Annotated in this window: 76 protein-coding genes and 2 pseudogenes; 40 read left to right on the top strand and 38 right to left on the bottom strand. The window is 57.4% G+C overall.

The annotated features are described in order from the left end of the window. Positions 1-206: 206 nt before the first annotated feature. Genes recC through recD form a run of 3 tightly spaced genes read left to right on the top strand, consistent with a single transcriptional unit; the run spans position 207 to position 9,432 of the window. Positions 207-3,659: an exodeoxyribonuclease V subunit gamma gene (gene recC / locus AC07UI_RS27580; RefSeq protein WP_494995467.1), complete on the top strand. Its 3,453-nt coding sequence runs from the start codon at positions 207-209 to the stop codon at positions 3,657-3,659. Further along, positions 3,656-7,348: an exodeoxyribonuclease V subunit beta gene (recB, locus tag AC07UI_RS27575; protein WP_494995466.1), complete on the top strand. Its 3,693-nt coding sequence runs from the start codon at positions 3,656-3,658 to the stop codon at positions 7,346-7,348. The genes recC and recB overlap by 4 nt, the downstream gene beginning before the upstream one ends. Further along, complete coding sequence (gene recD / locus AC07UI_RS27570; RefSeq protein WP_494995465.1) at positions 7,345-9,432, top strand: exodeoxyribonuclease V subunit alpha; 2,088 nt, start codon at positions 7,345-7,347, stop codon at positions 9,430-9,432. The genes recB and recD overlap by 4 nt, the downstream gene beginning before the upstream one ends. Before the next feature lie 69 nt (positions 9,433-9,501). On the opposite strand, the gene AC07UI_RS27565 is transcribed toward recD, so the two are convergent. The 4 genes from AC07UI_RS27565 to AC07UI_RS27550 form a co-directional block, all read right to left on the bottom strand. Beyond that, on the bottom strand, positions 9,502-11,037 hold the full coding sequence (locus AC07UI_RS27565) for an amino acid ABC transporter permease/ATP-binding protein (RefSeq protein WP_494995464.1): 1,536 nt from the start codon (positions 11,035-11,037) through the stop codon (positions 9,502-9,504). Positions 11,038-11,132: 95 nt separating this feature from the next. Then, on the bottom strand, positions 11,133-11,933 hold the full coding sequence (locus AC07UI_RS27560) for an ABC transporter substrate-binding protein (RefSeq protein ID WP_494995463.1): 801 nt from the start codon (positions 11,931-11,933) through the stop codon (positions 11,133-11,135). 45 nt (positions 11,934-11,978) lie between these two features. Further along, a complete protein-coding gene (locus tag AC07UI_RS27555; protein ID WP_494995462.1) occupies positions 11,979-13,037 on the bottom strand; it encodes an isopenicillin N synthase family dioxygenase in 1,059 nt (352 codons plus the stop codon). Between the two features lie 11 nt (positions 13,038-13,048). Continuing rightward, on the bottom strand, positions 13,049-13,900 hold the full coding sequence (locus tag AC07UI_RS27550; protein ID WP_494995461.1) for a sugar phosphate isomerase/epimerase family protein: 852 nt from the start codon (positions 13,898-13,900) through the stop codon (positions 13,049-13,051). A 467-nt stretch (positions 13,901-14,367) separates the two neighbouring features. Here AC07UI_RS27550 and dgcN point away from each other — a divergent pair, with 467 nt between their 5' ends. Continuing rightward, a complete protein-coding gene (dgcN, locus tag AC07UI_RS27545; protein WP_494995460.1) occupies positions 14,368-15,636 on the top strand; it encodes a diguanylate cyclase DgcN/YfiN in 1,269 nt (422 codons plus the stop codon). 71 nt (positions 15,637-15,707) lie between these two features. On the opposite strand, the pseudogene AC07UI_RS27540 reads toward dgcN, so the two are convergent. Continuing rightward, positions 15,708-15,854: pseudogene (locus AC07UI_RS27540) on the bottom strand (LysR family transcriptional regulator); the annotation flags it as partial. A gap of 34 nt (positions 15,855-15,888) precedes the next feature. Between AC07UI_RS27540 and AC07UI_RS27535 the strand changes: the two are divergent. Both AC07UI_RS27535 and AC07UI_RS27530 read left to right on the top strand, forming a co-directional pair. Then, positions 15,889-17,244, top strand: coding sequence for a tyrosine-type recombinase/integrase (locus AC07UI_RS27535; RefSeq protein ID WP_494995459.1), 1,356 nt, complete (start codon positions 15,889-15,891; stop codon positions 17,242-17,244). A 1,125-nt stretch (positions 17,245-18,369) separates the two neighbouring features. Continuing rightward, the gene (locus tag AC07UI_RS27530; RefSeq protein ID WP_494995458.1) at positions 18,370-19,041 is read left to right on the top strand and encodes a hypothetical protein; all 672 of its coding nucleotides are present in this window, start codon (positions 18,370-18,372) and stop codon (positions 19,039-19,041) included. Between the two features lie 812 nt (positions 19,042-19,853). Here AC07UI_RS27530 and AC07UI_RS27525 read toward each other — a convergent pair. Further along, positions 19,854-20,300 (bottom strand): TM2 domain-containing protein, encoded by a 447-nt coding sequence (locus AC07UI_RS27525; protein WP_494995457.1) that lies wholly within the window; start codon positions 20,298-20,300, stop codon positions 19,854-19,856. Positions 20,301-20,530: 230 nt separating this feature from the next. Between AC07UI_RS27525 and AC07UI_RS27520 the strand changes: the two genes are divergently transcribed. Continuing rightward, positions 20,531-21,103 (top strand): recombinase family protein, encoded by a 573-nt coding sequence (locus tag AC07UI_RS27520; RefSeq protein WP_494995456.1) that lies wholly within the window; start codon positions 20,531-20,533, stop codon positions 21,101-21,103. A gap of 251 nt (positions 21,104-21,354) precedes the next feature. On the opposite strand, the gene AC07UI_RS27515 is transcribed toward AC07UI_RS27520, so the two are convergent. The 4 genes from AC07UI_RS27515 to AC07UI_RS27500 all read right to left on the bottom strand — a co-directional run bounded on the left by AC07UI_RS27515 (position 21,355) and on the right by AC07UI_RS27500 (position 25,256). Next, positions 21,355-22,146, bottom strand: a complete 792-nt coding sequence (locus tag AC07UI_RS27515; RefSeq protein WP_494995455.1) for a DUF2971 domain-containing protein — start codon at positions 22,144-22,146, stop codon at positions 21,355-21,357. A 272-nt stretch (positions 22,147-22,418) separates the two neighbouring features. Next, positions 22,419-23,183 (bottom strand): hypothetical protein, encoded by a 765-nt coding sequence (locus AC07UI_RS27510; RefSeq protein ID WP_494995454.1) that lies wholly within the window; start codon positions 23,181-23,183, stop codon positions 22,419-22,421. A 5-nt stretch (positions 23,184-23,188) separates the two neighbouring features. Continuing rightward, complete coding sequence (locus AC07UI_RS27505; RefSeq protein WP_494995453.1) at positions 23,189-24,052, bottom strand: SMODS domain-containing nucleotidyltransferase; 864 nt, start codon at positions 24,050-24,052, stop codon at positions 23,189-23,191. Between the two features lie 256 nt (positions 24,053-24,308). Further along, a complete protein-coding gene (locus AC07UI_RS27500; protein WP_494995452.1) occupies positions 24,309-25,256 on the bottom strand; it encodes a LysR family transcriptional regulator in 948 nt (315 codons plus the stop codon). Between the two features lie 162 nt (positions 25,257-25,418). Here AC07UI_RS27500 and AC07UI_RS27495 point away from each other — a divergent pair, with 162 nt between their 5' ends. Together AC07UI_RS27495 and mmsB are read left to right on the top strand one after the other, a co-directional pair. After that, the gene (locus AC07UI_RS27495; RefSeq protein ID WP_494995451.1) at positions 25,419-26,945 is read left to right on the top strand and encodes a CoA-acylating methylmalonate-semialdehyde dehydrogenase; all 1,527 of its coding nucleotides are present in this window, start codon (positions 25,419-25,421) and stop codon (positions 26,943-26,945) included. Between the two features lie 14 nt (positions 26,946-26,959). After that, entirely contained in the window at positions 26,960-27,847 is an 888-nt protein-coding gene (gene mmsB, locus AC07UI_RS27490) for a 3-hydroxyisobutyrate dehydrogenase (RefSeq protein WP_494995450.1), read from the top strand. 83 nt (positions 27,848-27,930) lie between these two features. Here the strand turns inward: mmsB and AC07UI_RS27485 are convergent, their stop codons facing one another. Beyond that, a complete protein-coding gene (locus AC07UI_RS27485) occupies positions 27,931-28,275 on the bottom strand; it encodes a cupin domain-containing protein (RefSeq protein ID WP_494995449.1) in 345 nt (114 codons plus the stop codon). A 312-nt stretch (positions 28,276-28,587) separates the two neighbouring features. On the opposite strand from AC07UI_RS27485, the gene kynB reads away from it, so the two are divergent. Then, positions 28,588-29,253, top strand: a complete 666-nt coding sequence (kynB, locus tag AC07UI_RS27480) for an arylformamidase (RefSeq protein ID WP_494995448.1) — start codon at positions 28,588-28,590, stop codon at positions 29,251-29,253. Continuing rightward, positions 29,250-30,104 (top strand): tryptophan 2,3-dioxygenase, encoded by an 855-nt coding sequence (kynA, locus tag AC07UI_RS27475; protein ID WP_494995447.1) that lies wholly within the window; start codon positions 29,250-29,252, stop codon positions 30,102-30,104. Before kynB ends, kynA begins: the two co-directional genes overlap by 4 nt. 63 nt (positions 30,105-30,167) lie before the next feature. Here the strand turns inward: kynA and AC07UI_RS27470 are convergent, their stop codons facing one another. From AC07UI_RS27470 to antA, 4 genes are all read right to left on the bottom strand, one after another. Continuing rightward, complete coding sequence (locus tag AC07UI_RS27470; protein ID WP_494995446.1) at positions 30,168-31,571, bottom strand: amino acid permease; 1,404 nt, start codon at positions 31,569-31,571, stop codon at positions 30,168-30,170. Between the two features lie 76 nt (positions 31,572-31,647). Further along, positions 31,648-32,670, bottom strand: a complete 1,023-nt coding sequence (antC, locus tag AC07UI_RS27465) for an anthranilate 1,2-dioxygenase electron transfer component AntC (protein ID WP_494995445.1) — start codon at positions 32,668-32,670, stop codon at positions 31,648-31,650. 18 nt (positions 32,671-32,688) lie between these two features. Beyond that, a complete protein-coding gene (gene antB, locus AC07UI_RS27460; RefSeq protein WP_494995444.1) occupies positions 32,689-33,180 on the bottom strand; it encodes an anthranilate 1,2-dioxygenase small subunit in 492 nt (163 codons plus the stop codon). Positions 33,181-33,182: 2 nt separating this feature from the next. Further along, on the bottom strand, positions 33,183-34,571 hold the full coding sequence (gene antA / locus AC07UI_RS27455) for an anthranilate 1,2-dioxygenase large subunit (protein WP_494995443.1): 1,389 nt from the start codon (positions 34,569-34,571) through the stop codon (positions 33,183-33,185). 559 nt (positions 34,572-35,130) lie between these two features. On the opposite strand from antA, the gene AC07UI_RS27450 reads away from it, so the two are divergent. After that, on the top strand, positions 35,131-36,144 hold the full coding sequence (locus AC07UI_RS27450; protein ID WP_494995442.1) for an AraC family transcriptional regulator: 1,014 nt from the start codon (positions 35,131-35,133) through the stop codon (positions 36,142-36,144). Positions 36,145-36,156: 12 nt separating this feature from the next. On the opposite strand, the gene AC07UI_RS27445 is transcribed toward AC07UI_RS27450, so the two are convergent. Continuing rightward, positions 36,157-37,041, bottom strand: a complete 885-nt coding sequence (locus AC07UI_RS27445) for a LysR family transcriptional regulator (RefSeq protein ID WP_494995441.1) — start codon at positions 37,039-37,041, stop codon at positions 36,157-36,159. Between the two features lie 136 nt (positions 37,042-37,177). On the opposite strand from AC07UI_RS27445, the gene AC07UI_RS27440 reads away from it, so the two are divergent. The 8 genes from AC07UI_RS27440 to AC07UI_RS27405 all read left to right on the top strand — a co-directional run bounded on the left by AC07UI_RS27440 (position 37,178) and on the right by AC07UI_RS27405 (position 44,495). Continuing rightward, on the top strand, positions 37,178-38,326 hold the full coding sequence (locus AC07UI_RS27440; RefSeq protein ID WP_494995440.1) for a muconate cycloisomerase family protein: 1,149 nt from the start codon (positions 37,178-37,180) through the stop codon (positions 38,324-38,326). Positions 38,327-38,338: 12 nt separating this feature from the next. Then, positions 38,339-38,629 (top strand): muconolactone Delta-isomerase, encoded by a 291-nt coding sequence (catC, locus tag AC07UI_RS27435; RefSeq protein ID WP_419118739.1) that lies wholly within the window; start codon positions 38,339-38,341, stop codon positions 38,627-38,629. Positions 38,630-38,681: 52 nt separating this feature from the next. After that, positions 38,682-39,611 (top strand): catechol 1,2-dioxygenase, encoded by a 930-nt coding sequence (gene catA / locus AC07UI_RS27430; protein WP_494995439.1) that lies wholly within the window; start codon positions 38,682-38,684, stop codon positions 39,609-39,611. Positions 39,612-39,721: 110 nt separating this feature from the next. Continuing rightward, on the top strand, positions 39,722-40,678 hold the full coding sequence (locus AC07UI_RS27425; protein WP_494995438.1) for an AraC family transcriptional regulator: 957 nt from the start codon (positions 39,722-39,724) through the stop codon (positions 40,676-40,678). Positions 40,679-40,817: 139 nt separating this feature from the next. Then, the gene (benA, locus tag AC07UI_RS27420) at positions 40,818-42,176 is read left to right on the top strand and encodes a benzoate 1,2-dioxygenase large subunit (RefSeq protein ID WP_494995437.1); all 1,359 of its coding nucleotides are present in this window, start codon (positions 40,818-40,820) and stop codon (positions 42,174-42,176) included. After that, positions 42,176-42,664 (top strand): benzoate 1,2-dioxygenase small subunit, encoded by a 489-nt coding sequence (benB, locus tag AC07UI_RS27415; RefSeq protein WP_494995436.1) that lies wholly within the window; start codon positions 42,176-42,178, stop codon positions 42,662-42,664. The genes benA and benB overlap by 1 nt, the downstream gene beginning before the upstream one ends. A 10-nt stretch (positions 42,665-42,674) precedes the next feature. Continuing rightward, positions 42,675-43,688 (top strand): benzoate 1,2-dioxygenase electron transfer component BenC, encoded by a 1,014-nt coding sequence (gene benC, locus AC07UI_RS27410; RefSeq protein ID WP_494995435.1) that lies wholly within the window; start codon positions 42,675-42,677, stop codon positions 43,686-43,688. Positions 43,689-43,715: 27 nt separating this feature from the next. Next, positions 43,716-44,495, top strand: coding sequence for a 1,6-dihydroxycyclohexa-2,4-diene-1-carboxylate dehydrogenase (locus AC07UI_RS27405; protein ID WP_494995434.1), 780 nt, complete (start codon positions 43,716-43,718; stop codon positions 44,493-44,495). 126 nt (positions 44,496-44,621) lie between these two features. On the opposite strand, the gene AC07UI_RS27400 is transcribed toward AC07UI_RS27405, so the two are convergent. Beyond that, on the bottom strand, positions 44,622-45,095 hold the full coding sequence (locus tag AC07UI_RS27400; RefSeq protein WP_494995433.1) for an Lrp/AsnC family transcriptional regulator: 474 nt from the start codon (positions 45,093-45,095) through the stop codon (positions 44,622-44,624). Between the two features lie 220 nt (positions 45,096-45,315). Between AC07UI_RS27400 and kynU the strand changes: the two genes are divergently transcribed. The 13 genes and pseudogenes from kynU to AC07UI_RS27335 all read left to right on the top strand — a co-directional run bounded on the left by kynU (position 45,316) and on the right by AC07UI_RS27335 (position 63,124). Then, positions 45,316-46,566: a kynureninase gene (gene kynU, locus AC07UI_RS27395; protein ID WP_494995432.1), complete on the top strand. Its 1,251-nt coding sequence runs from the start codon at positions 45,316-45,318 to the stop codon at positions 46,564-46,566. A gap of 48 nt (positions 46,567-46,614) precedes the next feature. Then, complete coding sequence (locus AC07UI_RS27390; RefSeq protein ID WP_494995431.1) at positions 46,615-48,027, top strand: amino acid permease; 1,413 nt, start codon at positions 46,615-46,617, stop codon at positions 48,025-48,027. Positions 48,028-48,402: 375 nt separating this feature from the next. Next, complete coding sequence (locus AC07UI_RS27385; protein ID WP_494995430.1) at positions 48,403-48,972, top strand: acyl carrier protein; 570 nt, start codon at positions 48,403-48,405, stop codon at positions 48,970-48,972. Between the two features lie 10 nt (positions 48,973-48,982). Next, a complete protein-coding gene (locus AC07UI_RS27380) occupies positions 48,983-50,257 on the top strand; it encodes a beta-ketoacyl-[acyl-carrier-protein] synthase family protein (protein ID WP_494995429.1) in 1,275 nt (424 codons plus the stop codon). A 1-nt stretch (position 50,258) separates the two neighbouring features. Beyond that, complete coding sequence (locus tag AC07UI_RS27375) at positions 50,259-51,341, top strand: beta-ketoacyl synthase (protein ID WP_494995428.1); 1,083 nt, start codon at positions 50,259-50,261, stop codon at positions 51,339-51,341. Next, positions 51,338-52,633, top strand: a complete 1,296-nt coding sequence (locus AC07UI_RS27370) for a beta-ketoacyl-[acyl-carrier-protein] synthase family protein (protein WP_494995427.1) — start codon at positions 51,338-51,340, stop codon at positions 52,631-52,633. The genes AC07UI_RS27375 and AC07UI_RS27370 overlap by 4 nt, the downstream gene beginning before the upstream one ends. Then, positions 52,633-53,851, top strand: a pseudogene (locus tag AC07UI_RS27365) (beta-ketoacyl synthase N-terminal-like domain-containing protein). Before AC07UI_RS27370 ends, AC07UI_RS27365 begins: the two are co-directional and overlap by 1 nt. A 44-nt stretch (positions 53,852-53,895) precedes the next feature. Beyond that, positions 53,896-56,766: an aminotransferase class III-fold pyridoxal phosphate-dependent enzyme gene (locus AC07UI_RS27360; protein ID WP_494995426.1), complete on the top strand. Its 2,871-nt coding sequence runs from the start codon at positions 53,896-53,898 to the stop codon at positions 56,764-56,766. Between the two features lie 9 nt (positions 56,767-56,775). Then, positions 56,776-57,513 (top strand): 3-oxoacyl-ACP reductase family protein, encoded by a 738-nt coding sequence (locus AC07UI_RS27355; RefSeq protein ID WP_494995425.1) that lies wholly within the window; start codon positions 56,776-56,778, stop codon positions 57,511-57,513. Beyond that, on the top strand, positions 57,510-58,274 hold the full coding sequence (locus AC07UI_RS27350; protein ID WP_494995424.1) for an SDR family NAD(P)-dependent oxidoreductase: 765 nt from the start codon (positions 57,510-57,512) through the stop codon (positions 58,272-58,274). The genes AC07UI_RS27355 and AC07UI_RS27350 overlap by 4 nt, the downstream gene beginning before the upstream one ends. A gap of 2 nt (positions 58,275-58,276) precedes the next feature. Further along, a complete protein-coding gene (locus AC07UI_RS27345) occupies positions 58,277-59,560 on the top strand; it encodes a DUF1302 family protein (RefSeq protein WP_494995423.1) in 1,284 nt (427 codons plus the stop codon). 85 nt (positions 59,561-59,645) lie between these two features. Then, positions 59,646-60,482: an outer membrane lipoprotein-sorting protein gene (locus AC07UI_RS27340; RefSeq protein WP_494995422.1), complete on the top strand. Its 837-nt coding sequence runs from the start codon at positions 59,646-59,648 to the stop codon at positions 60,480-60,482. 32 nt (positions 60,483-60,514) lie between these two features. Continuing rightward, positions 60,515-63,124: an efflux RND transporter permease subunit gene (locus AC07UI_RS27335; protein WP_494995421.1), complete on the top strand. Its 2,610-nt coding sequence runs from the start codon at positions 60,515-60,517 to the stop codon at positions 63,122-63,124. 129 nt (positions 63,125-63,253) lie between these two features. Here AC07UI_RS27335 and AC07UI_RS27330 read toward each other — a convergent pair whose 3' ends face one another. The 3 genes from AC07UI_RS27330 to AC07UI_RS27320 all read right to left on the bottom strand — a co-directional run bounded on the left by AC07UI_RS27330 (position 63,254) and on the right by AC07UI_RS27320 (position 65,423). Continuing rightward, entirely contained in the window at positions 63,254-63,637 is a 384-nt protein-coding gene (locus AC07UI_RS27330; RefSeq protein ID WP_494995420.1) for a MerR family transcriptional regulator, read from the bottom strand. Positions 63,638-63,893: 256 nt separating this feature from the next. Beyond that, positions 63,894-64,469 (bottom strand): NAD(P)H-dependent oxidoreductase, encoded by a 576-nt coding sequence (locus tag AC07UI_RS27325; RefSeq protein ID WP_494995419.1) that lies wholly within the window; start codon positions 64,467-64,469, stop codon positions 63,894-63,896. 69 nt (positions 64,470-64,538) lie between these two features. After that, on the bottom strand, positions 64,539-65,423 hold the full coding sequence (locus tag AC07UI_RS27320) for a LysR family transcriptional regulator (RefSeq protein WP_494995418.1): 885 nt from the start codon (positions 65,421-65,423) through the stop codon (positions 64,539-64,541). A 234-nt stretch (positions 65,424-65,657) separates the two neighbouring features. Between AC07UI_RS27320 and AC07UI_RS27315 the strand changes: the two genes are divergently transcribed. Beyond that, complete coding sequence (locus AC07UI_RS27315) at positions 65,658-66,422, top strand: sulfite exporter TauE/SafE family protein (RefSeq protein ID WP_494995417.1); 765 nt, start codon at positions 65,658-65,660, stop codon at positions 66,420-66,422. A gap of 75 nt (positions 66,423-66,497) precedes the next feature. On the opposite strand, the gene AC07UI_RS27310 is transcribed toward AC07UI_RS27315, so the two are convergent. From AC07UI_RS27310 to AC07UI_RS27290, 5 genes are all read right to left on the bottom strand, one after another. Then, entirely contained in the window at positions 66,498-68,684 is a 2,187-nt protein-coding gene (locus AC07UI_RS27310) for a glycosyltransferase (RefSeq protein ID WP_494995416.1), read from the bottom strand. After that, positions 68,677-69,363: a 2OG-Fe(II) oxygenase family protein gene (locus AC07UI_RS27305; RefSeq protein ID WP_494995415.1), complete on the bottom strand. Its 687-nt coding sequence runs from the start codon at positions 69,361-69,363 to the stop codon at positions 68,677-68,679. Before AC07UI_RS27305 ends, AC07UI_RS27310 begins: the two co-directional genes overlap by 8 nt. Positions 69,364-69,370: 7 nt before the next feature. Beyond that, positions 69,371-70,774 carry a polysaccharide pyruvyl transferase family protein gene (locus AC07UI_RS27300; RefSeq protein WP_494995414.1) on the bottom strand — a complete coding sequence of 468 codons (1,404 nt, stop codon included), beginning with the start codon at positions 70,772-70,774 and terminating at the stop codon, positions 69,371-69,373. After that, positions 70,771-72,081 (bottom strand): ABC transporter ATP-binding protein, encoded by a 1,311-nt coding sequence (locus tag AC07UI_RS27295; RefSeq protein WP_494995413.1) that lies wholly within the window; start codon positions 72,079-72,081, stop codon positions 70,771-70,773. Before AC07UI_RS27295 ends, AC07UI_RS27300 begins: the two co-directional genes overlap by 4 nt. 555 nt (positions 72,082-72,636) lie before the next feature. Beyond that, positions 72,637-72,951, bottom strand: coding sequence for a putative quinol monooxygenase (locus tag AC07UI_RS27290; RefSeq protein ID WP_494995412.1), 315 nt, complete (start codon positions 72,949-72,951; stop codon positions 72,637-72,639). A 200-nt stretch (positions 72,952-73,151) separates the two neighbouring features. On the opposite strand from AC07UI_RS27290, the gene mdaB reads away from it, so the two are divergent. The 3 genes from mdaB (at position 73,152) to AC07UI_RS27275 (ending at position 76,631) form a co-directional block, all read left to right on the top strand. Next, positions 73,152-73,742, top strand: a complete 591-nt coding sequence (gene mdaB, locus AC07UI_RS27285; RefSeq protein WP_494995411.1) for an NADPH:quinone oxidoreductase MdaB — start codon at positions 73,152-73,154, stop codon at positions 73,740-73,742. 237 nt (positions 73,743-73,979) lie between these two features. Next, complete coding sequence (locus tag AC07UI_RS27280) at positions 73,980-74,891, top strand: LysR substrate-binding domain-containing protein (RefSeq protein WP_494995410.1); 912 nt, start codon at positions 73,980-73,982, stop codon at positions 74,889-74,891. A 270-nt stretch (positions 74,892-75,161) separates the two neighbouring features. Then, positions 75,162-76,631 (top strand): N-acyl-D-amino-acid deacylase family protein, encoded by a 1,470-nt coding sequence (locus AC07UI_RS27275; RefSeq protein WP_494995409.1) that lies wholly within the window; start codon positions 75,162-75,164, stop codon positions 76,629-76,631. 135 nt (positions 76,632-76,766) lie between these two features. On the opposite strand, the gene AC07UI_RS27270 is transcribed toward AC07UI_RS27275, so the two are convergent. Then, on the bottom strand, positions 76,767-78,686 hold the full coding sequence (locus AC07UI_RS27270; protein WP_494995408.1) for a HAMP domain-containing methyl-accepting chemotaxis protein: 1,920 nt from the start codon (positions 78,684-78,686) through the stop codon (positions 76,767-76,769). A 410-nt stretch (positions 78,687-79,096) separates the two neighbouring features. Here AC07UI_RS27270 and pmrG point away from each other — a divergent pair, with 410 nt between their 5' ends. Continuing rightward, the gene (gene pmrG / locus AC07UI_RS27265) at positions 79,097-79,744 is read left to right on the top strand and encodes a lipopolysaccharide core heptose(II)-phosphate phosphatase PmrG (protein ID WP_494995407.1); all 648 of its coding nucleotides are present in this window, start codon (positions 79,097-79,099) and stop codon (positions 79,742-79,744) included. A 286-nt stretch (positions 79,745-80,030) separates the two neighbouring features. On the opposite strand, the gene AC07UI_RS27260 is transcribed toward pmrG, so the two are convergent. Next, entirely contained in the window at positions 80,031-81,485 is a 1,455-nt protein-coding gene (locus tag AC07UI_RS27260) for an ArnT family glycosyltransferase (protein WP_494995406.1), read from the bottom strand. A 371-nt stretch (positions 81,486-81,856) separates the two neighbouring features. On the opposite strand from AC07UI_RS27260, the gene AC07UI_RS27255 reads away from it, so the two are divergent. Continuing rightward, complete coding sequence (locus AC07UI_RS27255; RefSeq protein WP_494995405.1) at positions 81,857-82,462, top strand: hypothetical protein; 606 nt, start codon at positions 81,857-81,859, stop codon at positions 82,460-82,462. A 558-nt stretch (positions 82,463-83,020) separates the two neighbouring features. On the opposite strand, the gene AC07UI_RS27250 is transcribed toward AC07UI_RS27255, so the two are convergent. The 4 genes from AC07UI_RS27250 to AC07UI_RS27235 all read right to left on the bottom strand — a co-directional run bounded on the left by AC07UI_RS27250 (position 83,021) and on the right by AC07UI_RS27235 (position 86,071). Next, entirely contained in the window at positions 83,021-84,439 is a 1,419-nt protein-coding gene (locus AC07UI_RS27250) for a sodium:solute symporter family protein (RefSeq protein ID WP_494995404.1), read from the bottom strand. Between the two features lie 262 nt (positions 84,440-84,701). Next, on the bottom strand, positions 84,702-85,562 hold the full coding sequence (locus AC07UI_RS27245; protein ID WP_494995403.1) for an alpha/beta hydrolase family protein: 861 nt from the start codon (positions 85,560-85,562) through the stop codon (positions 84,702-84,704). Beyond that, positions 85,559-85,795 carry a hypothetical protein gene (locus AC07UI_RS27240; protein WP_494995402.1) on the bottom strand — a complete coding sequence of 79 codons (237 nt, stop codon included), beginning with the start codon at positions 85,793-85,795 and terminating at the stop codon, positions 85,559-85,561. Before AC07UI_RS27240 ends, AC07UI_RS27245 begins: the two co-directional genes overlap by 4 nt. Positions 85,796-85,900: 105 nt before the next feature. After that, entirely contained in the window at positions 85,901-86,071 is a 171-nt protein-coding gene (locus tag AC07UI_RS27235; RefSeq protein ID WP_494995401.1) for a sulfotransferase family protein, read from the bottom strand. A 23-nt stretch (positions 86,072-86,094) separates the two neighbouring features. On the opposite strand from AC07UI_RS27235, the gene AC07UI_RS27230 reads away from it, so the two are divergent. After that, complete coding sequence (locus AC07UI_RS27230) at positions 86,095-86,532, top strand: YciI family protein (protein ID WP_494995400.1); 438 nt, start codon at positions 86,095-86,097, stop codon at positions 86,530-86,532. A 110-nt stretch (positions 86,533-86,642) separates the two neighbouring features. Here the strand turns inward: AC07UI_RS27230 and AC07UI_RS27225 are convergent, their stop codons facing one another. The 7 genes from AC07UI_RS27225 to AC07UI_RS27195 form a co-directional block, all read right to left on the bottom strand. After that, positions 86,643-86,915 (bottom strand): hypothetical protein, encoded by a 273-nt coding sequence (locus AC07UI_RS27225; RefSeq protein ID WP_494995399.1) that lies wholly within the window; start codon positions 86,913-86,915, stop codon positions 86,643-86,645. A gap of 35 nt (positions 86,916-86,950) precedes the next feature. Continuing rightward, positions 86,951-87,349, bottom strand: a complete 399-nt coding sequence (locus AC07UI_RS27220) for a DUF6124 family protein (protein WP_494995398.1) — start codon at positions 87,347-87,349, stop codon at positions 86,951-86,953. A 1,143-nt stretch (positions 87,350-88,492) separates the two neighbouring features. Beyond that, positions 88,493-89,605 carry an HNH endonuclease gene (locus tag AC07UI_RS27215; protein ID WP_494995397.1) on the bottom strand — a complete coding sequence of 371 codons (1,113 nt, stop codon included), beginning with the start codon at positions 89,603-89,605 and terminating at the stop codon, positions 88,493-88,495. Between the two features lie 841 nt (positions 89,606-90,446). After that, the gene (locus tag AC07UI_RS27210) at positions 90,447-91,307 is read right to left on the bottom strand and encodes a death domain-containing protein (protein ID WP_494995396.1); all 861 of its coding nucleotides are present in this window, start codon (positions 91,305-91,307) and stop codon (positions 90,447-90,449) included. Positions 91,308-91,785: 478 nt separating this feature from the next. Next, on the bottom strand, positions 91,786-92,220 hold the full coding sequence (locus AC07UI_RS27205; protein ID WP_494995395.1) for a hypothetical protein: 435 nt from the start codon (positions 92,218-92,220) through the stop codon (positions 91,786-91,788). Positions 92,221-92,297: 77 nt separating this feature from the next. Next, entirely contained in the window at positions 92,298-93,080 is a 783-nt protein-coding gene (locus AC07UI_RS27200) for a hypothetical protein (RefSeq protein ID WP_494995394.1), read from the bottom strand. A 391-nt stretch (positions 93,081-93,471) separates the two neighbouring features. Next, positions 93,472-93,783: tail assembly protein (locus AC07UI_RS27195; protein ID WP_494995393.1), on the bottom strand; the 312-nt coding region annotated here is incomplete at its 5' end.

Here is a 93,783-nt window from a genome sequence, read left to right as displayed (position 1 = left end):
CCCTATCTGCATCTGCAGGTAGGGGTTTTGTTTTGCGCGCGATTTGTCGGCGCGGGCTGGCTCGCGATGGCGATTTCCAAGACGCCATGGCGCGCACTCGAGTGTCGACCGGCTGCTCCTGCAGCTTTCAGGCACGTGCTGCTGCCCCGGCCCTCCGACAGTGCTAAGGTTCGGCCCTAGCTTTTGCATTTTCCAAGGAAGCCTTTATGCCGGACGCGACGTCCCTCAGTGCTGGTTTTATGGTGGTTCACGGCAACCGCCTGGACGAGTTGCGTAGTCTTGTCGTCAGTTGGATGCGGCGCTATCCGCTCACCCCCCTGGAAAATGAAATCGCCCTGGTGCAGAGCAACGGCATCGCCCAGTGGTTGAAGCTCGCGCTGGCTGAAGACCCGCAAGATGACGATATGGGCGGCTGTGGAATAGCGGCCGCCATCGATGTGCAATTGCCTGGCAGCTTTATGTGGCAGCTTTATCGTATGGTGTTGGGTCGTGATGAAATTCCGGCCAAATCCCTGCTGGATAAAGCCCCGCTGACCTGGCGGCTGATGCGCTTGTTGCCAGAGCTGATTGATCAGCCGCACTTCGAGCCCTTGCAACGCTTTCTTACCCACGACACAGATCTACGTAAGCGCTATCAATTGGCTGAACGCTTGGCGGATCTGTTCGATCAATACCAGGTATATCGAGCCGACTGGCTGGAAGACTGGGCAGCAGGTCGCCATCAACTGCGCAATGGCAGAGGCGAAGCCAAGGCGCTGACGCCTGCAAATTGCTGGCAGGCTGAGTTGTGGCGAGCGTTGCTGCTGGATGTGGGTGAGCAGGGCATGGCGCAAAGTCGTGCCGGAGTTCATCAACGCTTCATTGAGCGGATCAACAGCCTGGATACAGCTCCCAAAGGATTGCCCTCCCGAGTGATCGTTTTCGGCATTTCTTCGTTACCGGCCCAGGCCTTGGAAGCTCTTGCTGGATTGGCGCGTTTCAGTCAGGTTTTGCTTTGCGTGCATAACCCATGTCGTCACCATTGGGCCGACATCGTCGCCGATAAAGACCTGCTACGGCACCAATACAAGCGTCAAGCGCGCAAGGCGGGAATGCCCGCAGCGCTCGATCCGCAAACCCTGCATCAACATGCTCATCCGTTGTTGGCCGCGTGGGGCAAACAGGGTCGCGACTACATCAATCTGCTCGACAGCTATGATGATCCCAACAGCTATCGTTCGGCCTTTCGCGATGGGCGGATCGATCTGTTCAGCGAAAGCCGGCCGCAGAATATGCTTAACCAGTTGCAGGACGATATCCTCGAACTGCGCCCCCTGAATGAAACCCGTGAACATTGGCCAAGTGTTGACCTTGTACACGATGAGTCGATCCGTTTTCACATCGCCCACAGCGCCCAGCGTGAAGTCGAAATTCTTCACGACCAATTACTCGCCCGCTTCAGCGCCGATCCGCAATTGCGCCCTCGCGATGTGATCGTGATGGTCCCGGATATCGACAGTTACGCTCCGCATATCCGCGCCGTGTTCGGCCAACTGGAGCGAGATGACCGACGTTTCGTTCCCTTCACTCTGACTGACCAAGGCCAACGCGGCCGCGATCCGCTGCTGATAGCCGTGGAACATCTGCTCAAATTGCCCGACAGTCGTTTCCCGGTCAGCGAGATTCTCGATCTGTTGGATGTTCCAGCCTTACGTGCTCGATTCGGCGTAGAGGAGCGTGACCTGCCGACCTTGCATCGCTGGATTGAAGGCGCCGGTATTCGCTGGGGCATGAATGCCGAACAGCGCGCAGGGCTTGGTCTACCGGATGAATTGGAGCAGAACAGTTGGCGCTTCGGCCTGCGGCGTATGCTGCTCGGCTATGTTGTAGGCAGCGGAGCGGCTTGTGACGGCATCGAACCTTACGATGAAATAGGTGGTCTGGACGCGGCGTTGATCGGCCCGCTGGTCGCGTTGCTTGATGCCTTGCAGATTGCCCACCAGGAACTCTCGTTACCTGCGCCGCCGCAGCAATGGGGGGAGCGCCTGCATGCGTTATCGCAGCTGTTCTTCCTGGCAAGCAATGAGCATGACGACTACCTCCTGGCCCAGCTCGAAGAGTTGCGCGAAAGCTGGTTGGAGACTTGTGAGTCGGTAGGTTTGCAGGATGAGTTACCGCTGACCGTCGTCCGTGAGGCCTGGCTGGCGGGGCTTGATCAGGGGCGCTTGTCGCAACGCTTTCTGGCCGGTGCGGTGAATTTCTGCACCTTGATGCCGATGCGCGCTATCCCTTTCAAACTGGTCTGCTTGCTTGGCATGAATGACGGCGACTATCCGCGCGCGCAACCGCCGCTGGACTTCGACCTGATGGGTAGCGATTACCGCCCCGGCGACCGCTCGCGGCGTGAGGATGATCGCTATTTGCTGCTCGAAGCCTTGCTCTCGGCGCGTGATCAGCTCTACATCAGCTGGGTCGGCCGCAGTATTCGTGACAACAGCGAGCGTCCGGCTTCAGTGTTGATAGGCCAGTTGCGCGATCATCTGGCCAGCGGTTGGCATCTGTCGAACAGCGATGAGTCGCTTGTTGATGCAATGACCCAGGAACATCCACTGCAACCCTTCAGTGCCCGTTATTTTCATGAAGGCGACGGACTGTTCAGCTACGCCCGAGAGTGGCAGTTACTTCACCAGACACACGAGGCCGTCGCCGAGCTTCCAGCGCTGACGGCCTATGTTCAGGAAGAGCCGCTGAGCCTGGGTCAGTTACAGGATTTCCTGCGAAACCCGGTGCGACATTTCTTCAGCCAACGGCTCAAGGTGTTTTTCGAGGCCGCCGAGGCACCTCTGGCGGATGAGGAACCCTTTGTACTTGATGCGTTGCAACGCTATAGCCTGAGCGACAGTTTGCTTGAAGCGGCGCTTACCCATCCGGATCAACCCGAGCTGGCCTTGGAGGCTCAAGCAAAACGCCTGCAGGGCAGCGGTCTGTTACCAATGGCCGGTTTTGGTGAGTGCTTGCAACAGGAGTTGATCGAGCCACTGCCTGACTTGCTGCAACGCTATCAACAGTTGCTGGCTTTATGGCCGACGCCGCTCAACAGTGCCTTGCCGGTGAGTCTCGAGCAGCATGGTGTCAGCCTCGAGGGCTGGCTCAGTGGTCTGCATCAGCGCAGCGATGGAGGATTGTTGGCTGTCACCACGATTCCCAACAGCATTGGTTCAATCAAGACCCGCAAATGGCATCGGCTGACTCGGCCCTGGGTCAATCATCTGGCGGCTTGCGCGAGCGGGTTGTCGCTGACCACGGCGCTGGTGGCCAGTGACGACACCTTGTTGCTGGCTCCCATAGAGCAGAGCGCAGCCCTTAATTCTTTGGGCGATCTGTTGCAGGCCTGGCAATCGGGCATGCGTCAGCCATTGCCGGTTGCGGTGAAGACTGCCTTCGCCTGGCTTGGCCAGAGCGATCCGGTCAAAGCCGAAGCGACCGCATGCAAGGCCTATGAAGGCGACGGTCAGACCACCGACGGTGAGCGTCGCGAAAGCCCGGCATTGGCCCGACAGTTTCCCGATTACAGCGCACTCGTCGCTGACGAAACCTTCGCTGATTGGTGTAACGCTCTCTACCGGCCACTGCTTGAAGCCCCGTGGCGATCATTGGCCAGCGAGGAGGTTCGCTCATGACAACCAAGACACCTCTGGCGCTGGCTTTCCCCTTGCGCGGCAGCCAACTGATCGAGGCCAGCGCCGGGACCGGCAAGACCTTCACCATCTCGGCGCTCTACCTGCGCCTGGTGCTCGGTCACGGTGGCGAGGTCGCCGGTTTTGGCCGCGAGTTGCTGCCACCGCAGATTTTGGTGGTGACCTTCACGGATGCAGCGACCAAGGAGCTGCGTGAGCGTATCCGCACTCGTCTTGCCGAGGCTGCGCGGTTTTTCCGTGACGAAACGCCAGCACCGGATGACTTGATCGCCGAGTTGCGCGAGCAATACAGCCCTGAGCAATGGGCAACTTGCGCCAATCGTCTGGACATTGCTGCTCAATGGATGGATGAGGCGGCGGTGTCGACGATTCACAGTTGGTGTCAGCGCATGTTGCGCGAGCACGCCTTCGACAGCGGCAGCCTGTTTACCCAGACCCTGGAAACCGATCACAGCGATTTGCTCGGTGAAGTGCTGCGCGATTACTGGCGGCTGTTTTGCTACCCGATGCAGGGTGATGCGCTGAACTGGGTTCGTGCCAATTGGGGAGGCCCGGCTGCGTTGTTGCCGCGCGTGCGTGCCTTGTTCGCAAGCGAGCAAGGTCTTGATGATGGAAAAGAGCCTGCCGAGCTGATTACCGCTTGCCTGCAAGAGCGGCGCGAATCCCTTCTGCAACTCAAGACCCCATGGCTGCAATGGGCGGCCGAGCTGCGGGATATCTGTCTGCAAGGTGTCGCTGAAAAGACCGTCGATGGGCGCAAGATGCAGGCGCGTTACTTCGAACCCTGGTTCGAGAAAATCAGCGCCTGGGCCGAGGACGAGTCTCAAGAGCAACTGGATATCGGCACCGGTTTCAGTCGTCTGACACCGGACGGTATGGCCGAAGCCTGGAAAGGCCGGGCGCCAGACCATCCGGGGCTGGACGCCATGCCCGGTCTGAAAGCCAGTCTGGATGCCTTGCCGACCCCGGATGCTGCAGTGCTGCAACATGCGGCCAAGTGGGTCGGTACGCGCTTTGAAGAAGAAAAGCGTCGCCGTGCCGAAATGGGTTTCGACGACATGCTGCTGCGGCTCGATACCGCCTTGCAGGCCGACGCTGGCGAGCGTCTGGCAACGTTGATTCGCGAGCAGTTCCCGGTCGCGCTGATCGATGAGTTCCAGGACACCGACCCGGTGCAGTACCGGATCTTCGAAAGTATTTACCGCATCGAAGACAACAATCCCGAATGCGGTCTGTTCCTGATCGGCGACCCGAAGCAGGCGATCTATGCCTTCCGTGGCGCCGATATCTACACCTACCTGCGCGCGCGTCAGGCCACCAGTGGCCGCCTGCATACCCTGGGCACTAACTTCCGCTCCAGCCATGGCATGGTCGGCGCGGTGAACCACGTATTCGAGCGCGCCGAGTCGCGCGAGCATGGCCGTGGTGCGTTTCTGTTCCGGGAAAAGACTGGCGAGAACCCCGTCCCCTTTCTGCCTGTTGCTTCTCAGGGACGTAAAGAAGTTTTGCAGATTGATGGTCAACCTGTGCCTGCGCTGAATATCTGGCAGTTGTCTGCCGAGCAGCCATTGTCCGGTGTGGTTTACCGGCAGCAACTGGCCGCCGCCTGCGCCAGTGAAATCGTCGCGCTGCTCAATGGCGGCCAGCAGGGCCACGCGGGATTCGTTCGCGACGGTCAGGATATGCGAGGCCTGCTCCCGGCCGATATCGCGATTCTGGTGCGTGACGGCAAAGAGGCCCAGGCGGTACGCGGTGAGTTGTCCGCCCGCGGGGTACGCAGCGTTTACCTTTCCGACAAGGACTCGGTGTTCGCAGCTCAAGAAGCCCACGATCTGTTGGCCTGGCTGAAGGCTTGCGCCGAACCGGATGTCGAGCGGCCGTTACGTGCTGCGCTGGCCTGTATCACACTGGATCTGCCATTGGCCGAGCTGGAGCGCTTGAATCAGGACGAACTGGCCTGGGAAGCGCGGGTGATGCAGTTCCGTGGTTATCGGGCGATCTGGCGCAGCCAGGGCGTGTTGCCGATGCTGCGCCGTCTGCTGCATGACTTTCAGTTGCCCCAGGCGTTGATTGCTCGAAGCGATGGCGAGCGGGTACTGACCAATCTGCTGCACCTGTCCGAGTTGTTGCAGCAAGCCGCCGCCGAACTGGATGGCGAACAAGCCTTGATCCGGCATTTGGCCGAGCATCTGGCGTTGTCCGGTCAGGCGGGTGAAGAACAGATTTTGCGGCTGGAAAGTGACGAGCAACTGGTCAAAGTGGTGACCATCCACAAGTCCAAAGGCCTTGAATATCCGTTGGTGTTTCTGCCGTTCATCTGCTCGGCAAAACCGGTGGATGGCAGTCGCCTGCCGCTGCATTACCACGACGACTCGGGCAAGGCGCAAGTGTCGTTGAAGCCCACCGCAGAGCTGATCGCCCAAGCTGATGACGAGCGTCTGGCTGAAGACCTGCGGTTGCTCTACGTTGCGTTGACCCGCGCGCAACACGCCTGCTGGTTGGGCGTCACGGACCTCAAACGCGGCAATAACAACAGTTCAGTCCTGCACCTGTCGGCGTTGGGCTATCTGCTCGGTGGTGGCCTGTCGTTGACCGAATCGGCCGGTCTGAGCCGCTGGCTGGAAGACTTGCAGCAAGGCTGTGAGGCAATCAGTTGCAGCGAAATGCCCGAAGCGAGCGAAATCCGTTTCAACCCGCCGCGCAATGAAGCCGTTTTGCTCGCGCCGTTGATTCCCAAGCGCAAGGCTACCGAGAACTGGTGGATTGCCTCTTACAGCGCCTTGCGTATTGGCGAGAGTATGAGCGCCGGTAGCGACGAAGCGCCGGAAAGTCCGCAAGCGCAGAAGCTCTTCGATGATGAGCGACTCGACCCGAATGCACCTCGGGAAATGGTCGCCAGTGGTGGCGATATCCATCGTTTCCCCCGTGGACCGAACCCCGGGACCTTTCTCCATGGTTTGCTGGAGTGGGCCGGTAACGAAGGCTTTGCTGCCGATCGGCGAAGTGTCGAAGACGCCATCGCTCGGCGCTGCAACCGCCGTGGTTGGGAAGGCTGGATCGGCACCTTGAGCGATTGGTTGCTGCACCTGCTGCAAGCTCCATTACGCATCGGCGCTGGACTGTCACCGGTGGTGTTCGAACAACTGACCCAGTACCGGGTCGAGATGGAGTTCTGGTTCGCCAGCCATAAAGTCGATGTGTTGAAACTCGATGAACTGGTGTGCCAATACACCCATAACGGTGTTGCCCGGGTGGCGGCCGAACCGGTGTTGCTCAATGGCATGTTCAAAGGTTTTATCGACCTGACGTTCGAGCACGAAGGGCGTTATTACGTCGCTGATTACAAATCCAACTGGCTGGGTGTCGATGATTCGGCCTACACCGAACTGGCGATGGAACAGTCGATTCTCGACAATCGTTACGACCTGCAATACGTGTTGTATCTATTGGCCCTGCATCGCCAGCTCAAGGCACGACTCGCCGATTACGATTACGAGCGGCACATGGGCGGGGCGCTTTATCTGTTCTTGCGCGGCACCCGAGCGCCGAGCCAGGGCGTGTGCTTTACCCGTCCGCCACGGGAGTTGATCGAGCGTCTGGATCGGCTGTTTCAGGGCAAACCGGAGCAACCCAGGGCCGAGCCCGCCTGGGAACAAGGAGTATTGCTATGAGTCGTTCCCTTGCCGATTTACTGCCCACACCGTTGGCCGCTGAAAGCCTGGTCGGGCTGGCACCGCTGAGTCGAGCCGAAGATCTGCTGCTGTTGCTTGAGCGATGGGTCGAACGCGGCTGGCTGAGGGCACTGGACAAAGCCTTTGTGGGCTTCCTTCACGAACTCGAACCTCAAGGCGACTCGCTGGTGCTGCTTGCGGCGGCGTTGACCAGTCACCAACTGGGTCACGGGCACGTCTGTCTGGATCTGTTCGAGACCCTCAAGGAGCCGGACTTCGCCCTGTCGTTGCCGCCGGAAGGGGATGTGCACACAGGCGCCATGCTGTTGCCGTCGCAACTGCTCGAAGCACTGGACGGCGCGCACTGGTGCAAGGTGTTGGCGTCCAGCCGATTGGTAGCGCTGGCCGCCGATAGCCGTGACGACGCGCAGCAGCGCCCTTTGGTGTTGTCCGGCAAGCGTTTGTACTTGCGTCGTTACTGGGCTTACGAGCGGCGCATCGATACCGCGTTGCGTCAGCGACTCGCGGCCCATGAAGCAACGCCCGATGATCTGCCCGAGCGCTTGAGTGGCTTGTTCGGCGCGGCCAAGAGCGGGGTGCCGATCGATTGGCAGAAGCTCGCCTGTGCTCTGGCCACTCGCGGCGCCTTCAGCATCGTCACTGGTGGACCGGGTACCGGTAAGACCACCACCGTGGTGCGTCTGCTGGCCCTGTTGCAAGCGCCGGCCGTGGAGTCTGGCAAACCGCTGAGAATCCGTCTCGCTGCACCCACCGGCAAGGCCGCCGCACGACTGACCGAATCCATCAGCCAACAGGTTCGTACGTTGGCAGTCGCTGACAGCGTGCGGGACAAAATCCCCTCTGAAGTCACCACTGTGCACCGCTTGCTCGGCAGCCGTCCGGGCACCCGTCATTTCCGCCACCACGCCGGTAATCGTTTGCCGCTGGATGTGCTGGTGGTCGACGAAGCCTCGATGATCGACCTGGAGATGATGGCCAACCTGCTCGATGCCTTGCCGACACATGCCCGTCTTGTGTTGCTTGGCGACAAGGATCAGTTGGCCTCGGTGGAGGCCGGTGCGGTACTTGGTGATTTGTGCCGCGATGCCGAGGCCGGTTGGTACAGCCCACAGACTCGCGTCTGGCTGGAGGCGGTCAGTGGTGAACATCTGAGTGCCAGCGGTTTGCAGGAAGACACCGAGGGCGTTCATCCATTGGCTCAGCAGGTGGTGATGTTGCGCCATTCGCGGCGTTTCGGTGAGGGCAGTGGTATTGGCCAATTGGCGCGCTGGGTCAATCAGCAGCAGGCCGATGAGGCGCGCAAACTACTGGCCGTTCGCACCCATGCCGATTTGTTCTCGCTGACGCTCAAGGGGGAGCAGGATCGCGCTCTGGAGCGGCTATTGCTTGAAGGGCACGGCGAGGGGCCGCAGGGTTATCGGCATTACTTGAGTCTTCTACGCAGCCAGCGACCGACAGTCGACACTGCGCTTGAGGATCCACGCTGGACCGAATGGGCACGCAATGTGTTGCAGGCCTTCGATGCGTTCCAGTTGCTGTGTGCCGTGCGAAAAGGCCCTTGGGGCGTTGATGGCCTGAATCTGCGCATCACCAGTGCGCTGCTCAAGGCACGCCTGATCGACAGCGACCAGCAATGGTACGAAGGTCGCCCGGTGCTGATGACCCGCAACGATTACGGTCTGGGCTTGATGAATGGCGACATCGGCATTGCCCTGAAACTGCCGGAACGGGACGGCCCGCAGGCAGGTCGTCAGGTGCTGCGCGTGGCGTTTCCGCGCAACGATGGTCAGGGCGGTGTGCGCTTTGTGTTGCCCAGCCGGCTGAATGACGTGGAAACCGTGTACGCCATGACCGTGCACAAATCCCAGGGTTCTGAATTTACCCACACCGCATTGATTCTCCCGGATGCACTGAACCCGGTGCTGACCAAAGAACTGATCTACACCGGGATTACCCGGGCCAAGGACTGGTTCAGTCTGATCGAGCCAAGGCCCGGTGTATTCGAAGAGGCGGTACGGCGCAAGGTCAAGCGCTTGAGCGGGTTGATGCTTGAGTTGGGGTGAGCCGGTGCCGTAACGGTGGCGAGAGGATTTCACCTCTCGCCACAAAGACCTGGCCAATTCCTGCGACGACTACTCCGCCACCAGCAGCATTTCCTGGGAGGGCAGGCCCATGAAGCGTCGGACCCGCTCCCCGGCCTGCTCATTGCGTATGGCGTGTGGTCTTGCATCCAGCTGAATATTCCCGCCTTCCATGAAAATCACCCGATCAGAAATCGACATCGCGAAGTCCATCTCGTGGGTCACGATCAGCATGGTCATACCTTCCTTCGCCAAATCGCGAATCACGTTCAATACGTCGCCCACCAGCTCCGGATCGAGGGCCGAAGTCGGCTCATCGAACAGCATGATCTTCGGCTCCATGGCCAATGCTCGGGCAATCGCTACCCGTTGTTGCTGGCCACCAGAAAGCTGATGCGGGTATTTGTGTGCGTGGGCCAGCAGCCCGACCTTATCCAGCAGTGCATACGCGCGTTGTTCGCTCAAGGGCTTGGCGCTGCCGTGGTAGCGCGGTGCCAGGGTTATGTTGTCGAGAATGCAGCGATGGGGGAACAGGTTGAAGTTCTGGAAAACCATCCCGATATGCCGCACGCCAGTGCGAACCCGGGCGCTGTTGGGAGTGTCATCGTGGCTGATGAAGCTTTCGCCGAACAGCTTGATCTCACCTTGATCAATACTTTCCAGGCCATTGATAGTACGGATCAACGAAGTTTTGCCCGAGCCTGACGGGCCGATGATCGAGATTACCTGACCACTGCCGACCTTCAGGTCGATGCCCTTGAGCACCTCGTGATTGCCATAGCGCTTGTGGATCTTTTCCAATTGCAGAACCGGTGCTGCACCGTGGATGGCTGGAAGGCCGGTAGTGGCAATCAGCGGTGGGATTTGTGCCTTGAGTCGGGCCACGGCAGTTTCGTCGAGGGTTTGTGGTTTGCGTTGGTTCAGATCCAGATAGCGTTCCAGTCGGTGCAAAAACCAGCCGAACACGCTCACGATAAATACGTAATACACCGCTACCGCGCCGAGGGTTTCCATCACCAGGAAGTTTTGCGCGTACAGGCGCTGGCCGACGGTGAGCAGTTCCGTCAGGGAGATCACCGAGATCAGCGATGTCAGTTTCACCACGGTGATGTATTCGTTGATCAGCGTGGGCAGGGAAATGCGAAAGGCTTGAGGTATCACGATCAAACGCTGCAAGCCCAGAAAGCCGACACCCAGCGCCCGCCCGGCTTCTTTCTGACCCTTGGCCACCGAAATCAGGCCGCCGCGATGGATCTCTGCCATATACGCCGCTTCGGTTATCACCAGCGCGAACAACCCGGAGTAGAACGGATTGGACAGTACCGAGCCGGTCATCGGAAACAATTGCGGCAGGTTGTAGACGAACACCACCAGCACCAGCAGCGGGATGCTGCGAAAGAACCAGATATAAACGGCCGCCGGTATTTTAAGCCAGGCCGAAGCAGACAACTTGGCCGAGGCCAGGAGAAAACCCAGCAACATGCCGATGAACCAGGCCAGCGAACTGAGTTCGATCACGGTGACGCAGGCTTGCCAGAAGGCGGACTCTGCAAACAGGGAGAAAAAGTACGTCCAATCGAATTGCATAAGTACCTCAAACCGCATTGAAATCTTCGCGGGTAAGCCGCTCCCGCATGGGGAGCGGTGTTTTTGTAGGCGCGTGCTCGCGAAGGGGCGTAGCCTTAGTTAGACGCTTCTTCCAGGTTGTACTTCTTCAGGATAGCCGCGTAATCACCGCTTTTTTTGGCTTCATCAAACGCTTTGAGCAGCGCCTGATAGGTGTCGTTGTTGCCTTTCTTGACGAAGATGCCGAGGGTTTGCGGATAGACCAGATGCTCGCTGGTGACCACTACGCGGCCACTGGTGTGCTCGGCGATCATCTTCGCCGCGCCGGCGATTTCCATCTGGGCCTGGATGTTTTTCGACAGCAGGGCCTGGGTCACTTCCGGTGCCGACGGGAACTCGCTGACAGTGATGGCGCCCTTGTTGTTCGGCACACAATATTCGGTGGAGAGTTTCTTCAATTGAGCGACCCAGGTGGTGCCTTGTTCCAGGCCGACTTTCAGGCCGCAGAGGTCCTCAGGGGTTTGCGCATTCAGACCGCTGTCTTTCGGCGCCATGATTGCCGCGCCAGTCACGGCGTAGCCAATGGTCATGGCTTGAGTCTGACGCTCGGGCGTGATGTACATGCCGGAGATAATCGCGTCATAGTGCCCGGAGTTCAGGCCGGAAATCAGATTAGGGAACTTGGTATCGACGAACTCTGCCTTGGCTTGCATCTGCTTGGCCAGGGCCTGAGCCAGTTCCGGATCGGAGCCGACAATATTCTTCTGGCTGTCATAGGATTCGAACGGCGGGTAGGTGATTTCCATGCCGATTTTTAACTGGCCCGGTGTCGCGGTGGTTGTGGCAAAGCTGGCGGTGGCGCAAAGCAGGCCGGCGGCAAGCAGGGTCAGGCAGGATGCGGTGTTTTTAGTGAACATGTTCGGTGACTCCAGGGTAGGGAAGTAGTGGCCGACGACAGGGTTTCAGGAAGGCTGCGCCTGGTTTTTCAAATGTCCGAAGCTCGACGGCTTGCGGGCCTTTTCTGGAAGCTGGATCTCGCCATTTTCTACCCGCTTGCGCAGGTATTGGTATGTCTGCAAGGCTTGGCCGTACATGTGTTCACCAATGGTGATTTGCTCGTACTCGTGCTCGGTTTTGGCAAAGCCGGGCAGCGGTTTGATCTGGGTATGGAAGTCGCAGGCGTAGAACAGCGGGAAGGAGTAGCGCTCTTCACTGACTGTGCGCACACGGTGCGCGGTAGCGACGAACGCACCCGCGGTCATGACTTCGAGCATGTCGCCGATGTTCACCACGAAAGCGTCTGGAACGGGCGGCGCATCGATCCATTGGCCGAGGTTGTTCATCACCTCCAGCCCCGGTTTGTCAGCCAGCAAAATGGTGAAGCACTCATAGTCGGTGTGCGCACCAATACCGGGTGCATCCTGGACCGCGTCGTCGAAGGGATAGTGGATCAACCGCAGCTTTGAGGGCGGTCGGGTGACCATGCTGTCGAAATAGTCTTCCTCCAGGCCCAATGCCAGGGCGAAGCCACCGAACAGCCGTCGACCGAGGTCGAAGATCGCAGCGTAGTAGGCCTGCACTGCTTCCTTGAAACCTGGCAGCAGCGGCCATTCATTTGGCCCGAGCAGCGGGGTGTTGGCCAGCACCAGCGGGTCGTTTACCGGGACTTCGAAGCCGATATCGAAGGCTTCTTTGTGATCCGGTTTGCCCTTGGCGTAAACCTCTTCGCCTTCCGGGACATAACCTTTATGAGTCTGCGAGGCGCCGATGTAGTGCTGCATCTTGGTTGCGAAGGGCTGATCGAAATAGTCCCTGGCTGCCTGGCGCAAGTTGGCGATCAGCTGCGGCTCAATGCCGTGGCTGGTGATGTAGAGAAAGCCGACCTCACTGGCGGCCACCCCGAGCTGTTCAGCGACGGCCAGGCGATGTTCCCGTTCGATGCTGAACAAACCGGCGATATCCACCACCGGAATGCTTTTGAAGTTAGCTTGGGCCGGGCTGTTATTGATCTTCTCAGGCATGACGCAAAACCTCACGAGAGAGTTGAGTGGTTGAAGCGATCGAAGTGTTCGCGCTCTGTTCTAGCCATCCAGACATTCAGCGACCACAGGTCGGCAACCGGCACATTGGTGAAGGGCAGGTGATGCAAATAGCCGTCGGCGCCGAACTCTGGCGTCAGGGTACTGACCTGATAGCCACGAGCCTGTTGGGAGCGCCAGATGGCTTCCCAGTGCTGTTGATGGAAGGCCAGTTCCCGGGCGTACTCAGGGGCCGCGGGATGGGGAACCTGTGGACCCTGGTCATACCCGACCCGGGCCTGGATATGGTGCACGCGTTCGACGAAGGCACTCAGGTCATCCGCCGGGTCATTCAACAAGCGTTCGCAGGTGACGACCCAATGGCTGATATCGCTGGTGAACAGCAAGTCGGGCAGCTGCCGAATCAACTCAAGGGTCAGCCAGGGGTTGAACAGTGAGCGTGAACGGTGGGTTTCGAAGCTGCAGACTTGCCCGTGCTTGCGCGCAAGCGTCATGGCCTGGCCGAAGAACTCCACCTGCTGCGCCAGTGGCCAGCGGTCATTGCCGGCCAGAACATTGACGAAGCGAGGATTGAGCTCGGCGGCCCAGGCGAGTTTTTTGTCCAGATCAAGAAGGTGTTCGGTGGGCGGCGCGGATTGTTCCGGCAACACGTCATAGGCGGTAAAAACCGTACTGATGTAACCGAGTCGATTGGCCCGTAGAAAGGCGCCGAACTCGGCTCGCTCACTGACATCAAGCGGCAGGCGGGCCTCCATGCCGTCGAAGCCGGCTTTCAGTAACTCATCGAGAGCCTGAGCCTTGCTTGCGGTATAGCCCCAGAGGGTACGGAATATTTCCAGTTTCATTGGTGAACCTCCGCGATTCCTTCAACTACTCAAGGCTCGAGGCGGCACATGACCGAATCGGGCTGTTATGGCAGTAGTAAAAGGTTTTCATGAGCCGGATCTCTGGGGATCCGTTCTCACTGCATCGCTGTCAGCTTTTATTATTATTACGGCCGCTTGGCGGCCACAGGTCACGTTGGTGTCGATGGTAGGCAGGACGCGAGGCTGGGAAGAATAGGAAAGCTCAAATCGTTACTTCATGTTTCTCTAAACAATTAGGCACCTATCTATAAATGCTGTTTCGTGAGCATTTCACTGGCTATGCTATCGTTGCAGCATCACCTTGTAACGATCATCGAGAATCCGAGCATGGACGCGACGACAGAACGCATTTCTGGCTGGAGGCAGTTACTGCTCTCGACCATTCTCTGTTTGTTGACCTCCCTCGCTTTTGCTCCGCCAGAAACGCCGACCGGCATAGCGGGCCCATGAGTTTATTCAAGCTCGATAACCCTCCGACCTTGCGCTCGGTCATTGGCCGCGGGCATTTGATCGTCGCGTTGGTAGCGGTGGGCCTGGCCAGCATTTCCTTGACCCTGCTTGGGGGGCTGGCCTTGCGCGTTTATGCCGATCACAACCTGCATCTGATTGCTCGCTCGATCAACTACACCGTGGAAGCTGCAGTGGTGTTCGACGACAAGGTCGCGGTGACTGAAGCGTTGGCGTTGATCGCCTCCATGGAAGAGGTGGCAGACGCGCAGGTTTTTGGCGAGAACGGGCGGTTGCTGGCGCGTTGGCAGCGACCGGCAACCGGGTTGCTCTCTGAGTTAGAAACGCAGATAGCCCAGACCTTTCTGGAAAAACCGATCACTCTGCCGATCCTCCATCAGGGGCGGGAAATCGGCAGCATCCTGCTCACCGGTCATGGCGGCAGCCTGTTGCGTTTTCTGCTCAGTGGTCTGGCCGGCATTGTGTTGTGCACCGCCCTGAGTGCCTGGATTGCCCTGCATCTGGCACGACGTCAGCTTCGAGGGGTCATCGGCCCGCTGCGCGGTCTGGCCAGTGTGGCCCATGCTGCCCGCAGCGAGCGAGCTTTCGATCAGCGCGTGCCACCGACCGAGATTGCCGAGCTGAATAGTCTGGGTAACGACATCAATGCCTTGCTCGATGAAATGGAAGCCTGGCAAACGAATCTGCAAAACGAAAACGAAACGCTGGCCCACCAGGCCAGTCATGACAGCCTCACCGGCCTGCCGAATCGGGCGTTTTTCGAGGGCCGGCTGATCCGCGCATTGCGCAGTGCGAACAAGCTCGATGAGCGGGTCGCGGTGTTGTTTCTCGACGGTGACCGGTTTAAAGGCATCAACGATAATTTTGGGCACGCAGCCGGTGATGCGGTATTGGTTGCCGTTGCGACGCGGGTCAGAGCGCAGTTACGCGACGATGACCTTGTCGCGCGTCTGGGCGGTGACGAATTTGCCATTCTGCTGACGCCCCTGCACAAGTACGAGGACGCCGAGCGCATTGCCGACAAGATCATTGCCAGCATGGACATGCCGATCCCGTTGCCGGGCAATACCTCAGTCTTGACCTCACTCAGTATCGGGATTGCCATCTATCCCGATCATGGCATTACTCCAGGCACCCTGCTCGATGCTGCCGATGGGGCAATGTGTCAAGCCAAACGCCTTTCCCGAGGCGGGCAGTACACCGCGGGGGCGGAGCACCCTGTCGCCCATGTTCAAACCAGGCGCTAAACCTGTAGCGTCTAACGATACGGTTGGGGGCGTACCGAAAACCGCCGAGCGTCGATTGTAGTGAGCGCGGATTAGTCCGCGAACACCATCGAGCGGGTTTCGCCCATCAACAAGTGTTGATTCTGCTCGGTCACGCTGCGGATGTAATCCCACAACAAGGTAATCCGCTTGAGCTTGCGCAGATCCTCCCGGCAGTACATCCAGAACTTCAAGGAAATCAGGTTAACCCAATGAATACAGGGGCTAACCGTCATGAACACTCTTGAAGCTCGATCTGCTGTATCAAGCAGCGTTACAAGTTTTACGTTTCCTGTGAGGCCGACGACAAGACTTGCCAAGCCGTATCACTACCGACGCAACGGTATTTACTACATGCGTCTCAGGGCTACAGGTAGCACCACCGATCTCGCTTCGGTTTCCCTGAAGACCAGCAATAGAAGGGCGGCGATGGATGCCGCAGATCAGCTTACGGGGTTCGTCAGGGCCTTTCACTTGGAGAACCCAGACGCCTCTTGGGACAAGCTGAAGGAGCATTTCCGTATTGTCTCGTCTGAGCTGTTTGAGTCTGGACGTGATGGCGACGTTACGCAGGTGTGGGGCGGATTGCATGATAGCCACTCTGGCTTTGTGGGCGGCTCTACACAACTCATGAAGTCAGTAGCGGACGTCCCAGTGTCTCTATCTGTATTGGCCCCAGCTATGACCTTTGAGACTCTCTCGGGTCTCTACTTGGCCGACCGTGGGCAAGATCAGAAAGCATCGACCCTGAAGGAAACAAAGATTTGCCACGGGACAATCTCTGCGGCTCTCGGTGAGTTGGACATGCGGACGCACTCACGGGCTGACCTCGTGGCTTTGCGTGATCGTCTTGCAGATGGCCGCATGCCCTCAACGGTCAATAAGCTGATCGTGAAGCTCTCGGCAGTCCTCGCATGGTCAGTTGAAAATGCTCACATATCCAAGTCTTACGACAAGAAACTGAAGCTCACGAAGGGCACTGAATCGAGCCGTAAGGCGTTCACTCAGGACCAGGTAGGCAAACTGGTGGCTTACTCCAATACGTTGCCTGAGACATCATGGAAGCGTTGGCTGCTGAGTATCGGGGCTATCACTGGTGGGCGCCTCAATGAAATCTCACAGCTGACGGTAGGTGATGTCCTGACGCTTGAGTCGGGTATCACTGTTATCCATATCAACGAAGCAGGCGAAGGCAAGTCAATCAAGAACAAACGCAGTGAGCGTCTGGTGCCACTGACTGACGGCGCTTACGATTTCGACCTCGCAGCATTCTTGCGGTACGTCGAGGCGTGCAAGCTCAGTGGATCGGACTCATTAGCTCAGATTGGTTACAAGACAGGCGGAGAGTGGGCTAACCAACAGGCAATCCCTGCGGCCCTTGGGGAATCCTTTGGTCCCGGCTTGGTGTTCCATTCCATGCGACACTCGCTGGCGTCCTTGATGCAAGCCAAGGGAGTTCCTACGGCTTACGCACAGGCTGTGATGGGGCATGCGTCGGGCACGATTACTTTTGATGTCTACGGTTCAGGGGTACCCATTGATACCATCGCGGAGATGCTTGTGGAATTGTTCGTTGGCGGTGGTCAGTGACTGTGTTGTTGGGGGCTATTGGCGGCACCGAAAACTCGTTAGAAACCGTCGATAAACCCGAGCATAACCTGCACTGGATTCGTCATGTTCTTAGTACGAACTTCCGTCCAGCCCAATGTTTACGGGTTTACATGGCTGTCTGGACTAAGCAAATGCTTTTCTCTCTCGCTGAAAGAAGTTTTCCAAACTTGGCAATCGTAAATGTCAATACCTGGGGGTTGCTTTTTTATATAGGGTTCGTGTAGAATCTGCCTCCTGCCTCAGTGGGCAGAACAGACAAATTAGAAGCCTCTACGCGACCATGGTGTGAACAAATCGCCCAGAAATCGCAGGAGGTTTTTTAACGCCTGAATTTTGGTTGACCACCACCTGACGGTCACAGCAGATCATGAGAAGCCCCATGACAAACGCAATCCAAGCAACACCAACATTGAGGTCGACGACATCGAATAGCTGAGTTCAATACTACTTTGTAGAGAGAATACTGCCAATGATGCCGACCAACGTGTCGGTATTTTTTTGCCAAAAATTCAACATACGGAGGTACAAATGCACATCGACTCTACCTAACTCGCCTGCACTGCATCGGCCATTACTAGCCAGTTGCTGCGTCAAAAAATTCACAGGCACAACCAATTAGAGGTAAACGCCAACACAAAACAACACAAGGAGAAATAGAAAATGTCGAACTACATCGTTATAGACAAAGAATCAAATCTGATCGTAAAAATTATTTGCTCAAGCGTCAAGCCGAGACTTATCGCCAAGTATCGAGCAATACGAGTGTCCGATGCCATTTTGGCTAAATATGATAAGCGGGCCAGGCTACGATCCAGAAACGGCACTTTGGTAGACGCCGGAGAGCTAGCGAGTGTCAGCCCTGCGTTTCTTGAGTTGTTACAGTCTCGCAGCTAGAGCCACTATTTGCTGGTCTAAATCCATGTAAAAAAGCCTACCCCTAGCAACCCTACAGGATGGGTGTTTTTACATGGGTTTCAGCCAGGATATACGGGGGTGTAATTGCTGATATCAGGCAAAACACACCCTCAACAAAATATTGAAATTAACAAACCGGCAATACCGAGGTAACGCCAATGAAATGAACTTGAACAGGAGACAAGAATAATGGAGTACACACGCGCCAAATCTGCAACAGAACCTTTGATTCACACCCACGGCTTTGTGGTGAGCCCAGAGACCGGCGAAATCTTTGAGAGCAAGCCTTCTGTACTGGATGGACCTTCGGACTACGAGACCGGCACTGGTAGATTGCCAGCCTTAAAGCCCACACTCACTCCTGAGCAGCAGGAAGATGCGCTACGCCTGCTGACACCAGCCAACGACGTAAGCAGCGACTCGCCACCCGAGCGTAACGTTGTAGCTCTCAAGCGAGTAACGCGACCACCAACTGTATTAGTGAACCTTGTCCATCGTCACATTGCATTGGCAGATGTGCAGCCTGACCTGAAGATGTACGACCTTCCCCAACAAAACTGGGTTGAAGATTACGTTGTTGGTGCGTGCTACGTCGTAGCCGGTGACAGCAAAGGCAGGCTTAATGTTAACCCTGCCCATGTCTACGCAGCTGTAAAGCTTCCAGCCATTAGCACAGCCGCTGTGGAGAAACTGACGGGAATGAGCAAGTCTCAAGTCGCTCTGATCGCACAGTGCGCTAGATTCGCCCTGAAAGGCATGCTGATGTACTTGGAGAGAAATCCACAGGTGCGTGACTCCCTACGGGTCGAGGTGGACTTCGTTGATGCGTACTACGCACAGGAGCTAGAAGCCGCCATCTGAATCTGGGAGATAGTCCGGGACTATATAGAGAGGGAACCTCTCGAGTTGAACACGAGATGGCGAAGCCATAAGGTTAGTACAGTTTAAAGCTGATCCTATTGAAGAGGTAGACTGATGGAATGGATTAATAAATCCATCAACATTCAAAGATGATTACTATCCACAGGCTAGCCTGTGGTGCTTACTACTATTGTGAGCGTCCGTTCACGGGTTAGCACGATCAAGGCTGAAAGCCTGAAGGTAGACCTTATAATTAAATATTAATTTAAATTGATATAAAATAACTTAATACAAATATAGTGATATTACTTAAGGGTGTTAACGCTACGGCTACGCCGTTCCACCGTGCTAAAGCTTTGACCGTAGGTCATCTGGAATCTGACACCACAGGCTAGCCTGTGAGCAATATCTATTTTATATACGGGCATTCATTTCATTCATTTATTTACCCGTGACTATTTCAGTAGGGTAGTCAGTAAGGACGAGTCAGCTAACAGCTCACGCTGTAAAGGCACTGGCTTTGTTGTTGTGTTAAACCTAAACCATAGGTCGTAGGTGATGCCAGAAAGCTCACTCTCTAAGTTTGCATTAGTATCGTGACTGTCGGACATGGGTATTGCGTCCGGCAACACGGGTAAATTGTTTAATACGCCTCAGCCAAGAAGCCCCAAGGTAGTGAGTAAGCCAGTACCAACAACGGTATCGAAAAGAGGATGAATAAGCAAGGCTTTCAATAGGTTCTTGGCTGCATCATTACTACACCAACCTAGCCTCCACCGGACTTGCCGTCAAACGATGGGCAAATGGATTGATCAATCCATAAACCCGAATGGCCCGTCTATCGCCTCATACTTCTGCTGGAACTCTTCATCTGTTTGCCTGATAAGCATGATAGTTTCGACTACTGAAAAAAGCAGCGGAATATATGTCCAGCAAAAGATCAAATACAAAATCCCCCAACCCCATGTGCCCAAATAAAACTTGTGGGCACCAATCCCGCCTAGAAAAAGTGCTAATAGGGTTGTCGCAGTCTTAGTCTTAGGTGGCTTTACGTCATTGACCAGTGGGAGTTTTTTGCCCGTTGGATACACGATGCTGGCTTGCCCCTCACTAGTCGAATCGTAATCGACCTCCATACCAACTTCCGGAGGGGAAATCCCTTTCCACTCGCTCATAGGGAAATAACATCTTGAGCCGGTGGCTGTCTTGATTGCCACGATTTGGGTGCCATTGTCAATGCCAAGTATCGTGCCTTCCATTTCAACCTTCGCTAGATATTAGTGATCACTTCGCCATCATAGCTTATGGGCATAAACCATCAACAGGTGATTATAGCGATCTACGCAAGCACAACTGGATATCAACAAACGACCGTTAAACGATACGTTTCAGACAGGCGGTATCACGCATCAACAAATTAGCTTTGGTAAATTAATGATACCTTGATGCAGTGATGCTACGTTTGTTGATACCGCCGGGGTCATTCACCATGTCACGCACTTTCCTATACGCACGTTGCTCGACCCAATCCCAACACACACAAAACCAGTTGCAGGAGGTGAAAAGCGCTGGCTTCGACGTACAGGCGAGTCGTGTAGTGGAAGAAACTATCTCAGGTAGCATCGCGGCGAAGGAGCGCCCCGGCTTCCAGAAGTTGTTAGATAAGATGGAATCGGGAGATGTCCTGATCGTTACCAAGCTTGACCGTCTTGGACGTAACGCTATGGATGTACGCGCTACAGTTGAACATCTGGAGTCGAGTGGTATCCGTGTTCACTGCCTGGCCCTTGGTGGCGTTGACCTCACCAGTGCAGCAGGCAAGATGACCATGCAAGTGTTGGGTGCTGTAGCTGAGTTCGAACGCGACCTCCTGATTGAACGTACACAAGCTGGTTTAGCACGGGCCAAGTCTGAGGGTAAGAAGCTGGGGCGCCCTGAAGCACTCGACACAACATTCGACGTGCAACGCCTCAAGGCCAAGGACATGACACAAGCTGAGGTAGCAACAGACCTCAAGATCGGTATCGCTACAGTCAAACGTCATTGGAACAAGGTTATCTGAGTCAGTGGCAGAGACTCTTAGGAGGCATCTGTTATTTCTATTTTGGGAACGGCTCTCTTTGGGCCGCTCGCACCAGGCTTGATACCTAGATCTTAAATCCCAGTTTCCAATGGTACTTCGCCAAATTATATTTCCGACCCGGAAATCAGGAACATCCCGATGTGAAGCAAGGTCGTGACGCTGAGGCGAAGAGCCAAGAAAATTAACGCCGACAAAGATGGTTGATATCTATACGTCGCACTAGACAACATTCAGATGTTTATTATTTCCACAGTGCTCGTTCTTGCCACGGCCTGCTTAAATTTTACTGTTCCCGGCATATGTCTCATGATGAATTTTTTTACATCATCTTGCATCCGGCAACCAAAAATAATCGATTCTACAAATTTATCGTTATACGGTACTTTGATAAAATTCTTACCCTTGGGTATACGCCCCATAGCGTTACTAGCGTGAAATCTGTATTCAGGCTCGTACTCCCACTCATCAAGCTTTGTTCTTAACGCACGCCAAATTTGATGACCTAATGCCTCGCCATCATGAATCTTAAAATAATGACGATAGAAATCTATCGTATTGAGTTTTGGAATGCTTTGTTGATAAGTTACTTTCTCAGCTTTCATAAACTCCGACTTAAATTCAATACAGAACCCCTTATGAGAGTCAGCATAATGCGACCACATTAAATTGCTGACAGGGTTATTCGAAACCGACAAAAACGCATAACTATCTATTAGTTCATTGAAGGATTTTTCTACACCACGTTTGACTTCTAGTCCCTTGGCCGTAAACCTTCCTTTATGTACACACTCAGACAAGAGTTGCTTATCCTCTTTGCCAACAATAGACTTAATCTCCTTAAATTCTCTTGGCACTGGCTTAACTAGTTCTATCTTCGAATCAAAAAGATCGTTAAAGTTTCTTCTGCTAGAAAAAATCGCTTGATTATTTAGCAGTGCATCAATTGCATAATCTCTCGACAAATCAATAGCGCTTGAAATAGTACGATACTTATAAAAATACTTTGGGTAACTTTCACTCACTGATCGATTCCTTCCAGCCTGATAGCCATGCACATACGATTTTATTTAGAAATCTTACCAAAACTCAAACCAACTAGCTATTAACGCGGACGTTATGAATCGAGGCTCACGACTCTGCGAATACGCACGACAACATCGTCCCCACAGTAGGTGGGATTAGATTTGAACGCAGACGCCATGTTCACTCGAGGATTCATCGACGTCAACATGCGGATCTGCAGCAAATACCAATTTTATATTGGCAGGGCTGTGGAGTGGTCAGACGTAAATGGTCAAATTTTTAACGCTGCCTTGATCTTGTCCCACTCTTTGGATAACGATGGGTTCAACTTATCAAAAACCCTCGAGGATAAGGTAACTGCTGCGTTAGCCTTGGCTGTTTCATACATTGAAAATGAGGTCAGAGCCATTGCATTAAACTGTTCCACCGGCGGTTGGGACTGGAATAAGTTGTAAACATCGTCGAAAGTCCTTTCATAACGCATCCGCAACCATTCAAGTCGAAACCACTTCGCCAATATCTGTTCACTAAATACGGCCTGTGTTGCAGCGAGCACGACTCCAAGGTCACTGCGTCTATACAATAAACAAGCCAGCCACAAGATTGTATAAATTGCAATTTTTGCCCGCTCTACCTTCACCATTCGCAATGTGATCGCTTTACTGAAGTGACTATTTTCAAGTGCCTGTGCAGCCATTCGCTTGATCGGATCAATAAAGTCGTTATTGTAATATCCATCCGTTTTTTGATGAGTTAGATTTATACCACAAGCATTGCTGAAAAAATCCTGACGCCGTTTATCCTCTGCCCTTGGTATTAGATACAGACGGGAAACCAGCCCGATTATAAAAATCGCAAGGACAAATACGACATAAGCAATCAAAATTGCATCGTAGGGTTCGGGGTATTTTTCCCGATCCACAAACAAAGCAGCAAAGGAAAGCGACGCACCACCATAAAACAACCAGTCGGAAGCTGTATCAGCAGCTTCAACGGAGTCATAGTAGCTTTTGCGAATTGGATCAAAGCGAGGCATGTAAGTTATCCATAGTTCGGGAACTCGTTACCGAAAATTTGCTGCCAAAGTTCGATGGCAGTCTTGTGGTCGTCGTTAGGCATAAATGTATTGAACCAAGCCGTTCGACTTTTTTCGATTGCTTTGTCAAATCGCTTGAGCACTTCCTGTCGATCAGCCCAAGACAAATAGTCATCGGCAAACCCCGTGTCATACCAGAGGAAGCTAACTAGCAGATTTCGAGCTTCTACAAAAAACTGGAATACATTCCACGGCATATCACCCAGATACCCGCTGAAAACTTTTATCGCCAGCACTTCAATGTGGTAACTACTAAGAAAATCACCATGAAAACGATTCCAATGTTTGATCATTTTGATGATTCGTCTGAAGTTACTTCCACACTCAACAGACTTTGCTTCGATGGTTGACGCAAAAGACTTTGGACGTGATTTAATCCAACTGTCGGTGTTTGAATCCGGCACGTTGTAATGCGAGACGGAACCGTCGGCGTTCGCTGTTCTACTTACCGGCACAATGTCTACATTCGGCCATGTTTTGTAGTGAAGCGTGACTGCTTGCCCATTGCGACGTGCTCCAGTTCTCCACTCGGCCAACGCGTCACGAATGGATTGCAGCACCTGAGTCGGTGTTTTGTTCTGGATATGCTTTCCATAATGCAAAACAACCATCACGTCCAAATCTGCATGCTGCTTCAGGGCGGTGTACTTTGGAATGGACCCGGTGCTGAAACTGTCGAGGATATCGAATGACTTGCTCAGTTTGGCAATGATGTCATCACGGCGCCTGTTCGCAGTTTCACGATGATTGCCTGCCAGATTTATATTCTCGTAAAACCGGTCGAATGAGACGGCAACTGTGTATGGCATTCACGCCTCGAAGTGGTGTGGGCCACAATAATGTAGTCCTTTACCAGACGCTTTGCACGGGTCGGCACGGGTCAATATGGCGAGATTTCCATCACTCATTTTGAATAGGAATGCATGACGTTCCGCAGCCCCGCTGCACCGTGAGCGAAGCGCACAACGTTGGTGTCAAAAGTGTTGTCACAACCCGTGTCACAAGTCATTGCAATGGAGTGCCTCGCGTCGTTACGATTCCGCTACCTGATTCCTTGAAGAACAGTCAGTCCGCGAACACCATCGACCGGGTTTCGCCCATCAACAAGTGTTGATTCTGCTCGGTCACGCTGCGGATGTAATCCCACAACAAGGTAATCCGCTTGAGCTTGCGCAGATCCTCGCGGCAGTACATCCAGAACTGCCGGGTGATGTTGATTTCCTCCGGCAGCACCGGCAGCAGACGCGAGTCCTGCGCGGCGAGGAAGCACGGCAGAATCGCCAGTGAGCGGCCCTGCTGCGCGGCGACATACTGAGCGATCACGCTGGTGCTGCGCAGGTTGGCGCTGGCGCCGGGCAGTACGTTGGCCAGGTAAAGCAGCTCCGAGCTGAACGCCAGATCGTCGACATAGCTGATGAACTGGTGCTTGCCCAAGTCTGTCGGGCGGCGGATCGGTGGGTGTTTGTCGAGATAATCCTGGGTCGCATACAGCTGCAAACGGTAGTCGCAGAGTTTGCAGCACACGTACGGGCCGTGTTCCGGGCGTTCCAGAGCGATGACGATATCCGCCTCACGCTTGGACAGGCTGATGAAGTGCGGCAGCGGCAGGATGTCCACCGAAATCGCCGGGTAGGTGTCGACGAAATGGCTCAGCTGCGGGGTGATAAAGAAGCTGCCGAACCCTTCGGTACAGCCCATGCGCACATGACCCGACAGCGCCACGCCAGAGCCCGAGACCTGCTCGCAGGCCATGTGCAGCGTGCTTTCGATCGACTCGGCGTAACCCAGCAAGCGCTGACCTTCGGCGGTCAGCACAAAGCCGTTGGTCCGCGACTTCTCGAACAGCAACGTCCCCAGCGCCCCTTCCAGTGAGCTGATGCGCCGCGACACGGTGGTGTAGTCCACCGCCAGGCGTTTGGCGGCCGTGCTGGCCTTGCGAGTACGGGCGACCTCGAGGAAAAACTTAAGGTCATCCCAGTTCAATGAGCCCAAAGACGTGATGTTTTTTTGCATGTTAGACCGGCTTTTATGTGCGTTCTTATTAGAAGTTTGCACATCTATACTCCAAAAACAGTCCGACAACCAACTCGGGACACCGCCTCATCTCAAGGCGACAAAACGCCTTGGCTCCCTGCACAGCAACCCACTTCAATAACAAGAAGCCAGGAGACCATCATGAACGTATCTCTCACGCCAGACGAAACCACCCTGCAACGGGTCAAGCTGCTGATCGACGGCGAATGGGTCGAGTCGCAGACCACCGAGTGGCACGACATCGTCAACCCGGCCACCCAGCAAGTGCTGGCCAAAGTCCCGTTCGCTACCGCCGCTGAAGTCGACGCCGCCATCAGCGCCGCCCATCGCGCCTTCCAGACCTGGAAGCTGACGCCGATCGGCGCGCGGATGCGCATCATGCTCAAGCTTCAAGCGTTGATTCGTGAACACTCCAAACGCATTGCGGTAGTGCTCAGTGCCGAGCAGGGCAAGACCATCGCTGACGCTGAAGGCGATATTTTCCGTGGTCTGGAAGTGGTCGAACACGCGTGCTCCATCGGCAGTTTGCAGATGGGCGAGTTTGCCGAGAACGTCGCCGGTGGTGTCGATACCTACACCCTGCGCCAGCCAATCGGCGTCTGCGCCGGGATTACCCCGTTCAACTTCCCGGCGATGATTCCACTGTGGATGTTCCCGATGGCCATCGCCTGCGGCAACACCTTCGTCCTCAAGCCTTCCGAGCAGGACCCGATGTCGACCATGTTGCTGGTGGAGCTGGCGCTGGAAGCCGGGATTCCGCCGGGCGTGCTTAACGTGGTGCACGGCGGCAAGGATGTAGTGGATGCGCTGTGCACCCACAAAGACATCAAAGCCGTGTCGTTTGTCGGTTCGACCGCGGTCGGTACTCACGTCTACGATCTGGCCGGCAAACACGGCAAGCGTGTGCAGTCGATGATGGGCGCAAAAAACCACGCGGTGGTGCTGCCCGATGCCAATCGCGAACAAGCCCTCAACGCCTTGGTCGGCGCCGGTTTCGGTGCGGCCGGTCAGCGTTGCATGGCCACTTCAGTCGTGGTGATGGTAGGCGCGGCCAGGCAATGGCTGCCGGACCTCAAGGCACTGGCGCAAAAACTCAAAGTGAATGCCGGCAGCGAGCCGGGTACCGATGTTGGCCCGGTGATCTCCAAGAAGGCCAAGGCGCGCGTTCTGGGCCTGATCGAAAGCGGTATCAAGGAAGGCGCGAAGCTGGAACTCGATGGCCGTGACATCAAGGTTCCGGGGTTCGAACAGGGCAACTTTATTGGCCCGACCCTGTTCTCTGGCGTGACCCCCGAGATGCAGATATACACCCAGGAAATCTTCGGCCCTGTGCTGGTGGTGATGGAAGTCGACACCCTTGATCAAGCGATCGCCCTGGTCAACAGCAACCCGTTCGGTAACGGCACCGGTCTGTTCACCCAGAGCGGCGCGGCGGCACGTAAATTCCAGAACGAGATCGATGTCGGTCAGGTCGGGATCAACATCCCGATTCCAGTGCCGGTCCCATTCTTCAGCTTTACCGGTTCGCGTGGCTCCAAGCTCGGTGACCTCGGTCCGTACGGCAAACAAGTGGTTCAGTTCTACACTCAGACCAAGACGGTCACCAGTCGCTGGTTCGACGATGACAGCGTGAACGATGGTGTGAACACCACCATTCACTTGCGCTGATCGAGGAGAAGAACATGAAAATTTCATTTATCGGTCTGGGCAACATGGGCGCGCCGATGGCGCGCAACCTGATCAAGGCCGGCCACGCGCTGAACCTGTTCGACCTGAACCAAACCGTGCTCGCCGAACTGGCACAGTTGGGTGGCACCATCAGCACTTCACCTCGTGAAGCGGCTCAAGGCAGCGAACTGGTCATCACCATGTTGCCGGCGGCTGCCCATGTACGTAGCGTCTGGCTGGATGAAGACGGCGTATTGGCCGGGATTGCCAAGGGTGTTCCGGCGGTGGATTGCAGCACCATCGACCCGCAGACCGCCCGCGATGTGGCGGCTGCTGCGGCCAAGCAAGGCGTGGCCATGGCCGATGCACCGGTATCCGGTGGTACCGGCGGTGCACAGGCTGGGACTCTGACTTTCATGGTTGGCGCTACGCCGGAATTGTTCGCCATCCTGCAACCGGTGCTGGCGCAAATGGGCCGCAACATCGTTCGTTGCGGTGAAGTCGGCACCGGGCAAATCGCCAAGATCTGCAACAACCTGCTGCTGGGGATTTCCATGGTCGGCGTCAGCGAAGCCATGGCGTTGGGTGACGCACTGGGGATCGACACCCAGGTGCTGGCCGGAGTCATCAACAGTTCAACCGGGCGTTGCTGGAGTTCGGAGATGTACAACCCATGGCCAGGCATTGTCGAAACGGCGCCGGCGTCGCGCGGTTATACCGGCGGTTTCCATGCCGAGCTGATGCTCAAGGATCTGGGCCTGGCCACTGAAGCGGCGCGTCAGGCGCACCAGCCGGTGGTGCTTGGTGCAGTAGCCCAGCAGTTGTATCAGGCGATGAGTCAGCGTGGGGAAGGGGACAAGGACTTCTCGGCGATCATCAACAGCTATCGCAAACCCCAGTAAGGGGTTTTCCGAGAGCCCACGTCGGGTGGGCTCTCGGTTTTTTTCGAAGCGGCGATCCCTCGCCACAAATATTCGTGTCAGGTTCAGGCAAACACGAAATACTTGCGCACTGTCTCGACCACTTCCCAAGTGCCTGTCATCCCCGGCTCCACGACGAAAATATCACCCGCCCGCAGATGGATCGGCGCCATACCGTCCGGGGTGATCACGCAGTAGCCTTCCTGAAAATGGCAGTACTCCCACTTCACGTACTCAACTCGCCATTTGCCCGGTGTGCAGATCCAGGTGCCCATGATCTTGCTGCCGTCTTCGCTGGTGTAGGCGTTGAGGTTGACGGTGTGCGGGTCGCCTTCGAGTTTTTCCCATTTGCAGGCATCGAGCACTGGCAACGGGTGAGTATCGCGCAGGACGGTAATCGGTTTGGACATGATGACTCCGGACGGTAGGGAGAACTGAAGTCGCACCCTATAGGGCTTGGCGAGGCGTCAGTTGTCTGTACTCGACACTGAGCTATCCAGAAACGCAGTGGCCTTCGAGCATCGTTGTAATGCTCGAAGGATGGAAGCAGGCGTTTGAATGAACCGTTCGGAAGTCGATTTCGCTGATTGAAATTTCTGCCCGGTAAACGCCTGATTCTTAGCAATATGTGCGAAATACTTGGGCGTTCCCGAAGGATTTCGCAAGAATATTCACAGGTATCACTCGTATCATTCACTTCAGAACAGGCCGAGAGCTTTGCAATGAAAGAAACAATGTCGTGGTGGGATATAAGTCCGCCCTTGAGCACCGCTACACCCACCTGGCCGGGTGATACACCTTTTCAAGAAGAGCGCGTCTGGACGTTCGGGCCAGAGTGCCCGGTGAATGTCGGGCGCATCACTCTGTCTCCTCACACGGGTGCCCATGTCGATGCGCCGCTGCATTACAGCGCTGACGGAGCAGCCATTGGCGATGTGTCGCTGGATGTCTATATCGGTCCGTGCCGCGTGTTGCATTGCCTGGACAGCGGCCGGCTGGTGCACCCTGAACAGCTTGAAGGTCGCTTGCAAGACCTGCCTGAACGCGTCCTGCTGCGCACCTATCGACAAGCGCCGCTAACCTCCTGGGATCCGGACTTCACCGCTGTCGCCAAAGAAACCGTCGACCTGCTGGCAAGCCTGGGCGTGCGGTTGATCGGTATCGATACGCCGTCACTGGACCCTCAACAATCCAAAACCATGGATGCGCACAATGCGGTGGCCCGGCATGGCATGGCTATCCTGGAAGGCATCGTGCTCGATGACGTCCCGGAAGGGGACTATGAATTGATCGCTTTGCCGCTGCGCTTTGCCAACCTGGATGCCAGTCCGGTCAGGGCGGTCCTGCGTCCACTCAATCCACTGCAACGTGAGGAGTCTGTTCGATGAGCCAATGTCCCTATTCGCCGGCCAACCAGACAGATGAATGGCATAACGCCGAACTGAATTTTTCCGACACCATGAGCTATGGCGACTACCTGGACCTGGGCAAGATTCTCAACGCCCAGCATCCCTTGTCCCCGGACCATAACGAGATGCTGTTCATCATCCAGCATCAGACGTCCGAGCTGTGGATGAAGCTGATGCTGCATGAGCTCAAGGCCGCCCGCGAACACGTCAGGCTGGGTGAGCTGCCGCCGGCATTCAAGATGCTGGCGCGGGTCTCGCGGATCTTCGATCAGCTGGTGCATGCCTGGACGGTGCTGGCGACCATGACCCCCACCGAGTATCACGCGATCCGGCCATTTCTGGGCCAGTCATCGGGCTTTCAGTCGTTTCAATACCGCGAGATCGAATTCATTCTGGGCAACAAGAGTGCAACGCTATTGCGTCCGCATGCTCACCGTCCCGAGTTGTTGGCAGAGCTTGAAAAGGCGATTGCCACGCCTTCGTTGTATGACGAAGCGATTCGGTTGATGGTCAGCGCAGGATTGGCGATTGATCCGCAGCGCTTCGAGCGCGACCCGGCCAACCCGACCGTTCATGACGCCTCGGTCGAAGCCGCCTGGCGTGTGGTGTACACCGATCCTTCGCGGTATTGGGATCTCTACCAGTTGGCGGAGAAGCTGATCGATCTGGAAGACTCGTTCCGTCAATGGCGCTTCCGGCATGTCACGACCGTTGAACGGATCATTGGTTTTCAACCGGGCACAGGCGGCACTGAAGGCGTCGGCTATCTTCGCAAGATGCTCGACACGGTATTGTTTCCGGAGTTGTGGCGAGTGCGTTCCACCCTCTGACCCACAATAAAAGAAGCCCCGGCATTCACCGAATGCCGGGGCTTTTTATCGTCTGGTTGAAGGCTATTGAGCGACCGACAACGAGCGAGTCCTGGCTAACCGAATTCGGTAGCACACGAACAGGATCAGCACCCAGACCGGGATGGCGTAGACCGACGCACGTACCCCTGGAATCAACAGCATCACGTAAATGATCACGGCCATGAAGGCCAGGCACAGGTAATTGGTGTAAGGCGACCAGAATGCCTTGAAGCCTGGCACGATGCCGCGTTGGCCCATGACCTTGCGAAACTTCAGGTGAGTCAGGCTGATCAGCGCCCAGTTGATCATCAACGAGGCGACCACCAGCGCGAACAGCAACTCAAGCGCTTCATGCGGGGCGACATAGTTGACCAGCACGCACAACATGGTGATCAACGCGGAGATACCCAGCGCCAGTAACGGTACGCCCTGTTTGTTCAGCTTCATCAGCGCCTTGGGGGCATCGCCCTGTTCCGCCAGGCCGTAGAGCATACGGCTGTTGCAGTAGACGCCGCTGTTGTAGACCGAGAGCGCCGCGGTGAGCACCACAAAATTGAGGATTTGCGCCGCGGTGTTGCTGCCGATCAAGGCGAAAATTTGCACAAACGGACTGCCGCTGTAGGCATCGCCGGAAGCGCCCAATGTCTGTAGCAGTTGGTCCCATGGGTACAGCGACAGCAGCACGGTGAGCGCACCGACGTAGAAGATCAATACGCGGTAAACCACCTGATTGATCGCCTTGGGAATGATCTTCCTCGGCTCGCTGGCTTCAGCGGCGGTGATGCCGACCAGCTCCAGGCCGCCGAATGAAAACATGATGAACGCCATCGCCATCAGCAAACCGTTGGTGCCATTGGGGAAGAAGCCGCCATGGCTCCACAGGTTGCTCACCGAGGCCTGCGGGCCGCCGGTGCCGCTGACCAGCATGTAACAGCCCAGGGCAATCATGCCGATGATCGCCACGACCTTGATGATCGCGAACCAGAACTCCATTTCGCCGAAGATTTTGACGTTCATCGTGTTGATCAGGTTAACCAATACGAAGAACACCGCCGCACTGATCCAGGTCGGCACCTCGGGCCACCAGAACTGCACGTATTTGCCAACGGCCGTCAGCTCCGCCATGCCCACCAGCACATACAGCACCCAGTAGTTCCAGCCGGACAGGAAACCGGCAAAACCGCCCCAGTAATTGTGGGCAAAGTGGCTGAAGGAGCCCGCCACGGGTTCCTCGACGATCATCTCTCCCAGCTGACGCATGATCAGAAAGGCGATAAACCCGGCAATCGCATAGCCGAGGATCATCGACGGCCCGGCCGACTTGAGCACGCCGGCGGAGCCCAGAAACAGTCCGGTGCCAATCGCTCCGCCCAATGCGATCAGCTGAATATGACGATTTTTCAACCCCCGCTTGAGCTCACCCTGTTGCAAGATGTCATCCGCCATCGTGTTTCCTTTTAGTTGTAATGGTCAGGCTTGGTTTGAATGCGTCAGTTTATTCAATTGCGCTCATTTTAAGGGCTCAGGCATTACTCTCGGTAAATTTTTCGTAATACAGATGAACGTTGTCCAGGGTTTGGGCCTGCAACCAGGTCTTGATCGATTCGACCATCGGCGGTGGCCCGCAGACGTACATGTCGACTGTCGCGTCGCGCAGTTCGCTGGTGTCGAAATGCTCGGCAATGTAGCCGCGCTTTCCCTCCCATTCCGGCGATGGATCACTGACCACCTCGGTGTAGCGAAACCCTGGAATGCGTTCGGCATAGGCCTCAATGCGCGCGCTTTCGCACAGATCGGCGGCGTCCCGCACACCGTAGTACAAATGCACGGGCTGCTCGCAACCACGCTCGGCAATCTCGTCGAGCATGCCGAGCAGTGCCGATAGCCCGGTGCCACCGGCGACCAGGATCAGCGGTTTGGCGATGTGGCGAAGATAGAACGCCCCCAGCGGCGCTTGCAGCCCGATTTCGTCGCCGGCCTGGCAGCGTTCACGGATGTAGTTGCTCATGACTCCGTCGGGCAGCAGGCGAATCAGGAACTGCAGGTGATTGCTGCTGTTCGGTCGGTTGGCGAACGAGTAGGAGCGTTTGCTCTGGGTACCCGGGATCAGCAGTCGGGCGTATTGGCCCGGCAGGAAATCCAATGGCTGGCCTGCCGTGCCCATATCCAGGTGCAAGATCGCGGTGCTGGCCGAGACCTGCCTGACTTCGGTGACCGTACCGGTGAGCTGGTCCGGGCCTGATGCATTGCACAGGCTAGAGGCGAAGTCGAAGTAAAACGTGGCATCGGATTTCACCCGAGTCTGGCAGGTGAGCATTTTGCGTTGTTGCAGGTCCTGGCTGGAAAGGGCTTCCTCGTCCACATAATCCTGGCTGTAGTCGCCCGATTCGCAGCGGCCCTGGCAGGTTCCGCAGACGCCCTCGCGGCAATCCAGGGGAATATTGATGCCGTTGCGCAGAGCGGCGTCGAGCAGTATTTCATTGGGTTGTACGGGAAAAAACAACGTTTTGCCGTCGGCAAAGCTGAACGCGACCTTGTGATTCATGCCCCGGTCTCCATGGATTCAGAGGTGGTAGAAATCGAGCACCGAGTTGATGGTGTCGTTGAGCAGCAGGACGTGCTTGCGGGTAATGACCCAGCTGTCTTCACGGGGCTTGAGGCGATAGGTCGCGTTCCCGTAAAACTGCTCGGAAGTGGCCAGGCGATAGAACAGGGTGTGCCAGTTCAGACGCACCTCCAGGTCACCGCCCTCAAGTTCACTGATGCGCACGTTGTTGATCAGGTGCAGCGTGCGTGGCATTGGCGTCGCGGAGGCGGCCTTGCCTGTACGCAGGCGAAACACCCGGTCCTCCAGGCCTGAGCGGTTGGGGTAGTAGATCAGTGACATTTCGCGCTTGGGGTCGAGGGTGTAGATGTGTTCCGAGTCCCATTGCGGCAGGTGAAACTCACTGTGTTCGTCGAACAGTTTGATATAGGCGTCCCAGTCCTTGGCGTCGCACAGTTCGGACTTGCGATAGAAAAATTGCTCGATCTGGTACTGCAATTGCTGATTCATGTTCACACCTCACGCAGCTTCAAGGATTTCGCTTCCAGACCATCGAGCAGAAATTTCTGCCAGTTGCTGTGCTGGTTGACGTAAAGCCCTTCGTGGGTGAATTCGGTGCCCGTCATTGCCGGCAGGATGCCAATCGACTCACTGTTGGGGGTGGCGCCGGTAGCCCATTGGTGACTGCCGCGAGAAATATCGCTCCAGCGCTCCAGGCGCGCCTGGAAACCACGCTGGGCTTCGCGGAACTCCACCAGGTCATCCGGGGTGCCGAGTCCGGAAACGTTGAAGAAGTCTTCGAACTGACGAATCCGGTTCTCCCGATCCGCGTCCGACTCGTGCTTGACGCCCAGGCACTGGCTGATGATTTCAGTCTTGTTCCAGGCTACCGGGCGGATGATGCGCAGTTGCGAACTGATCTGATCGAGGAAAAACAGACTGGGATAGATGTTCAGGTTGCGCAGGCGATGCATCATCCATTCGGCTTTTTCCTGGCCATGCTCTTCGATCAAGCGCGGCATGATCGTGGCGTAGCCGGAGCGCACTGCCGGGTTCGGCATATCGCTGAACAGCACGCTATGACCATTGTTGAAGGCGAACCAGCCGTCATCGGTATTGGCATCGCCGGCGCCCAGCTTGCTGTAGTCAAGCGTGTCGCCGGTGCTGGTGCCGTTCTCGCTGTTGACCTGCTGGCGATGTTGCACGGTGGCCACGTAGTTATAGTGAACCGTGCTGACGTGATAGCCGTCCAGACCGTTTTCGTTCTGCAGTTTCCAGTTGCCGTCGTAGGTGTAGGCGGACTTGCCGGGCAGCACTTCCAGCTCACCGGTCGGCGACTGGGCGACCATCATGTCGAAGAACACCTTGGCATCGCCGAGGAAGTCTTCAAGGCTGTTTTCGCCGTGAACATCCAGGCTGATGAACACAAAGCCCTTGTAGCTCTGGATGCGAGCCTTTTTCAGGCCGCGAGTGGCTTTGTCGAAACCTTCCGGGTATTCGCCGGGAGCCTTGACCTTGACCAGGCGTCCGTCGCTTTTGTAGCACCAGGCGTGGAACGGGCAGGTGAATGTCGACTGGTTGCCCTTGCCGACACGGGTCAATGTCGTGCCGCGATGCTGGCAGGCATTGATCAGCGCGTTGAGCTGACCGTCGCCGTCGCGGGTAATGATCATTGGCTGGCGGCCGGCACGCATGGTGATGAAGTCGTGATTGTTGGCCAGCTCACTTTCGTGACAGGCGTAGATCCAGTTCTTCTCGAAGATCAGCTCCATCTCCAGATCGAACAGCTGCGGCTCGGTAAAAATATCCCGGGCAATCCGGAACACGCCGTCTGCCGGACGAAAGTCCAGGCAGCCCTCGATAAACTCTTTCCACTGTTCGACGCTTTTTGCACCACTCATGGGCGTGTACCTTTTTTATTCGGGCCAATCGGTACGCTCATTAGAGAGAGTGGGGCGGGCAGGGGTCTATCCGGTTTGTCGGCGAAGGCAGTCCATAAAGTTCGTGGGAAATTGACGCGCTGATCCCGTAGCAGCTGCCGAAGGCTGCGTTCGGCCGCGCAGCGGTCGTAAAGTCGGTATGTAGGGTTTCCCTGAAAGAGTGCGGTTGCAGACCCTACAACACGACCGCTGCGCGCTCGAACGCAGCCTTCGGCAGCTGCTACGGGGACGGTTTTAACCTGGGGTAACACCCGGGCTTTGCGCTGGGCAGCTAATACTCAAAGCGGTGCACCAGTCGATGAACGGCTGCACCCGTTTGCAGCAATCAGGTACTGTTTTGCGGTGTGTCGAACGCTGTTCGATGGCTTGCCTGCGCTTCAAGACGGATGCTTTATCCGTTTAGTCGGTGATCGCTATCCACTGGGTTGGCTGGGTCGTCTTGTGGCGTGGAACTTGCTCTTTTCAAGCCTGATACGCGCCGTTAGAGCGCGCAAAAAAATATTGCCGTGGGTGCGCCGTGATGAGTAGCAAAGCTGATCCGCAGTTTCGCGACATTCGTATCGATCGCTATGACCTTGAGGGTGCGAGGCACTGGATGTCCGGTATCTGCGGCCCGCACCGGCTCCAGACCTCGACCCCCGAGCGGATCCGCTTTCATCACAGCGCCAATGTGTTCAAGTCGATGGCCACGACCCTGGGCACCATCGAATATGGCACCGATGTCACTATCGATATCGAAGACGCCGAGCACTTCAGCAGTTACAGCCTGAGTTTGCCTTTGGTGGGCGAGCAGGAACTGAGCAAGAACGGCACCCTATTGAAGTCCAACCGCGATCAAGGGGTGATCATTTCCCCGAATGAAAGCCAGGTGCTGGCGATCTCCGGCGACTGTCGCAAAGTCCAGGTGGTGATCACTCGAGTCGCCATGAGTGAGTCCCTGGAGGGGATGCTGCAGCGCCCGCTGGATGCGCCGCTGCGTTTCGAGTCGGTGATGGATGCGGTCGACGGGGCGTCGGCCTCATGGTGGCGCATGGCGCGTTATTTCATTGCCGAGCTGGAACGCAGCAGTGAACTGTACGAGCAGGTGGCCTTCACTCGGGACATCGAAAGCTCTTTGATCAAAGGTTTGATCCTCGCCCAGCCGAACAATTATTCCGAGGAGCTGCGGGACGTGTTGGGGGTCAAGCTGCCGCATTATCTGATCAGGGCCAAGCAGTACATTCACGACAACGCCCGCGAAGCGTTGCATCTGGAGGACATCGAAGCTGCGGCCGGCGTCTCGCGTTTCAAGTTGTTCGAGGCGTTCAAGAAGTACTTCGCGCTGTCGCCGATGGTCTACCTGAAAAAATACCGGTTGAATGCTGTGCGTCAGGAAATCCTCGAGCATGGCTCGGCGCGCAATATCTCCGAGATCGCCATGGGCTGGGGCTTCACACACCTTGGGCGGTTTTCCGCCGAGTACCGCAAGTTGTTCGATGAATCCCCGAGCATGACCGTGCAGCGTAACGAAGCCCGGCGCATGCGTGGGCTCTGAATATCCCGGCGTCTAGGCTTGAATCAGCAACTCTTCAATCAGTTGCAGGCAGTGATTGAGGCCTGGCGACTGGTCGGCGACACGGCGACTGAGAATGATCGGCGAGGTGGCCGTGGCTTCGAGCAACGAGGTGTAGCCGATATCGGCGCGGTGCAGCACCTGTACCGAGGCCGGCACCAGCGTCACGCCCATGCCGGCGGCGACCAGACCGATGGCGGTCTGCAACTCATTGGTCCACTGGGACACCTTGATACTCAGCCCATGGGCATCGAAGAGCGCGATCACATGGTCGGCATAGCTCGGCCTGGGATTGCCCGGATACAGCACGAAAGGCTCCTTGGCCAACTCGGCGAGCGTCGTCGGCCCGGCCAGCAGCGGGTGACCGGCGGGGAGGACGGCGACCAGCCGATCTTCGATCAGTACGCGTTGCTGAATCGCCGGATCATCAATGCGGATGCGGCCGAAGCCGACATCGATCCTGCCGGCCTTGAGTGCCTGGACCTGTTGCAGGGTGGTCATCTCCGACAAGCCCAGTTCCAGCTCCAGGGCGTCGTTGTTGCGCAAGCGGCGAATCAGCTCTGGCAGCATGCCGTATAAGGTCGAAGGGGCAAAACCGATACCCAGCCAGGTCTTCTCGCCCAGGCCGATGCGACGGGTGTTGTCGCAGACCTTGCCCAGTTGCTCGAGCAAGACGTTGGAGTGTTCATAAAAATACCGTCCGGCTTCAGTCAGTCGCAGCGGGCGACCGCGCTCCAGCAGCACCACGCCCAACTCGTCTTCCAGTTGCTGAATCTGTCGGCTGAGGGGCGGCTGAGCGATATGCAGACGCTCGGCGGCGCGAGTGAAGTTGAGGGTTTCCCCCAGGACCTGGAAATAACGCAGATGGCGAAGCTCCATGGGGACTCCTCAAAGAGTGCGGATCAGTGTGCTGCATACCCTTGGGGTATGGATCGAGACCAATTCTATATTGGAACGGCTAAAAAATGGGGGGCAGAATCGGGCAAAACAAGCAAAGAACCTGACGGGTATCGACATGCACGCTAGCGCCATTGAATCGATCGAGACGATCATCGTCGATCTTCCGACTATCCGCCCGCATAAGCTGGCGATGCACACGATGCAGAACCAGACCCTGGTGATCATCCGCCTGCGTTGCGCCGATGGTATCGAAGGCATCGGCGAGTCCACCACCATTGGTGGCCTGAGCTACGGCAACGAAAGTCCGGACAGTATCAAGACCAATATCGATCGCCACTTCGCACCGCTGCTGATCGGTCAGGATGCCTGCAACATCAACGCGGCAATGCTGCGGCTCGATCGCAGCATTCGCGGCAACACCTTCGCCAAATCGGGGATCGAAACCGCGTTGCTCGATGCCCAGGGCAAACGCCTTGGCCTGCCGGTCAGCGAGTTGTTGGGAGGGCGTGTCCGTGATGCCCTGCCGGTGGCCTGGACCCTGGCCAGCGGCAACACTGAAAAAGACATTGCCGAAGCCGAACAGATGCTCGATCTGCGCCGCCACCGGATCTTCAAGCTGAAGATCGGCGCCGGTGAAGTGAGCCAGGATCTGGCCCATGTCATTGCCATCAAAAAGGCCCTGGGTGATCGCGCCAGCGTCCGCGTTGACGTCAATCAGGCCTGGGATGAAGCCGTCGCCCTGCGAGCCTGCCAGGTGTTGGGCGACAACGGCATCGATCTGATCGAGCAACCGATCTCGCGCAATAACCGTGGCGGGATGGCCCGGCTCAACCTGTCCAGCCCGGCACCGATCATGGCCGACGAGTCCATCGAATGTGTCGAGGACGCCTTCAATCTGGCCCGCGAAGGCGCGGCCTCGGTGTTTGCCCTGAAGATCGCCAAGAACGGTGGCCCGCGTGCCGTATTGCGCACCGCTGCAATTGCCGAAGCGGCGGGGATCGGCCTGTACGGCGGCACCATGCTCGAGGGCGGGATTGGTACGCTGGCGTCGGCCCATGCCTTTCTGACCCTGGCCAGACTGGCGTGGGATACCGAGCTGTTCGGTCCGCTGTTACTGACCGAGGACATTCTCACCGCACCACTGGTCTACCGCGATTTTCAGCTGCATGTGTCGAACGAGCCGGGCCTGGGCCTGACCCTCGACGAGGAGCGCCTGGCATTCTTCCGACGCGACAAATCTTCCCCTGTCACTTCACACGCCTGAGGACATCAGACCATGTTGTTCCACGTAAAAATGACCGTGAACCTGCCGGTCGACATGAATCCCGAGCGCGCCGCGCAGCTCAAGGCTGATGAAAAAGCCCTGGCCCAGCGCCTGCAACAGCAAGGCAAGTGGCGGCACCTGTGGCGGATCGCCGGGCTCTACGCCAACTACAGCGTATTCGACGTCGACAGCGTGCAGGAGCTGCATGATCTGCTGATGCAGCTGCCGCTCTATCCATACATGGCCATCGAAGTGAATGCACTGTGCCGGCACCCTTCGTCGATTCACGAAGATGACCGCTAGGCCAGATGACCTTTGTGCTCCAACCTAATAAATACAAGATGAGGAATAAATCATGTCAGTCAGAATTTCCCATACTGCCAGCGTCCAGAAGTTTCTCGAAGAAGCCAGCGGTAACCTCAACGAGGGTGGCAATCCACGGGCCAAGGCGCTGATCTACCGGATCCTGCGTGACTCGGTAAACATCATCGAAGACCTGGAAGTGACCCCGGAAGAGTTCTGGAAAGCGGTCAACTACCTCAACGAACTGGGCAAAAACCAGGAAGCCGGTTTGCTCGTGGCAGGTTTAGGCCTTGAGCATTATCTGGACCTGCTGATGGATGCCGAGGACGAGCAGGCCGGCAAGTCGGGCGGTACGCCACGGACCATCGAAGGGCCGCTGTATGTGGCCGGTGCGCCGCTCTCCAAATACGAAGCGCGTCTCGATGACGGTCTGGATCCGGGCGTCGTGTTGTTCATGCAAGGCCAGGTCCGCGACACCGACGGCAAGCCGTTGGCCGGCGCCATTGTCGATGTCTGGCAAGCCAACACCGGTGGCACCTACTCCTACTTCGATGGCACGCAGTCGGAGTTCAACCTGCGCCGCCGTATCGAGACCGATGCCCAGGGACACTATCGCTTCCGTAGTATCGTGCCGTCCGGCTACGGCTGCCCACCGACCGGGCCGACCCAGCAGTTGCTGGATCAGTTGGGCCGCCACGGCCAGCGCCCGGCGCATATCCACTTCTTCATTTCGGCGCCCGGCCATCGGCACCTGACCACTCAGATCAACCTGTCCGGCGATCCGTACCTGCATGACGACTTCGCCTATGCGACCCGCGATGAGTTGATCGCCGAAATTCGTTTCAGCGAAGATCAGGAGATGGCCCGCGAGTTGGGTGTCGAGGGGCGTTTCGCGCAGATCGACTTTGACTTCACCTTGCAGTCCGCCGCCGAACCGGTCGAACAGAAGCGTATGGAGCGGGTCCGCGCCCTGGAAGACTGACAGCCCATTGCCCGCAAAGCCGCGAGATAACCGACCGTTTATCTCGCGGCGTTGTTCGCGGCGTTGGCTGGCATAGAATCACAGCTGAAGAACAATAAGAGTGACCGGTTATGGAAAGTCGTCTGCTGAGCGAGCGCAGCATGGTGTTTGAGCGTGCCGACCCCTATGCGGTGTCCGGTTACGTCAATCAGCATGTCGGCGTGCATTGCATCCATCTGCCCAGGGCCTCCAGCCCTCAGGCCAGCCTCAATCATCGCAAATTCGCCAGCCTTGACCTGTGCCGCATCAGCTATGGCGGCAGCGTTCACGTCACCTCACCGGCACTGGAAACCATCTACCACCTGCAAGTGCTGCTCAGGGGCAATTGCCTGTGGCGCGGGCGTGATCAGGAACACTACCTGGCGCCTGGCGAATTGTTGCTGATCAATCCCGATGACCCGGTCGATCTGACCTATTCCGCAGACTGCGAAAAATTCATTCTGAAAGTACCGACCAGCCTGCTGGAGTCGGCCTGCCTGGAGCAGCGCTGGTTATACCCGGAGCCGGGTGTGCGCTTTATGCAGAATCGCTACAGCCTGGGAGAGCTGGAAGGCTTCGTCAATTTGCTGGCCATGGTCTGTATGGAAGCTGAAGCGGGCGAACCCATGCTCCAGGTCCAGGAGCATTACGCCCAGATCGTTGCGAGCAAGATGCTCAGCCTGATGAAAACCAACGTCAGTCGCGCCCATCTGAGCTCCCGTGGTGCCACCTTCGAGCACATCGTCGACTACATCGAGCAGAACCTGAAACAGGACATCTGCAGTGAAGAACTGGCGCTTCAGGCCCGCATGAGCCTGCGTTCGCTGTATTCGCTGTTCGAGCGCCATGCCCAAACCACGCCGAATAACTACATTCGCCTGAAGAAGCTGGAGCGGGTGCATGCCTGTCTCAGTGATGAGACCTGCAACGTGCGCAACGTCACGGAGCTGGCCATGGACTATGGCTTCCTGCACCTGGGACGGTTCTCGCAAAGCTATCGCCAGCAGTTCGGCGAACTGCCGTCGGATACCCTCAAACGCCGTCACTGAATCTGCGCTCCGCCCCCTCTAAATCCCCGTCCCCCCAGTGCAGAAAACGGATAGCGATCTGCACTCAACGGATATTGCCGTTTGCGCCACCTCCCTAGCATGAGCCTTGCCTGAATAAAAACAACGGAGGGCTGTGGCCATGTCTTTGCGACCTGAATACCTTCATTCACTGCTTGAAGAAGACCCGGAACAAGGCGTCTATCGCTGCAAGCGAGAGATGTTCACTGACCCGCGGTTGTTCGACCTGGAAATGGAACACATCTTCGAAGGGAATTGGCTGTACCTGGCCCATGAGAGCCAGATCCCTAACAAGAATGACTTCTACACCACCACCATGGGCCGCCAGTCGATCTTTATCGCGCGGAACAAGGATGGTGTGCTTAATGCGTTCATCAACGCCTGCAGTCACCGCGGCGCGATGCTTTGCCGACACAAGACCGGCAACCGGGCGTCCTATACCTGCCCGTTCCATGGCTGGACCTTCAACAACTCCGGCAAGCTGCTCAAGGTCAAGGACCCGGCTGAAGCGGGCTACCCGTCGAGTTTCAACTGCGAAGGCTCCCACGACCTGACCAAGGTTGCGCGGTTCGAGTCCTATCGCGGTTTTCTGTTCGGCAGCCTGAACGCCGATGTAGTGCCGCTGGCCGAGCATCTGGGCGAGTCGGCGAAGATCATCGACATGATCGTCGATCAATCCGCCGACGGCCTTGAAGTGCTGCGCGGCTCATCCAGCTACATCTACGAAGGCAACTGGAAACTCACGGCCGAGAACGGTGCCGACGGTTATCACGTCAGCTCCGTGCACTGGAACTACGCAGCCACCCAGAGCCAGCGCAAGCAGCGCGAGGCCGGTGACTGCAATCCGACCATGAGTGCCGGCAGCTGGGCCAAGCAGGGCGGCGGTTTCTACTCCTTCGACAAGGGCCACATGCTGCTCTGGACCCGTTGGGCCAACCCTGAAGACCGTCCGCTGTACGAGCGTCGCGATGAGCTGGCCCAGGACTTCGGCCAGGCCCGCGCCGACTGGATGATCGAGAACTCACGCAACCTTTGCCTGTACCCCAACGTCTATCTGATGGATCAGTTCAGTTCGCAGATCCGCATCGCCCGGCCGATCTCGGTGAATCGCACCGAAATCACCATCTACTGCATCGCACCGAAAGGCGAGAGCGACGACGCCCGTTCCAAGCGCATTCGCCAGTATGAGGATTTCTTCAACGTCAGCGGCATGGCCACCCCCGATGACCTGGAAGAATTCCGCTCCTGCCAGGTGGGTTATCAGGGCAGCGCAGGCTGGAACGACATGTCGCGCGGCGCCATGCATTGGGTCGAAGGCGCCGATCCGGCCGCACAGGAAATCGATCTGCACCCGCTGCTCAGCGGCGTACGCACCGAAGATGAAGGTCTGTTCGTGCTGCAACACAAGTACTGGCAGGAGACCATGCTCAGGGCACTGGCCGCCGAACAATCGAAAACGATCCCCGTGGAGGCCGTGTGATGAGTATTTCCCATGACGCGGTGCGTGACTTCCTCTACCGCGAAGCGCGCTACCTGGACGACAAGGACTGGGACAACTGGCTGGAACTGTACGCCTCTGACGCGAGTTTCTGGATGCCGTCCTGGGACGACAACGACGAGCTGACTGAAGACCCGCAACGAGAAATCTCGCTGATCTGGTACGGCAACCGTGGTGGCCTGGAAGACCGGGTTTTCCGTATCAAGACCGAGCGTTCCAGCGCCAGCGTGCCGGACACCCGGACCTCGCACAACATCAGCAATATCGAGTTGCTGGAAGTCGCCGATGGCCAGTGCAAGGTGCGTTTCAACTGGCACACCCTGAGCTTTCGCTACAAGACCGTGGACAGCTATTTCGGGAGCAGTTTCTACACCCTCGACGTGCGCGGCGAAACCCCACTGATCAAGGCCAAGAAAGTCATCCTGAAGAACGATTACGTCCGTCAGGTCATCGACATCTACCATTTGTGAGGCCGCTGCCATGAGCCATCAAATTGCATTGAATTTCGAAGACGGGGTGACCCGTTTCATCGCCGCCGATGTTGGCGAAACCGTCGCCGACGCGGCCTATCGTCAAGGTATCAATATTCCGCTGGATTGCCGTGACGGCGCCTGCGGTACCTGCAAGTGTTTCGCTGAAGCCGGTCGCTATGATCTGGGCGAAGAGTACATCGAGGATGCGCTCAGCGAGGATGAGGCCGCTCAGGGTTACGTGCTGACCTGCCAGATGCGCGCGCAAAGCGACTGCGTGGTGCGAGTACCGGTGTCTTCGGACGTTTGTCGCACTCAGCAGACCCACTACAACGCCGCCATCAGTGAGATCCGCCAGCTCTCCGACAGCACCCTGTCGCTGTCGATCAAGGGTGAGGCACTGAGCAAACTGGCGTTCCTGCCGGGGCAATACGTCAACCTGCAAGTGCCCGGCAGCGAACAGACCCGCGCCTATTCCTTCAGCTCGTTGCAGCGCGAGGGCGAGGTCAGTTTCCTGATCCGCAATGTTCCGGGCGGGCTGATGAGCAGTTTCCTCACAGGTCTTGCGAAGGCCGGCGACTCGATCAACCTGGCCGGTCCGTTGGGCTCTTTCTATTTGCGGGAAATTCGTCGGCCGTTGTTGTTGCTGGCGGGCGGGACCGGGCTGGCGCCGTTCACGGCAATGCTGGAAAAAATCGCCGAGCAGGGCAGTGACTATCCGTTGCACCTGATCTACGGCGTGACCAACGACCACGATTTGGTGGAAATGGAGCGGCTGCAAGGGTTCGCGGCGAGCATTCCAAACTTCAGCTTCAGTGCGTGCGTCGCCAATCCGGACAGCGGCCATCCGCTCAAGGGCTACGTCACCCAACATATCGAACCGCAGCACCTCAACGCCGGTGATGTCGACGTCTACCTCTGCGGGCCACCACCGATGGTCGATGGGGTCAGCCGTTACCTGGCCGAACAGGGCATTGCGCCGGCGAACTTCTACTACGAGAAGTTCGCTGCCAGCGCGGCCTGAGTCCAATCCCATGGTTGAGGAGATGACATGAGCAGTTTACGTTTCAAGGGTAAGGTCGCGTTGATCACCGGCGCAGCCCAGGGCATTGGCCGACGGGTCGCCGAGCGCATGGCGGCCGAAGGTGCGCGGTTGGTGGTGGTCGATCGTTCTGAATTGATTTTCGAATTGCGCGATGAGCTGGCGGCCGGCAGCGAAGTGCTGGCGCTGACCGCCGATCTTGAGCAATACGCAGAGTGCGGCCGGGTCATGGCCCAGGCCATCGAGCGCTTCGGTCGGCTGGATATTCTGATAAACAATGTCGGCGGGACGATCTGGGCCAAGCCATTCGAGCATTACAAACCGGACGAGATCATGAGCGAGGTACAACGCTCGCTGTTCCCGACACTCTGGTGCTGCCATGCCGCGTTGCCCTACATGCTGGAGCAGGGCAGTGGGGCTATCGTCAACGTCTCGTCGATTGCCACCCGCAGCATCAACCGTGTGCCTTATGGCGCGGCCAAAGGCGGGGTGAATGCGCTGACGGCATGCCTGGCCTTCGAGACCGCCGAGCGCGGAATCCGGGTCAATGCCACGGCCCCCGGCGGTACTGAAGCACCGCCCCGGCGCATACCGCGCAACAGTGCCGAACAAACGCCGCAAGAGAAAATCTGGTACCAGCAGATCGTTGAACAGACCTGCGACAGCAGCCTGATGAAGCGTTACGGCACGGTCGATGAGCAGGCAGCGGCGATATTGTTTCTGGCCTCGGACGAGGCGTCCTACATCACCGGCATGACACTGCCGGTGGGTGGTGGTGATCAGGGCTGATCACCTGCGAGCACGGGCTTGAGGCAAAGGAAATCCAATGTAGGAGCGAGCTTGCTCGCGATGCGGGCACTGCGGTGTATCTGAATGACCGCGGTGATGCTATCGCGAGCAAGCTCGCTCCTACACTCACTTGCGTACGACCAGATTGAGCAACTCTTCTCGTTCCTTGATTTTCTGCAGGACGATTTCCGAGCGGATATCGGTGACGCCAGCGGTGCGGTTCAGCTGATTGACGATGAAGTCCGAGAAATGTTTCAGGTTGCGCGCCTGGACTCGCAGCACATAGTTGCTCGCCCCGGTAATCACGTAGGCGGTGACCACTTCCGGCCACAATTGGACCTTCTTGATGAAGGTCTCGTGCCAGTCCTCGACGTCCTGTCGCAATGACACATGGACGATGGCTTCGAGCTCGATTCCCAGCCGTTCGGCGTTCAGCACCGCGCGATAGCCGGTGATGATTCCCTCACTTTCCAGCAGCCGCAAACGGCGTAAACAGGCCGACGGCGACAGTGCGACTTTCTCCGCCAATTCCTGATTGCTGATACGGCCATCCTGTTGCAGGTGATGCAGGATTCGCAGGTCTGTCGAGTCGAGAGTCATGGCTAGAATAAATCCGCGTTTATTTGGGTTGGATTCGAATTTTCTTCGAGATAACTACTATACGGCCACTTACTTTGCACGAAAATTCTCCAAAACTTCGTTCATTATCTCTCCACCGTGAAGGCGTAAATAACGCCTGAAACACGACACTCACACCCATGCTCGACCCGACTATCGCGATTTGCCCGGACGGCACCTCATTCAAAAAACAGGACACTCAATGACTACAAGAAACGATTGCCTGGCGCTTGATGCGCAGGACGCTCTGGCTCCTTTGCGTCAGCAGTTTGCGCTCCCCGAAGGCGTGATTTATCTCGACGGCAACTCTCTGGGCGCTCGCCCGGTCGCAGCGCTGGCGCGTGCTCAGGCGGTGATCGCAGAGCAATGGGGTAACGGTCTGATCCGCAGTTGGAACAGCGCCGGCTGGCGCGACCTGCCTGAACGTCTGGGCAATCGATTGGCGGGGCTGATTGGTGCCGGTGACGGTGAAGTGGTGGTGACCGATACCACCTCGATCAACCTGTTCAAGGTGCTCAGCGCTGCCCTGCGTGTGCAGGCTACGAGAGCGCCGACGCGGCGGGTGATCGTCACCGAGACCAGCAACTTCCCGACCGACTTGTATATCGCCGAAGGTCTGGCGGACCTGCTGCAGCAGGGCTATTCCCTGCGTCTGGTCAACAGCCCTGAAGAGCTGCCGCAAGCGATTGACCAGGACACCGCGGTGGTGATGCTCACCCACGTCAACTATAAGACCGGCTACATGCACGACATGCAGGCCCTGACCGCGCTGACTCACGAGTGTGGTGCGCTGGCCATCTGGGATCTGGCGCATTCCGCCGGGGCGGTGCCGGTCGATCTGCATCAGGCGGGCGCCGACTACGCCATCGGCTGTACCTACAAGTACCTCAATGGCGGCCCTGGTTCGCAAGCCTTCGTCTGGGTTTCGCCTGAGCTGTGCGATCTGGTTACGCAGCCGCTGTCTGGCTGGTTCGGCCATTCGCGGCAGTTCGCCATGGAGTCTCGCTACGAGCCGAGCAGCGGAATCGCTCGCTACTTGTGCGGCACCCAGCCCATCACCTCATTGGCGATGGTGGAGTGCGGTCTGGATATTTTCGCCCAGACCGACATGGCCAGCCTGCGCAGCAAATCCCTGGCACTGACCGACTTGTTCATCCAGTTGGTCGAGCAGCGCTGCGCCGCTCACGAGCTGACCCTGATCACCCCTCGCGAACACGCCAAACGCGGCAGCCATGTCAGCTTCGAACATCCCGAAGGTTATGCGGTGATCCAGGCCTTGATCGCCCGTGGCGTGATCGGTGATTACCGCGAGCCACGGATCATGCGGTTCGGCTTCACCCCGCTGTATACCTGCTTCACCGAGGTCTGGGACGCAGTGCAGATCCTCGGCGAGATTCTCGATCAGAAAACCTGGTCCCAGGAGCAGTTCCAGATCCGCCATAGCGTCACTTGACGTCAAGGTTTTGTATCCGTGCAATCACAATAAAAAGGGGCACACAAAGTGACCACCTCCGAAAAAGGTTTCGAAGCGATTTCCAATCGTGAGCAGGGCCTGCGGCGCCAGCTCACATCGGGTCAGATGAGCATGATCGCCATTGGCGGTGCGATTGGCACCGGCCTGTTCATGGGCAGTGCCTACGCCATTGGTTATGCCGGGCCGAGCGTGCTGCTCAGCTACGCGATTGGCGCGATCATCACGCTGCTGTTGATGGGCTGTCTGGCAGAAATGACCGTGGCCCATTCGACCTCCGGCTCGTTCGGTGCCTATGCCGAATTCTATGTCAGCCCGCTGGCCGGGTTTCTGGTGCGCTACGCCTATTGGGCGGCGATTGTGCTGGCGGTGGGCACGGAAGTGACGGCGGTCGCGATGTACATGAAGTACTGGTTCGCCAACGTGCCGGAATGGATCTGGATCGTCTCGTTTTCGAGCATCCTGATCGTGCTCAACGCCATCAGCGTGAAGACTTTCGGCACCTTCGAGTACTGGTTCTCGACCATCAAGATCGGTGCGATTGTCGGCTTCATCATCCTCGCGGTGTATGTGGTGTTCGGTTCCGGCAATCCGGATTACGGCGTGCACAACTACACGGCTCACGGCGGCTTCTTCCCCAATGGTTTGCAAGGGATGTGGGTCGCGGTGATCGTGTCGATCTTCAGTTACCTGAGCGTGGAAATGATCGCGGTGGCAGCCGGTGAGGCGCAGGATCCGGAGCGGGCGGTGAAGAAGGCCTTTCGCGCGACCATCGTGCGGCTGGTGGTCTTCTACCTGCTGACCCTGGCGTTGATGTTGGCGATTGTGCCGTGGGTTCAGGCCGGTCATGCCCAGAGTCCATTCGTCACCGTCATGCAGACCATCGGTATTCCCGGCGCAACCGGGGTGATGAACTTCGTGATTCTGATTGCGGCGTTGTCGGCGATGAACAGTCAGCTCTACATCACCACGCGCATGATGTTCAGCCTGTCCCGTGGCGGCTATGCACCCAAGTCCATGGGAGTGTTGAGCAAGACCGGGATCCCGCTCAATGCCTTGTTGCTGTCCAGTTCGGGCATCGCTTTGGCGACGTTGCTGAACGTGGTGTACCCGGAAAGCTCCTTTACCTTGATGATGGCGATCTCGATGTTCGGTGCCATTTTCACCTGGTTCATGATCTTCCTGACCCACTACTGTTTCCGCCGTTACCAGGAGCGCAACGGCGAGCGGAAACTGTCCTTCCGCATGCGGTTGTTCCCCTACACCACGCTGTTGGGGTTGGTGCTGATGGGCGCTGTGATGATCACCACCTACTTTACCGATGCCTTCAAGATGACCCTGGTATTCGGTGTGCCTTTTCTGCTGATCCTCACGGTTGTCTACTGGATCTTCTTTAGAAAATCCAAGGCAGCCACAGTATTGAATCCGCTGCCAAAGGTTTAGACGCAGGAGATGTGCATTGCCGGCCCGGCGGTTTTCAAAGACCGTCGGGCCGGCATTGTTCTGAGCATTCTCGAAGTCAGCTAATTGCCACAACTCTCCCTCATCAGTTGATCCACTCTCTTTAAAATGTGTGAATGGTGGAACTACCGTTCCAGTTTTGCTCTTTCGGCTGCACTCTTTTTCTGTGCATCGAACAGGTGCTTAAAGTGCCGGTTTTAAGCGCAAAACAGTTCTTTAAAAAACCATGACCACACGTTGACTCTCCCCTCAAGGGGAGAGTTTAGACTCCGGCGCCGTTGGAAAAGACCCAGGGGGAATCAAACCTCTTGCGCTGTTTTTCAATAACCCTGCGCACAATTTATACGGAGATAAATGATGAACAATCCATTGGAGTTGGAGAGCGTTATTACGAGTACTCGCGAAATCCTCGCGCAGTTGCTGGTGATGGAGGTCGATGCTATCGATGAACACAGCAGTATCGTGGAAGACCTCAGTGCCGACTCTCTGGATATTGTCGACCTGAGCTTTCAGTTGGGTCGCACTTATGGCTGCACCTTGCCGAAAACCAGCGTGCTGGATCACGCGGTAGCGGTGTTTGGCGACGTCAGCCAGTTTGTCGACAAGGGCCGTATCACCGACGCCGGTGTGGAGCTTCTCGAACAAAGCCTGAGCGCCTATGCCCCGGGTCAGCTGCGGGGCGGCATGCAGCCGGCGGACGTGTTCGCTGCCACCACCGTGCGCAACTGGGCACAACAGTGCCACAGCGTCTTCAACTACCTGCCCCCGACATGCCCGGAGTGTGGCGCCACCCAAGCGCGTCTCAATGAACGCCGGCAGGTGGTCTGTTCCGGCTGCAGCGCTCGATTGGTCCCGATGGAAGGGGACGAAATCTCTCGCCAACTGGTGGAAAAATATGCCGCGTCCCGCTTGCAAGAAACGGCCTAGGAGTTTCTTCATGCGGCTGCGAGAAGTTTATGTCACGGGATACGGACTGGTGGCGCCCACGGCGATGGACGCAGCCACGCTGTTTTCGCGGATCAGCGAGAAGCGTTCGTGTATTCGTGAACATCCGGTGTTTGCCGAGCTTGGATTTGCAAATACCGCAGCCGGTTATATCGATCACCGTCAGTGGCAGGAAATGACCGCTGAGGTTCAGAGCGATGTTTTGACGTTACCGCGACAGAGTGTGCTGGCCGAGTATGTCGCCAGGCAGGCGTTGCAGCATGCAGGTCTGACCCCTTCGGCATTTTCTCAAGTCGCCAGCGGGTTGTTCCTCGGCTCAAACAAATACTGTGTGAGCCAGGATCTGCAGGAGGCCAGTCGATACATGGACGAAGCTGGCAGTGTGGATCTTGATCTGTATCTGCAAAACCACGAACTGGCGGGCGGAGCATTTTCTCGTCGGGTCGACCAACAGACTCTGCACCTTGCCCGATTTCTCGGCATTCGTGATCACATCTCTACCCACTCCGATGCCTGCGCTGCCGGGACCATGGCGATAGGCAGTGCGTATCGCGCCATCGAGCGCGGTGACATCGACCTGGCCATTTGCGGCGCCGTGGAGTTGATGTCCCACGAACTGTCGTATTACAGCTTCGACGGCCTTGGCGCAGTGTGCCAGCGCTCCGATTTCGCCGCGGATCAACAGAGCCGTCCGTTCATGCCGGATCGTTGCGGCTTTGTGCTCAGCGAAGGCTCGGCGCTGATCGTTCTCGAATCCAGGCCGCATGCCGAGCGTCGCAAGGCCACCCCGATTGGCCGCGTTTTGGGCTACGCCAATTATTGCGAGGCGCAAAAGATCACCTCCAGCAGCCGGGATGGCAGCAAGTACGCCCACTGCATGGCCGCAGCGATTGAAAATGCCGGTCTGACGAGCAGCGCAGTCGAGCATGTCAATACGCATGGAACGTCGACGCAGGCCAACGACCGCAGCGAAGCGTTGGCACTCAAGCAGGTATTCGGCGAGTCCGTGAGCAACGTGACATTCACCGCCAACAAATCGGCGGTTGGCCATTCCCTGGCGGGCAGTGGCGCCATTGAAGCAGTCCTGTCGCTGATCAGTCTGCGCGATGGCGTGTTGTTGCCAACGCTCAATTATGACCCGGACAAGGCTGAGTTCCCCGAGCTGAATTTTCTGAGCGAACCCTTGCATCAGCCCATCAATGTCGTGCTGTCCAACTCCTTTGGCTTCGGCGGCGTCAACAGTTCATTGGTTCTGGGGAGGGCATGAGATGAATACGCTGGATACAAGACCCGTTTACATTACTGCGGCCTCGGTGTTCAACGCGGCTGGCAGCGAGTGCGCAGACTTGCAGGGGCCGCTGACGACCCCGCAACCGCTGGATTTCGACCCTGCTCGATTGGCCTATTGCGTGACCGCGCCACGATTGCCCTCGGATATTTTCGATCGAAAGATTCAGCGCGGTATCGAGCCTCAAGGTGCGCGCTTGTTGTACTGCGCGGGGCGCATCGCCCCGGCGTTGGGTGCCTTGAATCTGCCTGCGCAGCGGATTGCGCTGATGGCGGCCATCCCGGAAGTCGATGGCCCCAGCTCTTGTTGGGATGCCGTGCAGGCCATCGGTGAGCAACCCGACACACTGCTCGCGCAACTCTTTGCCCATACGCCACCGCTGCATGCACTGATGATGCTCAATAGCAGCGTCATGGCTCACGTCGCGCAAGCGCTGCACTGCAATGGCCCCATGGGTGGTTTCTGTTCCCAGGGCAATGCCGGTGTCGACGCCTTGATCGAAGCCTTTGAACACCTTGCCGAAGGTCGCGCCGAGGCGGCTGTCGTGGTCAGCAGCAGTCCGAACATCACCCCTGCATTATACCTGCGAGAACGTGCCGAGCGACCGGTCAATGCGGGTTCGCAGCCTTACGGGGAAGGCGCGGCCGCGTTGTTGCTGACATCCTCTGCGCCGACCTGCGGCTCGATGGCGTTCCGCATCGCCGGATTCGCGCGTGGTTATAGCGCCTCGCCCGAGCGCTCAAGCGCGGTGGCGAGCAGGGTCATCGAGCAGGCATTGAGTCAGGAAAAGCTCTGCCTGAGCGACGTCGCACGCATCGTGGCAGATACCCAGGATGCGCGGCTCATGAGCCTGTTCGCAGAGACAGGGCGGGTTGTTCACAGCTCCCGGCACATGACTGGCGATCTGGGGGCGAGTGCCTTGCTGACCGAGGTCGCCCTGACGTTACTCGACGATCGTAGTGAGCCTGCGCAAGCGCATTACACGCTGCTGCTCAATCACAGCCGTGCAGGGCATTGGGGCGCGCTATTGCTGGTGAATGAAATCATGGAGAAGCACGCATGAGTGCGACAAGGATCGTGATAACCGGCATGGGCGCCGTGACCGGATTCGGTTTCGAATGGCAGTCGATGTGGGAAAAAATGTTGCGCGGCGAACACTGCATCCGCCCCTGGCAGCCCGAAGGCGTGAAGGACGGAGCATTCCCGGTTCGCTATGCGGCGCCAGTGGATTCAGGCTTGTTGCCTGGTTATCTGCGGGACCATTCAGCCTGGCAGACGGCCTTGGAAAAGCGCAGCAAATTCGGCTGGATTGCCGCAAGCCAGGCGGTTACTGACAGTGGTCTGGAGCCCGCCGGGCTGCGCGAAGCAGCTGTCTTGTGTGCCTCCGGCGCACCTGCGCACATGCTCCAGGACATGCTGCTGACCTACTCCGGCGAGCCTGCTCAGACCCCGGCCTGGCGCCATCTGATGAGCCGGGTCGATCAAGTCAATCCGGCCGGTTCGTTGCGCCAGAGCAACGATCGGCTGGCACGGGTCATTGCCGACGGAATCGGTTGCGAAGGGCCGGTGATCAATATCAGCAGTGCCTGTGCCGGCGCGTCCCAGGCCATCGGCAATGCTTTCCAGATGATTCGTCGTGGCGAGGTCGAGGTGGCTATCGCAGGCGCAGCAGACTCGGTGTTGAGCCTGGACACCATGACCGCGCTGTATCTATTGGGCGCGGCAAGCAGTGAGCAGCGCTGGGGAACCGAACTTTGCCGGCCTTTCGATCGCCACCGCAGTGGCTTGATTGCGGGCGAGGGCGGCGGCTTTGTGGTACTCGAAACCCTGGAGCGAGCGCTGGCGCGTGGCGCCGTTCCCTACGCCGAAGTGCTGGGTTTTGGCAGCAGCCTGGACGGTTACAAGGTGACCGCGCCCGACCCGCAAGGACGTGGCGCTGCCCTGGCCATGCAGACGGCGTTGCACGACGCCGGGATCGCGCCGCAACAGGTGGATCTGATCAACGCTCACGGGACGTCGACGCCACTTAACGATGCCGCCGAAACCCTGGCGATCAAGTCTGTGTTCGCTGAACGCGAGCACTATCGACGGTTGGCGATCAGTGCCAACAAGTCGCAGTTCGGGCATCTGATCGCGGCGGCCGGCGCACCGGAGTGCATCGTCACGGCACTGGCCTGCCGGTACGACCGAATTACGCCAACGATCAACCTGCACAGCGCCGATGAGCAGTGCGACCTGGACTACTGTGCCCATCAGGCGGTCAACCGCCGGGTCGATGTGGCACTGAGCAACTCATTCGGTTTCGGTGGTCTCAACACCTCCCTGGTGCTTGGCAAATATCGGGAGCACGCATGATGGGGGCTGCACACGCTCAGGTCGCGATTGCCGGTGCTGGCTGTGTATTGCCCAGCGGCTGGGGTGTGGAGCGTTTCTGGTCGGCGGTCTGTGAATCACGCAGTGCAATTGCGCCCTTGCACTCCAGGCAGTTTCACAGCGCCCGGGTGACGGCCTTCGGACAAATTTCGGATGAAGATCACCAGCGCAGCCGTCAGGACCTCGCACAGAACCTGCAGCGCTATTGCGCGCCGGCGGTGATCTGGGGTGTCAGCGCGGTACGCCAGGCGTTGGCCGAAGCGAACCTTGCTCCGGGTCAGGACGGTTTGCGTTATGGCCTCTATTGCTGTCAGGGCGGATTCACCCACCCCTCGCTCGCCTCTTATGGCGAGTTGCTCCACGAATGCCGCAAGGGCGAGGGCGCCGACATGCGCCTGCTGGCCCGACGGATTCTGCAGGAGCGGGTGCAGGATCCATTTCTGGTGCTCAAAGGCCTGAGCAACATCTTGCTCGGCGTGGTCAGCCTGGCCCTCAAGCTTGAGTGCGAATGCAATGCTTACATGCAGGGCGTCTCCGGCAATCTGGCAGCGTTGCGCGAGGCCAGTGCGGCGCTGCAGAGCCGGCGTATCGACGCCGCTATCATCGTTGGTTCCGGGAGTGAACTCGACGCGCTGGCACTGTGCGCACTGGTGCAGGCGGGCATCATCAGCGCCGACGGTTCGCAAACGCTGCGACCTTTCGATGTGCAAGGGACGGGCGGCATTGCCGGAGAGGGCGCGGCGGCATTAATCCTGCGCCGACGCGAGGACCTGTGCGATGCCCCCGCAGGTTTGCCTGGTGGGCATGACCGCCCACGTCGATCTTGAAGCGTTGAACCTGCCCGACAAGCAAGTCGATCTGCTGGTGTGCGCGGGCAGCGGCGATCCGCAGAAGGATCGTCAGCTGAGCCAGACCCTGGCCCGTACGGGCGCTGCACATATCACCAGTGGGCTGCCGGTGACCGGAATTCTCAGCGCGGCCCCCAGCCTGGTCGATCTGATTCTGGCCAGACGTGCCCTGCAGGCCCAGAGCGTGCCGCCAATTTTCGGCTTGCAACTGCCAGTTGCTGCGCATTTGCCCTTTGTGATGGGCGCCAGTCGCTCGGCGAACTTGCGCGACTGCCTGGTCATCAACCGCGACGACAACGGTTTCAGTGCTTGTTACCAACTCGAGTACAGCGCTCAGGCAGCCAGCGCCTGACGTTTTTTGTGAACCGCCTTCTTCTTTCAAGGGATATGACTGTCATGGATTACCGTAATTTCGTTCGCCCCAAGTTCGTTGACCTGCTGCAGGCACTGGGCCTGGAGTGCGAGTTCCAGCGGGCGCTGGGCAGTAAACTGTTCTATCGCGACCGCCACGGTGCACAAGTCACCGTCACCGATTTTCTCGGTGGTTACGGCGCAGCCTTGTTCGGGCACAACGATCCGCAGTTCGTCGACCAGCTCTGCACGCTGTTGCGTGACGACGTGCCTTTCAACGCGCAAATGTCAATACGCGGTCCGGCCGGAGAGTTGGGCCGTGCGCTCAGCGAGGCCTTCAATCGTGAGTTGAAGAACACCGAACGGTACATTTCGACCTTCTCCAACAGCGGTGCCGAAGCGGTGGAAATCGCCGTCAAGCATGCCGAGTATCGTCGTCAGAAAACCCTGCACAAGCAGTTCGACGATCTGGATTTTGCCCTGGCCAATCTGACGGCCAGCGACCGGGCTTATCGGGAACTGGATGTCGATGACCTTGACCTGCCGGCCGGGCTGCTACCGGCTCACCTGACGAGTGTAACGGTACGTCAGGTGGTCGAGGCGGTGCGTCAGTACAACCTGGCGCAGCTGCATGTCGAGCCGGTGTTCGTCGCGCTGCGTGGCAGCTTCCACGGCAAGCTGGTCAATACCGTGCAGCTGACTTATGGCCGGCAATATCGCCAGCCATTCGCCCGCTTCGGCTTGAACGTCGAGTTCATCGATCCGCAACAGCCGCATCAACTCCAGGAACTGCCGGCGCGTCATAGCCGTCACTGGCTGACCCTGCAGTGGAGCGGCGAGCAGTTACTGGTCGCTCGGCAGGCGTTCAGTGCAATCACTGCGGTGTTGCTTGAACCGATTCAGGGAGAAGGCGGAATCATCGAATTCGCCTCCGACTTCTACCTCGCGTTGCGGCGTCTGTGTAACGAACAGCAATGCCCGTTGATCGTCGATGAAGTGCAGTCGGGCTTCGGGCGTACCGGCACCTTCCTGGCCAGCAGCCATTTCAATCTGCAAGGCGACTACTACTGCCTGTCCAAGGCGCTGGGCGGTGGCTTGATGAAGATTGCGGCAACTGTGATTCGCAGCAGCCACTATGAAAACGACTTCAGCTATATCCACAGCTCGACCTTCGCCGAAGACGATGCGTCCTGCCATATTGCGCTGTCGGCCCTCAATCGGCTGTTCGCCAACGACAATGCCATGCTCAAGGACGTGCACAACAAGGGCGAGTACCTCAAGACCTCGCTGCTCGAGCTCAAGGCGGCTTATCCCGATGTGATTGCCGATGTCCGCGGCCGAGGGCTGTTGCTCGGTTTCGAACTGCACGACCAGAGCGGCAACAGTTCGCTGGTGCAGGCCTCGGCCCAGTACAACGATGCACTGGGTTATCTCATCGCCGGCTACCTGCTGCAGTTCGAACGCTTGCGTGTGGCGCCATCGGGCAGCAACTCCAATGTGATTCGCCTGGAGCCGCCGGCCTGCATCACCTTCGCTGAAATCGACGGGTTGATCGGCGCGTTGCAAAATGTCTGCGACATGCTTCGCCGGGGCGACGCCTTCCCGCTGGCGGCGACTATCTGTGCCGATTCGATTCCGGTTGTGCCCGCGCGTGACGCCAGTTTCCAGAGGCCTGCCAGCGGCATCAAAGCCGACCAGGACACGCCGGTCGTCGCTCGCGTTGCCTTCATCAACCACTTGATCGATGCCGACATTCTTGGCGATGTCGATCCGTCGTTAGGCCAGCTGAGCGCCGAACAGAAGCGCGCTTTCATTACGCGCACAGCGCCGGAACGCCGGGCTGCGCCAGTCGGACCGGTGCTGATTCGCTCGCGGCTCGGTACTGCGGTGGAGTTCACCTTGTATCCGTTGTGCATGGACTCCAACGCCATGGCGGACTACATCATCAGCGGTGACCTGGAGGTCATCCGCGAAGAGGTCGGCAACCGCATTCTCGACGCTCGCGCCGATGGTTACAGCGTCGCGGGGCTGGGGATGTACACCTCCATCGTGACTAACAACTGCCAGGCGCTGAAGATCCCGGACATGGCGCTGACGTCCGGCAATGCCTTGACCATCGGCATGGGGCTGGAAGCCATTGAGCAAGGCTGCAAACAACAGCAGCTTGAGCTGCGCGGGCAAACCGCGGCCGTGGTCGGGGCGGCCGGCAACGTTGCTTCGACTTACGCGTCCCTGCTGTCGGCCACCGTCGATCACCTGATCCTGATCGGCAGTGGTCGCGATGGCTCGGTGCGTCGCCTGGAGAAAACCGCGCAGCTGATCTACGCCGACGCCGCCCGGTCGATCCTCAAGGGCAACGCCGAACAGGATCGGCTGGCGATGCGTCTGCTCAAGCTCAACGGTATCGAGGAGTTGCTCCAGGAACATGGCAGCAGCCCGGACCTGGGTCTGCGTATCTCGCGGCTGGTGCAGGAGCGCGTCGGGGTGAATGCGTTCATCACCGTCACCAATGATCTGAAAGCACTCAAGCGAGCCCGCGTCGTGCTGTGTGCGGCGAACGCTGCGCAGCCGTTCCTGGATGCCGGACATTTTGCCGAGAACAGTGTGATTTGCGATATCGCGGTGCCGTTGAACGTTGACCAGGCGCTCTGCAGCCAGCGTGCGGATGTTCTGTACATGCATGGCGGCATTGTCCAGACGCCGCTTGGCGATGGGCTTGCGCCAAATGTCCGGGCCTATCTGAAACAGGGTCAGTTGTATGCCTGCATGGCCGAGTCGGTCCTGATGGGGTTGTCGGGGATCAAGCAGCATTACTCCTATGGCGATATCAGCCGTGAGCAAGTGCAGCAAATCCGCGCATTGGCGGCGATTCATGGCTTCGGCCTTGCTCAGTTCAAGACCAACAACTCACTCTAAGGAACGGCCATGAACCAGAAAATAGCGGTAGTGACCGGGGGCAGTCGCGGCATCGGTAAAGCGATTGTCCTGGCACTGGCCGGCGCCGGTTATCAGATTGCATTCAGTTATGTGCGCGACGAAGAGGCGGCCATGCTGTTACGTGCCGAGGTCGAGGCAATGGGGCGCGAATGCCTGGCGTCGCAATGCGACGTCAAAGACGGCAACAGCATCAAGGACTTTTTCGAAGGCGTCGAACAGCGGTTCGAACGCATCGATCTGCTGGTCAATAACGCCGGGATCACCCGCGATGGTTTGCTGGCGACGCTGTCGATCAATGACATCACCGAGGTGATCCAGACCAACCTGATCGGGACCTTGCTCTGCTGCCAGCAGGTCGTGCCCGGCATGATGCGCCAACGTAGCGGCTGCATCATTAACTTAAGCTCGGTGGCCGCGCAAAAGCCCGGCAAGGGCCAAAGCAACTATGCCGCCGCCAAGGGCGGAGTCGAGGCGCTGACCCGTGCCCTGGCCGTTGAGCTGGCACCGCGCAACATCCGCGTTAACGCGGTTGCGCCAGGCATCGTCAATACCGACATGACCGCCGCGTTGCTGGGGGCCCACGAGCAGGAAATCCAGTCGCGCCTGTTGATCAAACGCTTCGCCGAACCACAGGACATTGCCGAGGCGGTGCTGTACATCGCCGAGCGCGGACATTACCTGACGGGTGAAGTGTTGTCCGTCAACGGCGGATTGAAAATGCCATGAGCGCGCTACGAACGCTTTTGATTACAGGTGCAGCCAAAGGCATTGGCAGGGCGGTGGCGGAAAGCTTCGCCGCCGACGCTGGAAACCGACTGATCCTGCTCGATCTGGATCTGCCGCAGTTGCAAGGCTGGGTGGCCGGGCAGGCGTTTGCGGCGAGCATCGAAACCCATGGGGCCGATATCGCCGACCTTGCCGGTTTACAGGTGCTGTTCAAGACACTGGCCGCGCGTCTGGGTTACATCGATGTATTGGTGAACAGCGCCGGTGTCTGCAACGAAAACGAGCCTGAGGACCTGGACAACTGGCACAAGGTGATTTCGATCAACCTGAACGGAACATTCTATGTCACCTCGCTGTGCCTGCCGCTGATGGCGGACCGTGGGCGGATCATCAACATGTCGTCGATTCTGGGGCGTGCCGGCAAGGTGCGTAACAGCGCTTACTGCGCTTCCAAGCACGGCATCATTGGCATGACCAAGGCACTGGCGATGGACCTGGCACCCCGCCAGATCACGGTCAACGCGATCCTGCCGGCCTGGATCGATACGCCGATGTTGCAGGGCGAGTTGGCGGCTCAAGCCCGTATCGCGGGGATCAGCCAAGAGCAGATCCTGCGCAACGCGAAGAAGAAATTGCCGCTGCGGCGATTCATTCAGGGCGATGAAGTGGCGGCGATGGTGCGTTACCTGGCGAGTCCCGAGGCGGCGGGCGTCACGGCGCAGAGCCTGATGATCGATGGCGGCGTCGGGTTGGGAATGTAGTCATGGCCAGAGAGCGATTCAGGCAGGGGCTGGTTGCCGTGCTGGCCTGTCTCGGCCCGCAGCTGGCCAGCGCCAACATCGTGCCGGCCCATGCCGATGCTGAAGTCGGCGTGGCCACCGCGCTGCGCTTGCATGGTGACGACCAGGTCACGCAGAAGGCCGTCTACTTCAAGGCCAATCTGGAGGACAACTGGGACAGTGGCTATTACAAGGCCAAGGGCCGGGTGCGTTATGACGCCCGCTACGACGGCAATAACCCCTACAGCCAGGAAGCCCGGGAAGACTACCGCTTCGGCGCCGACTGGCGGCATTTGTACTGGGGACAATACGTCGGTGACGGTGAGCTGACAGTGGGTTGGCAGCAGGTGGTCTGGGGCCGCGCGGATGAACTGCGAGTGCTCGATCAGATCAACCCGCTCGACTACCGCGAGGGCCTGACTGCCTTGCTCGAAGACAGCCGCATTGCGGTGCCTATGGTGCGTCTGACCCAGCCGGTGGGCGAGTGGGAGCTGGAAGCCCTGTGGATTACCGACTTTGTGAAGAACCAGGCACCGGCCCAAGGCAGTGAGTTCGATGCACCGCTGTTCGCCCGGCCGGACCCGGCAACGTTCATCGTCGATTCCACGCCCGACTACAACGCTCAACGCGGTTTCTCCTATGGCCTGAGCGCCAACGGCCGGATCGGCGCGGTGGACGCCAGCTTCGTCGCACTCAATGCCCGTCAGCAAGATCCGGTGTATGCGGTCGAGGGTGTGGCCGACGATCAGCGAATTCGCCTGGAACGGCAGTTTCCGCGTTACAGCATGGCCGGGGCCGGTCTGGCGATCGATGCCGGGCACAGTATCGTCGTGCGCAGCGAGGTGGCCTATTTCGATGACTGGAGAGTGACCAATCCCTTCCGCCAGTACGGCAGCGACGAGAGCCCGATGATCAAGTCACTGCTTGGCGTCGACTATCTGCTGCGCAACTGGCTGATCTCCCTGCAATGGCAGGAGCAGCAATTGCTCGACTGGCAGGTCGGGATGTTGCAAGACAAACGTGCCGATCTCTTCACCCTGTCTGCCGAAGGCACACATCTGCGGGACCGGCTCAAGAGTCGGTTGGTGCTGGCTATGTCACCGCCGGCCAAAGACGACGCCTTGCTGCAGGGCATCTTCACCTACAAACCGGTCGACTGGCTCAAGCTTGGGCTGGAGGTGGATGTGTTTTTTGGCAAGCAGGACCGGCCATTTGGCGAGTACGACCAGCGCGATCAGGTTCGGCTTTCGGCGGGCTATTTGTTTTAACCATACAGCTTGTTCTGAACATACAGCGCCTGCGTGCACCGTGCGCTGGCGAGCAACTCACTCACATGATGAAAAGGAAAATTCTATGTTGCCGCTATTCAAGGTCCTGACCGCTGGTGTGTTGATGCTGACGAGCGCTTCGGTGTTTGCCGCCGAGGGCCAGGACGCCGACGAAATCATCCGCCAGGCCAGAGATCGCAACGACGGTAAGAGCTTCATGTCGCAGGTGTCGTTGATCCTGCTCGACAAGCAGGGCAATAGCCGGGTGCGCGAGTTCAACTACCTGCAGAAGGATTATCCGGACAGCAACAAGTTCACCATGTATTTCTCGGCGCCCAATGACGTGCGCGATGTCGCCTTCCACATTGAAAACCCCCACGAAGCACTGAGCACCGAAGATAGCCAGTGGATGTACTTGCCGGTCAGCCGGCAGACCCGGCGCATTTCGACCACCGACAAGCGCGGTGCCTTCATGGGCAGTGATTATTCCTATGCAGACCTGGACAAGATCCGGGCCAACGATTATCGCCAGACCCTGGTCGGCGAAGAGAACATTGCCGGTCGTGAGTGTTATGTCATCGAGCGCACGCCTGCGTCCGCGCAAGTCCTGGCCAAGACCGGCTACAACAAGCTCAAGGTCTGGATCGACAAAAAGAATCTGCTGGTCATGCGTCAGGATTTCTTCGATGTCAAAGGCGTGATGTTCAAACAGATGCGCACGCTGAAAGTCGAGGCTGTCGATAAGATTGACAGCATCACCCTGAGCGAGACCGAAGACTTCATCGCGGGCACTCGCTCCCAGCTGCGTTTCAACCAGTTGCAGTACAACGTTGAGCTGGACGACCGACTGTTTACCCAGACCGCCATCAAACGCGGCCTGAAGACCGGCGACCTGCCTGAATTCGCCGTGTCCGCTCGCTAAGCACTGCTCCGACCTTTGTGGAACGCATGATCATGGAACGATACCTGAACTTCGTTGAGCGCTATGCGCGGGCGATTGTATTTGTGCTGGTGGCGATCACCGCCTGGTTCACCTACACACTCGGCTCGCTGATGTCGGACACCAATCCCTATTTACTCAAGGAAACCCATCCGGCGCGCAAAACCATTCTCGACCTGCAGCACGAATTCACCGGTACCTACGACTCGGTCATGGTGGCGCTGAACAATCGGCAGAGTGTCTTCAACACCGACTCGCTCAATGCCCAGTTCGAACTTTCGCAAGCCCTGCGGCGGCTGATGCTGGCCAACGCAGAGGATGAAGTCGAACTTCAGCGCATTGTCGGCAAGCATGGGGCGGACAGTCGCGCCCAACTGCTGGCCGCGGACATTCTCAACGAGGGTTTTTCCCAGAACGATTACGCCCAGGCCAAGGTTTTGCTCGATCACGCCCGCAGTCAGGGCTGGGGCGAACGCGATCAGCAGTTCCTCGGCTTTCTCGTCGAGCGGATCAACCCGATCAAGGAAATGGCCTCCATGGCCGACCTGGAAAACATCAGCCTGAGCCCCGATGGCGAACTGTGGATTCACAAGACCCTGCATGGCCTGGACATGGACCCCAAGGTCGTCGAAGCGCAGATCATGGGCAACGAGCAAATGGTCGGCGGGGTAGTTTCCGCCGACAAGAAAGTCGCCATGGTGGTCGCTGAACTGGGGACCAAACAGGACGACGCCCAGGCTCAACTACGCGCCTATCACCAGGTCCGTCAAATCATCGCGGACTACCAGGCCAAACATCCGCAATTCACCGATGAGGTGTTCATCGCCGGGATGCCGATCTTTATTGCGGCGCAGCAGGAGATCATCGATCACGACCTGGCGCTGCTGTTCCCGATCGTGTTCCTGCTGGTGACTTCGCTGCTGGTGTTCTTTTTCCGCAAGCCTTTGGGTGTGCTCCTGCCGCTGTTCAATATCCTCTTCTGCACCATCTGGACCTTGGGCCTGATGGCGCTGTTTCAGGTACCGATGGACTTGCTGACCAGCGTGTTGCCGGTCTTTTTGTTCACCATTTGCTGTGCCGACGCGATCCATGTGATGGCCGAGTATTACGAGCAGCTCAATGCCGGCAAATCCTTTCGTGAGGCCAACCGCGAGACCATGCGGATGATGGTCGTTCCAGTGGTGCTGACCACCGTCACCACCATTGCCACGTTCATGATTTCCACCACCAACAATATCGTCAGCATTCGCAATTTCGGTCTCTTCATGTCTATCGGGCTGACGGCGGCCTTGATCATTTCCCTGCTGCTGATCCCGGCGTGGATCTCCATCTGGGGCAAGGATCAGCCACCGCGCAAAGTAGTCCACAAAGAGTCGATCATCTCGCGCTACCTGGTAGCGTTCTGTGCGCGTTTGATCCAGTGGCGCAAGCCGGTTCTGGTCGTGACCCTACCGTTGTTGGCGTTGATGACGGTATTCACCTTCATGGTCAATATCGAGGACTCGGGGATTGCCTACTTCAAGAAGGACAGCCCGCTCCGGGTCTCGGATGAGTTCATCAATCGGGCCCATGTCGCCGGCACTTCTCCGGGCTGGATCGCCTTCGACAGCAAGACCCCGCGAGGTGTCCTGACCACCGAGGTGGTGCAGTTCCTCGACAGGCTCGACCAATTCATCAAGTCCCAGCCGAACGTCAGTTACACCTATTCGGTGGCCACTTACGTCAAACGCATGAACCTGGTGCTCAATGACATGAAGCCCGACTATCTGCGTGTGCCGCAGGCGCTGGAACAGGTGAAGTCGGTCAATGACGAGGGGCAGACAGAAACCTTTGAGGTCGACGGCAACTCGCTGATCGAGCAACACATCATGATGTTCGAGAACGGCGGCGGCTCGGATTTGCAGAACGTGCTCAATGCCGACTATTCCAAGGCGCTGACGCTTTACACCATGACCTCCTCGGTCGCCAGCGACTATCAGGACATGCTTGATCGCCTGGATGCCTGGCTGCTGGTGAACAAGCCGGCCAACCTGCAAGTGACCCATGCCGGTACACCCTACATCTGGACTGGAGTGCTGCAGGAAATCACCCAGGGCCAGGTGCTGAGCTTCTCCCTGGCGCTGGTGGTGGTCACGCTGATGATGATGTACTGGTTGAAGTCGGTACGCCTGGGCATTCTTGGCATGCTCACGCTGCTGACCACGTCCGTGACGGTCTATGGCTGTATGTATCTGCTGGACATCGAGCTGAACATTGGCACGACGCTGGTGACGTTCCTGGTGGTGGGGGTGGTCGACTACGCCGTACACCTGCTGTCGCGGATCAAGTTGCTGGTTCAGCAAGGCGTGCATGTCGATGAGGCGATTCTCACGGCCATGCACAGCGTCGGGCGTTCGACCGTGGTCAACGTGGTGATTTTTTCGGTGGGGTTCCTGGCGTTGCTGTTTTCCGCCTACAAGCCGGTCATTGACCTGGGAACGCTGGTGGCGCTGGCGCTATTTTCCAGTGGAGTAATGACCATCTTGCTGGTGACATTGATTTCGCCGTGGTTCTTCGCCGCGATCGTGCCTGAGTCGCCCGTGGATGAACGTGAACACCCATTGCGTGATGGCGCCTTGAGTTAAGCGCAAGGGCTGCTGCTGCAGCAGGATGCGCCGGCATTGGGTTTGTAGTAACCACTCATTGCCGGCGTGCCTTGGCAGCGCAAAGCGGCTTAACAACTGTTTCAGTTCTGTGCAGCGGGGTGACGGTGTTCAGGCGATTTTGGCGATATGTTCGAACTGGCATTGATCCTGAGCGTCCTTGAGGCTGGCTTCGAATTCGACCAGCCCCGAGTGCACCTTCTGCAACGCTTCAATCTGGGTCATCAGCTCCTGTTTTTTGTCCGCTATAGCCTTGTTCGCCAGGTCCCATGGCAGTTCCTGGCCCCTGTGATCCTGCAGGATCGCTTGCATTTCCTTGAGCTTGAAACCGAGTTGCTGGGCGCACTTGATGAACGTCAGCAGCTCAACGCTCTGCTGGCTATAGACGCGATATTTACCTTCGCGCTGTGGCGGCGGTAACAAGCCGATTTCTTCGTAGTGCCGGATACTCTTGACCGTCGTGCCCGACAGCTGGGCGGCTTTGCCGATATACATGAAAAGTCCTTTTTTATGTGCACAAAGAGGCCGAGCGTTCACGCGCCTGCCGCACCTGTATCAACTGACGTGATGACAGGCAATGTTCCAGCTGAACAGCTATCGATTGGCCCCGTGGTATCAATCGTTCCACGGATAGGCAAGCTTCGGCGCGGCATCTTTACACAAGCATGCCGAGGCGGGAACCCGGGCGTATTAAATGGCGCGGGTGTGGGGCGCAGGGCGCGACGAAGCCGGCATCGCCCGTAGCAAGGCTTCAGTGACTGGCGATAGCCTGGGCTTGCTTGAGCCAGGCGTCCCGTTGTGTCGACTTCGAGCCGAGGATCGGGCCAAACGTCAGGGTCTTCAATGGTTTGATGCCACAGAATTCCAGCGTGGTCTTGCGCATCTGGTGCAGCCCGGGCATGCGGTAGACCCACTTGTAGTACCACGGCGGTGTATCCATGGTCACCAGCAGGTGAGCGGTTCGTCCTTTCAGGAGTTTGTCCGGGAACGCTTTGCCTTTGCGGTATTTGAAGGCAAAACCGGGCAGGAAAACCCGGTCGAAAAAGCCTTTCATCAAGGCCGGAATGCCGCCCCACCAGATCGGATAAACAAACGCCAGATGTTCAGCCCAGGTGATATCGGACTGGGCTTTGAGCAGATCGGGCTCCAGCATCTGAATCAGGTTGTAACCATCGTGCAGTACCGGGTCGAAGTTCAGAGCATCGAGTCGTAGCAGACGTACATCATGTCCGGCACTTTTTGCGGCCTCGACATAGGTATTGGTAAGGGCTCCACAGAAACTATCGGTTGAGGGGTGACCCAGAATCACCAGTACTCGCTTGCTCATCGTGACTAAATCCTGAAAGTGGAGCTTTCAGGGTAGAGTCTGCCCCTAACGGGAGAGTCAATGGGTGGCTCATTCAACGGACAAGGCCTCAAGCAAGGCTCTGGCATAACCAGGCAGGCTGTCGAATGAGCGCGCGCACAGCAGCAGTTTTCGCTGAGCCCACTCTTCCTTCAGCGCGAAGCTTTTGAATGGTTGCTCGACCGTCCAGCGCCGGATCGCGGCCAGTGGCACGATCGCCACGCCAGCGCCGCGGGCGACCATACGAATCACCCCGTCGAAGCCTTCAGCGCGGATACGTATTTGCATGCGTACGCCGGTGTGCAGCGCCTGTTCTTCGAGGTACACCGCCAGCGCGCTATTGGCGGCCAGACCAACGTAATCGTGAAGCAAGGTATCGCTGAAACCCGGCGGCCTGCCGTTGGCCAAGGGATGATCGGGCGGCATGATCAACACCAGCGGGTCGTCGCGAAAGGGCCGGGTCTGAAGGTCCTGGGTGTCCACCGCGTCGGAGACGATGCCAAGGTCAGCCGAGCCCTGACGCAAGGCGTGGGCGATACGCAGACTTGGCAATTCTTGCAGGTCGATGTCGAGGTTGGGATGGCTGCGCAGAAAGTCCGCCAGCAATTCCGGCAGGTACTCGGTGATTGCCGTGGTGTTGCACAACAACCGCACCTGACCTTTGACGCCTTTGGCGTACTCGGCCAGATCCTGCTGCATGTGTTCGGCCTGTTGCAGCAGCACCCGAGCATGTTGGGCCAAGGCCTTGCCGGCCGGCGTGGGACTGACGCCACGGCGTCCACGCTCTAGAAATGGAGTGCCCAGCGAAGCTTCCAGCGCCCGAACCCGGGCACTGGCCGCCGCCAGCGACAGATGGCTGCGGCTGGCACCTGCGGTGATATTGCCGGCTTCGAGAATGTTCAAGTACAGCCGCAGATCGGTCAGATCAAAGTGCATGTAGGGTCGCCTTCGATGGATCGTTCCCAAGAGGCCGCCTCAGTATATTGGATCGTTCCCACGCTCCGCGTGGGAATGCCGCCCTGGACGCTCTGCGTCCTCCCTTTGTGACGCAGAGCGTCACGAGATGCATTCCCACGCAGAGCGTGGGAACGATCAGCCTCAACATTAACAAGAGGCTGCCTCAGTATATGGCGAATTTTAAAGGTCGAGCACAGGGCCCAGGATAGTGCCATGAAGACACTTGTCGCGTTCTACCAAAACCTCGGCCCGGCCTTGTCATTATTGGTCATTGGCACCTTTCTGCTAGCCGGGATGATCAAAGGTGTAATCGGCCTTGGTCTGCCAACCATTGCCATGGGCCTGCTGGGCCTGGCTATGGTTCCGGCGCAGGCTGCGGCGTTGCTGATCATTCCGGCGACCCTGACCAATATCTGGCAATTGGCCTTCGGTGGGCATTTGAGTTCGCTGATCAAACGGCTGTGGCCGATGCTGTTGGCGATTTTTATCGGCACTGGGCTGGGTACGCTGTGGCTGGGTATCGATGGAGGCCATTGGGTAGTGCGGGCACTAGGCGCGGCGTTACTGCTCTACGCCCTGAGCGGTCTGTTATTGCCGACGCTGCATGTGAACGCCAGCACCGAGCGCTGGCTTGGCCCGGTCTGCGGCGTGCTGACCGGCATCATCGCCTCGGCTACCGGAGTCTTCGTGATTCCAGCGGTGCCATACCTTCAGGCACTGGCTCTGAACAAGGATGAACTGGTGCAGGCGCTGGGCCTGTCGTTCAGCGTTTCGACACTGGCGCTGGCCGCCGGCCTGTTGTGGCGTGGGGCGTTGGGCAGCGGCGAGTTGAGTGCTTCGCTGCTCGCCCTGATACCGGCCGTACTGGGTATGTTGCTGGGGCAATGGCTACGCCAGCGAATCAGCGCCGTGCTGTTCAAACGCGTATTTTTCATTGGCCTCGGAGTGCTCGGAGGCCATCTGTTGATCAGCGGCTAGCGTTGTGTACGCAAAAGCAGGTCTTCTGCATCAGGGCCAGTTGTTGTGGGCGTTGATGTCCGGCAGTTCAGGCCACTATGTCGGCTCTGCCAGTGGCGGAGCCGTTTCGTTCTTGCCGGGTGTGGCACTCGCACGGTGAGTATGAGGCGTCCAGGTTTGCCACTTGCTTTCGAAGTACGCCTGATTTTTATCCCAGAGGGCCTGATACTCGCCACTGACGATCAGCTTCTTGAACGATGCCTGTCCATAGTGATGGACGAATGCATCTTCGGCACAGACAGTACGGTAACCAGCGGCCTGAACCCTGCGACTGTAGTCATCATCCTCGAACAGACCAATGCCAAAGGCTTCATCCAGATACCCTACCTGGCGCAGAACATCCCGGCGCATGGCGACGCAAAACATCGCCAGCATTGGAATGTCGAACACCTGACCTTTATGTTCGGCAGTGTAGCGGGATGCAAAGTCGTGCATCTGTCCGATACTGGTATACGGAACCGCGATTTTCGCCTCGTTACCGACCATGTTGGTGACGGGGCCGATCAGTCCGATGCCTGGATCCTGCAAGTGTTTGATCAGTGGCGTCAGCCAGCCTTTGGGCACCACCGTATCGTTATTGAGCAACAGCAGAGTCTCGCCTCTGGCCCGACGCAAACCTTGATTGTTGGCGGCAGAAAACCCGCGGTTATTGGCATTGAGGATGATATCGACATCAGGATTGTCGCGGCTCAGCTGTTGCAGGTAGGCGGGGGTGCCATCCGCTGAACCGTTGTCGACAATGATCAGCTGGTAACGGACCGACGTGGTGTTACGCACAATGCTGTCGATACACTCTCGGCTCAGATCGAGGTTGTTGTAGGTCACGACAATGATGGACGCCCGCACATCGAGCGCGCTGATGGCTTGTCGGGTGGTTTCGACGCGCTCTTTCCAGTCATTGCTGCGGGCGGTTTCCACCCGTTGCCGGATCCTGTCTTGTGCGGTTTCAGTCAAGGCGCGCTCGATCTGCACCAGGTACTCATCGACGTCGCTCGCGAAGTACAGAATATCTTTGTAGCGGCTCAACTCTTCGAGGGGCGCCGAAACCACTGGTTTTCCCGCACTCAGGTATTCGTAGAGCTTCACCGGATCCACGGCGTGGGTCACATTGTTGAGCAGAAAAGGGATCAGGCAGACATCGAAGCGATGAAGATAGAGAGGCATTTGAGCGTAAGGTTTTATTCCTGACAACAGCACATTGGGTTTGCACTCGAGACCTGCGAGGTTGTCGACGAAGACGTCTCCCACCAGTACGAAATTCCAGGTCGGGCGTTTGTCCGCCAGCGCCGCGAGTAAGGGGAAGTCCAGCCACTGTGCCAGGGCTCCGTAGAAGCCAATCACAGGTCCCGCAAAGTCTGGTAGTAGATCGTTAGGCATGCAGTGCCGGTGGAAGAATTCAAAGTCCACTGCGTTGCGCACCAGAACGCATCTTTTGCAATGCGCGGACCATTTACGGTGCAGACGCGCCGCCGATACCGTTACCAGATCTGCCTGGGCGACGAGGTTCCATTCTTCGGTCACCAACCCGGCACCGATATTCGGAAAACCATCCCAGTCATCCATGCAATCGTATTGAATGGGCCAGCCGCGATCAGCGCGTAACTCAATGGCCAATGGGCTCCAGTAAGGAATGTGGATGAGTGAAAACGCATCCCGGATCTGGAAGTCCTCTATCAGCAGGTCGAGGGCACGTTGGTAGGCTTGGGTGTTCTCGGGCGTCAAGACTTTCTCGTAATAGAGATCCTGAGCATCACGCTGAAGGGTCACTTCGAAAATGTTGTGCGCCACACGGGTCAGACTATAAGGCCGCCCTTCAGGAGGGACCCTCGAGGGCACGATATAAAACACTCGACTTCCCTGGTGCGCGAATCGGCTCATCAACTGCTGCGGTCGTTGAAACCTGGCGGCCCACTCAATATTCGCAAAGCACAGAATATCCAGCTTCTTGTGGGGGACTACTTCGCCTACGGAGCGCTGTGCAGGATGTCGCGCCGGGTCGCTGGGGAGCGTTAGCCCTTGAGCGCGAAACGCAACATCGGCACCGCCAGAGAGAGCCTCGAGCAATCCATAGCGCATCATGCAGGCAATGAAACGCAGTGGTCTGGTCACAAACCATGAGCGGCTACCCAGCAGGAAATCGACCCTGGCGAGCGCGGCATCGCGCTCCTGCAGTACTGCATCTCTTTCGGCCAGGGCTGTGTCGTGCTTGATCGGATCAGTCACGTGGGTACCTGTGCAATGCAGTGCAGTCATCATCCGGCCACATGGAGCTCTTCGAGCCCGGACGATAAAAGGTCGCGGTCAGGCTGCGACGAGATGAGCGGCAGCCGCTGACGACCGGTGAAACGGCATGCCAGGAGTGATTCGAACGCACCAGTACGGCGGAGTTGCCCACCTGCGGTTCGATGACGGCCGCAATGCTGGTCGGGTCTGAGCTGCGCAATATGTTCAGGCAGCCACCGTCGATGCGGTTCCAGGATTCATTGAAGTACAGGATGTGGGTGACCAGTTTGTCGCTCAGGTCGGGATGGGCGCCAAGGCTGGCGCCTGGACCGTAATGGAAGACATTCACCTCCATCGGTACATCGCGCAGGTCATGGTCGGTCAAGTGCGACAGGGCTTCCCGATAGGCCGAAGAGCAGAGGTCTTGAGCCAGTTTCTGCCATGCCTCGCTCAGCTCCTCAGGAAAAACAACGGCGTTGGTGCCCATCGACACCAGGCGCCGTGCCTCATAGTCATAGTTTTTTTCCCCGCCATAACCCGTCACGGTCTTGAAATGATCGTGGGGAAAGGTGGTCGCCAGGGCAAACGCGTCTTCTGGCGAATACAAATCACCAATTTCGGCCCATGAATACGGTTGAGTGTTCAACGCGCTGGATTGCAGCCGTGTCAGGTTTAGCATCCTGTCCTTACCTTCCTCTCAGGGTTCTGAGGCCACGTGCAATTGAGCGCAGTGGGGCGGTGATTCGAAATGAGCTGGAGTTTTGCAACTCAAGCACTTTTGCCTCGCTTCGTGCCAGGCGCTGGTGGAGGCTCGTTATCTGTTGCTGTTGAGTGCTCAACCTGGCGTGCAGGACAGCGCGTTCGCTTGCCTGGTCCACATCGACAGACGGGGGCGCGGCCTCGATGTACGGTGTGTCGCGGGGCTCTGCTGCCGTTTCGAGCAGCGTCGGCAAACCTTGCCAAAACGCGTCTAGCGCCCGCGTCGAAGAGGTCTTTCCCTGCTTGATGAGGGTCGCGACCTGGTCCCAGTGAGTGCTCACCTGCAGCGCAGCCGCCTGTGCTGCGGCGCAGGGCCGGGTTTTGCCGGCTCGATCGAGAAACCACTGTGCGTCAATGGTCTCGACATCGGGCAGGGCGTGCAGCGATTCGAAGTCGGCCAGGGCGGTGTATTTCCCGGCACTCAGATCGGCGGAACAAAACACCGGGACGCCAAAGGCCAGCGCGCTGATCGCCAGGTGATAGCTGTGACCGATAACGGCCTCTGCCCGGCTGAGGATTTCTGCCAGCAATAATGGCTCGGGCCATTCCGGCAGGCTGATTGCGTGGGGCAAATGCCGGGTGACTATCGAGGGGTGGTCACCAAGGACCGGGCCAATGGGCAGCGCCAGAAATTGATAGTGTTCGAACGCCTGCGGATATTGCTCGAACAAGCGCAAAAACGGCTCAACCATGTGGATGGCATGGATGACGATATACGGAGCGGTCAATCCTGCCTGCTCGCACAGATGGATGAATGGCCTGGAAGGTTGCTGGTCATCGATCAGGTTGGGTAAGCCAAATGCGGTATCGGGCAGGACTTCGACGTCAATCTCGCTCGAGATTGCAGCCAGGGTATCGCGTGACAGGCTGTCACGAACCCGCACGTACTGGCTTTGTTCCAGGGCCAGTTTCACTAGCGGTGCGGCCCAGTCGGGAATGCTGTTGCAGTGCATGCCGGGAGCGTTCCAGATCACGGGCGTTGCGTGTTGCAAAGCGATCAGCGCCGGGGTGAGCCAGTATCCGGTGGGGTGGTGGATATCCGGTGAAGCAGGGCCATAGCCCTCAGCCACGAGCTTATCGAAGCGAATCAGAAAGCCGCCGCCGATCAACAAGCCGTCCAGATGCTCGGCCAGACCAGGCAGTTCGCTCAGAGACGTCACTGGATAGGGCCATTGCCCAGCGAGCCTGGAGTTGTACGAAAACCGCCGTAGATGTACGGCTCCCAGCCGTTTGCTCAGCTCGACTTGTGCAATGATCGGAAACAGTAGATCGCCATAATTCTCGACGTCGAAGGTACCAACTATGGCGATCTGCCAGGTGCGTCCGTTCATGTACTCTCCGGGACATCGACATTACACATTTTTTTTATTTGACCCTGTTGTTCAGGAGGCTGGACCACGCTTTGCAAACCCAGATCTACGACGCCGAGGAAACCCCTGTTATTGGGCAGCATGTCGAATGCCAGTAGCCCCACCTGCTTCTCGATCAGCTGTGAGGTGTCCTCAGTCCCGCCCTGTAGAAGCTTGAGGGTAATGTGGTAGCGACCTGCCGATAGACTGGCCGGGAATCGCACGCAGATCGAAGCCTGCCGCCAGCCGTCCTCGGCCGGTGCCATTTGCAGCGCAAAGTTCGCCCCACCGATGACCATCAACCGAGCCTCCTGGACCGTAAAACTGAGCGATGGCTGGGTGATGCTGTCGCGCAGCAAGGTTTCGACCTGGATCTCGATCTCATCGCCATACAGGTAGCTGGAGAAGAGTTCCCGGGTGTTTGTAAAGAAGGCAGAAGTAATGCGCCCTTCCTGTGTGCCGAAGGCAATACCCTCTTTGGCATCGCTTGAAACACCCAGAAAAGGTTTGCGCGTGACCGCAACGTCGCCGCCGCTTGCCCAGCGGCGCTGTTCATCACGCATATCAAGCAGGTACAACTCGGCCATTTCGTCGGGGGCACCGCTGGCGAATATCTGACCTTCGCGAAGATAAATGACGCGGTTGCAAAAGCGTCTGACCATGCTCATGTCGTGGGACACGAACAGCAGCGTAGAGCCGTTCTCGATCAAGCTCTCCAGCCGGTTCAAGCATTTGAACTGAAAGGACGCATCACCGACGGAGAGCGCCTCGTCGACGATCAGAATGTCCGGTTCCACACACACCGAGACGGCGAAGGCGAGCCGGACCAACATGCCGGTGGAGTAGGTCTTGGTCGGTTGGTCGATAAAATCGCCGATGTTGGCAAAGGCAGCGATTTCATCGAAACGGGTGTCGATCTCGGATTGGCTCAGGCCCAGTATTACACCGTTCAGGTAAACGTTTTCCCTGCCGGTGAACTCTGGATTGAAGCCGGACCCTAGCTCCAGAAGCGCCGCAATACGGCCTCGACCTTCAACGCTGCCCTGGGTGGGTGCCATCGTTGCGCAGATCAACTGCAACAGCGTGGACTTGCCGCTGCCATTGCGACCGATGATGCCGACGGTCTCGCCTTTAGCAATTTGCAGGGACACATCCTTGAGTGCCCAGAATTCACGGTAATAGCGTTTTCTGCCACGGGTCAGCATTTGCAGCATGCGATCCATCGGCTTGTCGTAGATTTGATAGCACTTGCTCAGGTGCTCGGCGTTGATCGCTATCTCAAAGGACATTGGCATAGTCCTCGGGTAGCACCGCTAACGACCTGAAAAAAACCGGCAATATATCTGCGATAAACCCGACTATCCGGTGCATTACCCATGCGCCCAACCACTCACGGTGATTCTCAAGGCTGGAAAACATACCGCCCGGTGTCCTTTCCCTCATCAATTAACCACCCGGTTCTAATTATTTTCCGCGCTCGTCCACTCGGACTGTTCGATTGGCCGAGTGCAGACAAAATGAGGGACTTGAGGCAACCTGAATCTGTTTGGCATCCATGCTCATTTAGCGTTTTATGACGGTTTTCGGATTGTATTGCAGCAAATTGCCATCATCCAGACAAAATGCAGATGTTCCAGCTGGATATTTGCGTTCGACAATGAATCGGTGACGTTCCTGTTACAGATTCAAGTGATAGCAGGTTTCTGGAATCGTGCTGATAATTTGCCGCTGGAGACCGCCTGAACCGGCGATTGCTACAGGTGAGAGAGGTACACAAACCCGGTGGGTTGGGGGGAAGGGAAGGTCTGAGGATGAAAGCTGCCTTTGAGGCAGCGATTAGCGGATCAGCGGCTAGCTGATGACGGGCTGAGCATATCGATGCGACGGATATCGAAATCGCGCTCCAGGTAATCCATGCGCTGGTCGAAGAACTGCTTCATGTGTGGCAGATTCGAATGCATGTCCAGGTGAGCCCGGGATTGCCAGATTTCGTAAAAGATAAACAGCGTTGGATCCTGCTGGTCGCGCAGCATGTGGTACTCGATGCAACCGGGTTCGGCGCGGCTCGGTTCGACATAATCGCGAAACAGCGCTTCGAACGCCTCGGCTTTTTCCGGTCTGGTTTTTGCCTGCAAGATAAAACCGTGCAAGTCACTCATGTCGCTCTCCTCAATTCCGGGTTCGGAAAGTCTACGACAACAATCCACCTGCAATTCGTGCGTATAGGTCAAATGAATTTTGACCGCTTCGGGCTTATTCCCTCGGCACCGCATCGATACCCTGCCGCCATCAACTTTCAACCTTCTCAATCCAGCGACTTATCCACAGCGCTGCGCATTGGACCTTGATGAGGCACCCCATGAAAAAAGTACTGTTGCTCAACGGTGGCAAGAAGTTCGCCCACTCCGACGGGCGCTACAACTCGACGCTGCATGACACCGCGCTGAGCGTGCTGGATCGCGGCGGAATCGATGTGAAAGTCACCCACATCGACGAGGGCTACGACATTGCGGAAGAGGTGGCGAAGTTTGTCTGGGCCGACGTGATCATTTATCAGATGCCGGGCTGGTGGATGGGCGCGCCGTGGACCGTTAAAAAGTACATCGACGAAGTCTTCACCGAAGGCCACGGCAGCCTGTATGCCAGCGATGGCCGCACTCGTTCCGACGCATCGCAAAAATACGGCAGCGGCGGCCTGCTGCAAGGCAAGCAATACATGCTGTCGCTGACCTGGAACGCGCCGCAGCAAGCCTTCAACGACCCGGCCGACTTCTTCGAAGCCAAGGGTGTGGATGCTGTGTATTTCCCGTTCCATAAGGCCAACACCTTCCTTGGCATGACCGGACTGCCGACGTTCCTTTGCGTCGATGTGATGAAGCGTCCGGCCATTGAGGCCGACGTTGTCCGCTACGAGCAGCACCTGAGCGAGGTGTTCGGCCTGCCGGCGTAAGGTTCCTTTTGCCCCGCATCGGGCTACTATCGGTGGCGAGGGGGCTGCCCCAATGCCGCTGCCCGTGTAGGAGCGAGCTTGCTCGCGATATAGGACGTTAACGATAACGCGTGTGTCCTGAATAAACGCGTCGCCCTTGAGTCCATCGTCGGAACGCCGCCCGGAGCAAGCTCGCTCCTACAGGGCCCCCTCCCACAGTAAGTCACCCGCCGGGACAACTCGATACAGAGGACATACGTGAAAGCCAGATCCGATGAGTTGCAAATTTTCGTCTGCGTCATCGAGTGCGGGTCTATCTCGGCTGCGGCCGAACAGGTGGGGCAAACGCCCTCGGCGGTCAGCCGCACGCTCTCGCGGCTCGAGGCCAAGCTCGACACCACGCTGATCAACCGCACCACGCGGCGTATGGACCTGACCGAAGAGGGCAAATATTTCTTCGAGCGGGCCAAACTGATTCTCGAACAGATGGATGAACTCGAAGAGCGCTTGTCCTCGCGCCAGAAAACGCCCTCAGGTCGACTGCGAATCAACGCCGCCTCGCCGTTCATGCTGCACGCGGTCGTGCCATACATCAGCGAATTTCGCGCTCTGTACCCGGACATCCAGCTGGAACTCAACAGCAACGACCTGATCATCGATTTGCTGGAACAAAGCACCGATATCGCCATCCGTATCGGGCCTCTGGTGGACTCCACCCTGCATGCCCGCTCCCTGGGCTGCAGCCCGCTGCACATCCTCGCCAGCCCTGAGTACCTGGAAAAGCACGGCTCGCCGGCCACCGTGGCGGAACTGGCCGGGCACTCGCTGCTGGGTTTCACCCAGACCGAAAGCCTCAATCATTGGCCGTTGCGTCATGCCCAGGGTGACCGCTGGCAGATTCAGCCGGGAATTTGCGCCTCCAGCGGTGAAACCTTGCGACATCTGGCGCTGGAGGGGCAGGGTATTGCTTGCCTGTCGCACTTCATGACTATTGATGACATCAAGGCCGGTCGCTTGAAGGTGGTCTTGGCCGAGGCCAATAGCGGCTATCGCCAACCGATCAATGCGGTGTACTACCGTAATTCGCAGCTGGCATTGCGTATTCAATGCTTCCTGGACTTCATTCAGAGCAAGCTGGCGGCCTATGCCATGACGGTGTTCGAAGGTTGATTGGCGATCGCTGCTCAGGATTGAATAGGGGCATCCGGATTTCTGCAGCAGGGGTCAGTCCTCGATACTCGCTCCATCGCTGATTCACGCAGGGAGTGACCTGCGAGAAAGCATTGGTGGCGATGCTAGCGGTGATAAGGCTTGAGACGTCATCTACTATGAAGAAAAACTGCCTCAGCCATCGCGCGGATCGTTTTGATCGCTCGTTACCGAGTCAATCCCTTCATTGCGATCGCACCGGTGCCGATTGCCTGCCGCTGGGAAACTGACATGAAGTACGACACATTGATCCGCAATGCCCTGGTCATCGACGGCACTGACACGCCGGGTTTTCCCGCCGATGTGGCGATACTGGATGGCCGCATTCAACGCATCGGTGACATGAACGGTGCTTGCGCTGAAGAAGAAATCGATGCCGCTGGTCGAGTGCTGGCGCCGGGATTTATCGACGTGCACACCCACGACGACACGGTGGTGATCCGTCAGCCGCAGATGCTGCCCAAGCTCAGCCAGGGCGTGACCACAGTGATCGTCGGCAACTGCGGGATCAGCGCCTCGCCGGTGAGTTTGCGCGGCGAACCGCCGGACCCGATGAACCTGCTGGGTGCGGCCAGCGTTTTCGTCTATCCGACGTTCAGCGACTACCGGGCCGCGGTCGAAGCGGCGCACCCGACCCTGAATGTGGCGGCGCTGGTCGGCCACACGGCGCTGCGCAGCAATCACCTGGATGACCTGTATCGCACCGCCACGCGCGGTGAAATCAACGCCATGCGTGAGCAATTGCGCGAGAGCCTGGAGGCCGGCGCTTTGGGCTTATCCACAGGGCTGGCCTACGCCAGTGCTTTTTGCGCACAGACCGATGAAGTGCTGCAACTGGCTGAAGAGCTGACAGCCTTCGGCGCGATTTACACCACCCATTTACGCAGCGAGTTCGAGCCGGTGCTGGAGGCGATGGACGAGGCTTTTCAGATCGCTCGTCACGCCAGCTCGCCGGTGATCATTTCCCACCTCAAATGCGCCGGTGCCGGCAATTGGGGGCGCAGCCCGCAGCTGCTCGCATCCCTTGAGCGTGCCGCGCTCAGCCACCCGGTGGGTTGCGATTGTTATCCCTATGCGGCGAGCTCTTCGACCCTGGACCTCAAGCAGGTTACCGACGCTTTTCGCATCACCATCACCTGGTCGACACCCCATCCTGAGGTGGGCGGCCGCGACCTGATGGATATCGCCGCCGAATGGGACCTCCCGCTGCTGGACACAGCCCGCCGCCTGCAACCGGCCGGCGCGGTGTATTACGGGATGAACGAGGCCGATGTGCGGCGCATCCTGTCGCACCCGTTATCGATGATCGGCTCCGACGGTTTACCGGAAGATCCGTTCCCGCATCCGCGTTTATGGGGCACTTTCCCGCGGGTGCTCGGGCACTTCAGTCGCGATGTGGGGCTGTTCCCGCTGCACACCGCCGTGCACAAAATGACCGGGCTTTCGGCTGCACGTTTCGGCCTGGTCGAACGCGGTGAAATTCGCGAAGGGCATTGGGCCGATCTGGTGTTGTTTGACCCGGCGCGGGTACGTGACGTGGCCGACTTCAAGGACCCGCAACGGGCAGCAGAGGGAATTGATGGGGTATGGGTCAACGGCGTGTGCAGTTATGCGGATGGTCAGGTGAATGGACGGCGTGAAGGGCGTTTTTTGGCGCGGGCGGGGGATCTGCGGCGCAGGTTTGCTCCACATAAAGGTTGATCAATGCACAAGCTGCGGCGAGGGCGCCTGCTCCCGTTCGGCCGGTTCGCGCTCGGGCGAAGCAGTCCATCGCGGGCAAGCCTCGCTCCCACCGTTGACCGCGTAATCCTGTGGAAGCGGCTTGTCCTCGCCAGGTCAAACCCGGAAGCGGCTGACCATCGTCTGCAACTGGTTGCCCAGCCGCGCCAGTTCAACGCTCGATGCCGCGGTTTCATCGCTGGCGGCGGCGGTCTGTTCGGACACATCGCGTACGTTGATGATGCTGCGGCTGATCTCTTCGGCCACGGCGCTCTGTTGCTCGGCGGCAGCGGCGATCTGCTGGTTCATCGACTGGATGCTGGACACCGTACGGGTGATGTTTCCCAGCGAGGTACCGGCCTTGCGGGTCAGCTCGACGCTGCTGTCGGTCAGGTTGCGGCTGTTGTTCATCACCGCGGCGACTTGCTTGGTACCGTTCTGCAAACCAGCGACCAGCCCTTCGATTTCTTCGGTGGACTTTTGCGTGCGCTGAGCCAGGCCACGGACTTCGTCGGCGACTACCGCGAAACCGCGACCGGCTTCACCGGCGCGGGCGGCTTCGATGGCCGCGTTGAGCGCCAGCAGGTTGGTCTGTTCGGCCACGGTTTTGATCACGTCCATGACGCTGCCGATCTTGTCGCTTTCCTGTTGCAGCACGGTCATGGCGTCGGTCGAGCGCGCGACTTCGGTGGCCAGGCGTTCGATCTGCGCGATCGCTTCACAGACCACTTTGTCACCTTCGCGGGCCTGGCCGTCAGCCTCGGAGGCGGCTTGTGAGGCCTGTTCGGCATTGCGCGCGACTTCCTGCACGGTGGCGGTCATTTCGTGCATGGCGGTGGCGACCTGATCGGTCTCGATCTTCTGGCTGTTAACCCCGGCGCTGGTTTGTTCGGTGACGGCCGACAGTTCTTCGGCAGCGCTGGCAATCTGCGTGACGCCGTCGCGAATGCCTCTGATCAAGTCGCGCAAGGTCACACCCATGCGTGCGATGCCTTGCTGCAATACGCCAAGCTCGTCGCGACGGGTGACATGCACATCGTGGGTCAGGTCGCCCGAGGCGATGCGTTCAACTACGGCCAGGGTTTCGCGCAGCGGGCGGGTAATCTGTCGGGTGATGATCACGGCGGCCAGAATGCCGACCAGCAACGCCAGCAGGGTGCTGATCAATTGCAGGCTACGGGCTCGGGTGCTTTCGGCATCGCGGCGGTCCAGCTGGATCTGGTACAGCTCATCGCTGCGGGCAACGATGTCATTGCCTTGATCGGTCATTTCCTTGCGGGCCTGATCCGCGTCACCGTCCGCTGCTTTAAAGGCCTGCAGCGCGCTGCGATAGCCGATCAGGGCGCTTTCCAGCTGACGCAGTTCGTCCTGTTGAGTGCCGCTAAAATGCAGGTTGAGGTCATTCAATCCGGCGATGGCGGCGTCCAGTTGAGCGACGGCTTTGTGTTCGGTTTCAGGGTTGGTGTCGGCGGTGTAGCCACGCACTTCGTAGCGGGCGAGCTGGAACGCCTCTTTGGCTTTGCTGATCGCCAGGAATTGCTCGAAGCGCTGATCGCTCAAAGGCATTTGCTGTACGTGGGTGTTGATCGCGGCGATCAGTGTGTTGGCGCTCTCGGCGTTATTGCCCATGGTCTGGCGAGCGGCGTTGCCTGCGCGGTAGGCGCTGCGCATTTTGTTCAGCGATTGCTGGTAGGCGTCGATGGTCGCGCTTTGCTGCTTGAGCAGCTTGAGGTTCTCCGGGCTCTTGAAGCTATTGAGCAGGGATTTTTGCTGGGCAACAAACCCGTCGAGGGTGGTTTGCACATTCTGTGCGGCGGTCTCGTCGCCGTTGGTCAGCATGTATTGCAAACGGCTGACGCGCAGTTTGGTCAAGCCGGCGTTCAGTTGGGTGATATCGCTCATCCAGTTGCTACGATCGATCAGACCGCCAAGGCTGGTCCAGCCTGTCAGGGCCAGGACCGTAGTGAGCGCCAGTACCACGCCGAACCCCAGGCCCAGTTTCAGGTTGACGCTGATATTGCCGAACCAGCTATTCATTGCAATTACTCCAGGAACGTTGCGAGTGTTGGTCGTCAGTTGGCTGGAAGTTTGTTGTTTTTGGTAGCCAGCAAGGTTTTGGTGTAGTGGTGTATCGGCAGCGTACGCGATAGCTGAAACGGTTTTTGTCCTGCCTTCATGGACAATGGGGGCGAGCCGTCTCTATTGCGTGCAGCGTTTGATCTACAGGGGAGGAGTGGTCGAAAATACCGGTGCCCGGACGTGCTTGTTCTTTGAGCTTTTTTTCACATTCATTTCACTGGGGCCCGACGTCGCGCCCCATAGAGTCTCTTGTTCACTTGGGCGCCCGAATCACGGGTTGTTCGTTTTCAATAGCGCAGTTGCCATGGGTGTTTTGTATCTTTGGTATGGCTCGCTTATAGATTTTTCGCCACAGGGGCAACTTGATCGTGGGATTAAGATTTGGTTTAAGTGGCGCTACGAAATATAGAACTATTGTCGTAGTACTGTTGTGTGCGTTGTTTGTTATTGCGCTGACTGTTGTTCTTTTAAGGCCGGCGGCGGTACCCGATCTGGTCCATGGCAAAACCTCCGGGTTAGTGCAACTGAGGGCGGATTGGGCCAAGGGCGAGATGATTGTGCTGGTTCGTCACGCCGAGCGCTGCGATCACTCCAGCGCCACTTGCCTTGGCAGTGCCGATGGCATTACCGAGCGCGGCCGCGACGTCGCCGTCGCGGTAGGTTCGCAATTTGAACATTTGGGTCTGGACAAGGCTGACATCTACCACAGCCCTTTGACCCGCGCGGCGCAGACATCTTCCTTCATGTTCAAGACGGTCGATGCGGGCCAGGATTGGTTGATCAACTGTAAAGGCCGTATGTTGAAGGACGTCCTCAGCCACAAGGTCGCCGGCCGAAACCTGATTCTGGTGACGCACAGTGAGTGCATGTCGGAACTTGAAAAAAACATGAAGTTCGCTTCATCGACGCTGGGCTATGGCGCATCGCTGTTTATTTCAACTGCGCTGGCGACTGGAAAGCCTCAGATGCTCGGCTTCATTGACGCGTCCGACTGGAGTTCAGTCATTCCCCAATAACGAGTCTGACCGGCTGAACGTCGTCGCCTTCCCAGCTGTTTGCGCTGGCTATCAGCGGTTGCACGGGCACCGCTGGATAGCAGCCAATACACCGTTGTTGGCCATGGCGAAGGACAGCCACCGGTTTGTCCGCGCTCAGGATGCTGCGATCAACGCCAAGGGCGGCGATGCCATGATCAATACTCAGGTCCAGGAAAAGCTCGTGTGATTCTGGCGAAATACAAAAAAAACGGCACCTGATGAAGGTGCCGTTTTTTTTTCCTGCAGTTAGCGTGGGTCTATGGGTCTATTGCCCAACGAAATAATAATCCTGCTTGCCCACAATCATTTTTTTCAACACTTTCAAGGACGCTGGTGGTTCAGTGTTACTGGCCATGAGCGCCACATGATTGGGTGATGCCGTGAGAAATTCACTCAGCTCAGCTTCGGTCTCCAACCCCTTGAGCAGGCTCTGGGTATAAAACACGCTGGCTCCGGCTGTACGTTCATTCGCCTGATACAGCGCGACCTCTTGTCCGTTGGCCTGCATTGTCTGAATTTGCTGTGTCAGCGGCAGGAAGGACAATTTGCGGTCAGCGCGAGGCGCAGCCCATTGCGCGGCCGCCAGGTAGATGCAGATCACCAGGCTCAGCACACCGACCACCAGGCCTCGACGGTGCCGGGCAAGCTTGCCGATAAACGTCGTAGCGTTGGTACGTTCGCGCAGTCGCTCGAACAGCACCGAGGCGTATTCAGCCGCCAGCACGGCAGCGGCGGGCGTCAGTGACATCAGGTACACCGTGCGTTTGCTGGAGGCGAAGCACAGCAAGGTGAACTGCGCCAGAATCCAGAGGGTGAAAAACAACAGGTAACGATTGCTCATCAGGCTTTTGCGGAAATGCCAAAGGCCCAGGTACACCAGAATGTTCCATGGCAGAAAGGCCTCTGGCAGCTTGGCCAGATAGTAATAGAACGGTTCATAGTGTCCGGCCAACTCGAACGAGCCACCGAAGCGCCCGATGCTGTTGGTCCACAATACTTCCTCTACCGCCTGCAAACCGCCTCGCTGATAGAGCATGAACAGCCAGATCACCAAGGGGATCAGACCGAGCAATGTCAGCAGGCCCGGACGTACCCAGTCCGACAGCTTGAGCCGTTTCTCGATCACGCTGTCGGCCACCAGATAGGCGAAGATCACCACCCCCGGCATTGCCAGTCCCAGCACACCTTTACTCAAGCTCGCGATGGCGATGCCCAGCGCGAACAGCAACCAGGTCGCCATGACTGACTGTTGTTCAGCCTGTCGCCGGTTAGCCTGAAAAAACGCCAGCAAGGCCATCGTCACGCCAAGGCTGAGTAGCGCATCCTCACCAACCCCGCGAACATTGCTCCAGTAACTGGCCATGGTCGCCAGCATGATGGCCGCGGACCAGGCGATAGTCGTCGGCCGATCGAACCTGCGCAGCATGGTGTACAGCAGCATCACACTAAACAGCCCGGCGAAGGCCGAGGCCAGCCGCACCGCCCAAGGCGTGCCGCCAAACGCGCGGATAGCTGCGGCGTCGATCCAGAGGCTCAGCGGTGGCTTTTCCAAAAAAGGCTGGCCAAATAGTCGGGGCGTCACCCAGTCGTTATCCAGGTGCATCTCCATTGCAATCCCGGCGACCCGGGCTTCGGTAGAACCTTGCAGCTGGTGATTGCCAAGGGCAAAAAAGAACAACAGGCAAGTGAGCAGGAATAAGAGTGGGGCGGGTCGGGACATAGGCTTCTGGCTACCAAGGAAAGGAATAGGGCCGAAGAACATTCAGGCAGTCGGGAAAGTATACGGGACTAGTTCTCAACAAAGTGTGAACAACGGTGTGATGTAGTAACTCGGCATGTCGACGCCTGCGTTCTCAAACTCTTGGCAAAGATACCCCAGAGCGAAGCTTTTCTGATGATCGCACGCTCAGTGGGCGCGGGATTACCAATGGATGGCAAAAGGTTGCCTGGTGGCGGAGAACGGCAATAAAGCACCTGCAGAATAATTCACCACCGACTCATGTTCGGTGAGCGTGCCGTTCATCGCCAGCCAAGAACCTAACTTCAAGACCTCTGTCTCATTGGAATGAATCCAAAGCGCCGGGAGGCATCATGTTTATAAAGAAGAAAAATTTGATGGTTATGGCTGTATGCACCTTGATGCTCGCCGGGGCATCCATGCTTCCTGGTGAGCTATCTCCCATCTCCTCTGCTTATGCAAAAGGCAGCGGTGGTGGTGGCGGTCACGGCGGTGGTAATGGTGGTGGTAATGGCGGTGGTCATAGTGGGGGGGCTGGTGGTGCTGGCCATTCTGATGGCGCGGGCGGGATAGGCATGGGCAAGGGGTTAAGTGGCGATCGAGCTGCAGATCGTGCTGAAAAGGCTGCAGATCGAGCTGAAGACCGTGCTGGAAAGGTTGCAGGTCGCGCTGAAGACCGTGCTGAAAAGGCTGCAGATCGCGCTGAAGATCGTGCTGAAAGGGCTAAAAAGGCTGGGGTCGCTGAAAAAGCCGTGAGGGATAGGGGCATCAGCGGCAAGCATTCTGGAAGCCTGCGCAATAATAACAAAGGTCATGGTTCGGTCACTTCCGGAGTGGCGCACTCTAAAGCTACCAGAGGGGTGGCCAAGGCCACTTCGATTGCTAAAACCACGCCAGGCGAACACAACACAAAAGGTTTGAGCAACGCCGCCACCTCAACGATGAAGAACGACCGCTAGTTGCTGGTTTGACCGGTATTCACTGTAGTGTTCTCGGTGAATACCGGTCATTTCACATCTGAGACACCCTGCATACAGGTATGACTGGGCATTTTGGTATTTCTGATCAATGTGCTCGTCTACCTGTTATCTGCGAGTTGGCTTATTGAGATACCGCCAGAATTGGCGCGGTTGTCTGGCTCCCCAATTTTGAGGAGTGAACCACCTGCTGGCTCAAATTTACGCCATCGAGTTCTTGAGGCGTTACCGGGGCTGCTTGCTCAGCCAGAGTCAAGGTCAGAATCAGAACAGCAAAGCCTACTATCACTGGGAATGATCCGCGCCAGAATACGATGCGTCGGCGGCGCTGGTTTGCGTTCATTTGTGCTATCCCCTTTCAGCTCTATGGCTGCCATATGGCGAAAACATTCCGTTTGTTTATCACTATGCCGCCTCAATGTAGTTTCTGCCGTCGATAATTGCCAGCCCGCGAAAACCTGCTGGTTGCCGGTTGTTGTTGCTGGGCGCCAATCAGATGATCGGCTTACATCGCGTGTCGCGCTACGCTTCACGACCGAACTACTTCAAGCCAATCTCCACAACCACCCGCTCCACCTGCTCGGGCGGCGTGCCTCGACGGCTGAGGTGGCTGATGCTCATGATCACCAGTGGGGTGAAGAGGGCGATGTAGGCGTTGTCGATGCCGAACGGGTTGCCTGCCAGGAACCAGCCAACGGTGGCAACCAGGGAGGCGATGATGCTCAGAAATGCGCCTGCGGCGGTGCCGAATTTCGGTGCGTAGAACACCATCAGCACCAGCACGGCCAGGGAGGCACGGAGGGCTTTGCCGAGGAAGGCGATCATCAGTACTTTGTCTGAGGTCAGCGCCAGAGCGATGGGCAGCAGGCCGACGGCGATGGTTGCCAGGCGTACGAAACGCAGGGATTTGACGTCGCTTTTTTCCGGGTTGAACCAAGGCTCGTAGAAGTCGCGCAGCAGCAAGGTGGCCGAACCCATGCTAACGGCCGAGATGGTGCCGAACAGCGAGCCTGCCAGGCCAGCGACCACCAACCCAGCCGTCAGTTGGTCCATGCTTGCGATCAGGCGCGGGAAGGCTTGCAGCGAATCGACCGCGGGGAACAACACCGCGCTGCACATGCCGATCAGTGCCGCGCCGATGCCGAACGGGATCATCAGGATTGCGCAGTAGAAGCAGGCGCGCTGGGCCTTGCCGGCATGGCTGACCGTGTTCACCGCCTGAATCACGTATTGGGTGGAGAAGATCGAGCCGATTCCGGCAATCATCCAGGCGACGATCTGACCCCAGCCGATGGCGGTCCAGTCGAACATTCGCTCCGGCAATTGAGTCTGCAACGCACTTATCCCGCCGACCTGTTTCAGGCCGAACCACAGCGCCAACGCGACGCCGAGGTATTTGAGACTGGCGTGCACGAAGTTGGTGTAGATCACCGAACGCATGCCGCCGATGCTGACATACAGCACTGAGACCACGCCGACGATGATGATCGCCAGGGTGCGATCCACTTGCAGCACGCTGGCCAGGACGGCGCCGCCGCTGGCGTAGATCGAGACCGCGACAATTTCCAGGGCGAAGATGGTGATGATTGACGTAGCGAAACGGGTTTTCTGACCGTAGTTGTGCGCCAACACGCCGGAGATGGTGTTGTCGCCCAGCTCCTTGTACTTGCGCGCCAGCAACCAGGCGAACAACACAAAGCCCAGTGCTAGTGCGAAGAGGTTCCAGGCGGCGGAGATCCCGACTTTGAAGCCGGTCTGGGCGGTGCCAATACTGACCGCCGTGCCGATGAATTCCGACAGCATCAAAAAGCCGATCAAAAATGCAGGAAACTGCCCGCCGCCGGTGGTGTAGTTATTGGCACTGCGAGAGTGCCGGCGAACACCGAAACTGATCAGCGCGAGGCTGAGCATGTAGATGCCGGTGATGGAAAGGACGATCCAGGAAGAAGAAGACTGCATGTTTGTCACCCGATCAACGTGTTGAAGGTCGAAGGGGATACTGCCGAAACGCTTTCGCATGTGCGGATCATATGTATATCCTCTAGGTATTGTTGTAATTGCAGGTAGTTTCCTCTCCTGTGTTTTCGGTCGTCTAATATTGAGTAAGTATGGTTTGGTACTTAGAAGGTATTGTGGGGAACAGTCTGCTTCTCTCAAATCAAGGCCGCCGATTTCGCCGAGTACGCAATGCCGTTCACTCAAGGATTGTCGACTGACTTTTTCAGGGCGCCGTGGAGCAGAGGGGAGGGTGGCTGAGTAGTTCTGGCCAGCGGCGAGCCCAGTCGCTTTCATGGCCCATGCCCGGCACGATATGGCTGTGCGCGCATCCACTGGCAGTGGCGCTGACAAACCGTTGCGCGATCACCGGTGGCACGACACTGTCATCGGCACCACTGAAATGAAGCTGCGGAATCGACGCGACCTGGCGTGCAACATCGATGGCATTGAGCGACTCAGGCATCGCCGACACCTGATGCAGGCGGTTGACTTCGACAGGGTCGAGGTTACCGGCCACGGTGCGCAGCGAGGCGATATCGTGACGTCTGGCGGCGATCAACACCACCAATGCACCACCGCCCGAATAGCCGACCAAATGGATGCGCTGACCGGGTACTCGTGCGGCGTAGTGCGTGACTGCCTGGTCCATTGCGGCGACCACCTCCTCTGAAAAACGCCTGTGGGTCCAGTAGGCTTTTTCACAGCGTGGGTTGACCGCCAGCGGCGTGAATTGACAGGGGCGTGCCAGGTACACGACGTTGGGTGCGGGGTCTGCCACCGCCAACGCCAGGCCCAGGGCCTGATGCGGTGTCGGATTTTCAGACGGCACGGTACGCGAGCGCCAGGCCATGCCGTCGCCCTCGATGTAGAGGGTCAGCGGCAGGTCTGGACGGGTTATCCGGTAAAAGCTGGTCAGCACAAAGCTGTCGGTATCGACCTGGTCACGCTGCAAGTTACCGGTGTGCGCCAGGGTTTCGGCGTGCCGGTTCGGATCGGCGCAACCTGTGAGGATTCCGAGCAGCGCACACACGCAGGCGAACACCGTTAGCAGGCGCTGTGCCGGCGCTGCGCTTGAGTCGTTCATGCTTCGGCAAGTCCCAGCGCCGCCAACAGCGGCCCGAGCTGTTCGGCATGCGCGCGCCAGCGACCTTTCGAGGTTTTGTAGAGGGGCTGCCGCACTTGATTGACGCTCGCGGTGCGCACCACGCGTTGGGTCTTGTGGAAGTCCATGCAGGCCTCATTCCAAGGCAGGTCAATGAAGTCGATCAAGCGCTTCGCCTGTCCTTCCAGATCGTCGACCACCGCTTCGTAGTCCACTTAAATAAAGGATTCGACGGGTAGCATCTGGCGCCAGTGAACCCTCAAGCTCTGGTAGTCGCGATAGAACTGCCCCAATTCGGCGTGGTCGTAGCTGAACAGTTGCTAACCGCCGAATTGCTTGTTGTAACAGGATAGGCAGGTATCGACCGGATTGCGGCGGTAGTGAATGATGCATGCACCGGGCAAGATCAACGGAATCAGGCCGGCATAGACAAAATTGCCCGGCATCTTGTCGACCAGGCGATCCCGACCGTCGGCCAGGAAGTGAGTCACACAAATCCAGCGGAGATAAGACGATGCGATTCATGATTATTGTGAAAGCCAGCCAGGATTCCGAAGCCGGCGTGATGCCCACCAAAGAATTGTTGACCGCAATGGGCAACTACAACGAAGAGCTGGTCAAGGCCGGCATCCTTATCGGCGGCGAAGGCCTGCACCCCAGCAGCAAAGGCACCCGCGTGCGCTTCTCGGGCGAGAAGCGCACGGTCATCGACGGCCCGTTTGCCGAAACCAGGGAACTGATCGCCGGCTACTGGCTGTGGCAGGTGAAGTCGAAGCAGGAAGCCATCGACTGGGTCAAACGCTGCCCCAACCCGATGCCGGGTACGGACGCCGAGATCGAGATTCGCCAGGTGTTTGAGGCGGAGGATTTCGGCGCCGAGTTCACACCGCAACTGCGCGAGCAGGAAGAGCGTGTGTGGGCACAGGCGAAAGAGCAAGCGAAGAAGTGCTAATACGGATTCCGCATCTGCGTGATCGCTCAGGCCAGGGGTCGTGGTCTGCTCCTGATTACCTAAAATTTCCTTCAACCCCAAAAAAGGGCGACGCTGAGGTCGCCCGTTTTTTATGACGCAATCTGCGCCTGCAAGCGTCGCCCGACGACGTCCATTAATTCGCAGCCGTCGCGCAGCGGGATAGCCAGCACCCGCGCGAAGTCGTGCAGCAGCGCGGCGTCGCTGTGAGTCTCCTCGCGCAGGGCGAGGTTTTCCAGCAGTTGGGTCACGGTGCGGATACGGTAGGCCGCGGTTTCGTGCAGTACGTCGAGGGGCGCTTCGGTGTCGATCACCAGGGAAGGGATGGTGCAGTCCAGGCCGGTGATGGCCATGTATCGAGCCATGGGCAAAACTCCATTCGATAAAACAGCGCCACCACTCAGTGGCGGGAGGTTGGCTTGACCCCGGACGCCTGCGCATCGGGCGGGTCGAGGTTGTCCAGCGCTCTGTTCACCAACAACTCGCTCAGCACGACCATTTGCTGAATCGCCAGCGCGACATTACGGCGAGAGCCTTCAAGCTCGAAGGCCAGGTCGGTGCTCATGACATTGAGCGACGCGAGCGTCTCGCAGGCGTGAACCAACAGCGTTTCAGTATCGACGTCGGGAGCAACGGCGAAGATGGTGCCCGGACACTTGTCGAGCTTCGGTTGATCGAGGGGGGATTGCAGGTGGTAATCGAGGGCGCGCTCGGCGGCTTCGTGGAGTTTGCTGGAATCGGGGGCGTCGGAGGTGGAAAGGCTTGGGATTTCGGGAGGATCGGGGGTGATCTTTTTCACGTTGCAACTCCTACACTGTCTAGAGAAGCTGCCATTCCCCTGCTGTCAAACAGGATTGGGTGGCAGCTGTGCGCGGGTTGACAGACCGGAAGTGTAGGAACCCGGCGCACCCGAAGATGCCCCACGCACAGCCGCCATAAACAAAACCGCACGCGTGGAAGCATGCCGTCTAATCGAGCGGTGTGAAAGGTTACACTTTTCGGCCTGTCAAAGCCGATCGCTGATGTGCAGCGACTCCCGAAGATTATCTTCACGATTCATCTGGCGCCAGTTCACTTAAGACGCTACAGCTTGCAGGAAATTTCCGAGGCTCGAGTCCAAGAGTGGCCGCGGCGAGATTCGGAAAGTGTCGCAGCCTGACCTCCGTTGCCCTGATCATTTTGAGATTGGTCAGGTTTGCTCAACCGTCGAAAACAACGAAACCCGCGCGAGGCGAGCTTCGTTCGGTCGCCGGGGTCGTTTGAACTGGTCTGTTTTTACCCCGTAAACATTAGGCTTTGTGTTGTTCTGTTTTCATGGGGATACAGGTGGGGATACACGGTGCTCACTGCTGGGGTGATTTTGCCCCGTTTCATGATGCCCATGGATTTCCAGATTTACCCCCTGACGAGTGGTAAACCTGTCTCTCCGAAATCGTTGTTGACTCAAAGGTACGGTCGTCATCACCACCCCGGATCAGGGTAGTGGTAATTCATGGGGTGTTTTCACAAGCGCACCATTCGATGCTCTTTCGTGGGGTTTGTTTTTTCCAATCGTCGTTCGAGGCAAATACGGGACTATCCCGGAATTACCTAACCTCCCAATTCGGTAGGGCAGGTGTCGCGACACGTTTCCGCATTTCGCAAAACGTGTCGCGTACTGAGGCAGATCGATGCATCCAAATCTGGATGATCCCCGCCTGGGAAATACCCCTGATCGGTGGGATTTTTCATCCACAGAGAAATCCTCGGTAGTGTGCCCTTTCGCCAAAGGTCTATTACGATCTGCATGTAGAACCAGCCAGTTTGATCTGGGCACAATTCTGTCTCAGGGACAGAGTTGGATGGGGTAGCGCTTCACAACCCCACAGCTCAAATGTGAGCCTGGATCACAATTAAATCGCACCTGCTCCAGCCTGCTGTCAGGTGTGCAATACCTCGGTTGTCATGCCTTCCAAACCCTCAACAGATATGGAGTAAGTTTCTGCGCCATCAATTGACATAGTTTTTTATACTGCTCTCCAGTTAACGTTTCTCCTTCTTTCGCACCACAGTTTTTAAACGCGAAATCTGTGGCCTCGGATATAACTCTGTCCTGCTCTCTTTTTTCTGACATCTCTAGGGCGACAGGTATCACTTCCTCATAGCACTGATGCACTTTGGTAGTGTCATGTTTTTCGTAGTTGTATGTTGCTTGTATATCATCTTGACTGAGAGGTATATCGACGCTTAAATTTAGTTCGAGGCCCGTAGTCGGATCTACGGCATAGCTCGCCGAAAGTGCCTTTCCGTTATATCTTTCAGAAAGGCAAATGACTACACGGTGTACGCCAAAATACTCTAGATATCCTAATAGTAGCCCTGAATCTGGATTGCCTTGGATAGCCACACAGTGCAATGGGGTTTTAGGCGGCCGGTCGATGATTAAATCTCTTTCGTAATAGTAGCCAAAGCACGGGGCGCCATCGTGGCGAAGGTACTGAATCGCTTGTTCGCATGAGTTTGACGCCACACCCGCACTGTGCGCTAGTGCCAATGCCGATTTGACCAAGGATCTCCCGGCGCTTGGGCCGCCGAACGTCAGGTCAAACTCAAGCATCCCATAAAGATATTCTTGCGTAGGTTGTAGGCCGGAAGTCAGTTTTTCGATATCTATAGATGGGTGTTTTTTCTTCACTCCTTTTAAAATTGATTTGGTCTCTTTAATGTCTCGCGCAAGTATTCGGATATGGGTTTTTCCGTCAATTATCACTTCTTTAAAGTCCACCTTGGCAGGTGACATTCCACCTTCGCTGTGAAGAATTAAGGAGGTGCCTTCTGTTGTGTTGAAAGTTTGTGAGGGCGGGGTTCCTCGTTCTCTTTGAATGAAAAATATGAGGCTTAATGGATTGAGCTGTTTGCTGAGCTCTGTGTCCCACTCGTCGCCCGTTTTGCTGTTGCAGTTTTGGCACAGAAAGCCTTTGATTTTTTTTCTTCCCCCAATACTGTTGGGGATGATGTGCTCTTTGGAATCGTTCTTGATCGTCAGTTTAATATCGCAAAGGCTACAAGAATTCATCGATTGACCCTTCACTATGGGGGATGTGTTTGGCGAGTGTAGTCGTCTTCCATGATCCAACCTGCTGCTTGGGTGCTCGTATTACCCGAGTAAACTCTTGACGAGCCGCAGCACCGGCACGGTAACTCTCATGCTGAGAGGCACGTAGGTATTGGGCTGCGGTCAAATCGGTCCTTGTCTGAGGCGGGAAAACCGTCAAGGGCCTGTCTAGTATTGCTTGGCGCGCTAAGGATCTTCTCGCCCGGTAGGTCACCGCCCCATACGGCCGGCGTAAGCCTGGCGAATGATCGAGCAGTTACCTTGACGGCCAAGTCTGGAATTTTTGACAAGGCTGGTGCTGGCCAAGCTGCGCGAATGCCCGCAAAGCCATGAACTGCGTGGCTTTCAGCGTTCCAACTAGTGGTGGTGCTGGAGAAATCCGTCAAACCCTGTCAAAAATTTCGTCAAGGCTCCTCAAGGGTCGTCAGGGAACGAGTTCGCTTCCCCTAGCGTCTTCATGACTCGCCAGCCTCACAAATCACCGTCGTGGACGCTCCCATTTTCTGGACGGGATAGCTGTCCAGTCTGCTGCCCGACCTGCCGCCGCCCATGCTGTCCGTGGCTCCTGGGCGGAGTTGGATTACCTACCGCCGCGCTGGCCGTCCAGAGCCTGTCCAGAATCCGTCTGGGGTCTGTCAGGGGGATGAGACGACCAAGCCTGCTTGTTTGACGGCCCCCGCATGTATAAAGCCTCAGACGCCGACCAGGTGCGGGGTTCGTCTCATGCCTGTCTCACCTTCCGTCAAAGTGTGGTCAAAGTGTTCGCAGTCAATCAAACACTCGAGACCGGCAGGCGAATCGCTCAAGCGGTGCGGGGATAGAAATTCACCAGGAGCCGGTATTCAGGGAAGAAAGCAGCGTAAAACCCTTCCGTTAGAACGAGCTTGGCAGTCACTTCCGCCGCGTCTGTGTAACCAGCTTTTTTGAGCTCTGGCATCACCTCGTCGGTAATTTCAACCAGACGACGCTCCAAGCACTCAAGGCGATCATGCTCGATGTCCATTTGGATAACTGAGAATATATTGTGCCCCGACGCCACCGTGCCGCCGCCAAGCGGGCCGTATGTGGTGTCATCTTTGGTAAGAAAGAAGGAGTTGGCGTGGACTTTCCTCAACGCAGCTCGCTCCTCATCGGTGAGCCTTTCGCCTTGCACGCCTTGCATGACCCAACGAGCAACTGACTCGGGCCAGTTGCGATGAACGGTTTCGACTATTTCGCTGTTCGTCCACGAATGATGGTCGTAAACATCTATCGCATAAAAATATTCGTCAGTGATTCTGGCGAAGAGCAAAGGGCCTGCTCTTTCGACAAAACCGTTTTTGATCTGAGTTCCAAGGTGTAAGTGGTAAACCCCCCAGTCGTTCAGCATCAGATCTGTTTTTGTCGTTTTTTCGATCAGCTTGCTCAGGTGCGGGGTTAGATCTTGACCATCTTTCACTTTTTGCTGAATTAGGTCCCAGCCAGCCTGGTGTTCTGCGGGGCACTTGAAGGTATCCGATACGAGTAGCGTCCTAGGCCTCGCGGATATGCGTCTTTGTGCTGCGTTGAAGTAATGAACGGGGACGTCTGTAGTAAGTCCTGTCGTGTCCATCCCCCATTCCTTGCTCATGATCTCCTTGAGTGTGTCGTGCCAGTCTGCCTTGAAGTCCATGATCAATTTCATTAGGGCGCCCTCCAATTTGCGCATCTTGATCCTACGCGTCCGTCGGCTTTTGTGAAGGGCCTGCAAGCTCGCCGCGCCACCTCCGTGGGTTTGTTCGGCAACTGACCAGGTTGCCAGTGGAAACCACTGCAATACCGTGGAAACCACAGTGGAAACCAGTGCTTGGCAACCGCTTGCATTGGTAACTAGCGTGGTAACCACTGGCCGGGTTCGCGCCAGCTTCGCGTAAGAGGGTGAGAACCAGAAGTGCGAACGCATCGGCGGGCATGTACCTGCGGCGCGTCGCTCGCTCCCACAGAGAGTTCACGCAGTTCAGTTGCGTGAAGGCACTGCGTGAAAGGCTGCGTGAAACCTAGCCGGGGGAGGGCTTCGCGCATCCTCCAGTGCGCGGCGGACGTGCGCGAAACATTGCGCGAAAACACGTCGATAAGCGCTTGACGTGAGCCTTCCATGGGGTTGTTTTCGCAAATGGGACTGGCTACGAATCAATGTGCTCAATCCGGATAATGACCTCGCTTGGAATCATTCGGCCTGAGCCTGGCCGGATTGAAATTTCGCGCTCTTCAGGATACTTCGGCTGTTTTGACTCGATGGCTACCACGCCGTAGCGCTCAAACAGTGTGTCGTCGATCCAGTAGACCACTCCAGGGATGTTATTACCCTCTCTGTCATGGGTAGCGAAATACTCCGCCGTCTTTTTATCTCGCGTGGCCGAGATGAATGCTGAACTCCATGTCCCCGTCTCGATCTGTTGAGCATTCACTGCGTTTTCTGCGGAGCTTCCGTATGTGAAGGTTCCGTCATGCCGTGCTTTTCCATCATGCAGAGGTTCAACTTCGCCGCGGTCGCCATTCACCTCAATTATGCCTGCTGACGCCTTATGGACTGCTAGTGAAACGCCTCTGTAGAGCATGGTTGTTCCTCTAGGTGATGATTCTGATATCCAGCGAGGACGATGCCAAACCGTGGATACCAGCCTGCTCAAGGTCCTTAGGCATTTGGCGCGTGTTGCTTTGGTCCCTTCCAGTTAAATGAATTCAATACTTCTGAGAGTAGGCCTTGAAGAGAACTCATAGACTCTGGCGAGACATCGACTTCGCCATAATGACCATCTGCCATGGTTGACCCGTATTTTGATCCATTTAGGTTATTGAGTATCAGCGCCCCTCTGGGGGCATTCACCCCGCCTTGATCAACCGGCTTCAGGTCCAGCGGCTTACCACCTTGTCCTAAGAAACGCGCTCGATCTTCCAGGTGCTGCGCTGAGTTTCGAACCCCGCGGAGGTTTGGAAACTCAGTAGCCATTTTTTTATACAGCTCAGCTACTACGACTGGAGTGTTTTCGGTCTTCGACAGAACCCCTAAAAACTTGTCGAAACCATCAAGTGCGTACAAAAAAGCTCGCGCATAGAGAAATGAGGTGTTGTGCTCGAACTCTCTAGGAACGCTCCCTCTAGCCCACTGCTCCCGCTTAAAGCGCACGTCCGTTTCGAAGCGAATTTCTTCCCAGCTCTCATGGGTATTTAAGCCTCCCCTTTCTAGCTCTACAGCTTGCTGAATCTCGCGACGAAGCTGAGTGTCCTGCTCCCATTTATCTCGATTTATGCTGGGTGAGGACCGGCTCTGCTGAGAGCGCACAAACAAGTTCAGCGCTAAATTCGATTCAAAGAACTGGGACTGTAGATTGCGTAGCAGATCTTCGACCTTTGATGACCAGTCGCGGTCTTCATAGTCCAGCCAGGTGCCTGGCACCACGAGTTCGAAAACAAACACAGACACCTCCAAATGCTTCACGTTGGGAGCGTCCAGTGTAGTGGCTGACTGTTAGCTTGCACTGGGCGCGCATTGGTTTGTTGCGATTCTGGGCGTCGATAGCGAGCAAGCTCTTGGACACGAGCAACCTGACAAAACCTGACGTTGGAAATGCGGTATTGGGACTTGGCCAAGCTGCCAGCCTGTTAACTATTGTCAAGGTTGGGGCCGCTGGATGACTCCGTAACGGAGATCCCTTTGATGGATGGTAACCAGGCGGGGTGGTTACTTTTGGTGGTTACCTGAGTGGTTACCACGCTGGCTGGAGAGCTCCATATCGGCACCCGCCTAGCGAGATAGGTCTGTCTACGGGTATGAAACGGCCGCCCGGAGGCGACCATAGTCAATTGCTCTACATCTGGTCCTCAGCATAAATTGCCGCGCTGATGATCGCACCGCCTACCCGGCGCTTGCCGAAGCAGAGCGGGACCGGGTTACCGGATGCCGTAGTGTTCTTCGCGCTGCCGAAGGCGTACCCGGGGGTGTTTTCAGGGGCGGCGCTGGTCTTCAGACCGCCGGCCTGGGGGCTGAGCATTTGGATGACACCACCAGCGACCATTCCTACTCCTGTTGCAAAGAGGGCAGCAGTGCAGTGGTCAACTAATTCCGGACACCTCAATAGGTGGTTTCGACGCCATTGCCCGTTCGTAAACGGTCGGTGGCA

It is taken from the genome of Pseudomonas sp. GW821-FHT04C07, from assembly GCF_059420325.1.
Note: the sequence above shows the minus strand (reverse complement) of the source record. Positions and strands in the feature narration are given on the sequence as shown.

Excerpts from the sequence above, each read along its gene's own strand:
- AC07UI_RS27500 (WP_494995452.1), bottom strand. The coding sequence starts at position 25,256 with ATGCAAAAAAACATCACGTCTTTGGGCTCATTGAACTGGGATGACCTT.
- AC07UI_RS27530 (WP_494995458.1), top strand. The coding sequence starts at position 18,370 with ATGGAGTACACACGCGCCAAATCTGCAACAGAACCTTTGATTCACACC.
- catC (WP_419118739.1), top strand. The coding sequence starts at position 38,339 with ATGTTGTTCCACGTAAAAATGACCGTGAACCTGCCGGTCGACATGAAT.
- AC07UI_RS27245 (WP_494995403.1), bottom strand. The coding sequence starts at position 85,562 with ATGAACGACTCAAGCGCAGCGCCGGCACAGCGCCTGCTAACGGTGTTC.
- AC07UI_RS27270 (WP_494995408.1), bottom strand. The coding sequence starts at position 78,686 with ATGAATAGCTGGTTCGGCAATATCAGCGTCAACCTGAAACTGGGCCTG.
- AC07UI_RS27300 (WP_494995414.1), bottom strand. The coding sequence starts at position 70,774 with ATGAACGGACGCACCTGGCAGATCGCCATAGTTGGTACCTTCGACGTC.
- AC07UI_RS27555 (WP_494995462.1), bottom strand. The coding sequence starts at position 13,037 with ATGCCTGAGAAGATCAATAACAGCCCGGCCCAAGCTAACTTCAAAAGC.
- AC07UI_RS27450 (WP_494995442.1), top strand. The coding sequence starts at position 35,131 with ATGAGTAGCAAAGCTGATCCGCAGTTTCGCGACATTCGTATCGATCGC.
- AC07UI_RS27335 (WP_494995421.1), top strand. The coding sequence starts at position 60,515 with ATGGAACGATACCTGAACTTCGTTGAGCGCTATGCGCGGGCGATTGTA.
- AC07UI_RS27230 (WP_494995400.1), top strand. The coding sequence starts at position 86,095 with ATGCGATTCATGATTATTGTGAAAGCCAGCCAGGATTCCGAAGCCGGC.
- AC07UI_RS27550 (WP_494995461.1), bottom strand. The coding sequence starts at position 13,900 with ATGAAACTGGAAATATTCCGTACCCTCTGGGGCTATACCGCAAGCAAG.
- recD (WP_494995465.1), top strand. The coding sequence starts at position 7,345 with ATGAGTCGTTCCCTTGCCGATTTACTGCCCACACCGTTGGCCGCTGAA.
- benA (WP_494995437.1), top strand. The coding sequence starts at position 40,818 with ATGTCTTTGCGACCTGAATACCTTCATTCACTGCTTGAAGAAGACCCG.
- AC07UI_RS27495 (WP_494995451.1), top strand. The coding sequence starts at position 25,419 with ATGAACGTATCTCTCACGCCAGACGAAACCACCCTGCAACGGGTCAAG.
- AC07UI_RS27355 (WP_494995425.1), top strand. The coding sequence starts at position 56,776 with ATGAACCAGAAAATAGCGGTAGTGACCGGGGGCAGTCGCGGCATCGGT.
- AC07UI_RS27360 (WP_494995426.1), top strand. The coding sequence starts at position 53,896 with ATGGATTACCGTAATTTCGTTCGCCCCAAGTTCGTTGACCTGCTGCAG.
- benC (WP_494995435.1), top strand. The coding sequence starts at position 42,675 with ATGAGCCATCAAATTGCATTGAATTTCGAAGACGGGGTGACCCGTTTC.
- antA (WP_494995443.1), bottom strand. The coding sequence starts at position 34,571 with ATGAGTGGTGCAAAAAGCGTCGAACAGTGGAAAGAGTTTATCGAGGGC.
- AC07UI_RS27250 (WP_494995404.1), bottom strand. The coding sequence starts at position 84,439 with ATGCAGTCTTCTTCTTCCTGGATCGTCCTTTCCATCACCGGCATCTAC.
- kynB (WP_494995448.1), top strand. The coding sequence starts at position 28,588 with ATGAAAGAAACAATGTCGTGGTGGGATATAAGTCCGCCCTTGAGCACC.
- AC07UI_RS27345 (WP_494995423.1), top strand. The coding sequence starts at position 58,277 with ATGGCCAGAGAGCGATTCAGGCAGGGGCTGGTTGCCGTGCTGGCCTGT.
- AC07UI_RS27295 (WP_494995413.1), bottom strand. The coding sequence starts at position 72,081 with ATGTCCTTTGAGATAGCGATCAACGCCGAGCACCTGAGCAAGTGCTAT.
- AC07UI_RS27340 (WP_494995422.1), top strand. The coding sequence starts at position 59,646 with ATGTTGCCGCTATTCAAGGTCCTGACCGCTGGTGTGTTGATGCTGACG.
- benB (WP_494995436.1), top strand. The coding sequence starts at position 42,176 with ATGAGTATTTCCCATGACGCGGTGCGTGACTTCCTCTACCGCGAAGCG.
- AC07UI_RS27425 (WP_494995438.1), top strand. The coding sequence starts at position 39,722 with ATGGAAAGTCGTCTGCTGAGCGAGCGCAGCATGGTGTTTGAGCGTGCC.
- catA (WP_494995439.1), top strand. The coding sequence starts at position 38,682 with ATGTCAGTCAGAATTTCCCATACTGCCAGCGTCCAGAAGTTTCTCGAA.
- mmsB (WP_494995450.1), top strand. The coding sequence starts at position 26,960 with ATGAAAATTTCATTTATCGGTCTGGGCAACATGGGCGCGCCGATGGCG.
- mdaB (WP_494995411.1), top strand. The coding sequence starts at position 73,152 with ATGAAAAAAGTACTGTTGCTCAACGGTGGCAAGAAGTTCGCCCACTCC.
- AC07UI_RS27255 (WP_494995405.1), top strand. The coding sequence starts at position 81,857 with ATGTTTATAAAGAAGAAAAATTTGATGGTTATGGCTGTATGCACCTTG.
- AC07UI_RS27405 (WP_494995434.1), top strand. The coding sequence starts at position 43,716 with ATGAGCAGTTTACGTTTCAAGGGTAAGGTCGCGTTGATCACCGGCGCA.
- AC07UI_RS27215 (WP_494995397.1), bottom strand. The coding sequence starts at position 89,605 with ATGAATTCTTGTAGCCTTTGCGATATTAAACTGACGATCAAGAACGAT.
- AC07UI_RS27205 (WP_494995395.1), bottom strand. The coding sequence starts at position 92,220 with ATGCTCTACAGAGGCGTTTCACTAGCAGTCCATAAGGCGTCAGCAGGC.
- AC07UI_RS27400 (WP_494995433.1), bottom strand. The coding sequence starts at position 45,095 with ATGACTCTCGACTCGACAGACCTGCGAATCCTGCATCACCTGCAACAG.
- antC (WP_494995445.1), bottom strand. The coding sequence starts at position 32,670 with ATGAATCACAAGGTCGCGTTCAGCTTTGCCGACGGCAAAACGTTGTTT.
- AC07UI_RS27210 (WP_494995396.1), bottom strand. The coding sequence starts at position 91,307 with ATGAAATTGATCATGGACTTCAAGGCAGACTGGCACGACACACTCAAG.
- AC07UI_RS27445 (WP_494995441.1), bottom strand. The coding sequence starts at position 37,041 with ATGGAGCTTCGCCATCTGCGTTATTTCCAGGTCCTGGGGGAAACCCTC.
- AC07UI_RS27560 (WP_494995463.1), bottom strand. The coding sequence starts at position 11,933 with ATGTTCACTAAAAACACCGCATCCTGCCTGACCCTGCTTGCCGCCGGC.
- kynU (WP_494995432.1), top strand. The coding sequence starts at position 45,316 with ATGACTACAAGAAACGATTGCCTGGCGCTTGATGCGCAGGACGCTCTG.
- AC07UI_RS27325 (WP_494995419.1), bottom strand. The coding sequence starts at position 64,469 with ATGAGCAAGCGAGTACTGGTGATTCTGGGTCACCCCTCAACCGATAGT.
- AC07UI_RS27290 (WP_494995412.1), bottom strand. The coding sequence starts at position 72,951 with ATGAGTGACTTGCACGGTTTTATCTTGCAGGCAAAAACCAGACCGGAA.
- AC07UI_RS27470 (WP_494995446.1), bottom strand. The coding sequence starts at position 31,571 with ATGGCGGATGACATCTTGCAACAGGGTGAGCTCAAGCGGGGGTTGAAA.
- AC07UI_RS27520 (WP_494995456.1), top strand. The coding sequence starts at position 20,531 with ATGTCACGCACTTTCCTATACGCACGTTGCTCGACCCAATCCCAACAC.
- AC07UI_RS27330 (WP_494995420.1), bottom strand. The coding sequence starts at position 63,637 with ATGTATATCGGCAAAGCCGCCCAGCTGTCGGGCACGACGGTCAAGAGT.
- AC07UI_RS27510 (WP_494995454.1), bottom strand. The coding sequence starts at position 23,183 with ATGCCTCGCTTTGATCCAATTCGCAAAAGCTACTATGACTCCGTTGAA.
- dgcN (WP_494995460.1), top strand. The coding sequence starts at position 14,368 with ATGAGTTTATTCAAGCTCGATAACCCTCCGACCTTGCGCTCGGTCATT.
- AC07UI_RS27440 (WP_494995440.1), top strand. The coding sequence starts at position 37,178 with ATGCACGCTAGCGCCATTGAATCGATCGAGACGATCATCGTCGATCTT.
- AC07UI_RS27380 (WP_494995429.1), top strand. The coding sequence starts at position 48,983 with ATGCGGCTGCGAGAAGTTTATGTCACGGGATACGGACTGGTGGCGCCC.
- AC07UI_RS27320 (WP_494995418.1), bottom strand. The coding sequence starts at position 65,423 with ATGCACTTTGATCTGACCGATCTGCGGCTGTACTTGAACATTCTCGAA.
- AC07UI_RS27275 (WP_494995409.1), top strand. The coding sequence starts at position 75,162 with ATGAAGTACGACACATTGATCCGCAATGCCCTGGTCATCGACGGCACT.
- recB (WP_494995466.1), top strand. The coding sequence starts at position 3,656 with ATGACAACCAAGACACCTCTGGCGCTGGCTTTCCCCTTGCGCGGCAGC.
- AC07UI_RS27535 (WP_494995459.1), top strand. The coding sequence starts at position 15,889 with ATGAACACTCTTGAAGCTCGATCTGCTGTATCAAGCAGCGTTACAAGT.
- AC07UI_RS27260 (WP_494995406.1), bottom strand. The coding sequence starts at position 81,485 with ATGTCCCGACCCGCCCCACTCTTATTCCTGCTCACTTGCCTGTTGTTC.
- AC07UI_RS27350 (WP_494995424.1), top strand. The coding sequence starts at position 57,510 with ATGAGCGCGCTACGAACGCTTTTGATTACAGGTGCAGCCAAAGGCATT.
- AC07UI_RS27485 (WP_494995449.1), bottom strand. The coding sequence starts at position 28,275 with ATGTCCAAACCGATTACCGTCCTGCGCGATACTCACCCGTTGCCAGTG.
- AC07UI_RS27375 (WP_494995428.1), top strand. The coding sequence starts at position 50,259 with ATGAATACGCTGGATACAAGACCCGTTTACATTACTGCGGCCTCGGTG.
- recC (WP_494995467.1), top strand. The coding sequence starts at position 207 with ATGCCGGACGCGACGTCCCTCAGTGCTGGTTTTATGGTGGTTCACGGC.
- AC07UI_RS27315 (WP_494995417.1), top strand. The coding sequence starts at position 65,658 with ATGAAGACACTTGTCGCGTTCTACCAAAACCTCGGCCCGGCCTTGTCA.
- AC07UI_RS27225 (WP_494995399.1), bottom strand. The coding sequence starts at position 86,915 with ATGGCTCGATACATGGCCATCACCGGCCTGGACTGCACCATCCCTTCC.
- AC07UI_RS27565 (WP_494995464.1), bottom strand. The coding sequence starts at position 11,037 with ATGCAATTCGATTGGACGTACTTTTTCTCCCTGTTTGCAGAGTCCGCC.
- AC07UI_RS27505 (WP_494995453.1), bottom strand. The coding sequence starts at position 24,052 with ATGCCATACACAGTTGCCGTCTCATTCGACCGGTTTTACGAGAATATA.
- AC07UI_RS27305 (WP_494995415.1), bottom strand. The coding sequence starts at position 69,363 with ATGCTAAACCTGACACGGCTGCAATCCAGCGCGTTGAACACTCAACCG.
- kynA (WP_494995447.1), top strand. The coding sequence starts at position 29,250 with ATGAGCCAATGTCCCTATTCGCCGGCCAACCAGACAGATGAATGGCAT.
- AC07UI_RS27370 (WP_494995427.1), top strand. The coding sequence starts at position 51,338 with ATGAGTGCGACAAGGATCGTGATAACCGGCATGGGCGCCGTGACCGGA.
- AC07UI_RS27525 (WP_494995457.1), bottom strand. The coding sequence starts at position 20,300 with ATGGAAGGCACGATACTTGGCATTGACAATGGCACCCAAATCGTGGCA.
- AC07UI_RS27385 (WP_494995430.1), top strand. The coding sequence starts at position 48,403 with ATGAACAATCCATTGGAGTTGGAGAGCGTTATTACGAGTACTCGCGAA.
- antB (WP_494995444.1), bottom strand. The coding sequence starts at position 33,180 with ATGAATCAGCAATTGCAGTACCAGATCGAGCAATTTTTCTATCGCAAG.